Origin of the sequence: Streptomyces tuirus (genome assembly GCF_014701095.1) — a bacterium.
Classification (GTDB): domain Bacteria; phylum Actinomycetota; class Actinomycetes; order Streptomycetales; family Streptomycetaceae; genus Streptomyces; species Streptomyces tuirus.
Window position 1 is genome coordinate 1 of sequence record NZ_AP023439.1, and the last position, 113,693, is coordinate 113,693.

Here is a 113,693-nt window from a genome sequence, read left to right on the forward strand (position 1 = left end):
TATTGGTGAGGGTGAGTTTGGGTGGTTGATGTGGAGTGGGGGGTTTGGGAGGTGTTGTGGGGTGGATGGTGGTGATGGGGGGGGTGACGTTGTTGGAGGTTGTTTGTTGTATGGTGGGTTGTTTCAGTTTTTTTTGTTGGTTTGTTGTGTGTTTGTGTTTTGTTTGTTTTGTTTGATGTATGTTTTGTCTGGTTTTGTTTTATTGTTTTATTTTTTTTTTGTTTTTGTTTGTTTTTATTTTTTTGTTTTTGTTTTTTTTATTTTGTTTTTTTTTTTGTTTGGTTGTTTTTTTGTGGTTTGTTGTTTGTTTCTGTTTTTTTTTTTTTTTGTTTTATTAGTTTTTTGTTTTTTGTGTTGTTTTTTTTTCTTGTATTTTATTTGTGGTGGGGGTGGGTTGTTGGTTTTTTGGTTGTTGTTTTTTGGTTTCTTTTGTGTGTTTTGTGGATTTGGTGTTTGTGTGGTTTGTGTTCGTTTTTGTGTTTTTTTGTTGGTTTTTATTTAGTTGTTTTGTGTGTTTTTTGAGGTGGGTAGGTGTGTGGTTTGGTGGTGGGTGGGGTTGATATGGGGTTGTTTGGTGGTTGGGGGGTGTGAGTTTGTGGTTTGTCTGTGGTGGGTGGTATTTGGTGGGGGGGTTTGATGGGTGAGGGTTTGGTTGGTGTGTGGTTGGTTTCTTGTGTGGTTGGGTTCTTGTTGTTTTTTTTGAGTGTGGGGTTTGTGCCTTGGGAGGTTAGGTTTGTTGGTTGATTGTTGGTGGGTGTTGGTGTTAGTGTTGGGGTGTGATGTGGTGTTGGCTGGTTTCTGTTCTGGTTGCTGTGTTTGGTGGTTTGAGGTGGGGGTGGGGTGTGGGGTGTGGTGGGGGGTGGGGTGGGTTTGGGGTTGTTTTTGTGGTGTTGGGTGTGTTGGTTTGGAGGTTGGTTGGGTGTGGTGTGGGTAGTTGGGTTTGGTTTGGTTTTGTGTTGGTGGGTGGGGTTGTGGGGTTTTGGTGGTGGTGTGGGTTTGTTGGGGGGGGTGGGTGTGTGGGTGGTGGGGTGTGTGGGGTTGGGGGGTTTTTTGGGGTTAGTGTGGGGGGGTGGGGGTGTGGTGGTGTTTGGTTGGTGTTGTGTGTGGTGTGGAGGTTTGTTTTGGGGGGGTAGGGTTTTGTTGGTGGGTGGGGTGGGTTTGGGGTGTTTTTGGGTTGTGTTGTGGTGAGGGTGATGTGGGGGGTGGGTTGGTGTTGGGTGGGGTGTGGGGGTGTTGGTGGTGGGTTGGGGGGGGGTGGGGGGTTGTGGTTGGGGTGGTGTGTTGGGGGGTGTGGTTGGGGGTGGGGGGTGTGTGGGGGTGGGGTGGGGTGGGGTGTGTGTGGGGTGTGGGGGGTGGGGTGGGGTGTGGGGGTGGTGTGGGGTGGGGGGGGGGTGGGGTGGTGGGTGGGGTGGGGTGGGGGTGGGGTGTGTGTGTGGGGGGGGTGTGGGGGGGTGGGGGGGGGTGGGGTGGGTGGGTATTTGTGGGTTGGGTTGTGGGTTTGTGTGTTTGTTGATGTTGGTTGGGTGGGGGTGGGTGGTGGGTGTGAGGTGTGGGGTGTGAGTTTGGGGGGCGGGGTAGTGTTGGTGGGTGGAGTGTTGGGTGGGGGGTTGTGGTTGGTGGTGGTGGGGTGGGCTGTAATGGGGTAGGTGGGGGTGATTGGGTTTGGTGTAGGCGTGAACGGGTGCTGAGGGATGACGGGGGACGGGTCGGGTGTGCAGAGGGTGGAGGTGGGGGTTAGTGGGGGGTGGGGGTGGGATGGTTCGGGGAGGGTATGTGGGGGGGGGGGGAGTTGGGGGATTGTGCGTGTCGGAGCGGGCGGGGAGGGGTGGTTGGGGCATGGGGAAGTAAGAGGTTTGTGTGGGGTTGTTGAGGTGTGCTGTTTTTTGTAAGTGTGATTTGATGTGTGGGGGTGGTGTGTGGGGGGCTGTTGTATATTCGGTTTTAGTTTGGGGTATTTTTTTTGATTTGTTATTTTTTTTTTCTTTGTTCTATGTGTTCTGTGCTTATTTTTTGTCTTATTTTTTTTTTTTAATAACTAGTGGTTTTGGTATTTTTTGGCTTTTATTTTTTCTTTTTTTTTTTTGTTGTCTTGTTTTTTATACTTTGGATTTTTTTTTCGTTTTTTAGTTTTTATATTTTTTTGTCTTTATGATGTGTTTTTATTGCTTTTAGTCTAATGTGATTCTTATTGTTTTTTTGCCGCGGCATCGGCGGCGGGGGCTCGGGCGTGGCCGGGGGTCGGTGGTGGACGCGGTTGATCCGGTGGTGGTGGAGAGCGCGGCGGTGCTGGCGCGGCATCTTCGGCAGGGGCGTGATCGTCGGCTGGCGGTGCTGGAGTGGTTCGCCGAGGCCGGTATGGGCGTGCGGCCGGGGGCGGTGCCGGTGCCGGAGCCTGCGATCGGCACTGTGCGTCAGGCGCTGGTGTGGGTGTTGGAGCGGTCGGTGTCGCAGCGGCTGGTGGCGTTGGCTCGCAGCGCGGCCGGGGCGGGTGAGGAGGGGCAGGACGCGCTGTATGCGGCCGCCGGCCGGGTCTTGGGGGCGTACCGCGGGGCGGCGCACCCTGCTCTGGTGCGGGCGGCGCTCGAAGCCGGCGAGGACGTGCCGGTGGATGCGGAGAGGGACTTCAGGAGCATGGTGCACCTGGTGGCCGCGGTCGGCTTGGGGGTGCAGGAGGTCGGAACGGATGCGCTGGCCGAGGCGTTCGCCGCGTTCGGCATGTTCGGGCTGACGGTCGAGGACTGGGCGCAGATGCTGGGTGCGGCGGAGCGCGGTGAGGGGCCGCCGGTGGACTGGGGGCAGCTCCAGCAGCACGCGGACTTCGTGGGTCAGGTTCAGCGGGCGGGCGACGAGGAGTTGGTCCGGGCGCGGACGGTGATGATCGGCCTGCGCGGGTTCTACGGGTTGTACGTGCTGCACGGGCTGCTCCTGCCGGACACGCCGGCACAGGCCGCGCTGCGGCGGCGGATCGACGACCTCGGCGTCTTCCCGCTCCTGGACCACGTCATGGCCGTCAACCCCTCCCCCAGGCAGTTCGCCGAGCTCCTGGTGGTGTGCCTCGAGCCGTTCTACGACAACCTCTACGAGACGCTCATGGAGCAGCTCGCTGAAGACCCGGCCGTCTTTCGTGTCCCGGGCGATGAGACGGGGGTCGTCGGCTTCGGTGAGGCATGGGCGGGGGCCGTACGTGATCTGCCGGTCCCGGGGCGGGACGGGGGCGCTGGCGTCGGGCCTGGTGAACGGTCGGCTAAAAGATCTTGAAGAAGTTGGTACCCGTCCTGGTCGGTTCGCGCGATGTAGGGGGGTGACAGGCGAGTTCGACGAGGAACGGGGCGGTGGAGATGGTCCAGGGGCTGAGGGGGTGAGTGCCCTTCTGATCATGGGGGTCGTCATCGTCGCGCGGAGGGGCGTGGACGGAAAAGTGACCTCACAGCCGGTGAGCTGCGCCTGGCGGCCGGGCGCGGGCGTACGCCTCCTTCGGGCCGTCGGCGAGCAGGTCGCGCCGGGTCCCGGGCTGCTGCGACGATCGGTTGCGTCGCTGCGGGGCGCGCGCTCGCCTCCGGCCACTCCTCGCACCTGTCGTGCCAATCGTGAGGTATCTCCATGTCTTCTTCCTGTCCCCCGGCGTCCGACAGTGCTGGATGCACGGGCCGGCTCGGTGTTGGCGAGGCGGTCGTCGCCGTCACGCCCGTGCTGTGTGTCACCGTGCTCGCCGCGCTCGAGCGCCCCCTCCCGGGCATTCTGGTCGCCTTTGCGGCGGCCGCCGGGGCGCTGCTCATGCCCGGCCGTCTGGGCTGTCTGCTCGGTGCGTGCGCCGGGAGCAGCCGGTGATGAAGCGCCGGACTGTCGCGGCGTGCTGGCCGGAGTTGGCCGCGCTGCACGCCTGGATGCGCGAGGCGCAGTGTGGGCTGACGTTCCGGCGGCTGGTCCACAGGGCCGTCATGGCCGGGCGGCCGGTGGGTGAGCGCACGCTGCGGCGCGCGTTCGACGCGCCTTCGCTGCCGACGGAGAAGACGATCAGTGCCTACGCCTGGGCGTGGGCGAGCAAGAGCGGCGTCGACGGCCGGGCGTTCGAGCAGCGGGGCCTGGATCTGCTGGCGGCGGCGCGGCGTACCGCTCCGTCGGCGTCGGTGCCCGTGCGGCCGCGTCCTTCGTACGTTCCCCGGCGGGTCAGCACCTGGGGTGGTCTCACCAGGGCTTTGCAGCGCATCCATGCGGAGGCCGAGGAGCCCTCGCTGCGGGCGCTGGCGGCTTCTGCGGGGGCGGCTGGTCGGCTGTCGAAAAGCACGATCGGCAACATCCTCAGGGGTCGGCGCCCCACCGCGGAGCAGCTGTCGGCTCTGCTCGCGGCGTACGGGGCGGGGCCTGAGACGACCGCCGGCATGCTCGCCGCGCACCGTCAAATCGTCGCCGGGCCCAGGGGGCCCGCTGTCTATCCGTGCGAGGTCGTCGAGCGGGCCGAGGAACAGGCCGAGGATCGCCGTCAGCGGGAGGAGACCCGCCGCGAACTGCTCTACGGCATCGAAGCCGGGCATGAGAGCGAGCTCGATGAGTACGATCAGCGGCTGCGCGATGAGGAGCAGGCTGCGTTCCAGAGTCAGGTCGAATGGGTCGACAGCCTCAGCGCTGACGAGCTCGAGGCCCTGCAGAACGAGGCCGCAGCGGGATCGGGGCCGGACTTGCGCGCCGAGCTGGCTGCCTGCGTTGCCCGGGAGCGTGACGGGCGCCGTGAGCCCGGCTCAGGCGGGACGGCACACCTGCAGTGCGATGTAGCCGAGCGGGCGCCTCGCTCGATGACGGTTCGGTAGCCGAGCCGGTGCGAAGGGGCCGGGCTCTGGGGGCCCGGCCGCTCGCCGGGGGGTCAGCGGGCCTGGGCGCGGGCGTTGTAATGCTCTTGCAGTCGGCGGAGCATGATGCGGCAGTACTCGGCCAGTGGGCGGTGCTGGTCTTCGTCGATGACCAGAGCGACGGTGTGGACGCCGTCGTCTCCCGGTATGGCGGCGCGGGGCTGGGAGGCGCGCAGGTTGGGCCAGTAGCGGCCGTGGGCGAAGCCGGAGGCCGCCCGCCAGGCGGCGCCCACCTTGACCGCGGTGAGTCCTGCCGTGGGGGCGGCGGTGAGCAGGATCTGGTGGGTCCTGGGTGCGGTGAGCGGGGCCAGGGCGAGGTGGTCGGCGATGGCGCGGATCTCTGCCCGGCGCTGTGCTCCGGTCATGCCGCCGCCGGACGGGGTGTGGCCGGTGTCGAGTTCGTGCTGGTGGCGGTTGCGCATGTCTTCGTCCCACAGGGACAGTGCGCGGCGCCGTCGTTCGGCCCGGCTGGCGCCGTCGAGGAGCCACAGGCCGGTGGCGAAGTTCTCCAGGGCGCCGCGCAGCAGGGTCCAGGGGCTGGTGGGGTCGACCTCGCCGGCCACGGTCAGGCGGCGGAGTGCGTCGGCGTGGGCCAGGCCTGCGGTGTAGGAGGTGCGGATCAGGTGGGAGGCGGCGTAGGGGCCCAGTGGTGCGTCGTCGGTGGCGAGGCTGCTGGCCGGGGCGGGGGCGGGCAGTGGCCGGTAGGCGCCGTCGGCGCGGGCCTGCTCGACCTCGCCGAAGAGGGGCAGGAGGTAGGCGCCGTTGAAGGCCTGCGTGCTCATGCCTGCACGGTAGAACGCGGGCTCGGGCAGCAGGTAGCCATTTCTGGCGGTGCAGGAACATTCCCGGGAGCCGAGCAGCCCCGGGCATCCCAGCGCAAGCGGTGTGTCTGGCGACGGGGACAATATGGTCGTGCCGTTGACCGGAGAGAAGTACAGCCAGTTGAGCCACTCGGTGCCCACCGCTGATGGTGAGGAGTACGGGCGGTGGGTCGCCTGCGACGAATCAGGATGGGACGGAGAGCAGCTGGTCGGCCGGGAGCGTCGCTTCCTGGTCTTCGCTTCGGTCGCTGTCGACGACCGCGAAGCTGCCGAACTCGTGCAGATGCTGCGGGAGCGGGCCCGTGTCCGACAGGCAGGAGAGCTGAAGTTCCGTCTCTTTAAGGACGATCCGCAGCGGTGGTCCCTGCTTGAGGAGGCGTGGAGACCAGGCGGTGCGCTCCATGACCGCTGCTCGGTGTACGTAGTCGACAAGGAGTACGCCGCGGCGGCGAAGGTGATCGACCTGCTGCTGGAGGAGAAGGAGCATGCCGAGGGCAAAAACCTGTATGCCGGCGGTCAGGCCCGTGGCTTGGCGCGCATCCTGGCGGTCGAGGGGCCTCGGGCGCTGCGCGGCTCCCTCTTCGAAGAGGTGATGTCCTCGTTTGTGGCTCTGGCCTCCCAGCGGGGTGTGAGCCGGCGGGAAGCCGCGACGCAGGCGTTCTTCGCTGTGATCGACCGGGCTTGGGCGGCCTCGACACGCAAGGCCGTCACCGAGCTGCTGGCGCGGCTGCGGGACACCCGGGCCTACGCCGCGGCTCTCCATGACGGGGACGTGGAGTTTCCCCTGTTGGAGATGCTCATTCCTGCGGTGAGCCAGACGGCCCGCCGATGGGGTCACCGCCTGGGCCGTGTCAGTCTGCTCACCGATGAGCAGCGCATGCTTACCGATGCGGCTCTGCGCACGGTGCGGCTCTACGCCCGCAGCCCCGTCGGGATGACTCTGCTGACGCGGGAACGGGGCGTCGACGCCGCCGCTGTTGTCCGCGGCTCCAGTACCGGCCATCCCTCTGTCCAGCTCGCCGACCTGCTTGCGGGTGCGGCCGCGGCCGTGACCGAACGCCACGCAGGCCGTGTCTCCCCTGTCGCCGAGAGCCTGTGGCCCGTCATCGTGCCCTTCGTCGACAAGTACTCGCTGATGCCCTACACCGACCCCGCCGCCCGGCTGCGCACGGTGTGCGAGCCGGCCGCGCGCCGCTGACTGAACGGGCAGTCCGGTACGGGGAATGCTTAGCGGTCGGGTAGGAGCACGGACGAACCCCCTGTCGCCTGCGGCCGACGCTCCAGCCGACCGCCTTCATCCTGGCCAAGGACCTGTACGGGAAGCGGCAGCGTCATGAGGGACGGCTACCCCGCGAGGTTTCCTGCAGTGCTGGAGAAGGGGCGTGGCTCTCTAGAGGCAGCGCCGCTGTGGATCCACGCGGTTGAGCTGCGCTGCCGGGCACCCGGCACAAGGACCTCGGAAAGGGACCACGTACGTGAACACCAATCTGCCTGCCCCCGGCGGAGGCGGCAGCCCTCGCCTGTCCGTGCTGCTGCTGGTAGCGGCCGCCGGCGTCACAGCCGCGCAGAGCGAGGCATGGGCGAGCGCCCTGGGAACTGCGCTCACCCTGTACTCCGTCTTGACCGTCGGCAGCCAGGACCGGAGGAATTGACCATGCCCCGCACAAAGCCGTCCCCTGCCCACGAAGCTCTGGTCGGAGCCATCAAGGAACAGGGGGGCAGGGCCACCACGACGCAGGTGGAGCGCTGGCAGCAACAGGGCTGGCTCCCCAGGGCCTCGGCCTGGTTCGAGCCCGACTCCCCCACGATTCGGCCCCTCATCCTCCTCGGGCCCTGTGGCTGGCGAGCACCGCGCGGCCCGGCCGCAGCATCGGGTGGGTCGGATGGTTCTTCTGGGCAGTCGACGACACCCCGGACAGCGCCCAGCGGTTGCGCAGGGCCCTGGTCGCGACTCTGAAGCGGCCGCTGACGCAGGCGGGAATCGAGAAGATCCCCACCGGAGATTCCGACCGGGCCTTCCAGGCCCGACAGGACGCCGCCCGGGAGATGCTGCCGAACCGTCGTGTGCCCCGGCGCGACCTGGAAGCAACTTTGCGTGCCCACGCCGCCGAGGTCGGGTTCGAACTGCCCCACCCGCCGGCGACCGCCCTTGCGAACATCTCCCACTGGGCCCTGCAGGAAGCCGGAGCCCGGCTGCTTCTCGGTGGCGCCGCCGACCTCGGGATCGAGGGACTGCTGGGAGCGTTGGAGCAGGCCATGCCGGACCACACCGGGGCGCTGGAGCACCTTCGTGAAGTGCACCGGCAAGCCGAACTCACCGGAACCGACCTGCTGGCACAGTCTCCCTGGGCTCAGGGCATTCTCGGCATGGTGCGCACCGTCGAGACGGCCGACGACCACGACCTGTGCCACGCCGCGCACATCTGCACGAGGGCAAGCGGTGTCCTGGAGGTAGCGATGAGGTGCACCCCGGAGAAGCCGGAGATTTACGCCTATCTGACCGCGGATGAGATGTGGCAGGGCTGGGCGGTTGTCGGTGGCATCCTCCCAGAAGAGGGGGCACCCAGCCTGGCCGCCGTCGCCCTCAACACCTACCAGTACCTCGCCGATCCAGAATGGGCGGCGGAATTGGACCGCTACCTGTCGTTCATGTGCAGCTTGCTCGTCGCGTTTGGGTACACAGGCTCCCCTGGAGACGGGACGCAGTGCTAAGAGCAGCGGATGGCGAGTCGGCTTCCCCGGGGATGCTGGCGAAGCGACAAGCCTGACCTGGACGGCCTCCTCGGCGACCTGCACATCCGGCGCCTCCTGAGCTTGCTCCAGCTCCACCGCCGCCAGGACCCGCTGCCCGTCCGTACCCATCCCGCCGGAGACGGCTTCGATAGGGTCGGTGTCCCTGGGCCCCCGCCGGGCCGGGTTGGCTCATGAGAGAGACTGAGTCGCCCGGCGGCGTGCCCTGTGTCCGGCCGATGCTGCCGCCGCCGGGTACCGCGATCGGCCGGCCTGGCCGGCTCATCTGCGCACGAACAGCGGGAGCCGCGCCGTCCTCATCCGGTGTATCGCCGTCCCGGCGGGAGGGGATGCTGTCCTCGGGCCACACGGGAGGGGGCTGATGGGGTACACCGCCGTGCATGCGCGCTGGGGCCGGCTGGATGCGTCGCTGGACGATCTCGGGTGCGGCCGGTCCTGGGCGGACGTCCACCGCGTGAAAGGGCTGGAGCTGGCGTGTCCGGAGTGCCGGGGGAAAGTGTTCGCGCGCATCTCCCCCCACCGTGCCAGGCACTTCTACCACCAGGTGCGGCCGCGCGACTGCGCGCTGGCGAACGAGTCGCCGGAGCATCACCTGCTGAAGCTGGAGCTGGCCACCGCCGCCCGGGCGGCAGGCTTCAGAGCTGAGCTGGAGGTCGGCAACGAGGCCCGGACCTGGCGTGCCGACGTGCTGGTCTTTGATGAGCAGGACCGGCCGTTCATGGCGCTGGAGGCGCAGTTGTCGCCCATGACGCCGCAGGATGCGCGGATGCGGACGGACCGCTACGCAGTCGACGGTGTGGCGGTGTGCTGGGTGGCGATGGAGAAGCGGCCGTGGGAGCGCGGCGTGCCCTCCCTGCGGTTAGCGCCCCCCAGGAACCGCGGGGACGCATGGACGGTGCGCTATGGCATGGCGCGCTACACCTGGGCAACGCCACACACGGTGAAGACGAAAGCGGCGTGGACCCACATCAGCTGCTCCCTGGACGATGCGATCCGGTGGATTCTCCAGGGACGGGTCCATGCCCATACCGGCCCGGACGGCACGGTGTGGTGGACCGCCCACTCCTACGTCCAACTGGCCATCGCCCGGGCCCGGCTGGAGGCCGATGCCGAAGCCGTCATGCAGCAGGCCGCGGCCGAGCAACGCCGACAGGCCGCACAGAAGCGGGCCGCTGCCACCGAACGGGCCCGACTGGCCGCCGAGGAACGCAGACTGGCTGCCGAGGACCGTCGGCTGGCCGCTGCGGAACAGGCGCACGAGGAGCAGCAGGCGGAGCAGGAGCGGCTGACGGCCTTCTTCGAGCACGCGGGCATCAAGGCTGCGCTGTGGCCAGCGTTCATGGAGTTGGTCTCCTCCGCCTCCGGCAAGGCGGTCACGTGCGGTGAGCAGAGCCCCGCCCATGGCAACGGGCTGCTCCTCTACAGCCGGCCGCGCACGGGGGCCGCGTTCCAGCTGGCCGGTGTGGCGTGCCCGGACCCCTCAGCGCTCGCCCGGTGGCCTGCGGACCTGACCATCCTGGTCCCCGGCCGGGACTGGCTGTTGCGTCTCGAGGAGGCCGCTCAGAGCCCGCTGAAAGTCGCCGTCCTGAACCCGGTCACCAAGCACTGCGCCTACGAACGGGTCGGCCCCCGGACCAGACGCTGACGCGAAGCCCATCAGGTTCGGGCGGGTGAGCTCCTATCGACCGCAGAGGCGGGGTGCGGCGGGTCCGGTGCCGGTGATGGCCTACCCGGTCGGGTGAAGGTGCCAGCGGGCGGGAACTTGCGGGAGCACGGCCGCGTCGTGCCGGGCATGAAGCCGATCAGCGAAGCGCACGTGGCGCAGCCGGGCCCGGCCGTCGTCGACGTCGCAGCATACGACGAGCAGACCGCGTTCGCCGTTCAGGCGCTGCTTGCCGGGCGCTGAGCGACCGCGCCGGCAGACCGCACGGTTCGAGTGCCGGGCGAGCCGGGTGTACGGCTGCGCTGTTATCTCGGCGTCCGTCAGGAACTCGAATCACATCGGTGAGACCCGAAGTCGGCTGCGGGCGTCTTCGGGGCTCGACGGTGGAGCTGCTTACGAGGCCGGCTCGTACGGCACGTTCTGCGACGGGCAGTGGCGGGCCAGCTCGTGCAGGGCCGCCAGCTCGAGTTCGTCCGCGGTCAGGCTCCAGCGGAGCTTGGTGGCCACCCACTCCGCGGCGTAGCGGCAGTGCGCGTCGGCCGCGGGCGGGAGCCACAGCACGCGGGCGCCGAGGGAACCAACGGCGCGACCGCACCGCCTGGCGCAGCCGGGCCCGTTGCACGTTCCGCGTACCGTACGACCCCGGCGCGCGCCTCGTGGACCGGGTCCGCGAGGCGGCGGGGTCTGCGGGAGCGGCTACGCCAGGACGGCCGGGGTGGCGTTCTCGGCCGTCCAGTCTCCGTCGAAGAGCGCGGCAACCAGACGGACATGGTCGTCGGGGAGCTGGCCGGTGCGGTGTTTGGTGCGGGTTTTGGCGAGCCAGGCGCCGAGGTTGACGGTGTCGCCGTCGACGCGGATGGTCTCGCGGGCGGCGGGGGCGCGGCCTTCGCGGTGGAGGAAGAGTTCCAGGAGCTGGACGGTCTGTTCGAAGGTGCGGCGGGCCCGGCGGGCGGGGGTGAGCGGGCTGTTCTCGGGGGTGAGGCCGAGGGCGGTCATCAGCTGCTGCTGGCCGTCGGCGAGGGCCGACCAGGTGGTGAGCTGGCGGGCCAGCCAGGAGCCGATCTTCACGCCGCCGAGCTGGGTGTCGCGAGTCAAGGTGGCGGGGTCGGCTCCGGAGGCGAGGTGGGCGCGCAGCAGGTGGTACTTGCGGTGCCAGTCCGCGCCGTGGGACAGGCGCCAGTCGGGTGCGAGGGTGCTCAGGGCGTCGGCGCGGGCCTGATCGAGCTGGTTCTTGGCCGCGAGGTGGCGTTGTTCGGCGAGCCATGCGCCCACGGGGGTGGTGGCGGGTGCGGCGAGGTGGCCGTGGGTGCGCAGGTAGTCGGCGGCGGCGGTCAGGCGGGCGCGCCAGGCTGCGTCGTGCTTGTCCCAGATCATGCCCAGCGCGTCGAGTTCGGCGATCCAGTCCGGTTCGAGGCGGCCGGCCTTCGCAGCGTCGCGCATGGTGGTGATGAAGGTGCCCAGGGTGTAGCCGGCGGGGTCGGTGTAGTCGGCGGGGACGTCGAGGTGGCCCATTTCGTCGCGGTAGGACTGGGCGGCGGCGAGTCCGAGGCGCCGGGAACGGGAGACGGCCGCCTCGCGGGGGTCGAAGGAGGCCAAATCCATGGCGCGGGCGATGCGCTCGGGGTGGACGGTGAAGTCGAAGTGCCAGCGGCGTTCGATGACGTCGCTGGTCTCCCTGGGGAGACGGTTGGCCTTGTCGGGCAGGCGCTCGAGGATGCGGTGGTCGTGGCTGGCCAGCGCGCAGGCGATGGCCCACACCGGCTCGTAGGCGGTACCGAGGATGTTCTCGCCGTCGGCGCCGGGCGGGACGTAGACGGGGACGATCAGTGAGGCGGTCTTGCCGGACACGTCCAGGCGCAGGGCGCGGCCGAGGGCCTGGACGCAGCGGATGACGCTGCGGGTGGGGTCTGCGAAGACGATGGCATCCACGCTGGGGATGTCGACGCCTTCGGCGATCAGGCGGGAGTTGGCGAGGATCGCGCAGTCGGCGGCGGCGAAGGCGGCGAAGGTGTCGGCGCGTTGGGCGGGGGTGTGCTCGCCGTGGGCGAAGAACAGCTTGGGGGTGATGTCCGGGACGAGGCCGGGGTCGGTGCGGGCCAGCAGGCGCAGGGTGTGCGGGAGTTCGCGGGCGAAGCGGCGGGCGTCGGAGACGAGGTTGAAGTAGACCAGGACCTTGCTCAGGCCGTGTTCGGTCATGGCGCGCAGGACAGACAGGTGCAGGGCGGTGGTGCGCAGCGCGCTGTCCTGCTCATCACCGTCGCCGGGAGGGGTGGTGGCGGGGGCGGTCAGGTTCAGGCGGCGGCGCAGGTCGGCGTCGGTGAGGGTGGGCACCACGATGCGGTAGTCCGCAGCCCGGCCGTCCTCGACCGCCTGGGCGAGGGGATACTCGAAGATTTTCTTGCCGTAGACGGCCTCGTTGTCCATGGAGTTGGCGAACGCGTCCACGTCCCGTCCCGCGGCGGGGCGGCGGCGTGGGCGGGTGGTGTCGGCGGACTCCGCCAGCTCCGGCGCGGCGAAGATGCGGGGGGTGGCGGTCATGTAGAGGCGGCGGTCCGCGCGGATGCGCTGCGCGTCGTTGACGATGGCCCACTTCTTGTCGGCCCGTCCCGCGATCCGGTGTGCCTCGTCCATGACCGCGAGGTCGAACGGCGGCACCGTATACCCCGTGTTCTGCGTTTCCTCGATCTTGTTCAGGGAGTCGTAGGTGCAGATCACCGTCAAAGCGGGGATCTGGTCCTCGTTCTCCCCGATCACCGACATCAGCCCGCCCAGCGCGTGGGGGTCGGTGGTCGACATGACGCGGGCCGCGACCAGGTCGTCGCGGCCGCTGGTGTCCAGGGAGGAGACGATCACCATGTGCTCCAGGTGTCCGTCGCGGCGCCAGGCCAGCGCGGTCTGCGCGGCCAGGTCCAGGGTGGGGACCACGAACAGCACCAGCCGCGCGCCGAGTCCGTCCGCCGTGCGGATCGACACCAGGGTCTTTCCGGTGCCCGTCGCCGACACGAACAGAGCGCGCGTCCCCGCGCGCCGCAGGTGCCGTACCAGCCGCTCCACCGCCTCGGCCTGGTCGGGAAAGAGCCGCGCACGCTTAGGGCGGCCGGGGCGCGGCAGTTCCACCACAGTCATGACAGCTCTTCTTTCGAGTCAGTGGCTCCAGTAGTCGCGGCGGGGCAGCTCGACCCACACATCGGGCGGCCCGGTCACGGCCCGCCGGTCGGCCAGGCGCAGTCCTGCGAAGGCGCAGGCGTAGGCGACGGCGTGGTGCTGGTAGAGGTAGGCGGCCAGCACCTCCCCGGGACTGTCGTTCTCGTCCGGTCCTCCGCCGGGGTGCAGGTCCGAGCCCTCGATGACTCCATCGCGGGTGATGCTGCCCTGGTTGCCGCTCTTGGGATTGGCGTAGAGGCCGTAGCAGAGGGTGCCGGCGGACAGCCGGGCCAGCACGCCCGGCATCTGCGGCGCGTATCCCCAGGGCTGAGTGACCACACAGCCGCCCGGCACGGACGTCACACCGACGATGTGCAGGCTCTCGTCCATGTCGTACGCGTAGGGCTCCTCCAGCAGCTCATTCAGCACGTCGAGGAGTTCGCCGTCCACCACCGGAGTCGCCTGCAGACGGCGCACCGCCTCGGCCGCGTCGATGCCCGCCACACAGGCCAGGCCCATGCCGTCGTCGTAGAACTCGCCCAGTGCCGTGGTGAGGCGATGGGCCTCCTGCGCTGCCGCCCGCTCGGTGTCGCTCAGGGACACCCCTTCCGGTACCGGGAACAGCTCGGGCGTCGGTCCGGCCAGGCTCAGCCGCCCCGGCGACCAGCCGCCGAGCGAGGGCCGCCAGGGATCGGCCCCGGCGGCGGCGAGGGCTCGTGCGTTGGCCGGCTTGCGGGACAGGACGGCTTCCCACAGTGCCGTCACCCCGTTCTCCAGCGCGTCCACGTCCGCAACCCGGCGGGCAAGTTCCGTAACAGCCTCCGGGGAGCCGAACACCGCTGCCCGATGCAGGGGCCTGCTCCCGTTCCAGCTCTCCGGATCGGCTCCTTGGTCCAGGCGCCGGCGGATGTCGTCGGCATCCGTCCAGTCCCAGCCCATGCCCGCCCAGCCGTCACTCGTTGCCGCCACCGCTCCCCCTCGAACACGTCGCATGCGCTCGCGCCACTTCGACCCGCCCCCGAGCACACGTGCGCTACAGGCCGCTGGCTCCATCGTCCAGGTCCGTTGACCGGACATTATCACCCCGAGCATCGTTCGTACGCTCAATGTACGCGATCCAGTCGCTGTTGGTACGCGATAGGTGCGTTTCAGGGGTAGAGTCGGGGACGGAGGTGTCCCATGTCCGAGTTGTTCGACGCGGTCGACGCGCTGATCGCGTCCCGCTCCCCGCTGCCGCCGCCGGCTGAGCGCAGGCGGCTGCGCCAGGCGCACGCGCTCACCCTGGACGAGGTGGCCTCCGCCCTGGGCGTGCGGCGGGCGACCGTCGGCGGCTGGGAGTCGGGCAAGACCGAGCCCCGGCCGCCGGAGCGGGAGGCGTACGCGCGCCTGCTGGAGCAGCTCGCCACGCTCTACCCCGCCCCCCGGAGCACCGGCGCCCCGCAGGAGGACACGGACACCGCAGCGTCCCCAGCGCAGACGCGGCTCACGGGCGGGGCAGCGGAAGCTACTGCCACGGCGGAGGCCGAGGAGCCCCCGGCCGCTCCCCCAGCGCCCGCTCGGCACGCGGCAGCGACACAGCGGCCGGTGCCGCGTGCCGAGCGGGCGCCGCAGAGCTCGCGGCGCCCCACTGCGAGGAAGGCCGCCCCGGCGAACACGCCCGCGCCCGGCGGTGCCTACGCGCACGGTCCGCTACTCGTCCTCGACGCCGACTCCGAGCGGAATGTGACGGGCTACGGCGTCGGCGGTCTGATCCTGGACGTGCCCGCCAAGTCGCTGCCCGCGCTGGTGGAGTGGACGCTCACCGAGGCGCGGCTGGGGTCGCAGAGGCTGCACGGCTCGGGCAAGGACGGCGACCCGCTGCTGGTGCTCACCGAGGCGGCGTGCGAGCGCTACGGCCTGCCCGCCGCCTTGTCCGAGGCCGAGCGGCTTGCCGGGCGGCTCCCGGAAGGACACAAGGTCATCAAGCAGCTGAAGCGCGCCGACTGGCAGCTCACCAAGCGCGGGCTGGGGCCGTGGGCGCGGATCTACCGCCCCGTCCAGGGCGGCCGCAGGCAGTGCGTGCAGCTGTGCATCCCCTCCTGGCGCGCCCTGGACGACCGCTCCTGGGGCCATGCCGCGCAGCTGCCGCCGCCAGAACTGGCCCGGGTGCTGGGCGTGTACGCGGCCCGGGTGATGACGCCGGTGGGCTCCACTGCCGTGACGGGGCTGCAGCTGATGAGCGCGCTCAACCCGCCGACCCGCGCGAGCGAGCCGGATGAGAACGGCCAGCGCCACCGCGAGCACCGGCCCGGTTCGCTGGGAACGGAGCCGCTTGACCCGGCGCCGTGCGAGGCGACCGACGGACACCCCGTCCTGGCCCATCTGCCCCGCTTCCACGTGCGCGGCCCCGGCGAGCGGCTGTTCGAGGAGGCCTACGACTGGGCGCGTGACCTCACCGACGCCGAGTGCATGCAGCAGCACCTGGTCGGCCTGGATGTGAACCTGGCCTTCGGTGCGGCCGCCAACGGTGCGGTCGTCGGGCTGTCATCGCCGCCCGAGCACGTCAACCGCCCGGTCTTCGACCCAGCGGTGCCCGGTTCCTGGCTGGTCGACCTCTCCCACGTCGATCTGTCCCGGGTGAAGGTCGGCAAGCAGCGGCGCGACCTCGATGGCGCGCTGCTGCCCAGCCCGTTCACGCCGAGCGGCCAGCGCCCGACCGGTCCGGCCTGGTATGCCACGCCCACCGTGGCCTACGCCGTCGAGCTCGGCTACGACGTCACCCCCGTCGAGGCCTGGCTGCGCCGGGAGAGCGGCCGGTTCCTGGACGGCTGGTACAAGCGGCTGCGCGATGCCTACGTCGCCACCATGGCGGACCTCGGCGTCACGGAGAAGCTGTCCCCGCACCACTTCCTTCAGGCGATGGACGGCTACAAGAGCCGCGATCCGGAGCTGGGGATCGTGGTGGACGCGGTCAAGATGACCGTCAAGGGCGGCATCGGCAAGCTGCAGGAGAAGGCACGCGGCGGCGGCTGGAAGCCGGGACAGCCCTGGCCCGCTCTCGCCCGCCCGACGTGGCGCCCGGACATCCGCGCTACCGTCATCTCCCGGGCCCGGATCAACATGCACCGCAAGATGCTCAACCTGGCCGCGGCCACCGGCCGGTACCCGGTTGCGGTCCTCTCCGACTGCGCCGTGTACGCGGCCGACGGGCCCAGCCCCCTGGACGTGCTGCCCTACGGCGCCGACGGCAAGACCGTGCCGGGCTCGTTCCGGCTCGGCGTCTCGCCCGGGATGGTCAAGCACGAGGGCACCCAGAGCGTGCTGTGGGGGGCGGACGTGCTCGAGCAGCTCAGCGCCGACGGCCATGTCGCCAACCTCGCCCGCTACATCAAGACCGGCGAGGTCACCGCCAAGGACACCGGAGAATAGGGAGCGTTACAGGCGATGGTCACGGTCGGGGAAGAACTCGACAAGGCGCTACAGGGGGCGTTCACGCGGCCCGTTCCCAAGTCCGCCGGGGCGCAGATGCGGTACCTGGTCAGGCAGCACCAGCGCAGCACCCGGCGCGTGGCTGAGCTGCTCGGCATCAGCCAGCGCACCGTCGAACGTTATGTGAAGAACCAGATCAAAAAGCCCCGGCCGGAGCTCGCCGACCGGCTGGAGCGTGAGGTCCGCGCACGCTGGCAGCCGCAGATCAGGGCGAAGGCGAAACAGGCCGCGGCCACCACGAGCGGCATCATGATCGATGTGCAGGCGAGGTTCGGCTACACCGCCGCCGTCGGCAGCACCGACCAGGCCCGCGTACGTCACCTCACCCTCGCCCTGCCGCCCCGGCACGCCGCCCGCCTCCTTCAAGCCCAGGAAGCAGGCGTCGACGAGGACGACCTCCGCGAGATCGCTGCCGAGGCGTTGGGTGAGGTGTACTTCCGCGACGGCGGCCGCCGTGCCCACGGCCTCGAAGTGGAACTCAAGGACATCGTCGACCTGCAGTTCGAGCTGTAGGCGGTCAGTGCGCCGGGCAGGAAGCAGGACAGGGCGTCAGGGGAGAGCTGTGAGAGCAGGAGCGTTACGGACCGTGCCGCTGGCCGGGGAGCTGACCTCGTCACTGATCAGCCGGGCCGCAGACCGCTACGGCCTGCCGGCCGCCGGCGTGCTGCGGCTGTGGACGTGCCGCAACTCCCCCGCCCGGAACGACGGCGGCGGTGTGCGGGCCGATGCGGAGATCGTGCTCAACGAAGCCGGGCGGGGTGTGCTCGCCGAGCTGTGCGGAGTCGAACCGGCGGTGCTGGCGCGTGCTCTGCCCGCGTTCACCGTGGATGATCCCAAGATCGGCACCGGCCGGGAGGCCGCCCTGGCGCAGGCGCGGTGGCGGGCGGCGAGCGCGGTGGCGGGCGAAGCGGCGTTCGCCTGCCGGTCGTGCACCGCGCGGCGGACCGGGCAGACGGTGCGGGCGGTGCGGTATCTGCCGCGCTGGGAGCGGGTGTGTGTCCGGCACGGGCGGTGGCTGCTGGACGCGGACGCCGACCAGCCGCTGGAACACCTCGACCTGCGCGGCGTCCCGGAGGTGGCTGCGGCACAGCGGCGGTGGGCAGGGGTGGCGCGCCGTGCGGTGCGGGCCGGGGTGGTCCCGGAGCAGGCGTTCACGGTGGCGTATGCGGTGGTGGCCCGCTGGTGGGATGAGGCTCTGCACTGGGAGCAGGAGGAGATCTGGCCGCACAGGCTGCACCGGGTGGCGGGCGGCAACGCGGGACCGCGACTTGGGTGGTGGCGGATCGTGGGCCGGGATCCGGTCATCTTCCCGGAGGTGGTGGCCGTGGCCGACGCGCTGCTGGACCCGGCCATGACCGAGCTGGTGTGGAGGGACAGCGGCGCCGGGCGGCCGCGGCCGCTGCCCGCCGACGGGGCGTTCTGCCGCCGGCTGGGTGAGCGGGTGGGACGGGGCTGGCTGGGCCCGCTGTCGGCGGTGGACTACGGCGGACCGCTGCTCACCTGGATGGGCGCTGTCATCCGCCAGCGGCGCGGTGAAGGCGGGCCGCCCGGGTGGAGGGACGATCCATGGCGGCTGAAGCGGAAAGAGCAGCCCGCCACGATGGCCGGCCAGCTGCGCGTTATGGCGGCCGAGCAGCAGGCGTGCGGCTCGGGCACCCGGTGGCGGGCCACAGTGAGCGCCGAACACCGTTTCCAGATCGAGCAGATGATCGGCGAAGCCCAGGAGCAGCTGGTGCAGCTGGTGCAGCTGGTGCAGCTGGTGCAGCTGGTGCAGCTGCGGGGCGTACACAGCGGCACCACCGCCGAGGTGGCACGCACACTGCTGGAGCACCTCAGCCGCAGTGCCGCGTTGATCGACCAGGCCTTGGTGGACACCGCCGCCGCAGCCGTCTTTGCGGGGGTGGCGGTGGAGGAGGTGTCGGCGTGGTCCCGCTTGCCCGTCCAGGAGCTGGCGGAGCTCGTGTCAGAGGGCCCGGATCAGGACTGACGCACGCAGCGGCCGGTGTGCCGTCTCTCAGCCGCTGCACGCCGCAGCCCGGACGCAGGGCGGATCCGGCCGGGTTCCCCCCTGGGGGTGCGCGGTGCCCGCTTCGCGAAAAGCGAAGGCGTGCGGCCACTACGCTGAGGTGGGGCCGCGGGTAGGCGGCGGCCTGGGGACCGGCGCCGAGGGAGCACGTTGAGCACTCAAACGGGTCCGGCGGCAGCGGGGGCGGACCTTGCCCAGCTGGCGCTCGACTTCCACCACACCCACCAGTTGCTGGACCCTGCCGCGCAGGGAGTGCAGGAGTGGCAGGTGCGCATCACCGCGGCCGGCACACCAGTGGGAAGCCTGACGGCCGTAAGGGGCCTGTACTGGAAGTCCGACAATCTGCGCGAGCGGATGGCCGACGAGCAGTCCTTCCCCGCCCTGGTGGCCGCCCAGCTCCTGGACGAGGACGGCCGGTTCACCTACGAGTTCGAGGAGTTCATCGAGTCGGCCTCCAGCGTTCTCGTCGTCGACCGGCTGCACGTGGAGGAAGCCTTCGCCGACCCTGTGGTCGTCGCGGGGGTGGTGGCTTCTGTCATCGACCGGCTGACGGACAACTACTTCGCCGTGGTCCTGCCCGCCAAGAACGCCTGCACGGACGCGGGTTCCGCCCTGCTCGCCGAGGCCGGCACGCTGCTGAGCGCCCAGGAGTTCTCCGACGAACTGCAGATCATCGACAATGCCCTGGCCGCTCCCGAAGAGGCCGCGCAGCGCGTGCGCAGCCGTCTGCGCTCCCTCGCCCGCCACGGCCAGCCGGCGGCGTGGAACGAAGACGACGACGAGGACGGCTGGGACGAGGACGGCGAGGAGGACGAGCTCACCGCGCGGACGGCTGCGGTGCTGCGGGTGGCGCTCGAGGAGCTGTCCGCGCAGATCTGGCAGGACGTCGCCGACGTGGGGGACGCGTCTGTTGGGCGCGGCGAGGGCCGTGTCCTTGGCTCGCTGCCGCCGATCACCTTTCACCAGGACCAGCAGTGGCGGCGGCAGATGGCCCGGTGCTTCGACGACCTGGCCGCCGAACTCGCCGAGACGCACGCCGTGCGCCCGCTGTGCACCGGCGAGGAGATGGCCCTGCACCTGGGTATCGACCGGGCCAAGTCGCTGACGCGGAACCGGCCGCGCCTGGTCGCGGAAACAGTGGAGGGTCTGGGCGAAGACCGCCGCGACTTCGACTGGGACTGGTGCTCGACCGTCCTGTTCGAGGACCACGACGTGCTGATGCTGTTCGACGCCTCCCTGGACGGGATCGAGGACACCGGCAACGAGATCAACCAGGCCCTCGGACTTGCCAACCTGGCCGCTGCGGACTGGTTCGTTCCCTTCCGCCCCAGTCAGGCCCGCGATCCCGACCGCGGCTTCCGCCACTCCTGACCCCGACCGCCGGAAGGTCCCGGGCTGCAAAGGGGCAGCATGAAAGCCGCAGACTGAAGTCTTTCCTTGGCGGGCCGACTCTCAGCCAGAGGCGGGCCCAAGACGGCTACGCTCAGGCTGCTGATGCGGCCGGGCGGGGGAAGTGGGGAGCAGTGGCCAAACGCGATCTGTGGGTACGCGTCGGGGACGACCTGGTGCGCGGTGACACCGTCGTGGGCGTCACCGTGAGCGATCCGCACTACCACCACGAGACGTTCAAGCTCATGCTGAAGGTCACGGGGCACCGCGACCACCTGTGGCTCGACTCCGGTGTCCGCGACGACGACCAGGGGGCGGGGCGCGAGCAGGTCAACGCGTTCGCAGACGCCTTCGTCGACACGCTCGCGCGCGGTGCGGCGATGCCGTCCGGCGCCCTGATCCGGTTCGGTTCCGGCGAAGACGACTCGGGGTGGGTGCTGTCGTCTCTGGGATAGCGGCGAAGCCGATCCGGCGCCTGCTCACCTGGCGGCCCGGGCGGGAAAGTGCAGAGATGTGCACTGACACCAGCGCGCCCCAGGCGGCATCCTGTCCCCCGCACAGGACAACCGGTTCTTGTGGCAAGGCAGTTGGAGTTACTGGCCGGTTCGCCTGCGCGCCGTGTCCGGTGTGACGTTTGTGTGGAGCACGTGATCATCGACAGCAGCCAAGACGGCTTACCTGCCGTCGCGGGCAGGGCCTGCCGGGTGCCGCAACCGGGTGCGGTGGAGGCAGAGTTCACGGGGCCGGACGGCACACTCGTGCAACGCCGATGGGTTGAGGCCGCGGTGGCTGTTCGGTTCGAGCAGCTCCAGCCGGTGGCGGCGTTCCCTGTGGTGCCCGGGCGGCGGTGGGGGCCGGGCTGGTGGTGGTCGGCCACCACCGGCGGGCACATACCGCACGGGTCGCAGGCGATGTGCATGCAGCTGATGCTTTTGGACCGTGATCCGCAGGTGGTGGGGTTGTCGGCGCGGCCGGTGCGGCTGATCTGGCGTGATCCCGGCAGCGGGCGGGTCCTGACGTGGGTGCCGCAGGTGTTCATCCGCTACGCCGACGGGCGTGCTCTGCTGGCCGACTGCCCCGCACACGCCGGGCCCACCGGGGACCGTGCCGCGCGGGCGGCCGCGGTGCTGGGGGCGGCGTGTGCGGCGGTGGGGTTCACCTACCGGCGCCTGGTGCCGCCGGAGAAGGTAGTGGCGGCGAACGTGCGGTGGCTGGCCGGCTACCGCCATCCCCGCTACCGCGACGCCGGCGGGCTTGAGCAGGCGGTGCTGGAGGCGTTCGCCGCCCCGCGGGCTTTGATGGCCGGGGCCGTGGCTGCGGGCGAGGTCCTGAGCGCGCTGCCGGTGCTCTACCACGCGCTGTGGGGCGGGCGGCTGGTGGCGGATCTGACGCGGCCGCTGGGCGAGCACACGCTCGTGGCGCCCGGCCCGGCCGCAGGCGACGGGGAGCAGGAGCAGCACGGCAGGTGAGCAGGCACGAGGTAACCGCGCCCGGTGGGCGGTGTGTTGGGGTGGGCGCTCAGGTCCGGTTCGAGGACCGCACCTGGCAGGTGACCGCTCTGGTCGATGGGCGGGTGTATCTGGCCGCCGAGGACGGGGCCACCGGGTGCGTGCTGGCCGCCCGCCTGGTGGCCGCCGACGGCTTCGAGGTCGTCGGCCTGGCCGCCCCGCAGGTTCCGGCCGCCGCTATGTGGGCGGATGTGCCGTTGCCTGCCCGGGAGCGGGCGATGGCCTGGCTGCGGCACATCCGGGAGGTCGAGACCGGGCTGCCCGGCGGCCCCGGCAGCGGCGGCGGGGTGCCGAGGCCTGAGTACGACTCGCAGGCCTTCACGCTCGCCGAGCGGGAGCTCGCCAAGGCGAAGGAGCTTGCGGGGCTGGGCTGGACGAAGGTCAGCCGTCCTACGGTGCAGCGGATGCGGCTGGCCTACCAGCGCCAGGGGCTGCTGGGGCTGGTGGACAAGCGGTCCCTGCGCGCCTCCTCCCCCACCGGGCGGACGGACGAGCGGGTGGTGGCCGCCGTGCTGGAGGCGCTGCGCGTACGTCGCGGCCGCAGGGCGACCACGGTCAAGCAGGTCATCGACCTGGCCGAACAGATCGTGGCGCAGACGCACGGGAAGGGCCGGGTGACGCTGCCGGCCAGGTCGTCGCTGTACCGGCTGGTGAGGATGCTGGCGGATCCGGCCGAGCCGCCTGGTAGCCCGGCGCGCACCGCCACCGGTCCGGACGGGGCAGGCGGCGGGCCGCCTGCACTGCGACCCGCCGAGCGGGTCCATGTCGCCACCGCCCGCCTCGGCGTCGAAGCGGTGGGCGAGGACGGCCGTGCGGTGGCGGTGTCGGTCACCTGCGCACTGGACGGGGCCACCGGCTGCGTGCTGGCCGCCGTGCTGCACCCGCAGCAGGCCGCGCCGGTCGAGCTGTCCGTGCTGCTGGCCGAGATGGCAGTCCCCCGCACGGCGCGGCCCGGGTGGCGGGAGATGCTGCGGGCAGTCCACGAGGCGCTGCCGCTGCCGCTGCGGCTGATGCCCCTGGACGCGCGCATCGAGGCGACCGTGGCGCGTCCGGCGGCCCTGCCCCAGACGCTGGTCTTCGACCCGGCGGCGGCCGCCGTCACTCCCTGGTTCCTGACCGTGTGCGAAAGCCTCGGCGTGAGCCTGGAAGCCGCCCCCGCACGGCGCCGCGGCCTGCACAGTGCCGCTGGGGACAGGGTGAAAACGTTCGCAGGGCTGTTCACCCGGCACTCCGCAGACCTGGCCACCGCGCTGGGTGCTGTGCACCGGCCGGACAGCGCGGGACGGCAGGCGGAGGCGTTCTTCAGTCTGCCGCACCTGCGGGATGTGCTGGACGAGTGGATCACCGCCCGCTGGCACACCCGCCCCCAACAGGCTCTGCGGCACCCGCTGCTGCCCAAGGCGGCCCTGAGTCCACAGGAGATGTGGCGGGTGCTGCTGGGGGTCGCCGGATCGGTACCGGTGCCGCTGGCCGGGCAGGACTTCGCCGAGCTGCTGCCGGTGCAGCACCAGGCGGTCACCGAATCCGGGATCCGCCTGGGCAGGCGCCGCTACGACCATGAGTGTTTGGACGAGCACCGCGGCCGGGCCTGCCCCACCACGGACGGCGGCCGGTGGGAAGTGCGCCACCACCCCTATGACGTCCGGCAGGTCTACATCCGGCTGCCCGACGGACTCCTGCACGAGATCCCCTGGACCGAGCACGCGCACGCCCTGCGCCCGTTCGACGACGCCGTCCGGCGCCGCACCGGGCAGATCATCGCCGACCGGAGCGGCCCGCCCGGGCATCCGGCGTCATCGAGCAACGGGCGGGGGCGGGAGGCCGGTGTGCCGGCGGGCGGCCAGGGCCTGACGGACAGGTCGGCACCGGGCGGTGCTGCCGTGGCACCGGTGCCGGACGGGCCCGGACGGGCGGGTGCCTTCGGAATGTGGGACGCGCAGGCGGAGGCCGAGCAGTGGTGAGCGCACCCGGCCGCCCTAGCCGCCCCGTGGCTGCCGCTGCGAGTGGCAGGCAGGTGAAGCTGGGCGCGTATGTGACGTTCCAGAGCTGTACCTGGCAGGTGGCCGCCGTGGCCGGTGCGTCGGTGACGCTGGTCGACGAGGACGGGCAGACGGCGTCGGTTCTGTCCTCGTTCCTGTTCGCCGACCCCGCCTTCACCGTGGTGGGCTCCCCCAGTGCGGGAGTGCGGCAGTGGGGGCTGCTGGAGTCGGTGCCCGCCCGGGAGCGGGAGCGGGCTCTGGCCTGGCAGCGGCACATCCGCGAGATCGAGACCGGACTGCCCGACGGGCCCGGCAGCACCGGCGTCCCCCGGCCCGAGTACGACCCGCAGCGCACATCGATGGCCGAGCGGGAGCAGGCCAAGGCCGACGAACTCACCCAGCTGGGCTGGCCGCGGGTCAGCCGGGCCACCGTGCGCCGCATGCGCGCCCGCTACCACGGCCAGGGGTTGTGGGGTCTGATCCCGCGCCGCAAACCCTCCAGTGCGACCGGGCAGGCTGATGAGCGGGTGGTGGCCGCGGTGCTGGAGGCACTGCGCCGCCAGCGCGGCCGCTCCAAGGGCACGCTGAAGGGGCTGCGGGAGCTGACCGGGCACATCCTGGCCGACACCCACGGGCCGGGCACGGTGGCACTGCCTGCGCCGTCGACGTTCAACCGGCTGGCGCGGGTGCTGGCCGACCCGCTGGAGCATCCGGGACGTCCGGCCCGCACCGCAACGGCCGCGCCGGTGCGGCCCTTCACACCGACGGTGGCACTGCGGCCGGGCGAGCTGGTGCAGGTCGACACCACCCGCCTGGATGTGATGGCCATCGGCGAGGACGGCCGTGCGGTGCGCCCGGAACTCACGATCGCTCTCGACGTGGCGACCCGGTCGGTGGTGGCGGCCGTGCTGCGCGAGGAGGGCACCAAGGCCGTGGACGCCGCCCTGCTGCTGGCGGAGATGGCCGTCCCCCACCCGGTGCGGCCCGGCTGGGGCGAGCAGCTGCGCATGGCGCACGCCGCCGTCCCCTACGACCGGCTCCTCGCCCTGGACACACGGCTGGAGCAAGCGGCAGCGCGGCCGGTGGTGGTGCCGGAGACGATCGTCATCGACCGCGGGGCCATCTTCGTCTCCACCGCGTTCCTGGCGGCATGCGAGACCCTGGGGGTGAGCGTGCAGCCGGCGCCGCCGCGGTCCCCGGCCGCCAAGGGCGCGGTGGAGAGGACGTTCGGAAGCATCAACTCGTTGTTCGCGCAGCACGTCGCCGGCTACACCGGCTCCCACGTCCTGGCGCGCGGCGAGGTGGTGCAGGACGAAGCCCGGTTCACGGTGGCGCAGTTGCAGGAACTGCTGGACGAATGGATCACCGCGTGCTGGCAGCACCGCCCCACGACGGGCTGCGCCACCCCCTGCTGCCGAAGAAGGCGCTGGCCCCCAACGAGATGTGGGGCGCGCTGCTGGGCGCGTGCGGATACGTGCCGCTGCCGCTGGACGGCGCCGACTACCTGGAACTGCTGCCGGTGCGCTTCCATCCCGTCACCGGCCGCGGCATCCGCATCAACCACCGCACCTACGACCACGCCGTGCTCAACGAGCACCGCGGACGGCCCTGCCCGGCCGGGCCCGGCGGCAGGTGGGAGATTCACCTCAACCCGCACGACGTACGCCAGATCTACATCCGGCTGCCCGACGGACACCTGCACGAGATTCCGTGGATCCACCGCGACCACGTCCACGCCCCGATGAGCGAGACCACCTGGCGCCACATCCGCACCGCCATGAACCAGCGCACAGACCGCGAGAAGCACGAAGTGGCCCTCGCGGAGGCCGCCGACCAGGTCCTGCGCCGCGCCCGGCCCAGCACTGCGGCGCAACCAGCACCGCCCAGGACGATGCCGGGCAGGCACACCGCTCAGGCAGCCCCCCGGCCGGCGGGCGGTCAACCAGCGGTGAGCCGCTACGAGGCTGAGGACAGCCTCGACGCGCTGGAAGCCCGAGCCCGGGCTGAGGCCAGTGACGGCGTCGGCGCCGACGAGCCCGGCACGCTCACGCTGTATGACGCCGAGCAGGAGGCCGAACTGTGGTGACCCGTACCGATCCCCCCGCCCCCGGTACCGGGGAGCCAGCCGCGGGGACGGTGACGACGTTCGACGCCTTCGCCCGCTTCGCCCACGCCGCGCCCCCGACGCCACCACAGCCGGGCCAGGCGCCACGGCCAGTGGAGGAACGCCTGGCCTACCACTCGCAGTTCGTCACCGTGCGCACCCCGGCCATCGAGGCCCTGGCACGCCAGGTACGCACGCTGATGATTCTGGGACGGCACCAGCACGTCACCGCCCGGCCGTCGCTGATCGTCACCGGGCCGGCCACCACCGGCAAGACCACCGCGCTGCTGCAGGTCGGCCGGACCTGCCACCTCGCCCACACCCGCCGCGCCGCCCCGGGCGACGACAGTGTGCCGGTGGCTTATGTGCTGGTGCCGCCCGGCGCCACCGCCAAGACCCTGGCCGGGGAGTTCGCCCGCTACCTCGGCATCCCCGTCACCTCACGCATGACCACCGCGCAGATCACAACGGCTGTCTGCCACACCTACACTGCGGCCGGCGTCAAGCTCGTGCTGATCGACGAGATCCACCGACTCAACCCGCGCACCACATCCGGCGCGGAGGCCGCCGACTGGCTCAAGGACCTCACCGAACGCGTCGGCGCCACGTTCGTCTACGCAGGCATCGACGTCACCGCCAGCGCGGTGTTCACCGGGGTACGCGGCGCGCAACTGGCCGGGCGCGCCTCTCTGATCGACTGCGGGGCACTGCCCGCCCGCGCCGGCGAACGCGAACCGTTCCGCGAGCTGATCGCCGCCCTGGAAGCAGCCCTCGACCTGCGCGCCCACCGCACCGGCAGCCTGCCCAGGCTGGCGTCATACCTGCACGAACGGACCGCCGGGCGCATCGGCAGCCTCTCCCGCCTGATCCGCCAGGCCGCCATCGAAGCCATCCTCAACAGCAGCGAACGCATCACCAGACCGTTGCTGGATTCCATCGCGCTGGACCACCTCGCCGAGGAGCACTACCGGCCCCGCACCCCCGCCCGCCGCGCCCGGCCCAGCAGCCGGTGACCACGCACCCCGCGAGCAGCCCTGCGGTATCAGCCAGCACCATGTGGCCCACCCCGCCCGGCGCGCTGCGTGCGAGGCCGCTGCCCCGCGAAGCCACCGCCTCCTACCTCACCCGCCTCGCAGCCGCCTACCACCTGAGTGCCGCCCAGCTCCTGGACGGCCTGCACATCACCGCCACCGGCACCACGGCGGGCCCGCCCACCAACGAAATCCACCTCAGCAACGAAGCCACCCGCCGCCTGTCCGGCTTCACCCGCATCCCGTCCGCACATCTGGCCCGCGCACTGGCCCGCCAGCCCCCGCCCGCCGCCATCGGCACCGCCCGCGCCGCCATCGCCCGCTGGCAGCCCGCCCATCCCGCGGTGCAGCCGCTGCCTGCGTGCACCGCCTGCACCGCCCACCGCAGCCCGTACAAAGCCATCCCCGCGTGGATCCACCCGGCACCGGACCTGCCCCGGGCCCTCATCTGCACCCGCCACCAGCAAGCCTCAAGCGACCCCAGACAGCGCACCCCCCTCGATATCCGCTCCCTGCCCGAACTCGCCCATGCCCGCCTCACCGCCCGCCGCCCGCCCACGGCGGCCTCTCTCAGCTGGGCATCAACGATCACCACGCGCTGGTACGACCACCACCAGCACCTCCACAGCCGCTGGCACACCCGCCTACGCCAACTCACCACCGCCAACCCCCACCTCGCCCCAGGCCCGGCCTCCCCCACACTGACCTGCCGGAACCTGATCACCTACCCCGAGACCCTCACCCTCGCCACCACCCTCGACCGCCTGCCCCCACGCCCCCTGGCACGCACCCAGCAGACCGCCTTCCTCCACGACCTGGCCAGCCGCCTACAACTGCCCCGCCTCGCACCCGCCGACCACGACCTGCTCTGGCAACGCCTGACCACCGGCTGAACCACCACACACCCCTCGCCGCCCCAGCCCTCACACGACCGGCCAGCACCCGTACCTATAGACGCGCCAACCACACTGCGCAAAAACCGCTGCCCCACTCAGCTCACTGCGCAGCACCAAACAGCCAGCTCAGCCCACATATCCGCCGGGGCCGTACACGCGACTCCGCGTAAACCTCGCCCACGGAACAGATCTACCGCCCAGTACAGCTGAGCAATGCCAGGCCACAACCAAGATCAATAAACAAACAAGTCAGCTACGCCACATCTGCCACACCTACACCGCCGCGGGCGTCCAGCTCGTCCTCATCGACGAAATCCACCGCCTCAACCCCCGCACCACCACCGGCGCCCAAACCGCCGACCTCATCAAAGACCTCACCGAGCGCCTAGCCGCCACCTTCGTCTACGCAGGCATCAACGTCACCGACACCCCCCTGTTCAGCGGCACCCGCGGCGCCCAACTCGCCGGCCGCGCCACTCTCATCACCTGCGGCCCCCTCCCCGCCCGCCACGGCACCCGCCAGCCCTTCCGCGACGTCATCACCGACATCGAAAGCGCCCTCGACCTCCAGCAGCACAAATCCGGAACCCTCCCGGCCCACGCCGCCTACCTCCACCAACGCACCGCCGGCCCCATCGGATCCCTCACCCGACTCATCCGCCAAGCGGCCATCACCGCCATCACCGCCATCACCGCCATCACCGACGGCACCGAACGCATCACCAAAACCACCCTCGACGCCGTACAACTCGACCACCTCGCCGAACAACACAGACGCCCCACCCGCAACCGCTAACCCCACCCACCGAACAACCAAAACAACGCTGACCAGCAAAAACACCAACCGAGTCTTTACACGCTAGAACTGCCTACAACCCACCCCAGCCTCACTCCACACACACCACATAACCCCAGCTCAAACCCCCACCCACCCCGCCCCAACCACCCACCCGACTTCTCAGCGAACCCACAACACCCCAGGCCAACAAACACTCGGCCCACCAACAAACCCCCCTCCGAGCGTTACGTCCTCACTGCCGAACCTGCCGGCGCTGATGACGAGGTCGTCCAGGTCCGGCAGGGTGTCACCGCTCTGGATCGCCTCGATGAGCTGGTCGTAGAGCGGGTCGGCGGGGGATGCCTCGGCATCGGCCAAGCGCGGCTGCAGAACGAGAGCGCCAGCGAGGGGGCTCGACTGGAACATCCGCAGCTCGGCCCTGTCCCCGCTGGGCAGCGTCTTGGGGAACTTGGCGCGTATATGTTTGGCCGCCTCGGGGCCGAGGGCGGTGGCGGCGACGAGCTCGCCGAGCGGGTCGTCCTTGAACTGCTTGACGAGCGCGGTGCGAGCCTGGCCGGTAGGGGGCTGAATCGGCTGCAGGCGATCCAGGAGCCCGTACGGGTCGTCGGCGGGTGGCGGGCTGAAGATCTGTGCCATCGAGGTCCTGCCAGCCGGCTCCGCAGCAAGGGCGGCGGGGGCGGCAGCGGGTACGGGAGTACGCGGCTGCGGCCCCAGGCCTGGATGGCAGGCAGGAGTCCGACAAGAACGACACGATGCCGGAGGCGGTCGGTCGTCTGTTCCCGCTCGAAGCACCGCGCACCCGTTCCGGATGCCGGTCTGGCAGCGGAAACGGCTTCACACGCCGGCCGTGACCGAGGCGTGGGAGAGCGTGCGGAACTACCCGGGCGGGCAGTCGCATAACTATTGAAACCGCCAGAAAGGACCACCCGAACCTCTGTTCGGGATTTGCCCGGAAAAGTACCCCTGTTGTCTCGTCGCGACCTCGGCCGACCGCGTAAGGGCCGGGACCCCGGAGCCGGGTATACGGCGAGGCGCAGCGGCTGCCCACAGAGGGACCTGACACCGGACCGCTCGCGCCTCATCATCGAAGTCGACGGGGCGTCTCGGAGCGGCCGGTCGTGCGGGCTCCGGGGCGGCCTGGGGGCGGGAGCGGCAGCCGTCGGGGGCGCGGCCGACCTGGCGGGCCACGGTCTGAATCTCGCTGCTCGTGTAGGCAGTGCGCATGCCGGAGGGTGTCATGCCGCCGACCCGGGCGAGGAGTTCGAGCTTGTAGGGGCGGTCTCCGCGGAACTCCCGTCCGTAGGCAAGAAGGTGGCGGATCTCGCGGTCGCCTCGCGGGCGGCGCGGGCGTTGCCGAGGTCGGGCGGCGAATTCGAAGCCCTGCTTACCGAGCTCGATCCCGAGTTGTACGAACAGGCCGGAAAGGAGCACGGCCGGAGCAAGCCCCGCGTCGGTGCCCACTTCGCAGCCCACCACTCCAACCCACCAACCCCGGTCACCGACCTCTACCGACGGATCCGGGAACATCTTGATCCCGAAGTCGGCAGACACTGACCGGTCGCCTGTCATGGCAGGAGTCGCAAGCCGGGCAGCGTGAACGTCTGGAGCAGCACCGCGTCACGCATCATGAGCGCGGGAGGCGCCATAGCTCAGTACGCGCACGAGCCTGGTCCGCGGGGATCTCACGGACCAGGTGGTAGAGGTCCTCGAAGTACTCCTGCCAGCGGTTCGGATCCGGCATGGCGTTCCCCGCCCGCTTGGCTCGCTCCGCCTCCACCAGCGGCCGCATCCCTTCCCACACCGAGACCACCGACCCGCCCAGGTACCCGGAGACAGGCTCGATGTCCACCACACCGTGCGCAACCAGAGCGCCCAGGTTGTCGTAGAACCAGGCCAGCTCACGCACCAACTCCCGCTCGGCTTCCGGCACCCCGTCCAGCCCCGCCGACAGATCACACCCCGGCAGCCGCTCATGCACGAACTGCCGAGCACCGGCCAGACGGACACTGCGATGCTCACGGAAGAGATCCACCAGCACCGGCAGCGTGTTGGCATGCTGCGCCAACCTCAACTGCCGCAAACGACGCCCACCCGGACACCCCCAGCGCCACCACCGACACTATCAACGCCGCAACACCCACCACGCCCCCAACACCGGCCGGCACACGTTCTCGCCTTCGCCCAGCAGGTTCTCAGGCTCGGGCCAGACGGTCAGGCGGAAGAGCAAATCGATTGGCAGGGTTGCGGTAGGGGTAGCAGCCGCCACTGATGCCGGTGTCATCGGGGCTGGTAGTCCAGCGTGCGGGGCCGGGCTGGCCCTGCCCCGCCTCGAGCAGAGCGGGCATCGGTGCGACTCGTCCTACCATCGTTCGGGCGGCCAGCGCGGCGGTCCGGATGTCCGTCATGTCTGCTCACCCGCCTGTGCTGCGGCCTCCTGTTTTTCCCGCTTCCGGCGTTCACGACGGTTGAAGAAGTAGAAGATCGGCAGGACGAAGGGCTTCAGAAGTGCAAAGGCAATGCCCGAGGCACGCTCCTTGGCTGTCTCTCGCCTCCATGCCTTCAGATCCTCGTCGAGGGCAGGGGAGTCCTTGATGAGAGCCTTTCGGGCGGCCCGTGACTGCCGTTCGACGAGCTGGCGATTCAGCGCGGCCACGAGTTGCGTGTTGTGACGTTCGCGAGCAGCCTTGTGGAAGCGGCGCACGGTCGCAGGAGGTGCGTGGTCTGCGAGCGCGAAAAGCAGGTTTCCGGTCCAGTCGCTGCTGTGGATCTTGCCGGAGGAGACCATACCTGCGGAACGGTAGAGCTCCAGAGGGTCTGCGAAGCGCGCAATCGCGGTCATCATGCGCTGCTGGTCAAACATCCGCCGGGAGGTGTTGAACTGGTACCAGATTGCTCGCGCTGTGGTGAGTGGTTCGGTCTGGCTCAGGTGCTCGATCGCTGCTTCTGCCGTCTGGTCCTCGTCCTGGTCCCGCCACTGAGCCACCTGTTCGACGAAGCGTTCTGCGATCACGTTCAACACTGCAGCCTGCGGAGGTGCCTGCTCCCAGCGGGCAAGCTCCGCTGCGGTTTCGGCTGCTGCCCGCGACATCATGGCCGCCTCGCTGCTCTGCAGGCGCAGGAGCGCTTCGGCCTGTGCAACCTGATCCTGGAGTTCATCGATACGTCGCTGTGCGGCATCACGCTGCGCCTGGAGGACGGCGATCTGTTCCTCGGTCCGGGAGGACAGATCCTTCAGCTCCTCCTCGGCCTGGCGGCGCAACTGGCGCTCGGCCTCCAACTCACCATTGAGGGCGGTCAGTTGCTCAGCCGTGCGCTGGCGCTCCTGCTCGATCGCTTCGGCCGCGTCGGCAAGTTTGTGTTCCCGCACTTTTAGCGCGGCTCCGCTCGCGCGGGCTGCTTCGTACATCAGCCTGCGCGTCAAAGACACTTCCCGCGGTTCGACCTGGGTGCCCTCTTCTTCGGCCAGGACCTGATGAAACCGCGCCGCCAACGCATGGCGGGGGACCTCGCGCCCGTTGAGGAACTTCGACAGGCGCGTCTTGTCCACACTCATGCCGTCGCTGCTCAGCCGCTCCGCCACCTCGTACGAGGGCAGTCCCATTCGGGCGTGCAGCTCGCGCAGGCGTTGTGCGCATCGCTGCACCTCGACGGGAAGGTTCTCATCGAGCTCGGCAAGTCCACGCCGCTGCGGGAGCCTCTCCCCCACGACCGTCACTCCCCTCGTGTTGCAGCCCAGGAAACGTGCGCCGGCCTGCGGAAATGTGCAAATGCGACCTGCCGCAACCATGCGTGCCACCGGTGTGATCGGACCATATCCAACCGGCACAACCCATGGAGCGGAAATGACCCCTCAGCCCCTTCACCACCGCCACCGGACCGTCCACGAACAGCAGTTGCGCACCTCGCTGCGGCCTCCGCACGCGAACGGCACCCGCGATCAGACGGAGCCTGCCAAGTGAGCATCCATGCTCTCGTGCTCCTCATGATCGCCCTGGCCATAGGCATGCTCTTCGCCTTGCTCGCGGGAAGCATCGCGTTCGGCGTCGCACGCTGGGGAGGCGCCCCCGTCCCGGAATCGATCAACCGCGGGAGCTTCGTGGCCTTCAGCATTATGACGCTGTTCGTCGCCCTCCTGGGAGCCCTCCTGCCCCTGCTCGCGTGACCGGTACCCGGACACACGCAGGGCCTCGGCTGCAACCCCTCGAAATACACACGGGCGGGCTGCACAGTCCTTTGTGCAGCCCGCCGCTCAGCCGGATGCGATGACCGTCGTCATGGCAGTGAGCTACCCGTACACGTACCACTTCCTGACCGCCGTCAGGACCCTGCATGCATGCGGAGGTGGCGTCGGCCCCAGTTAGAAGGAGACGTCGATGTAGTCGATGTCGGTGAATTCGACTTCGAGGTGGTCGGCGCGGCGGCCTCGGTCTTTGAAGTACTCCTCTTGGAGCCCTTGGGCGATGACTTCGTTGGGTGGCTGGTCGCCGATACCGCGCTGTGCGTCGAAGAGGCGTCGGGCATAGTCGGCCGGGAGGTGGAACGATGCTGTCTTCAGGGCCGTTCTGGAAGCGTTTGATCACCCGCTGGACGGGCCAGATGATCGAGCCGTCGGGCAAGCGGACAGCGATGTTCACCTCGCTGCGAGGTCTTCGTCGTCGGCCTCCCAGGTTCCGCCGAGACTGTGCCGGACTGTTTCACTGAGGTAGGCACCGAGAGCGAACAGGCGCGACCCCAGGTCCGTTGCGAGGAGGCCGTCGGCCACCGCGATCCCGTGGTCGCTGTGCTCGTTCATGAAGAGTTCGACGTCCCGCAGGCTTTCGGGTGGGAAGTCCGCCTGGTAGTCAGAGCTGTTGAGGGCGCGGGTGATCCGGTCAGCACTGGTGAGCACGTCGTCAAGCAGGGAGGACGCGGCCGGGTCACCTGATCCTTGTGCTGCCGCATGTGAAGGTTGTTTCGCGGAGGAGTTCTGGGGTGATGTGAACACCGGTCAGGTGCTCGGCCAGCGCGAATGCGGCTGCTTCGGAAAGGTTCTCTTCGGTGTCGGAGGTCTCCGCCCAGAACTGAAAGCCGATGCGGTGCATGACCTCCAGCAGTTCATCGGGGGTCGTTCCCCATCGGTGGTCAGGGACTCCGGGCTCGAAGGACAGGCGCTTTGTCCCGTTCTCGGCCCAGAGAAACGAGTCGACGCCGTTGATGTTGACGAAGTGCGAGATCCAGCTGGTGCCGGCGGAGGCCAGCAAAACCTTCTCTTCCGTGACGCCGAGGTAGCCGTTGGGCTCGATCAGCAGCGTCCAGTCCCGGATGGCCGTCATGGCGATCAGCTGCTGGGTGTCGTCGGAGTCCAGCAGAGCAAAGGCGGCCTCGACTATTTCCTCCGCCCCCGTTCGCGCAGGTTCTTCACGTCCCTGGAGGCGGCGAAGAACCTCCGCAGGCGGCAGGCCGTGCACCAAGGTGAAGCAATACGCCTCCGCAAGCTCGGGGAAGCATTCCTCGAACCACGTGTAGTCGGCAGCAGTCGCAGTCATGCACGAGATCCTCGCTGATGCCACTGACAACAGCGGCTTCTAACGACCTCGTGCATGGTTAGCCGTGGCACATCGTGGTCTGGGGTGCTGACGGGGTTCACGCCTGACGGCCGTGGGAGAGGGTGGCGGTCTGCTGGTGTGAGAGCAGTCCGGCGACCGCTTGGACGATGTCGCTCATGTGCTCGAGACGGCCGAGGTGGCGGGCGAGACCGCCAGTTCTTCAGGTGTGCGATGCCGTGCTCGACGCGGATGCGCCGTGAGGAGTGCGCCTTGCGCTGCTGCTCGTGCCGCTCCTCATACCAAGCAGGAGCGTTCTTCTTGAACTTTCGATGTGGCGGTGTCACCACCCGTCCGCCAGTCTGCGCACCTATGCCCTGATAGCCGGCATCCGCAAGGATCTCCAGGAACGGACCGTCGGCCAGGAGCTTGACCAGTCCGAGCTGCCGGGCCCGGGTGATGTCGGCGCAACTGCCCGGTTGGACCGGGCTGCAGAACAGCACTTGGCCCTCGGCGTCCGTGAGGACCATGGACTTCACGGCGTTTTGCTTGGTCTTGCCGGAGACGAACTTGTCCCGGTCCTTGCGGCCCGCGGCTGGGCGACGCACACGGATCTCCGTGCCGTCGATGATCCCGGTCCGACCGTCGGCGCCCAAATGCTCGAGGACCTCGATGAGGGTGCGCAGCCGCAGAGCGGGAAGCCGCGGATGCTCTCCACGACAGCCAGTGAGGACCCGCGGGCAAGATCCGCAGCGAAGTCGAGGGTCCTCTCGTCCGGAACGTACGCCAGAACGGGCCCCGTGCCCCGACCAACACGGTGGCGCGAGGCCCGCGGTGTGGTGACAGCGTGTTCCGCCGCGAAGCGTCGCAAGGACGGAAGCTGCTGTTCTACGCCGAAGGCGTTGAGTACGAGCACGCCGATGGCGCCCTGCTCAGCGCATTCTTGCCGAACCCATTCCACGGCCAGATCGGCTGCGATCACCCAGTCACGCTCAGGGTCGTCATCGGGCACCCCCGCTGCCCGCAGGATGCTGCTCGTGCTCGACACGTTCGCGGTCCTCTCTCCCTCGAAACGGCCACGCAGGGACGCGCGGCAATACCCGTTCACGCTATCCACAGCCTCCGACAACTGATCCCCCTGCGCGTGCGGGGACTGAACGCTGATGGGCCCATGGCCGCCGCCCCGTCAAGCCCAGCGCAGCCGCGCTCGCCGAAGTCACCGGCCTGCTCGCCTTCAGAGACGGCCCCTGACGACCGCCCAACGGCACGAAGCCCCGGGGCAAGGCCATGACGCTGCCCCGGGGGTCGTCCCGCTTCAGCAGTCAGAACAGGGAGCCGACCTCTGGCTCCGGCTCCCCGAAGGGCAACGCCAGCTGGTGCAGGCGAAGGCCGCCTCAGCGTCCGGAGAATACCCAGGTGAGCGACCCAGTTCGAGATGCCGTTCGGCGCCGGAGCTACAGATCAAGCTGAGCAGCCATGCGGCGTCCTCACGGGGACTGGCGCTGCGAGCGCCGCGACGCGCGGAAAGTGACACCAAGGACTCCGCCTGCACCACCGCCGAGCACCAGGCCCATCGCCATGTTGTCGAAAACAGCCAGTCCGAGCACGAGCCCGACTGGAATGCCGATCAGCATGCCTACAACAAGCCCTGCGCTGATGGATGGCACTCGGGCTTCCTCGTCGTTCGTCACACGATCATGGTGCCGAACGAGCCCTCCGGGGACGAGCTTCAATACGGCCAACCTTCAAGGTCGGCCGTACCTTAAAGAACAAGGTTAGACCATGTCCTACGTGGTGAGGCGGATGAGTCGCTTGTAGCAGCACAGGGCGGCTGCTAGGCCGAGAAAGGCGTGGTAGTTGCGGGGATCCACGTTGGCGCGCACTACCTCGGCGTGGTCCTCACGGCTGCCAGTCAGCGGCTCGACGACCGTGCGCTCGCCGGGGCCGATGGCCGGGTGCAGGATCGCCGCGACGGGTACCCGCACTCCGACCGGGGCGCTGGGGAAGCGCTCACGGAACGGCAGCGGGTCCACCGCGAACTTGCCCACCGGGGAGAAGGCGTGGCCTTCGGCGGGCACGTAGTCGTCGCCAATGCCCGCGACCTCCCGGAGCCCGGGGTACTTGGCGACGGTGCCGTAGCCGAGGCGGGTAGTCGGGCCAGCCGGCCGCGACGACCGAGCCGTCCGGCAGCTCGTGCAGCACGGTCTTGTCGCCGCTGAGCACCTGGTAGCCGAAGTGTTCCACCAACTCCAGGAGCACCGTGCTCTTGCCGGCCCCCTTGGCACCGGTGATCAGCACGACCTCGCCGTCCCGCTAGGCGGCGGTGGCGTGCAGCACTGCGGCGCCGGAGTTCTCTTGGTGCTTCAGCACCAGGTCGCGCACCAGCTCGACGAGGTCCATGTGCCCGCCGGTGCCGAGCAGCATGAGAAGCCGTCCGCTGCCCCTCCACAAGCGCCGAACCCGAGCTCGGTGGAAGCTGCGTGACCGATGACCGGCACACGCGTGACAGCTGAAGCGCACGGTCGTTGAGCAGCACAACTCCATATGCCGGCCCCGGGGAGGCTGTTTCCCCCGGGGCCCGTGATGTTGTCCGGGCCGGGCCGCCCTTGCGTGGTCAGCGTTTGACGGTGCCCATCTGCTCCGGGATCGTCTGCCGGTGCTCGCCGTCGGCGGCCCTGGTGTACGCAGGGGTCTTGGAGCGGGTTGGCCGGGTGTCCCAGGTGGAGGGGCGGTCGGCCGCGGTCAGGAGCCTGTTGATGAGGCGGGCGAACTCGTGCCCGGGCAACGGAAGCTCGGAGTCGGGCTCGCGGAGATAGCCGGCCGCCACAGCGTTCGGGATGTAGGCCATGAGCTTGCTGACTCCGGGTGGTCGTCGTGAACGGACGGTCTGCTGGGCAAGGTGGCGCAGGATCCGCATGAAGTGTGTGGTGGAGGTGTTGGTGATCCGGTGATCTGCCGGATGCCACGCTCCCGCGTGGTCGAAAGCGGGGGATTCGGGCGGGGGCTGGACATCATCGGTCTGGCGGTGCTAGAAGTCCGCGGTATCCCGCTCCCCCAGCGCCAGGGGACGTGTTCACCGTGCACGTCGGATGGGACCAGTACGTGTACATAGGCGGCGACCGGCTCTGCGCGGACGCCGTGGCCCGTCCACGGAAACTCGGCCTATTCCCGGAGCCGATGACGGCCTCACCCTATGCAGCAGAGCTTGAGGAACCGGAAGTGACGGAGGCCGCCGGCGAGGACTTCTGGGCGCGCGTGCGCACGGAGCTGGCCTCACGACAGACGGTGCTGCTGGAGGAGGCCACCGTCCGCAACGCCGCACGCTGGCACCGCCTTACGCCAGAGAACCTCGACACGGTGCGCGCCGGTCTCAGCCCGCGCGCCCTACTCACCGTCTCGCCCCGATCTGACCCCTGACGTCAGCGCGGCCCTCGCCGCGCTGCCCGAGGAGGGCTCCGGGGAGTTCGTCTGGGAAGCGCAGGACGGGACGATCAGCCACGCGATCGTCGACGACACTGAGCACCAGCAGCTCGCCGCCCTGGTGGCCGGCGCGCGAGCGGCCTGCGCCCTGCCTCTGTACGTCGACGAACGCCACCCGCTGCTCTGCGCCGTCCTGCCCGACAGCGACGGGGTGTTGCGCGCCCGGTGGTGACTCGGTTCGCACCGGGTGGGCCAGCCGGTGCTGTGCATTGATGTTCTCCAACCAGGCCAGGTGTGGGGCTCGGTCACACCGGTTGTGACTGAGCGCCCCGTAGGGCAGCGGGACGGGAGGGGCTCCTGCCCGAGCCGGTGTCGAAACCCGTCACTAGGCTCCAGTGCCATGACCAGTGATCTCGGGTTCACCTGCTCGTGCTGCGGTGCCCACCACTCTGAGCTGCCGATGAACTACTCGGCCGAGGCCCCGGCTGTGTGGGATCCGGCGTTCGCCGACGCCGACAACTGCCTGCTCTCCTCGGACCAGTGCGTGGTCCACGCGCAGCACTACTTCGTGAAGGGCATGATCGAGATACCGATCGTCGATAGCGACGAGGTGTTCTCCTGGGGGTCTGGGTCTCGCTCAGCCGCGAGAACTTCTCCCGCTCGGCGGACCTGTGGGACACGCTCGGCCGCGAGGCCGAGAAGCCGTACTTCGGCTGGCTGACCACTGATCTGCTGGTCTATTCGCCCACGACGCTCAATCTCAAGACCCACATCCACACCCGCCCGGTTGGCGAGCGCCCCTACGTCGAACTGGAGCCCACCGACCATCCCCTCTCCGTTGAACAGCGCGCGGGGATCACCCTGGACCGCGTGCGGGAGATCGCGGAGGCCGTGCTCCACTCCGGCAGCAGCGAGGAGCAGTGATGGCCGGTACATCGGTGTCGTCGATCCCGGTCGTGCCTTCCGGCTTGAGCCGCAGAGCCCAGAGGTTCGTCGAGGTGGACGGCATCCGTGTCCCTATGCAGGGCATCCGGCGCCACCGCGACGACTGGGTCGGGCGCGGGATTCCCGCAGCGGAGATCGACCGGGCCTTGGAATTTCAGGACCGCTGGGGCGGCATTGCCCTGCCGCCGGCCCCGTTCTACGAAGGCGGCCCGCGCATCCTGGACGCCGACCATCCCGAGGGCTCGGAGACAGAGGGCTGGTCGTTCCCGGCCGGGAGCGGTCGGGTGGCCATGGCCTACGGATTCATGATCGGACCTGAAGGCGAGTTCGGGATTGACGCCAACCGCTGGTCACCCCTGCACGCCAACACAGACGGATGGGTGGAGTCCCTGGCGCTCGCCGCCCATGCCGGACGCTGGGCCAAAACCGTCACCAAGATCAGGGGCAAGGCCGTCGAGTCCCTGCCTCGGCGGGTACGAGCCGGTACCTGAAGTGCAGGGCCTGACCGACACGTGGTGGCGAGGCCAGGACTCGCTGATCGCCCTCTACCGCGGCGAAGCTGTTGGCCTTGACGCGCCTCAATACCTTGAGGCTCACCTCTACGGAGGCCTCGACGAGTGGGGCCTCCACGGCGGCTAACCGCTCGCCAGCGCCTCCGGATCTGAGCACCCAGTTGGGCCAGACGGGCCAACTACGACGCTCAGTCACACGTGGAACGGAACGTGTTCGACGACCTGCTGTGACTGAGCAATGGACCCGTTCTATGAGCACTGGATACGTCGTGCTGTGCGTTCAGGTTGGCGCGCGGGGTGGTGCCGCCTTGGGGGCGGTGAGCCGGGCACCTTATGGGCGGACGTCGTGATCGATACGGCCTACCCTGTTAGCCGCTCGAACAAATGGTCAGGGGTGGGGATTTGTATGGCGGAGGGCGTGGGCGGGGGCAGAAGCGGGGGCAGCGGGCCGCTGACGGGATGGCGGCGTGGGCTGGGCTGCATGACGGCGCTGGCTGGCGGGCTGGCCTTGCTCGTCGGTGGCGCCTGGGTGTTCCTGAGCGACTCGGGCTACTGGCCGGGCGCGTCGATGACGACCGCCTGGGAGGCCCCGTACGACCGCAATGCCAACGAGCATGGCAATCGGGCCTGGCTTGTGGGCGACACCATGGTCCGCAGCCGCTTCGACGCGGTCACTGGGTTTGACGCCGGGTCGGGCAAGCAGCGCTGGGAGTATGTGCCCAGCCGGGCCGACATCTGCGCCACCAGCCCGACCGCCGACCAGTCGGTGGCGCTGCTCCTTTACGGCGAACCGCGCTCGGACTGTCGCACCCTTGCTGCGCTCGACCTCACCACCGGCCGTGAGCTGTGGCGCACCACCGCTATGGCCGCCGCCGTGGAGACAGGAGCCGGGCTCGGGGTGTTTCTCGACGGCGGCGACCGGTCTGTGCGGGCAGTGGACCTGCGCTCCGGCGCGGCGCGCTGGACGGCCGCTGTGCCGAAGGGGTGCGTCGCGCAGCCGGGCCTGGCCGCCGCGCGCCACGTCCTCGCCGTCGTCAACTGTGGCGAGGAAATGAAGCTCGTCGCCTTCGACCCAGCCGACGGGCAGGAACGATGGACCGTGCCGCTCGATTCCCGCCGCGGTGTGCCCGCTGACACGGGCGCGGCCCTGGTGTCGGCCGACCCCGTCGTGGTGCGGGTGGGGAAGGAGGAGGGCAGCGGAGCATACTCCTATCGCGCCTTCGGGCCGGGCGGCCGGCCCCAGGGAGTAGTCGACGAAGTCGGCCGTCACGGCGACATCATCGACGCGACGGTAGCCGACGGACGGCTCTATGCGACCGCCCGTTACCAGGGGCGGCAGTCCACACTCGACCGGTTCGTCGCCTTCGATCTGGCTACCGGGGAAGAGCTGTGGCGCGAGGACGTCGGAGGCGGCGGTCGCCTCGTCGGGCTGCACGCGGCGAGCGGTCGGGTGATGGCCATCTGGGGCTCCTCGAAGTACGGCGATCAATTGCGCGTCCTCGACGCCGCCACCGGCGACGAAGAGGAAGACCGCGCCTTCCGTGACTCGGTGGACGGCGTCGTCAGCCTGTTCCCGTACGAGGACCTCGTCATTGTCTTCTGCCACGGCCAAGGGGCGCGGCCCTTCACCGCGTACGAGCGGTGGTGAAGGCGGCAGGAGGAACTTCTCCAGGTGGCTGGCGGGCGCAGCTGCGCATCGGAGTCGTCCATCCGGGCCATCTACGGCGCTCAGTCACACCTGCACCTGACCTGGAGCGTTTGCTCACCCTGAGGTGTGGCACGCGATGTGGCTGGCAGGCATCGACAGCAAGATCGCCGAGCTCCAGCGGCGGGAAGCCGAACGAGAACACGGCCGACGCGTCCGGCCCGCCAGGCCGGATTGGATCGTCCAGCTCGGTATCGGCACTGGACGCCCGCCCGTCCAGGTCCACGCCGGCAACTGGCCGCGCCATCAACCGCGACGAAGCCCACCGGCTCCTGGCCTCCGGGCTCCCCGCCTGTCCCCACTGCCAGCCCGACATGGACCTTCGCATCCTCGACTGACCCAGCACTGAGGCGCGGAGAACGGCCTTGTGGTTGAGCGGAACCGGGCAAATTTGCCGGTTCCGCTCAACCACAAGGCCGCCGCCCCCTGCCAAGCTCCGCAACTCAGCTAAGGGACGTGGGCCGCCTCGGGGGCGGAACGGCCCGCAGCAGCTCCCACAGTGGCCGGGAGCCCGAGGCCCATACCGCCAGGGTCTGGCGGTCCACCACGTGCAGCCGCTGCTGCTTGGCGAAGGTGACTGCCAGCCCGGTCACCCTGCCGTTCGTCACGATCACCGCGACGTCCGCGCCGTGCACTGGCCGGGCCGTGCCGTTGAGGACCTGCAGATCCGGTGTGCCCACGGCCGAGCCTCGGGCGCCGTTGCGGCGGTGCTTGCACTGGATCACCCTTCTCTGCACTTCACTCTCACGGGTTAAGGAGGATCCGTGACTCGTCAAAGAACCTCCGAAGTATCAGGGGACGGACCGGCTGGCGACCGCGTGTCAGGTCAACGGGGCGCCGGTAGGATCAGCGCTCTCATGGGGGGCGCAATGCGAACATCAGGGCGGGGCGGTGAGGGGCAGAAGTACGCCCTGACCTCGGATGAGGACGACGCTGACTTCTGGGGCTTTGCTCACGAGGCCGAGGGGTTGTTCACGCCGCTGCTGGACGAAGAGGGAACACGCCGAGTGCACCTCACGGGCTGCCTCCCGCAGGGCGGCCTACTGGAGAGCGTTAGCCACGTCGGCAGTCGTCGCGCCTTGGCGGGGAATGCCTGGTTTCAGCTCCTCGACGGTGACGGTGCCACCATGGGGTCCTACTTCGTCAACGAGGTCACCGTCATCGACGTCAAGCCCTCCGCCTGCGGGGCCGGCCTCGTCGACCTCACGATGACGCTGTGGTGCGAGAACGCCGTGGCCGGAGCGGAACGAGTATTGGACCTGATCCGCACGGGTCATCTGGACCGCACCGGCATGTGGCACGAGCTCGCCCCCGAGGACAGACGAGCATGGCTGTCGGTGACGCTGTGCTCCCAGGAGTACCAACGCCAGGGAAAGGCCGACGCTCCTGCAGGCCAGGTGTTCACCTTGGACGGTCGGCACATCGTTGACCGAGACAGCTTCTACTGCGCGATCGGTGAAGCCATCAACGGCCCCGGCGGATACTTCGGCTGGAACCTCGATGCTCTGACCGACTGCCTCAGAGGGGGCTGGGGTGCCACCACGCCGTTCACCGTGCACTGGGATTCCTCAGCCCAGGCCAAGGCACGGCTGCAAGAGCGTGTGCCCTCCGGAGAACGCGAAGTCGCGCTGTTCGACCTGCTCCTGGAGATCTTCGAAGAACAGGGCGTGAGCGTCATCCTTCGGTGACAGTTTGATCAGTCCTGGGGGCGACGGACGTGGGGCAGGCCGAGGTGGACGGCGGTTCGTTGCTTGATCCTTTCGGCCTCGATGCGCTTGGCCCGGAGGAAGGCCAGGGTCTTGTCGATGCCGTCGATCTCTCCCAGCCATCCTTCGAGTTCGGCCCGCTTGCGCCGCAGGATTAGGTCCTTCTCCAGCTCTTCGAGCCGGGACAACATCTTGGGGTTGAACTGGAGGACCGGGCAACGGATGCAGGCGTGTTCGTGTTGGCATGGGGTGCCGTAAGGGCGAGCGCAGTTACCCAGCTCGACCTTGCGTTTCTCGAAGTGCTCCTCGAACTCAGCCCACTCCTGCTTGGTGACCTCGCCGTATTCGATGGCCGGCCGCAGGGACCGGCGGTTGTTCAGGAACTGCTGGTAGTGAGCGACGACGTCCTCGTTGAAGACCGCGACGTATCCCTGAGTGGTCTGGAGATTGAGATGGCCGAGCAACGCAGCACCGATGTGGATGGGCAGTCCGCCGTTGACGATCTCGGTGGCGAAGAGCCGTCGGAAGTCGTGCGGGGTGAAGGTCAGTCCGGCGAAGGCTTTGTCCGTCTCGCCGATCTCTTGGCAGGTCCGGCGGAGCATGTTGAGCATGGTGCCGGTCGCCAGGACGCTGCGGATGGTGCCGACCTGTCGCTGGAAGAGGAAGGGCATGCGGTCTGACCAGCTCTTCTCGTGCCCGTCATAGCGGCTGACCAGCGGGATCGTCCGGCCGTCGCGGGTGTGGCGGCGGATGATCTGGGCGACGACGTGGAAGAGGTCGGCTGACATGGGGATGACTCGTTCGCGGTCGTTCTTCGACGGGGCGATCACTAGCAAGGCGATGATCTCGCCATTGGGTCGCTCGTATTGGCGAATGCTGAGGTGGGTGAGTTCTGACAGCTCTTCGATGCGGATGCCGCTGTGCCGCAGGACCTCAACCGCGGCCCACTCCCAGAACGCCGAGTCCTCAGCGAGGGTGATGTTGATCAGCTCACTGGTTTCTTCGTCATGGACGCGGACGGGGGGTTCGGCCTCGACCTTGACCAGCCGCTGGTCCTTCTTCGAGTTGCTGCGGCGGTAACGGCGGTCGTCGTACTCGAAGGGCTCGCCCAGACTGACCTGCCGCCCGGCTTCGAGCAGCCCCAGGAGTCGTTCGTGCCGTTCCTAAACGTATTTCACCAGGTCAGGCAGCAACGGCTGCCGTTGCCGGGTGCGGTCGGCCATGCGCCGGCTCATCTCGCGACGACGCTTGGAGAACCCCTTCAGATCCTGGGGGCGAACCGGGCAGGGAGCCGCCCAAGAGCCCCAGCGCTCGGGCTCGTCAACGGCCCAGGACTGCAGATCCAAGTAGAAGCCGCGGATCGCCAGGAGAATCGACTCGATGTTCTTTCGCTCTCGGCTACGGTCCTTCTCCCAGAAGGCGATCTCCGCCCTCCACTGGTCCCAGACGTCCTGGCTGAGGGTGAGGTCGGCCTGTCCGGGGCAGATCTTCTCGATCTTCGACCAGAAGGTCCCTGCTAGCAGACGGGCCAGGCCGTCCCGGGTGATGTAGTCGGTATCAGCCTGCCGGCGGACGAGGTAGTCGATGATCACCTGCCGGACGGCCTGGCTGCGGAGCGGGTAGCGGTCGACCATCTGCTCGGGGGTGAGCTGCCCGGTGTAGATGAACTTCCGCAGCGTGGAGGGGGTGCCGGGCGGAAAGTGTCCGATCGAATGCAGGATCTCCCAGGCGCCCAGAGCCGCGAAGCGCGACTGATCACCCCTGGCGCCGTGTGTGACACCCAGACGTCGGCACTCCAGCGAGTAGTGCAGCAGGGCCTCTGGAGTGAGGTGCTCCAAGGCGATGCCCTGGGTGGTGAGCGCGCAAGCGACGTCGAACTTGATACGGATGCGGTAACTCAACCCCAGGTCAGGGCGGGCGTCGACGGCTGCATAGAAGACGTCCAGGGCAGGGTCGCGGCTGGCCGGCCCGAACCACTCGGGATAGTCGCTGAAGGTGTTCGCACGGAATCCGCCGACCGAGGGCTGGATCACCCGCGCGCAGAACGCCAGCTTTGCCGCCGAGGTCACGTCATGTCGGTCCTGGGCCCGGTCGGAGGTGACGAAGGTCTTGACCGGCAGTGCCTTGTCACCGTCGAACGGGCTGGCCTCCCACTTCGTCTGCCAGTCAGCTCCGGGCCGGGTTTCCAGATGAGTGAACAGCAGCCGCAGGCCGCGGCGGCGCTTCTCGTATGTGGAGGGGGTGCGACCCGGCACGATCTGCTCGACCAGCGAGCACAGATGCTGGATCGAGGCCTGGGTCAGATCGCCGAAGGGTGCTGGCGGGCTGTCCGGCCGAGGGGCCGGTGCGGCCTTGACCGCGGCATCCGGGAAGCGGGTGGCGACCGGCTCGTCGAAGTCCATGCCCCGGAACAGAGTCCGGCGATTGCGGGCGGTGTAGGTCGAGGCAAGGGTGCCCTGGACGTTAGCCACCGAACACCGCCCGGACGTCAGCGGGGTCGTAGCCCGGAGCGAAGGACCGCTCGACGCGCGGCCGGTTGTAGTGCTCCTGGAGCTTGTCGAAGAGGTCCTCGACGCGGGTCGTTAGGTAGATGCCTGTCGTGGCCAAGGCGGTGTGTCGCATGATCGCGCGTACTTCCGAGAGAGTCAGGTGGGGGTCGTTGGCCATCCGCTGAGCAGCGGTGTGCCGGAGGTCGTGGAGGGTCCAGTTGGTACCAAGCTGGGCGTTCGCCCTCTGGAGGGTGCGACGCATCGCCCAGTAGGTCAGGGACCTCTCGGCGCCGTGACGGGTCCGCCAGACCGGCTCATCGGCGGCGGGAACGCCCGCCTCGTCGAGGTAGGCGGCCAGCAGCAGGAAGCCCTGTGGGCTGGCGGGGACCAGTTCGCGAAGATCGGTGCCCTTGGTGATGACGTGCAGTTGCTGGCCGGACCAGTCGATGTCGCCCATGGTGATTCCGAGCAGTTCGCTGGCGCGGGCTCCGCTGGAGACGTAGAGCTGGAGCAGGGCTCGGTCACGGTCGTGGTTCATGGCCGCGAACAGCTCGTCCCACATCGTGTCGGGGATCGCCCGCGGCTGCTTCTGTGAGGTCCGCTGCCGCAGTCGGCCCCGGCGGTGCAACGGCGTCGGCTCGTCCGGGCTTCGATGGGCCAGGGCCCGTCGGCGCTGCACCGATTCCGGAACCGGGTTGGCCACCGGGCCGCGGCCGTAGTGCCGGTGGAAGGCGTAGAAGCCGCTGATGACGGTCAGAGCGTGGTTGATTGTGCTCGGGGCGTATCCAGCCTTCAGGTACTGCTTGCCGGTGCGGGTGTTCACCGACCCGGGCGGTGGGGCGGACGGATTGCTGCGGTGGCGCTGCGGGTTCTTCGCCGTCCGGAGCCAGCCGACCATGGCGGCGGCGTCCGCCTCGGTGGCCTTCTCCCAGTCGACGTCCAGCAGCCACAGCAGCCGGAACCAGCGCAGCAGATCGTAGGCGTAGCTGCGGCAGGTGGCCGGGCTGTTGTCACCGAGGGCGAGATCCTTGAGGTACGACTCGGCTGGGGCGACCAGGACGCCGTCAGCATCGACCACGGCGTACGGCGGGAACTTGCGAGGCAGTTGGACCACCGAACCGATACGGGGCACGTCGTGACGTCCCTCGATCAGTTCGTGTCGCAGGTCCTTGGGCAATGGGGCTCCTTGGCGGGTTTGTCGTTGGCCCGCTCAACGACCCAACCGAGGTGCAGTTAACAGACCAGCGCCGCCCGAGGGGGTCGGTGGCTTTCACGTCCGCGCCCAGGTCGCCGCCCCCGCCGACGCGCTGCGCGTCCTGGCAGCCGTCGCGGAAGTGGGACGGGTTCCGGGCGCTGGTCTCCGTCGACGCCGGAAAGGTGGTGCTGCGCTCCAGGCGCGGCACCGAGACGGGTCCGGCGTTTCCGGAGATCGTGGCCGGCGCCGCGCAGCTACCGGACGCGACCGCTATGGACGGAGTTATGTGACCTGTACGGGTGTCTCAGACCCAAGGTGTCTCAGGCGGCGCACCTCCGTAGACGAGACGCGTTCGCCGCCGATGGTTCGGGGAGCCGAGGAAGGAGATAGGGTCGTGCGGCCGTTGCCTGGTCCCAACGATGTGTAGGCAGTCCCCGCTCTTCTGTAGGCGATTGCGCCCGCGTTCCAGTTTTCTGTAGGCAGGTTCCGAGTCCGTCGGCCTTGTGTCGGTGGCTGAGGGCTCCTACGGTCGTGCCGTCAGTCGGCGGAATTCCGGAGGCCCGGAGTCCTGCCCCAGCTATGTGTAGGGAGTCCCACGCCTTTGTGGGTGAGTGGCCCGCGTTCCGGTGATGTGTAGGCGGGATCTGCATCTGATGGCACGAATTATGCTGAGGCCCCGCCTCATCAGCTCAGGGAGCTTCGTGCCGCCGTCCTTCGTTCATCAGATAACCAAGTACAACCCCGCCGACCGTGACGAGCGCGGGCACTACACGGGTGCTGAGGACACGGTGAGCGACCACGGACCGGTCGAGGCGGCCTACTTGCAAGCGATCGCCGCCTTCGCACGGGAAGCGGGCATCGACACACTGGAGATCCGTGAACCCGAGGTCGCCGGCTTCGTCAACTTCGGCCTGGAAGAACCGCTTGACGGCCATGGCCTCGCCAGCCTGTTCCCGCCGGACCTGACTGGCTACTACGACGGCGCCGAAGTTTCACTGTCTGTAGCGTTGGAGCTGGTGCGGACCATGCTTCGCGACGAGGGGGCTTGGTGCCGGTTGGAGCGCGAGGACACGTTCACCATCCACGTCGGGTGGGACCAGTACGTGTACGTCAGCAGCGACCGACCCTGCGACGCAGCGGTCGCCCAGACACGTGAACTCGGCCTGTTTGCACAACCGATCAGCGCCTCCCCCTACGCGGCTGATCTTGAGGAACCTGAAGTGACCGAGGCTGCCGACGAGGACTTCTGGGAACGAGTCCGCGTCGAACTCGCGTCGCAACAGACGCTGCTCCTGGAAGAGGCCTACATCCGTAACGCGACCCGTTGGCACCGCCTCACCGCGAGCAATCTCGACCCGGTACGCGCTGGGCTCGGTCCTCGCGCGCTCCTGACGATCTGGCCGGACCTCAACCCCGATGTTGACGAGGTCCTTGCTGCGCTGCCCGCGGACGCCTCCATGGACTTCGTCTGGGAGGCACCAAACGGAACGATCCGCCACGTCACCATCGACGAAACCGATCACCAACAGCTCGCCTCCCTGGTCGCGGGCGCGAAAGCAGCCTGCTCTTTGCCCCTGATTCTCGACGAGCGCCACCCGCTGTTCCATGCTGCCTTGCCGGATAGCGACGGCGTGCTGCGCGCCAGGTGGTGACTAGGCCACCGCTGGCGCCGTGAGCGACTCATCGTCCTGCCTACGGCGGAGTGGGACGTTGGCCGCTCTCGTGTCCCGCTCAACTCTAGGCACCGCAGGTCAAGGTCCTCGCCCTGCCCACACCTATCTGGGACAGGACAGCCGTCGGCGCGGCGCGGATAACCTGCGCGAATGAAGTGGATTCAGCGGGCCGCTGGCGCGGTCGTCGGCTCAGCGGTGGGTGACGCTCTGGGCGCCCCCTTCGAGTTTGGCCCCCAGGGAGCGTTCTCTGCGCGGTTTCCCGCGCCTGGTGCCGGTGGCGAGATGTGCGGAGGTGGTGGCTGGGACCCCGGCGAGGCCACCGACGACACGCAGATGGCCGTCCTGGTCGCGGAGTCGCTGCTGGAACGGGGCGGGCTGGATCTCCCGGACATCTTCGCCCGCTTCCAGCGGTGGGCGGCATCAGAGCCGAAGGACATCGGCTTGCAGACCGAAGACGTCCTGACCAACGGCATGCCCTGGGACCTCGCCGCAGCGATCCATTTCCAGGTCAACCAACGAGCCGCGGGAAACGGCTCCTTGATGCGGGCGTCGACCTCCGCAGTCCACTTCGCGGCCGTCGGCCAAGAAGCCACCATGGAGGCGGCCCGCCGTATCGCTGCCCTCACCCACGGCGACCGCGCGGCCTGGGAAGGAACCGCGATCTTCCACGAGCTCATCCGTGTCACGTTCGAGGACATTGACCCCCTCGCCGCGCTCCCGGACGTCCTGGCTCTTGTCCACCCCGACCACCGCGGCCGCTACGCCACCGTCCTCGCGCCCGACTGGCACCCCGAGCAGGCGACCGAGTAGCGGTGCCGTCTGGCCCTGTCTGGGCTCCGCCGTCTGGGCCCTGCGCACCACGACCGGCTTCGAAGACGCGATACGCGCGGCGATCGACCTCGGCGGTGACACGGACACCGTGGCCGCGGTGACCGGAGGCCTCGCGGGGGCGTACTACGGGCTGGACGCAATCCCCGCCCGCTGGACCCAACCGCTCCCTGTCCCCCTCCCAGGATTCGACGGACGGGTGCTGCACGCGCCAGATCTACTCAACCTTGCACACCGCCTCGGAGGCTGAACCGGGTGCTGTCCCGCACTCTCCACCGAACTCCGGCCCTTAGCCGCAGTCACTTGACCAGTGGCTCCGCAAGGAGGACGACTCGATCTGCTTCGACATCGAATCCGAGCACCGGATGACCATGGGCACCCTCCGGATGCATCAGCACCGGCTTACCCAACCGCCGCCCGATCTCCCGCAAGAAGCCGCAGAACAGTTCAAGTCGCTCCTGTCCCTGCAACTCGCGCAGATCAACGTCGAAATCGATCTCCTCGTCTGAGTAGAAGCGGAAGATCGCCAGCACATCAGCTCTCAGCCAGACACGCAGGCTCGGGCACTCAGTATCCGCTGGTCGAGACAGTGCAGCCTCCGCCTGGGGCAGGGGAAGCACCCTCTCTCCTTCGGAGTATTGGCACTTCCAGCCCTTCTCCACGACGAGATCCAGTACCTCCTGCCAGTTATTCCTCGAGGCATCAGGGACACTCACGTCCGGTAGCGATCCCATCAGGTCCGGATCGAAGAAACACTTCACGTCATCCCACAGCAGATCAGCCACACCGTCATACTGCCCGGCACCCGGCCTCAAGGCAGCCCTATTTTCCCTGATCAAGAGCATAGAAGCCTTCGCAGGAAGTAGAGGCGCGGCAGTCATTCCGGCGGCAGCATTCGAGGCGTCACGGGGAGGGAGGCCACGGAGCCGCCGCGGTGGAGGGCTTCGCGCAGGGTGGCATTCTCCGCTTCGAGTTCGGCGTTACGCAGGCTCAGAGCCTGGATGTGGTTGGCGTAGGCGGCGATGGTTGCGCGCGCCTCCCGTTGCTCGGCCGCGTGTTGCGAACGCAGCGTCCGGTCGGCCTTCTTGAGGCGGGCGACGTCCGCCGTCAGGGTGTCCGTCTGCGGGCGGGGCGCGTCCGGTGCCCGGAGCAGTCCGGTGATGATCTTCGCCAGGGGTGAGCGGTAGTAGGTGGCGCGCGAGATGCCGGCTTCCGTGCACAGCGTGGAGACAGACAGAGCGCCGCTGGTGTGTTCGGGGCTGCCGGTCACGATCCGCTCGAAGGCGTGCACGACAGCCTGGTCGGTGCCCGGCCGCACGGGAATGCCGGCGTGTTCCAGGGCGTGTCGCAGCCGCAGTGCCGAAGGGTCATTCATGCGTCGGGGGTTCCGGTGGCGGTGAGTTCTGCAATGGCGTGGTCGAGGTCGGCGATGTGCGTGGTCAGCGCGGCGGTCTGGAGGCGGGACAGCCCTGCCGGGGCGTCGCGCGGGCGCTGGGCCTGGGCGCGGGCGGTGGCCAGGCGAGGCAGGTGGGTGCTGGAGCGGCGGCCATTGGGACAGGTCAGGCACATGGTCAGCAGCGGCAGGGGCTGGCCCGCGTGCTGGGCTCGCTTTGCGCAGAGAGCGGTGGAGGGCTGATAGAAGCAGTCGTTGAGGACGCCTGGGTGAAGGGTCTTCGTCAGGTGCTGCAGCATGATGCGTAGCCGAGCGGGACTGGCGATGATGCCGGGCAGGTCGCCTAGCTCCCGGCGGATTCGGTCAAACTCGGCATTCACGCGGCCGGCGGCGCCACCGCTGGTTCGGTGGCCGTCGTTCCAGTCGCGGTAGAGGTCCTCGACCTAGTCCAGCTGGGCGATGGCACGCTCGGCGGCAACCTCGGCCGCGAAGCCGGAGGCCGAGGTGCCTGCGTAGCCTTCGAACAGGGCGAGTTCGGCGTGCTGGTACTGCCGGGCCCCCGCGACGACGCCGAACGGCTGGTGTGCGATGTGCCAGGCCAGGGTGCGGCGGAACTGCCGGGTGTTCAGTCGCCACGGCACGCATTCCTCTTCCCCTTCCTCACCCTCCGATTCGTCGTGAGCGGGCGTGCCGTTATCGGGCGCCGGTGCGGCCGCGTGAAGCGGCACGTAGGGGGTGTCCGGGGTGCTGAACAGCTCGTTGAGGTGGTCACGGAAATCGTTCAGGCGCCTGTTGACCGAGTCGAACGGGACAAGGCTGTTGCTGGTCATGCCCTTGTGGGCGAACAGGTGGGTCGGGTCGTCGTTGACGGCGGCGAGCAGCGCGACGGCCTGGTGGACGACATCGAGCACGACCCTTCGGCTTCCTCGCCGGTCAGCCCTTAGAGCTCGTAACGAGATCATGAGCAAGCCTTCGTGAGCCGCTTCGGAGGTCGATGAGAGATGGTTGACGGCAGAGAGCAGTTGGCCCAGTCTTGGTCGGCTTGGGACCGTCGAGAGGGCAACAGGCATGGCTGAGCGCGGGAACGTCTACGTCGACATGGTTGGAGACCTGTTCCACCCAGGGCACGTCGCGCTGCTGAGGGCCGCGCGGGACTTCGGGGAGCGGCTGATTGTCGGAGTGCTCTCAGATGAGGTCGTAGCCGGGTACAAGCGCAGGCCCATCATGACCCTGGCGGAGCGGGTTGCGGTGATCGAAGCGTGCCGGTACGTCGATGTGGTGCTCCCGGACGCGCCCTACCGTGTCACGAACGAGTTCCTGGAGCGGCACGGCATCGACGTGGTCGTGCATGGTGACGACCTCACGGCAGATTCGGTCGAAGAGGTCTTCGGGCCTGTGGCCGCCGCGGGAAAGTTGCAGCTTGTGCGGTACACGGCCGGCGTCTCCACGACCGACCTCATCCAACGGTGTCGCGCGGCGGCGGCTTCATGTGGGGACAAGGCGACCTCGTAGTTCCTAACGCGGATGTGATCTGGCCTTCTTGAGGCGTCTCCAACAGATGAGACTGCAGCCCAACGAGACCAAGGCATCGTGGAGTTCGAGTCGGCGTTCCCATCGGATGGCAAGACGTTTGAACTGGTGGAGCAGGGCGAAGGTCTGTTCGACGACGTAGCGGAGCTTGCCCAGACCCTTGATGTTCGGGGCGCCCTTGCGGGAGATCACGGGCAGGATCCTGCGGTGCCGCAGCTGTCGGCGTACGGCCTTGGAGTCGTACGCCTTGTCGCCCAGAACGGACTCGGGTCGCCGTCGTGGTCGGCCGGGTCTTCCGGCGACGGACGGGATGCCGTCGACCAGGTCGAGGGTCTGGGTGATGTCGTTGACGTTGGCGGCGGTCGTGATGACGTGCAGCGGAGTGCCCTTGCCGTCGCAGATCAAGTGGTGCTTGCTGCCCGTCTTCCGCCGGTCGACCGGCGACGGACCAGTCGCGGCTCCCCCTCTTTTTGCGCGGACGTGAGAGCCGTCCACGCACGCGCGGGACCAGTCGAGGTCGCCAGCGGCGTTCAGCTCGGCGAGCAGGAGCCGGTGCAGTCTCGAAGACTCCGGCTCGCTGCCAGCGGTCCAGACGCCGCCAGCAGGTCTGTCCGGATCCGAACCCCAGCTCCAGGGGCAGGAGTCGCCAGGCGATGTCGTGGAGCAGGACGTACAAGATGCCCTGCAAGCACAGCCGGTCATCCACCGGCTTCGGCCCCGGTGACCGCTTGGGCCAGGGCGGGAGGAGAGGTTCGATCCGTGCCCACAAGCCGTCGTCCACCATCCAAGGCCGAGTCGTCACACGACACGAACGGCGGAATCGTCACATCGTGCACGCTCGACCAGGGCACATCGACAAGATCCTGTTGCGAGCTCTTAGATTGCCGAGCTCGACGGCGCTGTGGGTGGGCGACAAGTCACTGTTCACAATCTCATCCCTGATGGACCGATGGCAATGGGCGGCACTCAAGCGTAGGGGCACCGGCCTATTTCGGCTGGTGCCCCTACACTGAGCCTTTTCCAACCTGGTGCGCTGGCACGCAGTTGCTCCTAGCGGAGTGACAAGGCCACTGGCGAATGGGTTTTCGACCAAGGGATTCGTCTGGGTATTACCGGCCCGCGTCGCCGAGCGGTTGTCCGGCAGAGGGGTCCATAAGGTCGGTGCGTCGAGCCCGCCACCACGGCACAAGCTGGACGACGCCGAACGCCACCTCGGCAAAGAAGAATAGCCACAGCCAGCGCGGGGCATCGTGTGCCAGCGCATACGCCTGCCACGCGGCGAAAAGCGTGCGCGCGATGCCGTCGAACAGTCCGTGCACTGGCAGCGGGTTGATGACCCGGAGGAGCGCCCAGACGACCACCACTGAACCCATCAGATTCGCGTAAAGGATCTGTATCGGGTCGAGCGCAGGCAGGGCGCCCAGCCCGAGCGCGTCACCTAGCTTCGACAGCGAGTCGTGCACCAGGGCGTAGGTCCACGGTGTGGCGAATCCGGCTGTGACCACGAGGTCGTACCAAGCACTTGTGCGTACGACGCGCAGATAGGCGGGGTGGGGAGGGGCGAAAAGACGGATCACGGCGAGGCTCCTGCTTGTCTCCTGCACGGACGCCACGACGGTAAACAGTGGAGTACTGTCCAAGGTCAAGTCCGTAGTTCAGGGAGAGCCGTGCGTATCGGGGAGCTGGCCGCGCAAGCGGGACTGACCAGGGACACCATCCGTTTCTACGAGAAGATCGGTCTCGTCACGGGGCGGCGTCTGGCCAACGGTTATCGCGACTTCCCGCCGGAGGCAGTGCCCTGGCTGCAGTACGTCCGCACCGCACAGACGCTCGGCTTCTCGCTGGCCGAGATCGCACAGACCGGCGAGGAACTGCGGAAACTGCCCGACACCGCCGAGGCGTTGTCCGCGCTGTTCGAGGAGAAGATCAAGGTTATCGATGCGCGTATGGCGCAGCTTGCCGCCCTGCGGGCCGAGCTCGAAGCACGTGTTGGCACCGGATGCCCGCTGCGGGCGGCTGGCTGAGCCGGGTGAGCATCGACAAAACAGGCCTCGCCCTCTCTCAAGGCATTTTTCCAACCTGATCGCGCCGTGGGCGAGCTGGCCAGCTGTACGACGCAACGAAGCTCCTGGTAGTTGGGGTCACGACCGAGATCACGCATGCTGGCCAGGAGCTTCGTTTGCTTGCCTTCCCGTCGTCGATCGATCTGTCCAGCCGCGCCCTGCGCTACCTGAGCGACTCGATCTTGAGCCGCGTCTCCCACGGCAGCTGCCAGCCCTTGCCGAGCGCTCCAGGTTCGCTGTTGTCGGAGGAACAGACACGGCCGACCTGCAACGGCACGCCAGGAGCCGGCACGTTGGCGTCGGTGAATGCTTCAGTGAATGCTCTAGGGACTGTCTCTCAGATGCGTCCATGAGATTGTCGTGCTCGTGATCGAGTCCTGGGTGATCAATGACGGCGGCACTGTCCCTGTGTCGTCCGAGGTAGTGCTGGAGACACTTCGGGCGAGAGTCGACAGAAGTGAGCTGGAGACATGGCTGAGCAGTTCGTCGGGACGATCGCTGGGCTTCGTGACGAACACCGTCCGGGCGATGGTGATGTTGCTCGAAGCAGAGGGCGATGCCGGCGAGCATGCCGTGAAGCCGGGAGCCGTGGGATCGAGCAAGGGGTTCGTTCTCTCCAATGGGCAGCACGACGAGTACCCGGACGAAGACACTGTGCCCATCGGTGAGGCGTTCCGGCTGGTGGAACACATTGTCAGTACGGGATCCTGGCCTGCGGACGCGTGTTGGGTAGTCGATCGCTGAGGCGGTGGCCTATCTCCGGGCCCAGATGAGGATGGTGGCGAGGTGGAGTGCGGCCTGGTAAGCGATGGCGAGTTTGTCTGTTCGCATGGCCAGGCCCCGCCATTGCTTGAGCCGGTTGATGCATCGTTCGACCGTGTTGCGCTGTTTGTACGCCTCGGCGTCGAAGGCGGGTGGCCGACCGCCGGCGCGGCCTCGCCTCAGACGGTGTCCGGCCTGGTCGGAGGGCTGGGGGATGACGGCACGGATCCCGCGTCGGCGGAGGTGACTTCGAATGGCGCGGGATGAATACGCGCGGTCTGCCAGGACGGCATCCGGTCGGGTCCTCGGTCTGCCGGGACCGCTTCGTGGAACCCGGATACTGGCCATGACGGCTTCGAAGGCCGGTGCGTCGCCCGCCTGGCCTGCGGTGACGCGGAGGGCCAGCGGGCGTGCACGGCTGTCGCTGGCAAGGTGGACTTTCGTGCTCAGGCCACCGCGGGAACGTCCGGGACCGTGATCGTCGGGTTCGGCCTGGTCCAGTGCCCCTTTTTCCTAGCTCCGGTGGCATGCTGGTGAGCCCGGCAGACAGTTGAGTCCACCGACACCGTCCAGCCGATGTCGTCACTCTCGTCGGCCGTTGTCAGGACTGCGGCAAAGATCCGCTCCCACGTTCCGTCCACGGCCCATCTGATCAGCCGTTTGTGAGCTGTTTGGAACGAGCCGAGCTCGTCCGGCAGGTCTCGCCAGGGCGAACAGGTGCGGTACTTCCAGGCGATGGCCTCGAGGGTTCGGCGATGGTCGGCCCACCGTCGGCCGCGGACCGGATCGGCCGGCATCAGCGGCTCGATCCGGTCCCACATCGCATCAGTGATCACTAGCCGGCCTACCGAAGCACGGTCCGGAGTTCCGCTTCACCAGGCCGGAGACCCCGAACCAGCGGTCACCACACGCACCGCCACGTCGAACTACGGCAAGGTCGTCACCCAGGCATGGGACCGCGTGCACCCGCGGCTGACCCACCGGACCGCCTGGCTGGACCACGAAGGCGAACTCCCACTGATCGAAGGCACGTTGGTCCGCCTGGAGGTCGAGCACCTGTCGAAAGGCCGGGCGGCTCCAGCGGTGTGGTTGTGGTCCTCCAAGACCGGTGCCACCGACGCGGACGTCGACCGGGCCTGGCAGGCCTTCCTCCGCCGGTTCGACCTGGAGCACACGTTCCGCCTGTTCAAGCAGACCCTCGGCTGGAGGAAGCCCCGGCTGCGAGAACCGGAAGCCGCCGACCGGTGGACCTGGTTGATCATCGCCGCCTACGCCCAGCTCCGGCTCGCCCGCCCACTGACCCAGGATTTGCGGCACCCGTGGGAGAAGCCAGCCACACCGAACCGGATCACCCCCCCGCCCGGGTCCGCCGGACCTTTCGGAACCCCCGCCAGCACATGCCCTGCCCCACCAGAGCGCCGAAACCCTACCGGCCCGGCCCAGGGGCCACCCGGAACGAAGGACAGAGACCGGGCACCCCGCTACGACGTGGGCAAAACCGTCCGCCGCGAGAAGACCCTTATCGCCCTACAACGGCTGAAGGGTTGAAGAACAAGCTCAGCCGAGGTGCAGCAGGTGTTGACCCCGCAGCATGCGCTGTCCGCCAAGGGCGCGCAGGCGCGGCCCTACGTCTGCTGGGTCTCGCCGCCCGAGTACGACGAGCGGAAGCGTCAGTATGACTGGGTGATACGACATTGCCCGCCGCCTATGGAGGAGGGGGCGGGACTGGAGGATGTGGCGGCGGCGGAAGGGGGCGTTGTTTCTCACGGCGGGGCAGGAGCGAGGGAAACGTAAAGCCGACAACGCCTCCTGCGACACCGCCTATTAGCGCGGACAGCAGAACGCTCCACCCGATGCCGGAGTCGAGAAGCTCCGTCGGTCCTGCCACGATGCATCCGAAGGTGCTCGTGATCAATGCGCCGCGCCAACGGCGGCGCAGGCTGGGCCAGTTTTTCCTCATAGCAGCCTTCCTCTCGTGCTGCTGAGGGCCTGCGAGGCGGAGTGCTCGCAGGCCCTCGTCCATGATGCCGCTTACCTCACAGGAAGCGTCCGAGCCAGGCTCCAGCTGGACTCGAGCCGAGCGCTCCCCACAGAGTTCCGTTCATGAAGGCATCGCTCCGGTCCTCGTTGTTTCCACCGAGCAGAGCGGATCCGATGGCCGCGCCGGATCCAGAGCTGACGCCGACCACGACTGCTCCGGCGACGATGCACCCAACGCCCGTGGAGCACACCGCGGCGACGGCTGCCACACCGATGATGCCTCCGGCGAACGCTCCGATGCCCTCCCCGATGTCCGGCCATCCGAACAGGCCAGTGGGGTCGATGATGTTGGTGGGGTCGCCGGAGGCGTAGAGGTAGGGGTTGGCCTCGAGTCCGGACGGGTCGGGCTGGGTGAAGCGGCCGAGGTTCGGGTCGTAGAAGCGGGCCTGGTAGTGGTAGAGCCCGGTCGGGTCCTGGTAGCCGCTCGCGAAGCGGTAGGGCTGGGAGACCTTCTCGTTGGCGGTGGTGACGCCGCGCGGGCTGTAGGTGTAGGTGTTGGCCTTCTCGCCGTCGGCGTTCACGACGGCTTCGATGGTGCCGAGGGAGTCCGCGAGGTAGTAGTACGTCTTGTCCTTGGTGCGGAACGAGTTGAGGGTGCCTCCTGCTTCGCGGGTGAAGTTCGTGTCCACGCCGCCTGCGGTCTGGGAGGCCAGGCCGAGCGGGCCGTGGTGGAAGGCGATGCCGCCGAACTGGGTACGCTCGGAGTTGTCCGTGCTGGCGTAGCGGCCCTTGTACGTGGTGCCGCCGTGAGTGATCGACGTCTGCTGGGAGAAGTCGCTCCACTGGCCGCCGGTACGGGTTGTCTCGGGGGTCGGGGCGGCTGCGGTCTCGTTGCCGTCCTGGTCGTAGGACCAGTTGGTCGAGGAGCCGTTCTTGCCGGTGATCTGGCTGGCGGCGTTGTAGGAGTAGGTGGAGCCGCCGGGGCAGCCGGCCGCGGTGCCCTGTGAGGTGAGGTTGCCTGCCTTGTCGTAGCAGTAGAGCCAGCTGCTGTTGGTGGTGGTGCCCTTGGTCTCCTTGGTGAAGGTCAGGCGTCCGGCTGAGTCGTAGTCGTAGGTGCGCTTGAGGCCGGTCGCCGCGTCGGTGCGCGTGCGGATCTTCGTGCCGTCCTTGGTGGTGGTGCCACTGGTGTACGTGTAGGTGTAGGCGAGGTCCATCAGGGTGCCCTTGGGCGATGTCGCCTTGATGGCCGTGGCCCGGTTGGCCTTGTCCAGGGTGATCGACTGGACGGTCCCACCCGGGTAACTGATCTTGGTGCGGCCGTCGTTGGCGTTGTACTCGTAGCCGGTCTTCTGGCCGAACGGATCGGTCAGCGACTCCAGCCGGTTGGTCTTGCTGTAGGTGTAGCGGACGGTGCCCGAGGGGTCCTTGTAGGTTTCGACGTTGCCGTCGGCCGTGTAGGTGAGCACGGTCTGGGAGCCGTCCTGCAGGGTGCGGACCGTTTCCCGGCTGAGCGGGTCGAAGTCGTACTTGGTGATGCCGGTCGCATCCGAGCGCTGCTTGAGGTTGCCGTCCGCGTCGTAGGCGTAGGTCACGGTCGCGTTGGTGCTGGAGACCTTGGTGATCCGGTCGCGGTTGTCGTAGACGTAGACGGTCTTGAGACCGCGGCCGTCGGTGACGGTCTCGGTGCGGCCCAGGCTGTCGTACGTGTACTTGGTCTCGCCGAGCGGCTTGGGCGGGATGACCTTGGACAGGTTGCCCTTGGCGTCGTAGGAGAACTTCGTCGCGTTCTGGTTGGCGTCCTTCACCTCGCAGCGCTGGCCCTCGAAGCCGCCGCAGGTGGGGGTGGCGGGGTTGTACGTGAAGGAGCGGGTGCCGCCCTCGGCGCCGGAGACCGTCTCCTTGGTGGTGTTGCCCGCGGAGTCGTAGCTGTAGCTGACCGAGACGCCGTCCGCCGTGTCGAGCTTCCCGGGCACGTCCGCGCCGGCGACGGTCTGGTAGGCGGACAGCGAGGAAGTGGCGCCGGTCGGCAGCTTCGCTGTCGTCGGGTTCGAGCGTGCGTCCCACCCGTAAGTCGTCACGTTGCCCGGTGCACCCCCGACTCCCATGGCATCGACGGCGGTTGCAACGTTCCGGTTCGCGTCATAGGTGCGGTCGCGGGAGCGCCCCAAGGCATCGGTGACCTTGGTGATCTCACCGTCGGCCGCGTACTTGTACGTCGTGGTGTCGCCAACGGGGTCGGTGACCGTCGTGGTGCCCGCGGCGTTCGGGGTGCTTGACGAGTAGTCGTAGAGGTAGGTGGGGCCGGTCTCCCCGGAACCGTCGAACGTGGTGGCCCGCTTCATGGACGTCACACGGTTGTGACTGTCGTAGGTGAAGACGGTCACCCGCCCTTCAGGCGTGGTGATCTTCGTCAGGCGGCGGTTCGAGTCATAGCCGAAGGCAGTGGCCTTGCCCTCGGTGTCGGTGGTCTCGGCAAGGTCACCGGCAGGGTTGAGGTCGTAGACCGCGGTGCGGCCGGAGTTGTCCTTTGCCTGCCACTGCGAGGCGTCGGTCTTGACCAGGTCGATCCAGCGGCCGGAGCGGGACTCGGTGAGCTTGAACCCCTTCTGCTCGCCGGCCTCGTCATGCTGGTCCACGAGCACGTGCCCGCCGTTGCGGTCGCTCACTTTCACCAGAGTGCCGACCGCGCTGTAGGTGTCCTTCATGCCCGAGGCGCGCTGGGTGAGCGTGTACTCGCCGCTGGAGGTCTTCTTCAGGTCCAGGCGGTAGCCCTCGGGGGTGGTGAAGGTGCCGTCGGCCTTCTTGGCGAAGGAGACCGAGCCGCCGGTGGCGTCGTAGAGCACCACCTTGTCGCTCTCGATCTGCAGGTAGCGCTCGTAGCCCTGCCACCAGCGCTGCGAGACCTTCCCCCAGGGGGCGTCCATCGAGTTGTACGTCCGTGACAGCTGCAGTGACTGGCTGACGCCGGCGATCTGGAAGTCGGTCGCCGCCAGCATGAGATTGCCGGTGGAGTAGTTGACGCGCGCTACCAGGGAGTCCGTCACCCGGACATCCGAGATCAGGTGCCAGGGCACCTGCCCCTGCCCCTTGGGTACCACTGCCGCAAGCGCATCCCCGGCGCGCCGCGGGTCACCGGTCGCGGCATGTGCGTGTTCCTTCTGCGCGGCCAGCCATCGGGCAACCTCTGCCGTGGGCGCCTTCGCCCGAATGGACTTTGGGGCCTCGGTCGTGCCGACTTTCACCGGCGGCATCTCGGCCTTCGCGCCGTCCTTGCCCCACGCCGAGGACGGCTTGCCCGGCCCCGGTTCGGCCGCCATCGCGGGGACTACGCCTGCTGCCAGAGCCAGGGTGACCGAGGCCGCGACGGCGCCACGCCTTGCCCGGGTGCGGGCACGTTTGCGGGACGTGCCGTTGATTCTTAAGTACACAGTTTCCCCTCGTGTTTGCCCCTATGGAGGCACGGAGAGCAGCGCGGGCGTGAAGGGGGAAGGCCGACGCCCTCAGGATGACAAGGGAGGGTGCGGGCCTAGTGCCGTGACGCTGCTCTCCGTGCCGTACTGGGCCGCACCGGGTGGGTCGAATCCCGGTGCGGTGCGCTCGTCGTCCAGCCGATCTGCGGCTCGTGGCCTGGCAGAACGTCACCCAGTGTCGTGGGACGCCACATGCCGTTGGTCTGGACCGTTCAGCGCGGCTGCCACCGTAGGCACAGCCGCCGCTGTCGGTACACCGCCAGTCGAACAAGTGGCCGAAATCGAAGGGCTAAGTGGAAGAACCGGCTGGCGAACCGGAAAGAGCACAGACCTGCGTCATCCTGTGAGGCCCCTGTGAAGAGGGTGGCGGAGCGGACCGTTCCGGGCGAAATCGGATCGGCTCAATGCGACGCCGCCCACTGGGCCGCGGATGCGCTTCTCCATGTAGTCCGGGACGCAGCGACTCGTCTATCGATCCTCGTAGATCCGCCGCCTGCGGATCACGCCGCTTGCGGCTGCGCATGAACATGAACGGACGGCAGCGCCACCCACTGACACGCGCCGAGGATTTCCCCGCTTCCCGATCTTGGGCGCCGGGCGAGGCCAGAACCAGCAGGCCCTCCGGACCAACCGGACCAACCGGACCAGGGGACCAAGACGTACGGGGACTGCCACTACAGGTCGAACTCCAGGTGCTCGATGTCCGTGAACCGGACCTCCTCCAGGCTTCCGGCGCGACGGCCGCCGTCCTGGAAGTACACCTCCTTGAGTGCCTCAGCGGCGAGCTCCTGGAGGCGCTGCTCCGTGGCGCCCCGTTCCTGGGCTTCGAAGAGGCGGGCGGCATAGCGGGGCGGCAGGGCGACGGTCAGGTGCCGGATGCGGTCCTGGTCCGTCGACCCGATCGGCGCGGTGTAGCCGAGGCGGGCGCGGGTGTCGATGACGATGCCGCCGGTGGTCGCCGCCTGCTGCCGGGCCTTGGCCCGGATCTGCGGCTGCCACCGGGCCTTGACCTCGCGCTCCAGGCGCGCGGCGAGGTCGGTGCGCGGCTTTTTGATCTGCTCCTTCACGTACCGCTCGACGGTGCGCTGGGAGATGCGCAGCATCTGGGCGACCGCCTTGGTGCCCTTGAGCTGCTTGACCAGGTATCGCATCTGCGCGGGCGCGCTCTTGGGCGCTGGGCGGGTGAACGCCTTCTGCATTGCGGCTTCCAGGCCGTCCCCGAACAGGCTCATCGTCGCCCTCTCCTACTCTCCGTTGTCGACGTCGGTGACGGTGCCGTCCTTGATGTACCGGGCGAGGTTGAGCTCGGGGGCGTCGAATCGCTCGCGGACCTCTTCGCCCCACAGGACGCTCTGGGTGCCCTCGTGCTTGACCAGGCCCGGGTTGATGCCGAGCTGGAACCCGCCCGGCAGCGGCTTGCCCTCGCGGTAGGGCAGGAAGTCCAGCGGGCTCTCGCCGTCGGCCGCGTACACCACGCAGTCGGACAGGATCGCCACCGGGTACTGCCCCGTGAACGCCGCGTGCTTGACGATCTTGCGGTGCAGGTTGATGCGCGTGCGGGAGATGACCGCCGCGCGGATGTCCGGCCGCCACGTCGGGCGGGACAGTGCGCGCCACGGCTCGCCCGGCCGCCAGCCCTCACCACGCGGGCGCTCGCGCAGCTTGCCCAGGCCGCCCTTTGTGGCTGCGTGCTCAGCGTCAGCGCGCAGGGCTCACGTATCAGCGGATGGCCGAGCGAACCAGCTACACGCACAGCGTGCTCTCGCGCGCAGCCCAGGGCAACCGGATCCCGCGTCTGCAGGTTGTCGAGGCCTACGCCAGGGTCTGTGGGGCTGATGTCGCCGAAGCCAGGAGGCTGTGGCGCCGAGCACGGCAGGCCGGTGTGCAGGCGGTTCCCGCAGTCCTCTCACCGACTGTGGTACGCCCCGAGTACGTTTCGGACTTCGCCGGGTTGCACGCGGCGATGATCAACCTGCGCCGAAGTGCTGGCGTGCCGTCACTGCGCGCACTTGCGCAGAGAGCTGGGGGGCATGGCGAGTTGCCACACAGCACGCTCCATCGCGTGGTGAGCCAGCAGGCCATCGCGTCCCGCCGCCATCTCGCGGCGTTCGTTAAAGCATGCGGGGTCAGCGGGACGGCCGTTCAGGAGTGGACCGCGGACCGCTGCCTGGGACCGCGCCTGCGGACTGCGCACGGAGCAGGCGACCGCGCTGGCTTTCAGGGCGGCTTTGCCGTGGCCGGTGTCGCCTGCAACCCCTTCCCGCGGCGCGGACACTCTGGCAGCGATGACGCGTCTGCTCGCCGCGGGTTCGCCAACGTTCAAGGGCTTTGTCGAGATGGAAAGTGCAGTTGTCAACGCGCGCTCCGGCAAGCTGTTCCCCCTGTCTGCCCTGTACTACGGCAACCGGAACCTGCTGGATGGCATGGAAGCCGATACCGCACGTCAGCTCCAGCTCGCTGATCTGTACTGGGGCGCTGTGGATGCCGTGATCCCGCAATGGGAGATGGTCCGCCGCCGTGTGCTGCACGCGGCCGAGGTCCGCAACACCTACCTGCACAGTCACGGCATTGCTCTGCACTGTCTGGGTTCGATCGGCAATGTCCTTCTCAGACAGTCGGAAAGCTTCCGCAAGTGGGCGCCGTACCTTCAGCGCCTGGGCAGTATCGACTGGGCCCGAACCAACCCGGACTGGGAGGGCCGTGCGCTTGCCGACGGACGCATCGTCAAGAGCCTTCACCACGCCGTTCTCGCGACTGAGTACCTGCGCCGACGGATGGGACTTCCGCACAGCGGTGCCCTGCAGCCGGCGCCGCACCGGACAGCGTCCCATTGTGATCACGCGAGGCTCAAGCGGTCAGTGCGCGCAGTCAAGCCAGCCGCTTCCGCGAACAGCTAACAGCCGTGATCCACCGCGTCAGTCCCAAAAACGACTAGTAGCTGGGCAGTTCAGGACCGCGCAAGGCAACCACTGTGAGGCAACATCCAGCACCAGCACAGCCAGCACATGTAAGTAACTAAAAGACAGCCCGCTGATCTTCAAGCCCGAAGGTCACCAAGGGTCTTCTCCACACGCAGTGGGAGTCTGCCCGTCGGGTACAGCAGTTCGAACCATTCCGGCCCGTCTCTCCCCCCACGCGCGGGTGCTTGCCCGGCCTGCGGAGACCTTCGTCGTAGGCGCGGGTGTCTTCGCCACACACACGTGGGGGTCTGTCCACGATGATCCTCATGCGCCTTCCCCGCGCCCGCACCTTCCTCAAGCGCGTGGCGCCTCCACGAACGGAAGAAATCAGCAGGTCAGAGCCCTGACCCTATGGACTTCTCACAATGAGAAGTCGCACACCGCGGTTCACGGCGGCGACGGGGGCGAGTCGGTGTGCGGCGGCTACGGCCACCTGCTGGCCTGGCTGCCCCTGGCGACCGCCAACCGCAACCCTGAGAAGGCCGAGTTCGTGTACGGACCGGACGGAGAGGGGCCTGTACAACAACTTCTCCACCCGACCGGTGCTCACGCTCTGAGCGCCCGAGAAGGACAGCATCCCCTCCCGCTGGGACGGCGATACAGCGGATGAGGACGCGCGGCTCGGGCCGTTCGTGCGCCGGTCTGGCCCCCGGCTATGCGCAGCTCCATCAGCACCGGCCCGGCAGCGTACTTGAGCGCATGGGTGAACAGCTCACTGACCACCAGCTGCGTCAGGTCCATCGCACGTGCGGGCACCGGCAGGCCGATGCTCGGGCTGGAGGCGGGCAAGGACGTCCACTGCCTGGTGACGTGCCTCGGCGATGCAAGTGGACAACCGGTCCGCGATCGTGGATGTGCGGCCGGGCGGCGGCCACCATTGGCGCAGCGTTATCGCCGACGGCATGGGTGAGCGGCGGCACTTCGACTTCGGGCTCAAGGGAGCGAACTCGGTGTCGGTGGAGCTGCAGCTGAGCCGCTGACCGTCCGCGTGGGGGCGGGGCCGGTTCGGGGCCTTGGCCACCCGGCCCGACCACCCGCCTGAACGCGCACGAGTCACCGCCAGGCGGTCGCCTCGGAGGCGCGAATGCAGTAGTGCCGGTACGTGCTCTTGCCGCCGGTCTTGGGGACCGCGCAGGCCGTGACCTGGAACTCGCCGTCGCCCACCCGCACCATGCTGGTGAACTTGTCGTCCCCGTACTCGATCTCCGCACTGCGCTTGGCGCCGCCGGCGGCCTCCACCGTGACCACGTCGCCGGGGTTGCCCCGCTCGATCCGCGCCCAGACCGCCTGGCACTCCTCGCTGTAGCGCAGTTGCAGAAGCGCGGGGTTGCCGCCGGCCGGCTTAAGGGTGCGCGCGTCCTCTGTGCACCCCTGGTTCTGCGGGTTCTTCCCCTCGCACGCCTCCCCCGGGCAGGTCGGGTCGTCCAGGAAATACTTCACGACATGCTCCCCGAGCGGGGACAGGACGGCTGCCGCCACGGCGCTGACAATCGCAACGGCGTAGGCCAACCGCGTCCCGGTGCTCCGCCGGCTACGACGGCCCGCGGGCGGCTCCGCATCAGGTTCGGGGGTCGGAGCGGTGTGGTCGCTGGTTCTGCTCGTCGTCACTGGAACCGCCCTTGGTGCACTGGTTGGGAGAGACAGAATCCACCTGGCGTGCCACGGGGAAAAGGCGCACATGGGAGGCACCGAATGCACGCTGGTACCGCTCCCCTGCGCCCCTTGCGCGGGCAACGACCACGCCCGCACCGGGCAACACGGTGCAACGGTCGCCCACAACGCACATTCCCGCAGGGCAGGCAGCCGCCATCGCCCTCATGACAAACGGCGAGGCTCTCTTCCCCGCCACTGGGTCATGGTGTCTCGCACCAACTTCGGCCCGCAGCAATGCACTTGGGGACACGACGGGACGCGGCCCGCTTCCACACTAAGAGTCAAGCCGAAACTCGTCAGATCACCCCGAATGGCCCCAATGACCGAATGCCGACCGAAGTTGGGTCCGGGATGCGTTCGCCCCCGCGGCTACTGTGACCGTTCGCCAAACGGTTCCGTCCGGCGCCTCCAAGCCCTTCGTCAACGGTACCGACGACACCGGCCGCGTCGGGCTTCCTCACGGAGGCCTAACGGTGCAGAACAGGACCCAGCACGACTGGTGTGCATGGTCGAAGCGGGACTACAGGGGGACAAAGGATGTGGTCCACCCCGGCGAGTGGGTGGGCACCCCGTTCCCCGTGTACTCGCTGCTGCCGGAAACAAGTTGGCGGTGCGCCACCTGAACGTGAAGGAGACCGATCGGGGCCCCGCAGTTCCTGGGAACTGCGGGCCCCGCGGGACGCGGTGAGGGCGTCCTCTCCGCCGACGCGGGGGGAGTGCCCTATGTGGGCTGAACCGTAGGAGTGTGCATGGCTGATAGCCAGGTCACGATCAAGCTCACGAGTGACGAGGCACTGGTGCTGTCGCACTGGCTGGAGAGACTCCAGATGACGGACCTCAGCCGCGTTGTCGACGATCCGGCGGTCTGAGCACCGATCCATCGAATTGCCGGAGCGCTGGACAAAGCGCTTGCTGAGCTGTTCGCGCCGGCCTATGACCAGCGGCTTGAGGCCGCTCGTCAGCGGCTTCGGCCGGAGCACTGACCGAGCGGTCTGGGCTCCTCACCTAGCCGCAGCCGGTTGGGGCTCGTCGAAGGTCCGGTCGCGGAGCATCGCGAAGAGGACGTCGGCCCGGCGCCTGGCGAGGCAGAGCAGAGCCTGGGTGTGGAGCTTGCCCTGGGCGAATTTCTTGTCGTAATTGGGCCCGGGACGCGGGGTCGCCGAGTGCGGCGAACGCGGAGAGGGAGAAGGCCCGTTTGAGCTGCTTGTTTCCCCTCCACGACGGTTATTCGCCGTGGATCGACGAACCCGAGCTCCGGGTCGCGGGGGCGAGTCCGGCGTAGACGGCGAGGTGACGGGCGGTCGGAAAGGTGCTGCCGTCGCCGACCTCGATCAGGATGCGGGCCGGCGGTCCTGACGCCGATCCCCAGCATCGTCGTCAGGACCGTCGAAAGAGGATGGGCCTCCAGGAGTTCCTCGATCCGCCCGGCCAGCAGCTTGCGCTGGTCCAGCACGGCTGTCAGGGATCCCACCTGGACGGTCTGTCCGGCCCGTCGCTCCATTTCCGTCGGTTCTCTGTTCCGCCCGCCGGACGGCAGGATGGACGGATGCCGATGAGTGAGACGGAACTGCTGGCTCTCCTGCGTGAACTTGACGACCCCGAGCGGCTGGAGTGGCCGCTGAACTATGACCGCGCCGCAGCGAGCCTCGCGTTCGGCAGACTGGTACGCCGGCTCGAGACGGACTTCGGAACCCAGTGCGAGTTCGAGCAGGACACGCAGGACTCCAGCGAGTACGGGCGTGTTCGCGTGCCGGCGGAGGCGACGATCTGCGGAACCCGGATCGTGGTCTGCGTGAGCAAGTTCGGTTCTCTCGCCGAGGTCTGTGCTGACAACCCTGGGGCCTTCCTCGGCACGGAAGAGGCTCGACAGGAGGACGCACTGGACTTGTCCGACCTCGCCACCGTGGAGCGGGCGCTGTCCGAGCTCGGCTACGTGAACGTCCCCGAGGAACTTCTGGAGAGCGACTACGAGGGCCCCAGCTCGCTCGAGCACTTCGTTGCGCGGCCCACCTGGTGGACGCGGTTCTTCGGCAGCATGTGATCCCCCGTGTCAGCGGTTTTTCAGCGTGTTGAGCTGTTCGAGCGGATCCGGCGTAACCGAAGGCTGGAGAACTCTTCGGTCCGGAACCACCCGTCGGTGGGTGCCTGCGGTACGGATGGCGTAGCCCTGTTCCGTGGCTGCGGGGTGACGATGACAGGCTCCTCCAGGCAGCGGGCCGTCACCCGTCTGGGCGGCGCCCGGTCTCCAGCATGTGCAGCACGGCTCTCTCGGCAGGCCCCTGGGTGGCAGGGATGCCATAGGTACCCCCGTCGCCGAGGTGAGGCAGTGCAGCGGCGACCGTCACACCCTCCTCGAACAGTTCGATCACACGTGGATTGATGTAGGAGGCGCGGCAGACCGCCGGGGTGTTGCCGAGATACCCGGCCACCTCCCTGACCGCCCGGGCAATGGCCCGGCGACGGGCGCTCTCACTGTGGGCCACGGGTTGCGAGACGGCCAGCGCCACGGCGGCCATGACGGTGGCGTGCCACGTACGGAAGTCTTTGGCGGTGATCTCAAGGCCTGCCAGTTCCTTGAGGTAGGCGTTGACGTCGTCACCGCTCACGTCGTGCCAGGCGCGCTGCTGCCAGTAGGCCAGCAGCCGGTCGCCTCCACCGCGGCGCCGCAGCAGCGCGGCAAGGGTGCGGCAGGACGCGGGGTCCGTGACCGTCCGGGCGACCTCCTTGCCGTGCTTGCCCGTGTAGGTGAACAACACCGCACCGGCCTGGCAGCGAGAGTGCTCACGCAGCAACGTGGTCAGGCCGTAGCTGCTGTTCAGATCGGTGTAGCGGTCGCTGCCGATCCGGAAGAACCCGAGGTCGAGCAGACGCACCGCCGTGGCCAGGACCCGCTCTCGGGTCAGCCCGCGATCTCTCAGATGACCTTCGGCTGCCTCCCGGACCGCGGGCAGCACTTCGGCGACATCGAGCACGTGCGCGTGCTTCGCTTGCTCCTGCTCGGCACGGAACTGGGGATGGTACAGGTACTGCCGCCGCCCGGCGGCGTCGATGCCTACGGCCTGCAGGTGCCCGTTCGCCCGGGTACAGATCCACACGTCACGCCAGGCCGGCGGTATCACCAAAGCGCGGATACGGGCCCGCTCCCCCGGATCGTGCAGTGGCTCCCCGCGGGCGTCGAGGTACCGGAAACCGCGCCCCTGCCGCAGTCGGCGATAGCCCGGGTCGGTGGGGCGGCTGTGGTAAAGACGCATTTCCCACCTCCTTCACCTTCCCTGAGCCAACCGTGCTCTCTCGCCCAGTACCCGATGGTCACCGTTGTACGACAGCGTCGGGCCTGAACGAGGCAGGCTGCCACCGTGCTGCTCGCGGTCCCTGAAACCGGTCGCTCCTCGAGCAGATCTCGTTCATAAGCATCCCGAGCAGACTCGGCTGCGAGAGGCCGAGACCCACCTAGAGCACCTCGCGATCACCCGCAAGACCGTCGCCGGCCTTGCCAACCGGCTCCTCGCATCCCCGCCGGAGCTGCCCGAGCACCCGGGACTCCCCGCATCCTCGCCGAACATCGAAGGCACCCGCACCAAGCTGGAACGCCTGGTCGAACTCGCCATGCTCCCCGAGATCGACATTGGCAACTTTGTCAGGAAGCAGTATTCGGCGCCGCGGCCAGCACTCCTGCCCCGAGCGTCACCTTGAAATGGACCACGTCATGCAGCGTGCACTCACGTGAAGGCGATGGCCGCTCCGGTCGCGATCGAGAGTTTTGCAGCCTGGAGAAGTTGCAGGCAGACGTAGGATTCGACGCCGTAACGCTGCCATCCCTCGCTTGCCGGCTCTTCGGCCTCGGCAGCCTCGAAGACCTCCTCGGAGTGCGGATCGAGGTCTTCCGGAAGACCAAGGGCTTCAGCGAGTCGACGGGCTTCCAGCAGCAGCCGCACCGAAGAACCGAGGTAGCCGCCCGGTGCCCTTTTATCGACGATGACGTGGGTGAAGTCGACAGGGACGTAGTACCCCTCGCAGTCCGAATGATGGATGAGGTGGTCGAACGGGCCCGGAGGATCGCCTGGGAGAGTCTTGTAGAGCTTGCTCAACAGCGGGTCGTCACTCGCACGCTGGGCGTCATGCAGCGGCTCGGGCAGGCGCCCGCCCGCCGCCAGGTGGACGGCGAGACGACGGACGGTATGCAGGCCCGAGATGTCCCTGCGCCTGGAAGAGGCGCTGGGCCGCCTGCCCGCCGACTGGCACACGAGAACCATCCGCGATCTGCGGACCCTGATCGCGCCCGTGCCGCAGACGCCGGACGCACGAGGCGGATCCGTCCCGCGGCCGGGTCGCGGGCTCCGCAGGGCGCTGCACACCTGGACCAGCCCCGACTCCTGGCGGACCCGCCGCACCGTCGAGACCGGCGTCGTCCTGCGCGCCGTCGGGATCGTCCTCATCGTCGGCTCACACGTCCGAGTCTTCGACATCAAGGGCTTCGCCCACATCCTCCTCGGCGTGGCGGGCTACAACTTCGCCCGCTTTCTCCTGACCGACGCCCCACGCCGCGAGCGCGTACGACGCCTGTGGCGCAGCATCGCCCGCATCGCCGTGCCGAGCATGGCCTGGATCACCGGCGCGGTGCTCCTGACCGACTTCTACGACCCCGCCAACGCCCTGCTGCTCAACACCCTCCTCGACCAGGGCAACGACCGCTTCGACTGGGCCTACTGGTTCGTGGAGGCCCTCGTCTACTTCCTGATCGCCCTGGCCCTTCTCATGGCCGTACCGCTCGTGGACCGGCTGGAGCGGCGCTACGCGTTCGGCGTGCCGCTGGCGGTCATGGCCATCAGCCTGGTCGGCCGTTACGACCTGCTCGACCTGGCGTCCGCTCGTCCCCAGCTGAGCCCTTCGGTGGTCTTCTGGCTGTTCGCCCTGGGGTGGGCGGCCGCACGTGCGGACACCGTCCGGCAACGGGTCCTGCTGACGGCGGTCCTGCTGCTCACCGTGCCCGGCCTGTTCCAGGACCAGCCCCTGCGCACGGCCCTCGTCATCGCCGGGCTGGGGCTGCTGATCTGGGTGCCGGTCCTGCCCAGCCTCGGCCCGCTCAGCGCGCTGGCGGGCGTCCTGGCGAGCAGCTCGCTGTACATCTACCTGACGCACTACCAGCTCTACCCCTACCTCCAGGAGGACTTCCCGCTCACCGCCCTGTTCGCCTCGCTGGCACTCGGAGTCGGCTACGCGGCGGTCGTGACCCGGGTTGCGCGAGCCGCCCGGTGGCTGTGACGACGGTTCGCCGCCCAGGCGCGACCGCCGGCCTGCGAGTTGGGCTGCCTGCAGTCCTGCCTGCCCGCGCCTGAGGATCACAGAAGGGCGCAGGCGCACGGCGAGGGTGGCTTCACGCTGGCGTGTCGGACAGGGTCCGTCTCAGACAACCAAGTTTGAAAGGGGCTGTTCGAGCGGTCGTGGCCCCGACGCTGGGAGTGGTGGTGAGGCTACTCGGCCCGCCACCAGCCCTGTCCGACATGCCAGTCCCTCACCCAGTGCAGGAAATCGCCCCCCGGCAGAGCGGAGAGGGAGTCGGCATAGGGTGTGGCGCATCCGTCTCTGAGCCACCAGACCCGACCGCGTTGCGGCCCGGTCACCACCAGCGTCCAGTACTCACCGGACCTGTCGCTGCCCAGCAGCACCGAGCCGTGCTGGTAGGTCTGGTGCAACTGGAACGAGTGGAGGCTGTGGTCGTAGTAGTCGTACTCCCACTGCCATTCCTCCTCGAGCGGGAAAGGCTGATTGGGCACGCGTGCAGCGGTGCCATCGAACGGCTCCGGGCTCATCCAGTAGTCCGCTTCCCAGAGAGCCCAGCTGGCTGGCCTCTCTCCCACGGGCAGCAGACCCCCCTCGTCCGGCGGCCCGTCGTCGGTGCCGTTGGCGATCTCGGCAACGAAGGTGCGGTACGGCTCAGGCAACACCACCCCGTGCCTCCGCTCCCACACCCAAAGAGCCTCCCAGCCCAGAGGGCTGTGCCGGACCTTTGCCGGAAAGGCCTCACGCAGGAGGGCTACCGCACCCAAAATCGCATCTTCCACGCGCTACAGGTATCACCGGTCACCGACACTCTGAGATCTCGACCGCTGCGGGGCCACAGGCGCTGGGGGCGGGCGGCTGTCAGGACGGCCAGCTGAGCCGGCCGTCCACGACGGCCGGGAGAGACGTGGGCATCTCGTCGGTGACCCAGGCGAACTCCAGGGCCGCAAGCGTGGCTCCGCGGTCCGTCCATACGAGGATCTCGCCGACGTAGGTGCCGGACGGGTCATGGACGTGCGCGTCGACGGGCACGAGCTCTGTCCGCAGTGCCGCATGCTCGCACGGTTCCCGGACCCGCAGGCCAACGCTCACGGAATCGGGCCCCCGGATGGCGGTCACCTCGGTGCGGTCCAGCTGAGTCCGCAGCTGCGAGGCGCCGGCGAACTCCGCCGACAGGATGGCTTCGAGCACTGCGCGCTCATCGGCGTTGAGCGGGCGCGGGTCGATGGACAGAGAGGCCATGCGCCCATTCTGAGGTGGCGGAGTGATCAGACCAAGGCCTCCACTTGGCCCACAGCGGTGGCACCGCGGAGTGTGGTGTCAACTGCACCGCGTAGTCCTGGACGAGGCCGGAGCCGTGGCGGATTCGACTGGAGTGCCGTGATCGCCGATGCCGCCTCGGTGCGCGCGAAAGAGGGGGGGGCGCTGACAGGGCCGAATCCAGTCGACCGAGGCACAGCGGGCAGCAAACTGCATGTTCTGACCGACGCACAGGGGCTGCTCGTGGTCGTCGGGGTGTCCGCCGCGAACGTCAACGACGTCCAAGCGCTGCGCCCACTCATCCTCGGAATCCCTGCCGTCCGCTCACGCCGCGCGGCCCTCGTCGGCGACGTCCAGACAAGGTTCGTGCGTGTATCCCGAGCTGGTGGTCGAGGTCGGCGTCGGCGTCGACGTCGCCCGTGATGCCGGTGGCCGCCTCATGGCCACGCCGCTGTTACCGGGGCATCGAAGAGCGCGCCCTGATCTCCGGCCGGCCCACGCCGAGGCGAAATCGGCTTAGATCATTCAGCCCGACCCGCTATGCCTTCAGCGGCCAGCCGGTCCGGGTTCGCACCTAGCGGGTGAGCCGATGGAAGGGCCCACCCGCTCGTCACCTCCCCTGGGCTGTCGCCTGCCGTCAGTGAGACTGCTGCTTGCCGTTGTAGCGCTGAGCGAGCCGGGCGAGAGCCACCGCGCCGAGCAGCAGGCCGAAGTCGCGCAGCGCGACGTCGTAGTAGCCGGGGATGGTCAGCAGGTTGACGATGATTCCGGCGAGCCATCCGGCCACCAGCCAACCGCCGAAGCGCGGGGCGAGCGCGACGACAAGGCCTGCGACGATCTCGATCGCGCCGACTGCGTACATGGCTGCCTGGGCACTGCCCGGAGCGATGTCGTTGATCCACGGGGCGAGGTAGGCAGGCCAGTCAACGAGCAGGTTGGCGAACTTGTCCAGCCCGAACAGGATCGGCGCCACGGTGAACCCGGCGCGCAGGATGACGAACGCCTGGTAGCCGGGATCGCTGAGCGCGGGCCGCCGGGGGGTGACGGATGTGGTGGTTGTGGTTGGGGACGACATGACGCCCACCCTTCTATCGACAACTCTCATTAACGATAGAAGCGCGGGAGCCTTCTTTAGTCAATGGCTGTTGGTTTTACACTGGTGTTCGTGGACCCCTCGAAGGAAGTAGCCCGCCCCGACGTCTCCGCCGTCGCCGCTCTCGACGAACCGACTCGCAGAAGGCTCTACGACCACGTCGTGCGCCAGCCGGAGCCGGTCAGCCGCGACGAAGCCGCCGAAACCCTTGGCCTTGCCCGGCAGACGGCGGCATTCCATCTGGACCGCCTGGCCGACGAATCGCTGCTCGACGTCGTCTACGAGCGACGAAGCGGCCGCTCCGGGCCCGGAGCAGGCCGGCCCGCCAAGCTCTACAAGCGCTCCGCCAAGCAGGTCACCGTCAGCCTCCCGGAGCGGCACTACGAACTGGCCGGACGTCTCCTCGCCCAGGCACTGGAGGAATCAGAATCCACAGGAGAACCAGTTCGGTCGGTTCTGCACAAGAAGGCCCACGGGCTGGGCACACAACTCGCCGGCCCAGGCCAGGCGGATGTGTTCGCCGTGCTGGAAGCCAATGGCTTCGAACCCCGTTCTGACGGTGATGCCATCGTCCTGGGCAACTGCCCCTTCCACGCGCTCGCACGCGAGCACACCCAGACAGTGTGCGGCATGAACCTCCACCTGCTCCGCGGCCTGCTGAACGGGCTCGCCGAAAGCGGCCTCCAGGCGCGCCTGGCGCCCAGCCCCGGTCACTGCTGCGTCCGTCTGGAGCCGGTCTCCTCCACCAGCGTGCGCTCATCCTGAGCCCAACACCCGTTGCTCGCCCGGCGGTGCGCGGCCGAACCGGCCGACCGCACCGACCCGGGAACCCGGCGAGCTCCGGCCCCGCCCGCGCCGCCCATCCGCCTCTTCCTCACCACAACTGCCGACCTCGCCGGGATCAGGGCACCGAGGACGGCGATCGTCACGCCCACCAGGGCGAGGGCAGCCAGCTGCGGCATGTGCCAGACCTGCTCCATGGATTCCGGGAACGAGATCACGTCTGAGGCTGAGCTCGAAGCGGTGCCAGAGACGCCCAGGACGAATGCTGACAAGATCCTCGACGCGCTTGCCGACGGCCCCGCGTCCGAGACGGACCTTCTTGCGGCCCTCGACGAGGACGGCGGGAAGGACGTCAAGCGCCGTTCTGTCCGCACCACGATCAGCAACCTGCGGCGCAAGGGGAAGATCGCCGTCATCTGTGACCGCCGCCACACGATGCGGCCGGAAATCAGGCCGTGATCGACAACTGTGAGCAACCCCACTCAGGGCTATAAATCCCCTGATGGCGGGGCATTTCTGGACTTCTCGGGATGGTGGCCGCGAGGAGGGCGAGGCCGACTGTGGGTTTGCTTCTGCCACGATGGTCGGCGCCGTAATCCGGCGAGGGGAGCCACCGCGCAGCGCAGCCGGTGTTTCTCGTTCCCCTCGTCCCCCCTGCTGAGTCCTCCGACTCGTCTTGCGAGTACCGCACTGTGTCTTCGTCGCTTTCCCCTGTCCAGCCGTCCCCCGCGCCCGCCAAGGCCGCCTCGCGTTCGCCCTGGCGGTCGCTGAGGTACCGCAGCATGCGCTGGTGGTCCGTCGCGAACTTCGTGTCGAACGCCGGTACGTGGATGCAACTCACGGTGCAGAACCTGCTGGTCCTCGAGATCACCGGGTCCGCCGCCGCGACGGGGCTGTCCATGTCCGTGCAGGCCGCCCCCGCCCTGCTGATGAGCGCCCTCGGCGGCGCGGCCGTCGACCGGTGGCCCCGCAAGCTGACGGCGGCCGTGAGCCAGGCGCTGCTCGGCGCGATCGCGTTCACGACGGCCGTCCTCGTGGCGCTGGACCGGCTCGACATGACCTCCCTGATGGTGCTGGCCGCCGTCACCGGCGTCGTCGCGACCGTCGACAACCCCGCGTGCGCGCTGCTGGGCAACGATCTCGTCCCGGCTGAGGACGTGCCCTCGGCCATCGGGGTCGGGGCGCTGGTGCACCAGGCGGGGCGGCTCGTGGGAGCGGCCCTCGCCGGTGTCGCGGTCGGATTCCTCGGCACGTCCGTGGCGTACTTCGCGAACGGGGTGTCGTTCCTGTTCGTGGCGTCGGTCATTCCGTTCCTACGTCCGGCGGCGGGGGCGGTGCGGCAGGTCGCCGTGGACCGGAAGCAGAGGGGCACCGACATGACCGTGCGTGAGGGGCTCCGGTTCTTCGCGCGGCGGCCGCGCCTGATGGCGCTGGCCGGTGTGACCGGGATCAGCGCGGTGTTCGGCCGCAACTACCAGCTCACCCTGGCCGTGCTCGTCACCGGGCCGCTCGCGGGCGGGGCCGGCTCGTTCGGCACGGTCTCGACCGTGCTCGCCGCCGGCGGCATCCTCGGCGCGGTCCTCGCCGCCCGGCTGCGCCGGCCGACCGTGCGGCTCGTGGGAGCACTCGCGGCGGCCGGGGCGCTGCTCCAGGTAGTGGCGGGGCTGTCACCCTCCGTTGCGATACTGATCGTGCTCGTGCTGCCGATGGCCGTGGTGGAGTCCGTCTCCGACACCGCCGGTACGGCCGTCCTGCAGACCGACCCGCCCGCGCATCTGCGGGGACGGGTGCTGGGCGTGTGGGGCAGCATCGGCACGGTGTGGGGCCTGGGCGGCCCGCCCGTCCTCGGTCTCCTCATGGAGCTGGCCGGAGCCCGCGGGGCCCTCGTCACCGGCGGCCTGCTCATCGCCGGCGCGATCGGTGCGGGCTACCTGCTCCGGCAGCGCCGGGCCACGACGCCGGTGATGCTCCGCACGGAGGAGAGCGACGCGGCGGGGCAGCCCGCCCTGAGCACCGCCGCCTGAGCCGAGCCCGCGGCGGCCGGGGCAGGCGTGGACGGCCCCGGCGCCCAGCCCGGTCAGGTGACCCAGCAGGCGCAGACACGTTCCCGCGGGCAAGGGCGACCGGTGCGCGTGCTCGCGCCGTTCGCCGAAGCGGCCGGCGGAGGGCCGCAGGACGCTCAGCGGCATGCCTGTCCGGTTACAGAAATGCCGGACCCGCTGCGCAGACCCTCACGGCCTGCACGCCCGACGGGACACCAACCCGTCACGACACGGCGTATCCCGCACCGGCAAAGATCTCCAGCGATGCCTGGATGCCTGCGGTAGGGGCCTCGATGGGCCGCAACGGCTCACGGAATCGGGGACGGCTCTCGGCGGGCCCCGAGGTCATCGGCATCCGCGGTGGCGGCGAGACGCTGCTGGAGCCGCACATGGCGGAACTCGTAGTGCGCGCCGGACTGCCGCAGCACTCCACGGCGGTGGGCTTCAGCGAGGAACTGCATGAGCCGCCACGGCGTCCGCCCGGTCAGGGCCAGCCAGATCCGGGCCGCGCCCATCCGTCCCCAGGCGCTCAGCGCGAGCGTGCTGGTGCCGACCTGGAGCCATACCTCGGTGTGCATCGTGCCCAGCGTGCTGCCGCGCCCCGCTACCGAGATCAGCACCACACAGGCCGCCCCCGAAACGAGGGCCGCGAACGCGCTGCGTCCCAAGGTGGCGGCGCGGTCGGTGCGCAGGGTGTTGCGCGGGCCGGCGGCGCGGATCGTGTCGGAGGGGGTGTTCAGGGCTCGGTAGACCCCGGAGGCGCAGCCGCCGATGGTGCCGACGAGCATGCCGAAGCCGAGGCAGGGCCACACGGCGTCGAAAAGGATGACCCGGACTGGACGGCGTACCAACCACACCTTGACGTCGTGCGGCAGGGCGACGACCAGGTTGTGGGCGTCGACGGGCTTGTCCCGCCATGTGCCGGGCTCGCCCTTCCAGAGGACCACCCACCGATCGTCCTTCTTCTGGATCCACGGCTTCCCCGTGAATTCGCCGAGTTTGTCGTTGTACGAAATCCGGGCCCCGTCGTTCACGACGAACGGATTGGCGAGCGCCGTACGCCGTACCAAAAGGATCCTTTCCGGTCGCGTCGAGCGGACGGCACGGCGGCCGTCGTCGGTCTCCCGGAGTTGCCATCCATGGATCACGTCGTCGTTCGACGGCCGACCGGCCGAGTGGATCTCGTACGCAGCAAAGGCGCCGGTGACGCAGCCCACGACGGTTCCGGCGCAGACGCTGATGAGCGTGCAGGCGATGAAGCCCCGCACCAGTCCCTTCCGGAAGGCGCGCAGTACGACGGCCGGGCTTGTGTACTGCTCGGCCGCCCGTTCCCCGCGCCGCATCCCCGCGAGGAAGAACAGCAGTCCGGTGACCACGCAGGTCGCGGCTGGGAGCACCTCCGTGGTACAGCCGTAGATCACACATCCGGCCAGGACGACCACGCCGCCCAGCGCCCGCACGACCCGTGGACCGTCCGGGCTGTACGCCCACGGCAGGCCCAGCGGAAGGGGGCGCCGGGGCAAGCCGCCGACGGCGAACATCATCGACAGGACGAGGCCGAAACAGCACCCGTTGAGGAACCAGGCGGGCCGCTGGGTGAGTACGGCGCCGAGTCGCGAGCTGACAAGCGGCGGTACGAGCAGGCCCAGAGCCACCGCAACGACTCCAGCCGCAGCGGTCATCACCAGCGCCATGCGAACCAACTGCCGTGGCCCCTGAACAGTCCGGGCCGTGGCGGGCATCAGCTTGGCCATTCCGAAGCACATGCCCACGTAGATGCCCGCGAAGTTGAGTACCGCCGACGGCGTGCTGTCCCAGTTGGCGACCACGCCACCGCCGAACACCGCCAGCGGGACCAGCAGCGTCGCGGTGGCGAGCAGCGCCAGGAACGCCGGGCCGAGCACGCGCAGCGCGGGCGGCATCGCGGCGGGCAGCTCCCACCAGGCCAGTCGCCAGACATCGGTCGTACTCGAACCGCCTGTCGCACTGGTGCGGCCAGCCGCTCCGGTGCCGCCCACGTCGTCGCGGCGGTGGCTCGGAAGTTCGCGGGCGAGGCGACGGAGCCAGCGGTCGGCAGCCTCCGGACCCCAGGGGCTCGCACGGTCGGCGAAGGCCGCCGGGACGAAGGCATCCAGCAAATGCTTCTCGATGTCCTCGGCCGTGGGGAAGCGAACCTCGTCGTTGAGTTCGGACGGATCGCGGGAGCCGTCCCCGTAGACCGTGCGCGCCAGTGTCACCATCAGCGGCGACGTGAGTACGGCGGCCAAGGGGACGGAGGGCGCATCAAGGACGGCCGTCCAGACCGTGGCAGGCTCTCCGCCCGGGGCGGTCTCGCCGATCGAACGTGCCGTGCGCTCCAGGTAGTCCCGCACTGCAGCCCGCTCCAGCGGCCGCAGTTCCACGACCTCGGCGGCCGTCAGCACGTCAGCATCGCCGCGCACTGCGCTGTCCCAGGCGGCCGTACGGCAGGTGAGCAGAACGGGCAGCCGCTCGTCGAGTTCGGCGTTCAAGAGGCGCAACGCATCCGGGTGCGCTTCCGCAGGCAGTTCGTCGAAACCGTCGAGTACCGGCAGGATGAGTCCGGCGTCCAGTAGTTCTTCGGCCAGCGTGCGCTCGCCCCGCACGGCCGCCAGCGGCCGGTACTCGGCGGCCAGCCGCTCGGCCAGCCACTCGCGCAGACCGACGGACCGGGGATCCCAGCCCGCCAGGGCGAACAGCACCGGGACGGGGTCGCCGGTCCGCCGGGCGTCGATCGCGCCGAGGACGAACTTGACGGCGAGGACGGTCTTGCCCGCCCCCGGCTCGCCCAGCACGACCAGGCGGTGAGAGGCAGGTCTCTGAACATCTCGGCGATCCGGTCAAGCTGCTGGTCGCCGTCGCGTGGTGCGGGCAGGGGACGCCCGCGCCAGACGTTCCGCCCGTGGTCGGCGAGCGGCGGGCCGACGCGAGACCAGTGCACGCTGAGCGGCTCCGGGTCCTGCAGACGGCGCAGTCGTGCTTCGACCGCCCACTGGGCCTGCACCGCATCGACGAGTTCGTCAGCAGCCCGTCGTCGCCGGTCGGCACTCGTCCGATCGTCCGCCGGTCCGCGCACGAGGTCGGCCACGAAGGCGCAGACTGAGACGAATGCGGAGATCGAGGAGATCCACATCGACGCCTCGTCCTCGTCGCCGCCCCTGCTGGCCAAGACGACGGCCAAGGCGACCAGGGCGGCTGCGACCACGCCCAGTCCGACGCTTCGTTGTACCCGTGCTTCGCTGAGTGGTGTCCACATGGCCTGGTCCCCGTGCCCCGTACTGTCGGTCCCAGGTGAACGAGGTGACGGGCGGCCGTGTACTGGTGCTGGAGTAGGCGCACAGAAGCATGACGGGAGCGTGCGCGACGGTCACGGGCCTGTCCGGCTCCTCGCGCCGCCTCTGCGAGCGATCGTGGACCGCCTCACCTTCAACGCCGCCATCACCGAAACCGGGAGGGACCTGGATGCTCGTTCTAGGCTTCGGTACATGAAGATCACCGTGCGGTCAGCAGTCGGGTCGGACCTGCCATCACTGCTCGCTCTCTACAGTGAGTTGAACCCTGATGATGCACCCCTGACCCAGGAATCAGCCGATGCCATCTGGGCGAGCATCTCCAGCCAGCGGGGACGTACGGTGCTGGTCGCCGAGGCTGACGGGGTCGTTGTCGGTACCGCGGACTGCATGGTCCTGCCGAACCTCACCCGTGGCGGTCGGTCCATCCTCTTCGTGGAGAACGTCGTGGTCACCGACTCCTGTCAGCGCCAGGGCATAGGGAAGCAGCTGATGGAGGCTGCCATGCGCCTGGGCGAATCGGCTGGCTGCTACAAGGTGCAACTGCTGGCGGCCGATGACGAGTACGTCCACCTGTTCTATGAATCCTGCGGCTTCAAGCCCCTGGCCCAAGGCTTCCGACGCTACATCGATCAGGACCAACGCAGCGGTGTACTGGTCTGACGCGAACCTCGCAATCACGCCGACGCGGCTTGCTCGGCGGGCCTTCGCCCGGATGAAGAACTGGAGGGCCCTGCGCGCCTACGCGCAGCCGGGCTGCTCGGACAGCCATTCTGTCGCCGTGCCCAGGACCGGGTCCCTGCTTCCTCTGCGCCCGGGGTTGTCGACGACTGGCTGGTCAGGCGGAATGGGGCTGTCGTATGTACGCCCCGTGCGGTCGGCGTCCTTCACCTCTGTCAGGTTGAGGATCGCCCCGTCGGACAGTCGATGCCGTGCGTTGCCGGTGGGGACGCCTGTGGTGTCCTCCCCGAAGGAGCGCGTATCAGGGCGTCCGCGGAAGGCCACGGTCACCGCCTCCCCGGAACTGGCAGTGGAACGGCTGGTGAGCACCGCAACAGGGGCTGATCCGCCGCCCACGGGAGGACTTGTTCCCCAGCCGGTGGAATCACCGTCCAGACGAGGGCTGCCCTTCTCGATGGACCACACCGTCTTCTTGCCGTCCGCATCGACGAATGATCCGACGTCGCCGTCACCGAGGATCGGCCCCACGACGGCGAGCATCGGCCACATGTTGCCACCGCGGTTGCGACGGAGATCGATCACCCAGCCGCAGGCGTTCGGGCGATCAGCCTTCGCCACGGCATCTCGTCCTTCCCGCACGTACTGCTGAAGGACTTTCTCCGATCCCCGCGCTGAGGGCAGCGACAGGTACCCCACTCGGCCCGGCAGCGCCCGGCCTTCCACAGGCTGGCGGACCTGCTCGTCCCCGGACATCTCCTGCGCCCTTTGCGGGGTGAAGAGTTCGCTGTGCCCGTCTCCTAGTTTGTCCAGCGCTGCCGTGATGGCCTGATGTGTATCGGAAGGACGCTGCGCGTCGCCGGCTTCGGTGAAGGCCGTTCGCCGTACCTCGTCCCAGTCGACGTCACCGCGGCGAAGCGCGTTGTCCTCCATGAGGTCCAAGGCGCTGGACAGGTAGGACCGGGCCTCATCGGACATGGCCCGGCCAGGAGGCGACGCTTCCCCTCCCGAGCACCCGACCCCAGCCGCGAGAACACACACCAACGCGGCAACCCCTAAACGCGGCGAACGCCCCCGGACCACGTGTCCTCCCAGTCAGCCAACCAGTAATCGTCTGGCCACCCTAGCTCTGCGCATCGCCTGCCTAGCGACTGAGAACAACGACTCCCGCGGCACAAGCCAGACTGACCGGACGGTCTTCACAGCATGCACCCCTCAGCACCTGCGCGTTGTCGTCCGCAGTCTCTTCAACGACTGATGTGGCGAAGCACGGACGCTTCGGCGGGCCGGTTCAGGTGGGTGCGGTGTGGGGCGCCGGTCAGAAGGCCTTGGCCGCCTCCGATCCCTCGGGGCAGCTCTCACGGGCGGCTTGGCGACCGCTCATCAACTCGGGTGGGCCGGAGGAACAGGGGAGGAAACCGGTGCGAGTCTCCTCCCAGGTCCGGACGTGGCCCTTCACCGGCGCGTTCGAGCCGCAGGTATAGGCGAAGTCGGCCTCGACGGCCTTGCGATAGGCCCACGAGTAGTTCGCACCCTTGAGATCCCCAGTCGCCGCCTCGAAGACGTGTCCCAGACCCTCTTCGGGCACGTCGCGCTCGCTCGGCCCGGCGAGCGGTTCCCCCACCCGCAGGTGCTTCCCCAAAGCTTTGATCACGTCGTCAGCCCGGACCCCTCGCGGCGTTCCGTTCACCGTGGGCCTTACGCCGGTCTTGCCGACCGGTTTGAGGCGGGCCGAGTAGGACGCCGTCCTCTTCTCCAGCCTGATGGGGGCTGCGAGTTCGGTCAGCTCCTCCGACCGCCGCACATCCGACCAGGCGTATGTCCCACCCGTGCACGAGCGGGCGCTCTCGCCGTTGTCGTCCGTACAGGCCGCCAGCCCTGCTGACAGGACCACCGTGGCCAAAGCAGTTCCGCCGACCCTCCGTGCTGTGCCGCGCATACGCCGGCTCCCGTCCCCCGCGGTTGCTGGTCGCTGCTCGGCGGTGGCCGGGAGCTGTACGCGGTCGGAACGGCGACCCCAGCCGACTGCTGCATGCAGCCGTGCTCAGTGGAGGCTCCTCGTCCGGCTCGTTCATCGAGCCCTCCCGGGCAAGACCCCGGTCGGTAGAAGACGAGCCGGCAAGGGCTCATCGACACCTCAGCCGTACAGGAGGCCGCCGCAAAAGGAAAAAGCGCTGCCTGACCCGCGGCCCTGCCATGGAACCTGCCCGAGCCCAGGGCCAGGCCCCGGCCCTCAGAGTGTGGTGCTGCACTCGAGGCGCAACACAGGGATGGGTCCTGTGTTCCCGGAGATCGCGATCGGGGCCGCGCAAATGCCGGACGCGACTGAGTTGCACAGCTGCTGTGCAGGATCTTGCCCAGAGGTAGCCCACCTCGGCGGAAGCCGACTTGCGGCCCGCAGGACGCGCACTTCTGCGGGCCGCTTTCGTCACTGCGTGGGCAGGCAGAGCGGTCGAGGTTGTAGATCGGCAGTGTCTTGCTCAGGCTGGGCGCGCCTCATGTCCGGGCAGGCCGGCATGGCTGGTATCCGGGCCGGGCGGTCACGAGACCGCGGGGGCTGCGGCGTCGATACCGCGGGTCGCGACGACCTGTGCACTGCCGTCGGCCAAGCGGTAGGACAGGCCCACCACAGCCGTCTGGCCGGTGGCGACTCGATCGGCCAGGACGCGGGAGCGTTCCAGCAGCAGGTCTACGGTCCGCTCGATGTGCTCGGCGAGGATCTCCTCAGGCTGGTGGCGCCCGGCGGCGCGGGCCGCGAGGACGCTGGGAGTCACCCGTTCGACCACGTCCCGGACGAATCCTGCGGGCACCTGACCACCGTCGGCGGCGGCGCAGGCGGCCGCAATGGCCCCGCACGAGTCATGGCCCAGCACCACAACCAGCGGGCAGTCCAGCACGCTCACGCCGTATTCGATACTGCCCAGCGCCTCCGCGCCGCCAACATGCCCGGCGGTCCGCACGACGAACAGGTCTCCCAGCCCTTGATCGAAGATGATCTCCGCGGCCAACCGGGAGTCGGAGCACCCGAACAGCACAGCGAAGGGCTTCTGGGCAGGTGCAATCTGCGCACGACGCGTGGCGTCCTGGTGAGGGTGCTCAGGGGTGCCCGCAAGGAAGCGCTGGTTGCCGGCCAGCAGCAGCTCGAAGGCGTCATGGGGTGTCGGAGTCTTGGTGTCGGCCATGGGTAGCAGCCTACGATCCGACACCAGCGGTCGCTGCCCCGGGCGGCATAGTGTCGGGCCTGGCACAGGCCGCTGACGTGCCCGCGGCCACGGCCAAGGCCTCATTGCGCGGACGCACGCCTCCGGCGCCACCGCCTGCGCTCGCGTGTCGAGCGCACCGCGCGCCCGACTGTGTTGGTGGTCTTCTCGACGGGCCAACTGTTCTGTCGGGGGTTCAGGACGGCGGGGCCGGCAGCGGGTTCTGCTCCAGTGCCCGCGCGGTGTGGACGAGGTTGGAGGCCATGGCCCGGCCGGTCGATGCCGACCAGTCGTGGCCGCGGTCGTCGTCAAGGTAGTCGGGCCCCGGGCCGGGGCCCAGATGCCAGTACGTCCACGCCTGGCCGGGGATGGTGTAGCCGATGTCCACGAGGGCGCCGCTGATCTCACTGATGACGTGATGGGCACCGTCTTCGTTGCCGGTCACCACCACACCGGCCACCCGGTTGTAGGCCACCGGGCGCTGCTGATCGTCGGTCTCGCTGAGCATCGCGTCCATCCGCTCCAGCACGCGCTGAGCGACGGACGAAGGACGGCCCAGCCAAGTGGGAGACGCGATCACCAGGATCTGCGCCCCCATGAGCCTCTCGTGCACGTCAGGCCAGTCGTCGCCCTCCCCCATGTCGCTCTGCACCCCGGGCTTCAGGTTCAGGTCGACCGCCCGTACAACGTCCACCTCCACACCGTGGCCTTGCAGCGCCTCGATGACCGTGGCGGCCAGCGCCTCGGTGTTCGACGGCTGCGGGGACGGCTTGAGAGTGCAGTTGATCACCAAAGCGCGCATGCGGAACATCCTCCCTGTCCTCGCAGGCCGCGGGGACGGGCCACGCGGCCTGTTCACTCCCCCGCATCAACCCTGGCGTGAGTTGCGCGCAACCTGCTCGGCCGACAGCGTCCAGCATCAGCCGATGCCCCTGGTAGCCAGCCACGGGACGGAAGGTGGGGCGCCTGCATGCCCACGGAAACCATCACCCAGCTAGACCTCCGCATCCAGACCTGGAATACGCGTCCCCGGAGGAGCGGGAGGCCGCACTGGAGGCTGCCCGGGAAGCCAACCGGCAGTTGATCAGGGCCCTGGAGCAGCGCGAGTGAACGGGCCGTCAGCGGGGTGCCACTTCCGAGATCAGCGCCCGGACCCGGGTCTCGATCGCGTCGCGGATTGGACGTACGGCCTCAACGCCCTGGCCCGCGGGGTCGTCGAGCTGCCAGTCGAGGTACCGCTTGCCGGGGAAGACGGGGCAGGCGTCGCCGCACCCCATGGTGATGACTACGTCGGACGCCTGGACGGCCTCCCCCGTGAGCATCTTCGGGGTCTCGGCCGAGATGTCGATGCCGACTTCCTTCATCGCCTCGACGACCGCCGGGTTGACGGTGTCCGCAGGAGCCGAGCCCGCAGAGCGGACCTGGACGCGGTCGCCAGCGAGGTGGGCGAGGAAGGCAGCGGCCATCTGGGAACGGCCGGCGTTGTGGACGCAGACGAACAGCACCGACGGACGCGACGCGGCGGAAGAGCTCATGAGCGAGGACTTTCTCGGGAGAACGGTCGGTCAGGAGACGGCGGGTTCCGGTTCGCCCAGCGGGACGACGGCCTCGTCCGGGACGGGAGCTGGGCGGCGGCCGTAGACCACAGCGACGGCCCCCAACCCGAGCACGGCTCCCAGCAGTTGGGCCGCGATGAACGGGGCGACGGAGGCAGGGGCGATGCCGGCGAAGGTGTCGGTGAACGTCCGGCCGATGGTCACCGCCGGGTTCGCGAAGGAGGTGGAGGAGGTGAACCAGTACGCGGCCCCGATGTAGGAGGCCACCGCGGCCGGGGCGAGCGCGGAGCGGCCGATCCGGTTGAGTCCGAGGATCAGAAGGATCAGCCCTGCCGTCGCGACAACCTCGCCCAGCAACAGGTGACCGGCGGATCGGTCGTGGGACGCGAGCTTGACCAGCGGCTTGGAGAACATCGCGTGGGCCAGGACCGCACCGCCGATCGCGCCGGCGATCTGGGCGGGCACGTACGCGGCAACGTCCCGCAGTGCCAGGCGGTCCGGATCACGACGGCCGGTGAACCATACGGCGAGCGTGACGACCGGGTTGAAGTACGCGCCGGACACGGGCCCGAGCAGGAGGATGAGCACGCCCAGGCCGAAGACCGTGGCGAGGGAGTTGGCGAGCAGCTGCACACCGACGTCGTGCGACAGCTCGGTGGCCTGGATGCCGGAGCCCACCACCACCGCCACCAGCAGTCCGGTGCCGATCGCCTCGGCGGCGACGCGGTGGCCGAGGGAGGCGTTCACGCGGTGACTCCGGCGGGCCGGGTGGTGGTCAGGAACGCGGCGAGCTTGTCCAGGACACCGGGCAACACCCAGTAGTAGACCCAGGTCCCACGGCGCTCGCAGTCGATCAGGCCGGCCTGGCGCAGCAGCTTGAGGTGGTGGGAGATCGTCGGCTGGGACAGGTCGAAGGCCGGGGTCAGCTCACACACGCACACCTCCCCGCGCTCGCCACGGGAGGCGATCATCGACATCAGGCGCAGCCGGACCGGGTCGCCCAGCGCCTTGAAGACTTTCGCCAGGTCAGCGGCCTGGTTCTCGTCCAGGGGCGCGGCGGACAGACCCGGGCAGCAGGCGGCGTCCTGGCCGATCACCTCAAGCTCTTGTTTCGACATGCCTCTATGTTGACGTTTTTCGATCCAGGGCGCAAGGTTGCATCAATGAACGTCAATACAAGCCCTTCCGGGCCCGCGCTGCGGCCCGTCATCTGGGAGTGGAGTGAGTCATGAGCGAGCAGACCACCACCGACCTGCGTGAAACAGTCCGCCAGCGGTACGCCGCGGCAGCCGTGAAGGTCACTGAGGGCGGCACCGCCTGCTGCGGGCCCGAGCCGGTCGAGGTCGACGACAACTTCGGCTCGACGCTGTACGCCGCCGATGAGCGCGACGCCCTGCCCGCCGAGGCTGTCGCCGCCTCCCTCGGCTGTGGCAACCCCACCACCGTCGCCGAACTCCGCACGGGTGAACGCGTCCTCGACCTCGGCTCGGGCGGCGGCATCGACGTCCTTCTCTCCGCCCGCCGCGTCGGCCCCACCGGCAAGGCGTACGGGCTCGACATGACCGAGGAGATGCTCGCCCTGGCCCTCGCCAACGCCGCGAAGGCCGGCGCGACGAACGTCGAGTTCCTCAAGGGCGCGATCGAGGCGGTCCCGCTGCCCGCGAACACCATCGACGTCGTGATCTCCAACTGCGTGATCAACCTGTCCACCGACAAGCCCGCCGTCTTCGCCGAGACCTTCCGCGTTCTCAAGCCCGGCGGCCGGATCGGCGTCTCCGACGTCGTCGCGGACGATGCCCTCACCACCGATCAGCGAGCCGAGCGCGGTGACTACGTCGGCTGCATCGCCGGCGCTCTGTCCTTCGCCGAATACCGCGCGGGGCTGGAAACGGCAGGGTTCACGGACATCGAGATCAACCCGACCCACCAGGTCGCCGACGGCATGCACTCCGCGATCGTCCGCGCCGTCAAGCCTGCGGAGGCAGTCGTCGGGCCCGGGGTGACGGAGTCGGCCGATGCCTGCTGTGGGGTGCACGCCTGCTGCACCCCGACGGAGACATCCGCCGACCCCGCCCTGCGTGTCACCGAGGCCAAGAACGCCTCCGGGTGCGGCTGCCAGGGCTGACGTGGCGGGGGCTGCGGGGCTTGCAACGTCCGGGGGCGGCCGTCTGGCGTTCTCGGGGCGGGCTCTGGGCGACGCGCCACAGCCGGCGCGTCGCCCAGAGGCCGCCCCCCTCGAACGGCGTGGACCTAGTCGAGCGTCCAGCCGTCTGCGAGGGCGTCGACCAGAGCGGGCGCGGTCGAAGAAGTGCTCAGCGCAGCACGCCTACGAGCGGCTCATCCAGCACTCGGAGACCCTGATCACCTGATCACCTGGGCGCCAGGGGGACCGGCTGCCCGGCGCCCGGGTCTCCGCGGTCAGTGCCCCCGCCGCCCAGGATGATCTTCCAGACGCGTGTTGCCACCTGCAGATTCAGCCGGGTGTCCACATCCGCCAGGTCGTGGTTGCTGAGCTCACGGATGCGCTGCAGCCGGTAGCGCAGGGTGCTGCGGTGGACTGTCAGCGTGGCGGCCGCATCGTTGTAGTTGCCTCCGCAGTCGAAGTAGCGCGAGAGCGTTTCCACCAACTCCGTGTCGTGCTCTGCGTCGTAGTCGATCAGCTGGCCGAGCCACTCCCGCACGAAGCCTTCGAGTTCCCGGAGATCGTTTCCGGGTCCCAGGATCCGGTACACCCCGAGGTCGTCGAAGAACGTCGTCCCGCTGCGCTGGCGGGAGTTCTGCCGCACCCCCAGAGCACGCAGTGCCTCCTGATAGCAGCGTGGAATGCCGTCCGGGGAGTCGCAGCGGGTGCTCACCCCGATCGCTCCGTAGGGCGTTCCGAGCTCATGGGCCAGCGCCGTGTGCACGGCGTTGTCGTCGGGCCTTGCTTCGGTCAGCAGGACCACTCGGTCGCCGCGACGGGTGATCAGCGGACGGGCCGCGGTGGCGGCCGTCGCTTGCTCGACGGCCCGGGTGAAGGAGTCGTCTGGGGCGTTACCCGGCCAGTGCACCACCACCACGTAATGGGTATGTTGCAGGTCGTGGCCGAGGGCTTCGGCCCGGGCGTAGGCGCTCGTCTCGTCAGTGCCCTCCAGCAGGTCGTCGATCAGCTGGCGGCGCAGCCGCAGCTCGACCTCGGTGAGCTCGCGCATATGCATGAGGTCCTGGGCGAGCGACCGCTGGGCGTGATCCAAGGCGAACATGGTGTGCTCGTCGGCCGTCACCTCGGGGTCCTCGAGGGCGAGTACGCCGAGGATGTCGCCCCGCGGCCTGACCAGGGCGATCAACCGGTCCTTGACCCTGACCGGGCCCGCCTCGCGCGCGACCTGCCGCAGCATCTCTTCCTGGTAGGTCGAAGACCGCACCGGATGAGGGACATGCCGCTCGGGACCGGCCCAGGACCTCAGGTTGCCGAACCGGTCCTCGATGAGCGCCGACAGCCCGGTGAGCTCGTACAGCGCTTGGGTGATGGCGTCCTCGCCGCCGCCCCGGGCAGCCACACCGGCGAGGGTGTCGTCCACGGTCTTCTGCAGGTGCAGCTCGGAGCGCATGGCGTCCAGCTGCCGCAGTGCCGTGTCCCGTTCTGTACGGAGACGGCTCAGTTCGCCGGCGCAGTCGCGCTGCCAGGCGCGCGTGGCCGCCAGTGACAGGGCCGCCGAGGTGAGTCCCACAAGGGTCGAGAGGAGGAAGTGCCCCTCCTCATCGGGTCCGGAGCGGGAGGAGACCACGATGTAGCCGAGCAGACCGCCGGCCCCACGCAGGCCGAACGCCCAGTCCCAGGGCCGCTCCGGAAGGGAAACGGAGCCGTCAGCCTCGCCCAATTCCTTCAGGCGTGCGTCGTCTACCGTTCGCGCTCCCGCGTCGTGGCCCGGGACGCGGGACAACCCGTCGTCCGTCGCGAGGTATCCGGCCTCGGCGCGGTAGGGACCAAGGGCACTGACATGCCGCATGGCCAGACGCACGATCTCGTTCTGCTCGGTGCAGGTGAACAGGGTGCGGGACAGCGCCAGCAGCCCGTGGGGATCCAGCATCGCAAGGGGACGGGGGCCGCGCCGTTCGGTGCCCGCGCTGTCGCTCGGGAGGCGGGACAATTCCTGGTCGGAGACGTCAGAGGACAACCTCTGGGACGGATAGTAGGCCATAGATTTTCCGTTCTCCGGTCATCGGAGGAGATCGAGCAGATCGCGGGATCCCCGCCTGCGCGAGCCGCGTACCCAGCCTGGGCGAGTTCATCCTGCTTGTCAGACTTTGACCTTGTTCTGCTGGAGTGACCCACGGCTTCGCTCTTTGACCTGTCGGCACAGGCAGGCGCGCTTCCCTCTTGCAACTCTGGGCACATCAGGTATCACCGGGCTCACTGGTGGCCATCCGCACCCTTCGCGGCGCAAAGCGGTGATCGGCTTGCGAACTGACGCGGGCTCAGCTCGGTGAACGGGGTTTCCGAGAAGGCTCCGACGCCGTGATCACAGCAGCCACCTCGAGAGGTATCTCCTGCGGTGGTGGTAATGCGCGATGTCCCGAGGAATCCGATGGCTCGATGCCGCTCCGACGTCAAGAATCGCCGGATGCATGAAGTGAAACTGTCCGACGGGGTCATCACTCTTTCCCCGCTGTGTCTGGACGATGCGGAAGCGCACCTCGCGGGGGAGGATGAGATGCTGGTCCGCTGGCTCAGCGGCGGTCCCGGCACACGCGAGGGCGTCGAAACCTATATCCGGCACTGTCGGAAACAGTGGGACACTGCCGGCCCACTCCGCGCTTTCGGCATCCGGGTAGGCACCGAGAATACGCTCGCGGGGACGATCGACCTGCGTTTTGTGGCAGAAGACTTGCCTCCCGGTCAGGTGAATGTCGCCTACGGTCTCTACCCGTCCTGGAGAGGGCGCTGCCTGGCCACCCGCGCGGTCCTCCTGGTCTCCCGATACTCGGCAAGCGAGGGCGGGCAGGAGGCGGTGATCCGGGTCGCGCCGGAGAATGCCGCTTCTGCCGCAGTCGCCCGCCGGGCAGGGTTTGCCCCCGGCAAGCACACTCGTAGCGAGGACGGGACACGACTCGACTGGTACATCCGGGACTTGCGAATCGGATTCGGCACTCAGGACGGCGCTGGTGCCTCCAAGCCGGCGTGACGGCGTCCTCAGCCCCTTCGGTCGCGCCGGCGGCACAGCCCCTTGATACTCAGATGTAGGCCACGGGCAGTCCTGGCTCCCGCAACGAAAAGGCACTTTGCACCCGCACCGACCCGACCACTGGGCTCCACAAAAGGACCCGGCTCCCGCAAGTTTCGCCGCATAAAATGGATGTACGCATTCCTCTTAGAAACACAAGGGGTATGTCATGAGCCAGCCTCAATATCCGGAGCAGCAACCACCCGGCTGGGGAGCCCCTCCGCCGCAACCGCCGAAGAAGAGAAGTACCGGAAAGGCCGTGGGATTCGGCTGCCTTGGACTCCTGATCGTCGCCATCATCATCGGCATCACAGCGGCTCTCGGAGGCAGCTCAGAAGACAGCAAGAAGGACCCCGGCACTGAGGACACCTCATCGTCCCAGCCGGAGAGCAATGAGAGCGAAAGGGAGAAGAAGGAAGAGCCCACGCGGAGCCAAGCAGACATATTCAAAGAGTGCGTCGCTCAGAAGGGAACACCAACAGAGAAGACGGCCGTCAAGCACGTCACGAAAGTGACTGGAGCCGATGAGAGAAACAACATTCTGGACTCAGCCGAGGTCTTCACCGACTACACAGGCGGCATCGTGGGCCCCCATGCAGCCGACGGCAAGCTGATCGCCTCAGCATTCGCAACCTGCTACGACTCAAACAACGGAATCGTCACCGTCTACGACAAGAACGGGGAGATCCTCTCCAACGGCAACTACTGACCACTGAACCGAGCTGATACGCCCTGGCATCCGGCCAGCGCTCCACCGATGCAAAACAACCTTCCTCTGCCAGCAGGCGCATGATCAAGTTGCGGAGCTCTTCACATGTCATGCCCAGACAACGAAGCTCTGTGCGACCGAGTCACAGCCGGTGGGCGGCGGCCAGAAGTAGGCGGGTGGCGAGGCCTGCCCCACCCTCCGGGCCCTGGCCGACGGCTGGCAGGCGGCTCACCGTCTCTGACGGTCGGCACCGGTGCGGAGTCGGGCGAGCAGCCAGAAGGTGATTGCGGTGCCGGTGCCGTAGGCGACGTGCGCGCCGAAATCCCAGGCCAGGGCCTTCTTGTCGTATTGCCAGATCGGCTTGTAGAGCCCTGCGATCGGCAAAGTGACGTAGTCACCGGCGAACACCGCAGCGCCGAAAGGCACGCCGTATACAGGGGAGGGCCTGGGCAGTGATCCGGCCACGATGCCGTAGGCCACGCCCGCCGCTGATCCGTAGGCCCAGTGAGCGATGGTGCTCGTGAGCCAGGCCTTATCGTCAGGAAGCCGGCGCTGCGTGAAGCCCTCGATCACCCGCTTCGCCACCTGCCCCGGATCGGGAGCCTTGTCCCAGCTTTCGACCGGGGCGAATTCCCAGGCGAGCGGGTTGTCCGTCCCGCCTGCCCGCCGGTACTTCAAGTAATGGACGGCATCCAGACACACCGTTCCCACCGCCCCGGCCAGCAGGCCGGCCGTCACCGCCGCGAGGGGAGTCAGCGGGTTCCTTCGGGAGCGCATGACGCAATCTCCTCATCGGTCAGGGCCGGAATGGTCGACGTCCTTCAGCACCTGGGCCCCAGGCTGCGGCCCGCATCGAGTATCAGGCGGCCGGGAAAGGTCCGCGAGCGCAGCCAGCGAAGGATCGGCGCGGCGCGCAATCCGATCAATGATCTGGTGGCCGACATCGAGCGCCTGGATCCTGGTGCGGCAGAGCGCCGGGGGAAGTCAGAGCAGGCCTTCATTATCTCGTCCGGTAGGACATACGGGATGAGGAGGAAGCCCTGGACACCATCAGCTGCAGCGGCTGGGCACCGCGTAGGAGACGATGCTACGCCGTCTTGGGCCTGCCGCTCAGCCTCTACGACCGTCTGCGCGATCTGTTGCGCTTGCACGCCCTCAGGCCGGTAGGACGCGTAGCCCGTTCACCATCTGGCGTCGTTATGTGCGCGGTTCTCCGGCGCTCCCGCCCGCACCGCCGGGGATTCGGTGAGCGGCGCTCGGCGTCGCTCGATTGGATGGTTCCTTCGATCATTCAGCTCAGGGTCAGGCCGTGGTGATGCGGCGCGAGGGCTAGTTTCCTCCCGGCTGGATGCGTCCTGCCCTTTCTCCGTCCGTGCACGCTTGCTGATCGAGGACTGATGGCGACACACACTGAGCCGGTTGCGCCCGTACCAGCGGTAGAGCGCCGCGGCAGAGGGAAGGTGATCGTCTCCTGGTTGACGACCACGGATCACAAGACGATCGGGCACTTGTATCTGATCACGTCGTTTGCGTTCTTCCTGATCGGCGGGGTGCTGGCGATGGTGATCCGGGCGGAACTGGCCCGGCCGGGGTTGCAGATCGTCTCCAACGAGCAGTACAACCAGGCATTCACGATGCACGGCACGATCATGCTGCTGCTGTTCGCGACACCCACGTTCGCCGGTTTCGCCAATGCGATCATGCCGCTGCAGATCGGCTCACCCGACGTCGCCTTTCCCCGGCTGAACATGCTCTCGTACTGGCTGTTCGCCTTGGGCGGCCTGATCGTGATCTCCAGCTTCCTCACCCCGCAGGGTGCGGCTGACTTCGGCTGGACCGCTTACACGCCGCTGAGCGGCGGTGAGCGCACCACCTATGTCGGGGGCGACCTGTGGATCATGGGACTGGCGCTGGCCGGTTTCGGCACGATCCTCGGGGCGGTCAACTTCATCACCACGATCATTTGCATGCGCGCACCGGGCATGACCATGTTCCGGATGTCGATCTTTACCTGGAACGTGCTGCTCACCTCGGTGCTGGTGCTGTTCGCCTTTCCCGTTCTGGCCGCGGCCCTGTTCGCGCTGGAGGCGGACCGGAAGTTCGGTGCGCACATCTTCGACCCGGGGAACGGCGGGGCGATCCTGTGGCAACACCTGTTCTGGTTCTTCGGCCACCCCGAGGTCTACATCCTGGCGCTGCCGTTCTTCGGCGTGATCACCGAGATCATCCCGGTGTTCGCGCGTAAGCCGATCTTCGGGTACACCGGTCTGATCGGCGCCACCGTCGCCATCGCCGGGCTGTCGGTGACGGTGTGGGCACATCACATGTTCGCGACCGGTGCGGTGCTGCTGCCGTTCTTCTCCTTCATGACGTATCTCATCGCCGTGCCGACGGGCGTGAAATTCTTCAACTGGATCGGCACGATGTGGCGGGGCTCGCTGTCGTTCGAACCACCCATGCTGTGGGCGGTCGGCTTCCTGGTCACCTTCCTCTTCGGCGGCTTGACCGGCGTGATCCTGGGCTCTCCGCCGCTCGACTGGCACGTGCACGACAGCTATTTCGTGGTTGCCCACTTCCATTACGTGCTGTTCGGAACGATTGTGTTCGCGATGTTCGGTGGATTCAGCTTCTGGTGGCCGAAGATGACCGGCACTATGCTCGACCACCGAATCGAGAAGATCCACTTCTGGACCCTGTTCGTCGGCTTCCACACCACTTTCCTGTTGCAGCACTGGCTCGGCGCCGAAGGCATGCCCCGCCGCTACGCCGACTACCTCGCCGCCGACGGCTTCACCGCCCTCAACACCGTCTCCTCCATCGGCGCCTTCCTGCTCGGCCTGTCCACCCTGCCCTTCCTCTACAACGTGTGGCGCACCGCCCAGAAGGGCGAGAAGGTCGAGGTCAACGACCCCTGGGGGTACGGGCGTTCCCTGGAGTGGGCGACCTCGTGCCCGCCCCCGCGGCACAACTTCGTCACGCTGCCCCGCATCCGCTCCGAATCCCCGGCCTTCGACTTGCACCACCCAGATCTGGCCCAGCTGGACGAAGCCGAGAACACCCGACGACGTGACGTCGTGGATGCGGAAGGGCACAAGGGCGAACGGCCGTGAGAGGCGGACGAGATCCACTGACGGACGGTGAAAGGGACAGCGGGCTGGCCGATGAGGCCGAGGGCTTCCTCCTCGCCCGCGCGCACCATGACCAGGCACGACGTGAGGCCGAGGATCTCTGCGCGCGGATGCCCTGGCTCACCACCGCCCAAGTCGAGGAACTCACCGGCCACTACGTCCGCCGACGTCTCGACGTCACCCGTGACCTACTGCTCGCCACGGCCTCACGGGCCGGCAAACTGCGGCAGGAGTACGAAGCCCGCTACGCCAGCCTCCGCCGCGCCCTGCTCAAACGCCACGCGGCCGGCGTCTGCGCCGTCCTGGTCTGCCTCGGCGGAGCAAACGCGCTGGCCCGCCTGCTCACGGGCTGAACGGTGGCAGCGCGCTGACGGCTCCCCAGGGTTTGGTGAGGTGCCGGCTGAGCACCCGACCGGCATTCGTCAGTTCATCGGCTGAGCTGGAGCGCTCCGACCGCGCCCGGCCGAAGGCTGGAGCGCTCGAGGGGGTACAGCCGAATGGCCTACCGGTCCACTCGACGAGAGCATGCCTCCGGCCGTACGGGCGGCTGCAGCGGACGACCGCCGACGGGTGTGCCCTGTCGCCCTGGCACGGCAGCGTCTTCCGGCTCTCGGACGGCGCGAATGTCCGCGGCCCTGCCACCTCACCCCAACCCGCCTTCGACACCGGCGTCGTCGACGGGCACATGGACATCAGGCCGCGCCGAGAGCACGGCACGCAGAGGCCGGACGAGCGCGAAGCGCACGAGGCACCGACACAGGAAGAAGAGGAAGTAGACCGTGGGCGCAGCATCTGAGGGTCGTTTCGCGGAGCGTCTGATGCGACGGTGGCAGCACACCGAACGCACCTACTCGGCGGAAGAAGACCGCCCGCTGGGCGGCTATCTCGTCACCATGGCTGCTTTCGGCGTGTACACGGCGGGATGGGCGACGGTGGTCAAGATGCGCGGCCGTCCGCTGCCGGACCGGCCCCTGCCTTGGGACGTGGCTCTGACCGCGGTGGCGACGTTCCGGCTGAGCCGACTGCTGAGCAAAGCGTCGGTGACCAGCCCGCTTCGGGCGCCCTTCACCACCTTCCAGGGCCCGCAGGGCCCGGCCGAGCTGCATGAGGAGGCACGGTCCGAAGACGTCAAGGACACGGTCGGCGAGCTGGTGACGTGCCCGTTCTGCATGAGCGTCTGGGTGGCCTCCACCCTCACCGCCGGGCAACTGCTCTGGCCGCGCGCCACTCGCACCGCCATGGGGGCGCTCACCGCGCTGGCCGGCGCAGACGCCCTGCAGCTGACATACAGCGCGCTGATGGCCAAGACGACCAGCGCGTGACCGTTTCCCACGCCTGACCGCTTCGCGGCGGCGCAGTCGCCGCGTGAGCCGACACCTACGTCGAGTTGACCTCCCACCTGCTTGCACCCACTCTCCTGGCCCTCGCCGTCCTCAGGGACGGATCAAGCACTGACGGTGGACATCAGGCGGAGCCTGTAACGGGTTTGCAGCAACCTGCCCGGAGTTCGTGCCTTCAGAGCACCACGTCGGCATGCTCCCTTTCGTAGGAGGGGGAAGCAGTTGTCGAGTGACGAGTCGCGCCCTTGGTGGCGATCATCCGAATTCAAGGTGGCCGTCGTCACCGGGCTCATCATCGCCTCGGTCAGCGCTGGGTTTTCGCTCCTCACCGCACCAGACGATCCGCCCGAGATCGTCACCTACAAGGTGAAGTACCAGAACAACACCGAGAGCCAGCGAGACAACGTCGTCGTGTCGGTCGCGATCCCACCGGGCGCCGAGTACGTCATGGGCAGCACGTACGCGGCCACGTCCAAGACGAACGACCGGTGGACGGTGACGAGCGACGGCATCACCGGCCGAGGCCTGAACATGGGCAGCTACGCGCCCGGTGGAGGCGCCTACCTGAAGTTCCAAGTGCGCCCGCGGGGGAAAACCACCTTCACCTGCGCTTCGAACGGTGAAACAGGGAGCGTCACCGTGTCCGCCGGCGACCAACTCCAGATCTGGGTGACTTGTTAGCACCGAAGCGCAGGTTTGCAGGCCGGCGTGGGCAACGTTCATCGCCAGTTTCGGGAGGCACTCAGCGATCACAGGGCGGTGCGCCACGGCCCCAAGTCGTACACGCCGACATGCGCCTGGCCGACTTGCGTGGCTGCGACTTGAGCACGGTCGACCTTCTCCAGGCGCGTATGACCGGTGCGGTGGCCAGTCACTCGCCGGCCGTGGCGAGGCAGCTGACACCGATCCGCGCCGAGAGCGAGTGCTCTCGCAATCCTGCCGCGATGGTGGCTGAGCCTCTGGGGGCTTCCGTTCGTCGCCGTCACGAGCGGGGTGTGGGCTCGCCGTGTTCCCCGGTGCGGTCGCGTTGAAAAGTGGCGTACAGCCACCACAGGGATGGCAGGAGGAGGACGGCGCCGACCGCCAGGGCGCCGAGGCTGGCTCCCAGCACGGCGTCGGTCGCGGCTGCTTCGTCGAGAGTGATGCCCGGGAGCAGTACGGGGTGCTGGCCGATGCCCCATCCCCACAGCAGTCCGGTGACCGCGAGGGCAGCGGTCAGCCGGACCATCAGGTAGGAGCGGCCCCATGCGAGCAGTGCCAGGGATACGACACCGGCGGCCACGGACAGCACGAGGAGAGGCAGGGCGGCGCCGGAAGTGAGGTCGTCGAACACCGGCCGGGCGTCCGCACGCAGGACGAACAGCCCGACGGCCGACATCACGCCGACGAACACCCCGGTGTAGAGGGCACGGAGCCTGAAAGCCTGGGTGAGGGCTTCGTCACCGACGCGCTGGGCGTCGCGGGTGAGGTAGACGGCGGCGAGGTACGCCGCGGTCCCCACCGCCAGTACGCCGCTGATGAGGGAAGTGGGGTTGACCCAGCTGGTGACGAGGTCCCCGGCCGCGATGCCGGGTGGTACGCGGCCGGAGGCGATGGCGCCGGCGACAGTGCCGAGGAAGAAGGGTGTGACGAGTGAGGAGAAGGCGAAGGTGGCGCCGAACAGCCGTTGCCGCCACAGTTCGCGGCTCACTTTGCGGAACGCGAAGGCCGCGCCGCGCGCAATGATGCCGAGCGCGACGGCGGTGAGCGGGATGTAGAGGGTGGAGGCGATCGCGGCGAAGACGGACGGGATGCCGGTCCAGGTGAGGACGATCACGAAGATCAGCCAGACGTGGTTGGCCTCCCATACCGGGCCGATGGAGTGTTCGACCAGCTCGCGCTGGTCGCGGCCCCGTCGGGCTCCTCCGGCGAGCAGGTCCCACACCCCGGCGCCGAAGTCGGCCCCGCCGAACAGGACGTACGCCGTCATGCCGATCCACAGCACGGCGAGCATGATCTCTGGCAGCTGCACGGCAACCTCAGATGACTTTGTAGTCGGTTACGTCGCGCTCTTGCGGGGCGACGGGTACGGGTTCGTCGCGGGCCAGGCGTCGCAGGACGTAGACGGTGGCAACGGTCAGGACCGCGTACACCAGCGCCACCAGGACGAATCCCCAGATGAGGCCGGGAGCGGGGTTGACGGCTTCGGAGGTGCGCATGATGCCGTAGACGATCCAGGGCTGGCGCCCTACTTCGGTGACGGTCCAGCCGGCTTCGAGTGCCAGGACCGCGCCAACACCCGACAGGGCACAGGCGCGCAGGAACCACGGTGAGCGTGGCAGGTCCCGGTGGCGCTTCCAGGTGAGCGCGAGCCAGGCGCACAGCGCCAGGAGACCGAAGCCGATACCGACCATGATCTGGAAGGCCCAGTGCGTGATGTTGACCGGTGGCCGGTCGGCCTCCGGTACGTTCTCCAGTCCGACGATCTCCGCGTCGGGCGACCAATGGGCCAGCAGGGAAAGCCCGTTGGGGATCTCCAGCGCATAGCGGAGCTCGCCGCCGATGGCGAAGCCGCCCAGGTGCAGTGGGGCTCCACGCTCGGTGTGGAAGACGCCTTCCATGGCGGCCAGTTTCACGGGCTGGTTCTCGGCGACGAAGTGGGCCGCCCAGTCCCCGACTCCGATCTGCACCGGGGTGATGATCGCGGCGACCGTGAAGGGAATGAGGAAGCCGAGACGGTGGTAGCGGTCGCGTCTGCCACGCAGCATCGCCACGGCGTACACACCCGCCATGAGAAAGCCGGCGACCATGAACGCCGCAAGGATCATGTGCACGGTCTGCGGCGGAGTCGCGGGGTTGAACATCGCTGCCCACGGATCCACCGAGACGATGCGCCCGTTCTCCGTGTCGAAGCCGGTCGGCTGCTGCATCCAGGCGTTGGCGGTCACGACGAAGAAGGCACTGGCCACCCCGGCCACGACGATGGGCAGCCCGGACAGCATGTGGGGAACCGGCGGCAGGCGGTCCCAGGCGTAGAGGTAGATCCCCAGGAAGATCGCCTCGATGAAGAACGCGATGCCCTCCAGCGAGAACGGCAGGCCGATCACCTCGCCGTACGTCCCCATCAGCCCCGGCCACAGCAAGCCCATCTCGAACGACAGGATCGTGCCGGAGACCGCGCCCACCGCGAACAGCACACCCATCGCCCGGGCCCAGCGCCGGGCCAGCAGCCGGTAGTTCAGATCTCCTGTGCGGTGTCCACGCCACTCCGCGATCAGTGTGATCGCGGGCATTCCCACGCCCAGGCAGGCCAGGATGATGTGCCAGCCCAGCGACAGCGCCATCTGCATCCGCGCGGCGCCGAGATCGGGCTCCCCGAATGCGGCATCGGTGAAAGATGGCACGGTTTCCCCCTGACGAGACTGGCATGCGGCGGATCAGGACGGACGAGTACGGACAAGACAAGTACGGACAAGACAAGTACGGATCCCCACACAGGTGGCCCCATTCGGGGAGCCGACGCAACTCGTCCAGCTACTTCGTCGTCCGTATGGCGGCAGAGAATCACACGGCCGGCCACGGTGGGGTGCGGCCGTGAAGCCTCGGGCTGTCGAACGCCTGGTGCGGGGTCACTTCGGGTGACGGACGTCTCGGTTCACCTGGGACATGGGCAGGGCTCGGCCCGGGCTCAGGAGCCCTCTAGTGCCGCATCAGGCAACGTTTGCCCTGTTGTGATGGGACGCGCCGTCTCGGTGCTGTGCCGGGCTGCCTGTGACCGTCACCCTGTCCGGGTGGCAAGAAGCGGACCAAGTTTGTGGAGTTCTGCCACTACCTGCGCAGCCTCTACCCGCCCGAGACGCGCATTGCGATCGTCTGCGACAACTTCTCCCCGCACCTGACCACGAAGAGATGCCAGCGGGTGGGCACCTGGGCCGCGGCGAACAACGTCGAGATCGCCTACACCCCCACCAACCGCTCCTGGCTCAACCGCATCGAGGCCCAGTTCACCGCCCTGCGCTACTTCACCCTCGACGGCACCGACCACGCCGGCCACAAGGAACAGGGCAGCATGATCCGCCGCTACATCATCTGGCGAAACCGCCATGCCGAGAACCGGCGCCTACGCGCCGTCGTCGACAGGGCAAACATTGCCTGATCCGACCTGGGCGGCAGCCTTCAGCTGCCCGTGCGGTTCTTGGTGTACTCGACTTTGGCCGGCCCCTCACCCTCCAGCCGATCCCCGAGAACCCAGCCGCACGCCTCATAGAACGACTTGGCCCTGGCATTGTCCGGGAAGGTCTCCAGCCGGATGGTCGAGTACTGGGCGAGGAGCGTTCCTTCCGCGTGCCGAAGCAGGAGGCGGCCGAGTCCTCGACGGTGATGATCCGGGTCGACCATCATCAGGTCGACCGTGGGGCCATCGAGCACTGAGAGGCCGACGATCCGGCCGTCCTGGCTGAGGCAGTGCACGCCACCTTGCTCCAGATGGCTCTTCACGTGCGCGTCCGAAGCACCACTGCCGATGAACCAGTCCACTGCCTCGTCGCCGAGGAACCCGCGGTAACAGGTATCGATCGTGCGACGCGCGAGAGCCTGGAGAGCATCGATGTCTTCCCCGGTTGCAGGGCGGATGGTGGGGGGGTGCTGTCCGGTCGACACGGTGATTCCAATTCTGCCGTGAGGGGTGGCCTCCCGACTCTAGCCGCTCAGTTGTTCCTCAATCGAGACGTCGTGACCGGCGTCGGGGAACCACGACGGTGTCGCACCGCGACAGGGAAAACGTTGTCTGATGCGGCACTAGCTCTCGCCCTCCTTCGCTTCCCGCACCTTCTTCTCCTGGCGCAGCTTCTGCCACCGCTGCCGCTGACGCTCGCCGTACGCCGCGTTGCGGACAGTGCCGTCGTCCTCGAGTCCGGATCCGAACGCACCCCCGACCATGCCCATGGAGCTGACGAACCAGGCGAGCCCGGCGTAGTCGTGGACCGTCACCTTGTGCCCGATCACCTTGCCGAAGGCCGACGGGACCAGCGTGAGCTGGGAGACGCCGAAGAGGGTGAGGAACAGGACCACGTACAGGGAGAGGACACCGAAGGTGATCGTCACGCAGGTGACCGTGTTGTAGAGGCGGGAGAAGGGGCGGGAGAGTGAATCGTGAGGGCGTTCCCAGAGGTCGTGATCGATGATGATCCATGCGGTGAGGGCGGTGAGGGAGGCGACGGAGCACCCGATCAGGCGTCCCGCGTCCATGCCCGAGGAGATGGTCCAGGCCGAGGAGTTGATCAGGCCGAAGGCGGCGGTGGCGAAGACTCCGGCCAGTGCGCGGGAGAGGGTGGTGAAGAGTCGCCAGGGCCGGTTGGCCCGCACCATGCCGGTGACGAGACTCAGATGGCCGCGCAGGCCGGGCACGATGAAGCGTTTGCGGTCGTCCTCGCCGGGCCCCGCGGCTTCGAGTCTGCCGGCTTCCTCCGGGGACGGAACGAGATCGGCATGTGCCCGGGTGAGCATGCCGACGACGTCCGCGACGACGTGCCGGGCGCGCTGTCGCATCCGCCAGGAGCCGAGCGCCGGCAGGGACACCAGCGCGATGCGGTCCTCGGGGCTCACCTCAATGCTGACCGGCTCCAGGCCGGCTCGCCGAGGCAGATCGGTGAGGAAGACTCCGACGTCCCAGTCGCCCTCGGGGAGGAACGGGCGTACGACGTCGGTCACGGAGGAGACTTCCAGTTGCTCGTCCGCGACCAGCGGTGCCGTGCGGGCTGTCACCTGCCAGTCGATGTCGGCGCGGACCCGCCGCCTCAGCTGCTGCGGCAGCTCTTCGGCCAGTCCCTGGGCGATCTCCGACGCCACTCCGGGGTCGGCGACCAGCACGATCCGCACCGTCGCAGCGGCAGGCCGGGAATCTGTCATGGTCTCGATCCGGTCGGGGTGTGGGCAGGCGCGACGGGTTTCTCGCCCGAGGTCCCGTTGTAACCCGCCCTCATGTGGCGGTCGAGCGCGACAGGCGCCTTGGCGCCCGGCGTCCCCCGATCAGGCCCTGGATAACCGGCGCGGCCCCAGGCGGCGCCTACACCGTCCACTCCGGCAGGGTGCGAGTCGTGCTCCGCCATGAGAGACCAGTCGGGGGATGTCGGCTTCTGCACCGCGCAGACACCGCGCCGTGCCTGGGCGGCATCGTCCGGCGATCACCTGGTGAGTGAGCGGGCTCCCAAGCCTCTGGCCTGGAAGCGCTGGCCCATGGCGATCTCGTCGCCCACTACCGACCAGACCGTCTCTTCGTCCTGGAAGGGGACGGGATCGATGCTGCTCGTCTCCTGACGGATGCGATCGACCTCGGCGTCCAGGCGCTCGAAGTCGGCGTCCTGGTCGCCCTCGTCGCCGCTGAATGCGAACTCCTCGAGCAGCCGCTGGAACCGGAAGGTGACCTGGATCAGTGAGGAGACGTCCGCGTGGAGTTCCTGGACGGTCTCCTCGTCGGGGTCGAAGGCGTGCACCTTGCCCGATACGGGATCGAGGGCGAGGTGCGCGTTGAGCAGCCAGCCAAAGACGGGCCAGGCGCCTGCGCCCTCCGCAGCGTTCTCGAAGTCCTCGATGTGAACGACGTGCTGCACGGGGGGCAGCAGACCGTTGTCCTCGTCAGGCCAGCGCAGCGGGAGCGTACCGGTGGGGATGCCGACGGTCTGCAGGAGGCGGGCGCCCTCGGTGCCCGCGGCGGCAGGCGGGAAGGCACCGGCGGGCAAGGTCGCGATCCGGTCCTCGCCGAAGAAGCCGGCGAGTTCGCCGCGGGTGACATCGAAAAGCACAGCCGGAACTCCGAACTCCATTGGGACACAGGCACCGTGGGGACTGGCAGTGGACTAGACGGTCACAACAGCAGCGCCAGCTGATCGACTCCCCCAGCAGGCGACGGGAACCCAGGAGAAGGTACGCGAATCAGCGAGACCTGTCCCGGCTCGGTCCGGGCTCGGCGAGATATGGGAGAGGCAGACACGCCGTTGCGCCTGAGGATGCCACGCGATAGCCGCCGCAGCGGATGCCGGGGGCAGGTTCGTGTTGATCACCGACTGAGTCGAACACCGGCCCGGACCTCTTGGCCGGCCGCCGGTCTGGGAACGTAGCGGATTGGCTGCCGACGCCCGGGGCACACGGGTCGGTGCATGACCCATGTGAGCGATGGTGACGAGGGAGACGCCCATGCTTGCCGCAGACAAACTCCCTCTTGACCACTTGACCGCCCCTGCAATCGACCCAGAAGCACCATGTTCATGGACACGACCGCTGCCCTGCCGACGTTCAACAGCCTCGATGAGCTGACCCAGCTGATCACCCACCGGCGCGGCCTCTACGTGCGCTGGTCCCGTGGGCCGGAGAGCGACCTGCCCAAGACAAGCAGTACGGACGATCTCACCGGGATCAAGCTGCCGGGTCTGTCGGCCAGCCCGCTGGACATCGAGGACTGGTGGGGCGAGCGGCCCGCGCGAATCTGGGTCGCCCGCCGACTGTACGACTACTGCCACCTGCCGCACATCAAGGACCCGCGCACCCGACCCTGGGTTCTGCACGGCTCCGAGACGGCCCGCGGACCGGACAACGAACCCCTGGTGACGGAGATCGAACCCATTGGTTGGATCTCCGACCAGGTCATCACGGACGTCAGCCGCATCATCACCGAACAGCCTGGGCCCTGGGGCACGCTCGACAGAGATGAATCTTCTGAGCGACCCCCCTCACCCCTGGAACCGCCGCCGAGGCGGCACGACCACCGGTAACCCCCGGGCGGCGTCATCGCCCTCCGGGCCTGGTCGCGGTGGAGCATCAGAATCTGCGGGCGCTCTGCGTCACCCGGACCTCCCTGGGCACCCGGCCACCCGGAGCAAGCACCACGGACAGGAGGTCCAGGGCATGCCCAGTCCACAGCAGCCGGAACTTCGGCGCAACGACAAGGGTGCCGCCACCCCCGAGGACAGCCGCGAGATGAAGGCAGCTGAAGAGGACGGCACCGAAAGCGGTCACCCGCACGGCACTGACAAGGGCACCAAGGGTGGAGGAGAGGGCGGCGGAGTACCTCCGGCGCAGCAACCAGACCATCCCTAAGCCTCATGCAGTGCCGGTCGAACGGCCCTCGATCGGGCCGTTCGGCGTGTCCGGGAAGCGCAGCAGTCAGCCCCGCCCACAAGCTTCACCGGGCGGGGCTGATCAGCATGCGTGATCGTGAAGGGCGGGTCGCCTGCGCGGCGAAAGGCTCTGCAAGGCTTCAGCCGAACGATCTTCCCTGCAGGCAATAGGTGAGGCCCGGGGACACTGTCCCCTCCACAATCACACTCCTGCCAACACGGCCGACGCGGGTGGTATTCCGCGAGGCGCCACCGCGTTCCGCGCACCTGCTCACGGTCCCGGCGGCAGGTCCCCGCGTCGGTTGCCGACCGATCCGAAGGGGGCAGGGAGTGGGTGACCGAGCCCTGCCGTGCTCTGGGCTCAGCCGAGGGTGTTCAGCATCGCTTCTTCGACGTGGTCGGCGGCGTTGCGGTGGCCGAGGGCGTTGGGGTGTACGAAGGACAGCTGGTCAGGGAGGGTGACGAAGCCTTCGACCCACTTGCTGTCGTCGCAGACGCTGTGGTGCCGGGAGGAGTCGTAGAGGTCGATGAAGCTGGCGGCTTCCTGGGTGCCGGTCGAGTCGGCGATGGCCTTGTTGAGGGGTTCCAGGACGTCGTCGCGCAGCCAGGCCAGGTCGCCCTGGGTGATCGTGCCGAACTGCGTCAGGTCGCCGAAGCTGCATTTGGAGGTGTCACCGGGGACGATGGTGGGGTAGCCGACGGCCAGGATCTTGGCGTGCGGGGCGCGCTCGTGGAGCACGCTGAGCATCCGGTCGTAGTCCTGGCGCACCTTCTTCAGCCGGGCCGGGATGCCGGCGGCCTGGGCGTCCTTGCACGGGGTGCCCACGCCGCCGCTATCGCCGCCCAGTTGCGGGCACTGCATGAGGAGGTCGGCGAAGCCGAGGGTGTTTCCGCCCGCACCGACGGTGATGACGTCGGTGTCGGGGCCTACCGCTTCGGACTGCGGCGGCACTGCCGGGAAGGGGTAGTCGGGGTCCTCGGAGATGGGCGGCAGGTGGCGGCCGATCGGGTGCTGGGGGGTGTCGGTGACGTTGTCGATGGTGGCGGCGCCGCAGCTGACGTTGGTCAGCTCGAAGAGACCGCCGAGGTCGCGGTCGATGACCTGAGGGTAGGACCGGTCGGTGCGCTCGCAGCCGTCGCGCGGCACTTCGAAGATGTTGCCGGCGGCTGGGATCACGCCGGCGGTGTAGGAGTCGCCGAGGGCGACCCACTGGTACTCCTCGGCCGCGGCGGCGGGCTGGGCTCCGGCGAACTGGGTGGGGATGAGAGCGCCGGCGGCGAGGGCTGCGGCCGAGCCGAGCAGGGCCAGACGAGTGCGGAAGCGTGCCACGAATCCTCCAGGGATACGGCGTTGGCGTCACTTTCACCCTAAAGAGGTCGTAACTATGTGCACTAGATCCAATACGGACGGTCACAGTTGGACTGTCGGGCCCATCCCTGTGGGTGACCGACGCTCAGCGTGTCGACCGCTCACCCCTCCCGGGCGACCGCTCGGAAGCGGTACGTGCCCAGCACCGGGTCAGTTCCTGACCGGCTGCGGGAGCACATGCCCTTGGGTGGGCTGTCCTGTTCTCGTCATTCCGCTGGCTCGACGCCGGCCATACGGGGCCGCAAGGATCACTCCTGGGGGAAGAAGGCGTACCTTCCCGATGGATCGATCGACAGGTCATCGAGCAAGGCTGGCGTTGCCGCGTCGGTCGGGAAGGCACGCCGTGCTTACGGTCTTGAACGAATACGGCAGCACGCCAAGCGGAAGTTCGCCGCTGGATACTTTCGGTCGGGAGGGCGCACGGCGGATGGCCCCCGGGCGCCGCCCCGGCATGGTCTGCAAACTGGTCGAGGCCGCCCAGCAGCGGTGGCGGGCCGGGAACGCGCCCCACCTCACCGCCCTGGTCCGGGCCGGAGCCCGCTTCGAACGCGGCCGGCTCCTCGAACGCCCCGGGGCGGTGGCGGCTTGAGCCCCCTCGCGGCCCAGGCCATCAGCACCCGGCGGCTGGACCTGCTGCCGCTGCACGTCGAGCACGCCCAGGAGATGGCCGCCGTGCTGTCCGACCCGGCCCTGCACCTCTTTATCGGCGGCACTCCCAGCACCCCGCAAGAGCTGAGCTCGCGCTACCAGCGCATGACCGCAGGCTCTCCCGACCCCGCCGTCTCCTGGCTGAACTGGGTGATCCGGCTGCGTGACGAGTCCTGCCTGACGGGCACCGTCCAGGCGACGGTCGGCCCCTCCGGCCACGGACTCATCGCCGAGATCGCCTGGGTCGTGGGGGCTCCATGGCAAGGAAGAGGCATCGCCGGCGAAGCGGCTAGAGGACTCGTCGACTGGCTCGGCCGACAGTCCGTGCAGAGCGTCATCGCCCACATCCACCCCGAACACCGGGCGTCCGCCGCGGTCGCCACGGCCGCCGGGCTGACACCCACCGACGAATGGCACGAAGGCGAGATCCGATGGCACCGGGACAACAAGCGATGACTACAACGAGCCAAGGGTTTTGACCATTACTCCGTTACTGCCCGGACGGACATGACCGAGGAATCGCCTCCCACGAAAGCGCGTCCTGCTCTACACATGACACCCCGCGCCACACCCGCTCACAGAGGCTATAGCCTCCGCCTGTGACCAACAGCCTCAGCCGGATCGAGAATCCTCGCCCCCACGAGCTGCCTCACTACCAAGCGCTCCTGGACGGTACAGACTGGGCGTCGCTCGAAACCCCGTCCGGGCCAGGGACCGGCGAGTCCCTGCCGACGGCGCTGGCAGGCATCCTCAGCCCCGACCCGGTCGTCAGGTCGGCCGCCACTGATGACGCGCTCAGGAAAGTGACCCACCAGAACACCATCTACGAAGCCACCGTTCCCGTAGCGCTCTATGTCGCGGCCATCCTCGACCACCCGGCCATCGCGGCAGACGACTTCGGCCACGATGCCGACATGCCACCGCACCGCCCGACCCTCGTAAGACTGCTTGAGTGGCTCAGCGCAACCGCCTTCGACGCCGACGACGAGTGCGTCGCCCACGGCGAACGCCATTGCGGCGAGGATTTTCTCGGCGAGTACGAGGAGATGCGCGCGTTCCGGGACCAGCGCCCGGCGATTTTCTCCGCTGTCCATTCTCTTCTCGGCCACGACAACGCGGCGGTACGCGACGCGGCTTTCGTCGCTGCGATCCCCCTCGCAGAGCACCCCGTGCTCACCGCGCACCGGGCCGAGCTGGTCGGCCATGCCCGTCGTTTGCTGGCCACCAGCACCGACCGCTACAACCGAGACCGTGTCTTGGACGCGATGGGGGCATGGGGTCACGACACCAGCGACCTGGAGAACGCGGACGACATCGCAGCCCGCGAGCGTTACGCCCGTCTCGAGGCGGAACGTGATTCCTGGCGGGCGGCCCACGGGACAGGCGGCTACTCCGAAGACCCACCGTTCTGACTCAGAACACGCAGTCCCCCCAGACATCCGCTGATCACCCAGCGTGGCCACACCAGTGTCCTCGCGTGCCACTTCGACGTCGTTGCGGTCCAGGTATCGCCGCACATAGACACTGGGTCCAGCAGCGCGGCCCCTTGGTGGCCACTCCTCTCTGTCGTACCGCATCCGAAATCTGTGATGTCCCTTGATGCCATGCGGACTGGGTGTCTCCGGCGCAGTTGCCGAGGGACGTCCCGCCCTCCCGGGCATCGAGGATCACGCGGTGTGTTTGTAGATGACGCCGAGACGGTGATGGTGATGAGAGCTGTGGTCGCCTCGACCCGGCGGGAAGAACACCGCACAGACGCCGGCAGGTCGGCTGAGGATGCTGGACTGCTCTCCGAACGTCAGGCGATCGTTGACCTCGTGATCGCAACCCACTGCGTCGAGGCCGGCGATCAGATCCTCACGGAGAACTGTGGATGGGTAGAGCTCCGACTCCGGCAGGACCAGCGGCGGCAACTTCGTCGTCGAGCCCGGCGAGAGCCTGATGCTGATCTCGCTCACGAGGCGCCGGGTAATGGCCAACTCCAGACCGTTCCAGGCATAGGGATAGCCATCGATGTCCGGCCCCCTCAACCGGATGGCCGGGTGCGGACGCCCCGGTCCGAGGAGAGCCTCGGCCTCCGACAGCGGCATGCCGCAGTGAAGGGGACCGATCCGGCCGGTCTGAGCGAAGTCGACGAGCACGTTCATCAAGGTCACGACGCCGACTGTGACACCTCCCGCGCCGGCCCACACCTGGATAACCTCGGTGTGCGGCTGCGCTGCCCCCTCCCCGTGCGCCAGGAACTCGCTCCGCGCTGAAGGCGCTGGCTACGCGGACGGCTCGTAGTCGAACAGTCCGCGGTGGGTAGTCGCCGCCTTCGGCGTCATGAAGTCGATGACCACCCCGCGTTCTTGCGAGCCCCCGTGTGGTGTGTGCGCCCCTCCGCTCAGCGGTTGACGGACCGCATCCCTGCCTCGTCGTACCGTTCACCAGCCGCCTCGGGCAGCTCAGCGTCGATGCGGGCCAGGTCGTCCTTCGTCAGGTCGATGTCGACGGCGGCGGCGTTCTGCTCCAGGTAGGTGCGGCGCTTGGTGCCCGGGATCGGCACCAGGTCCTCGCCCTGGGCCAGCACCCACGCGATGGCAAGCTGAGCCGGCGTGACGTCCTTCTCGGCGGCGATCTCCTTCACCTTTGCCGCCAGTCGCAGGTTCGCCTCCAGATTGGCGTCCTGGAAGCGCGGGTTCTGGCGGCGCCAGTCGTTGGCGTCCAGGTCGTCCGGCGAGGTGAACCGCCCGGCGAGGAAGCCGCGGCCGAGGGGCGAGTACGGTACGAAGCCGATGCCCAGCTCCCTGCAGGTGGGCAGCACCTCGGCCTCCACGTCCCGCGACCAGAGCGAGTACTCGCTCTGCACGGCCGTGACCGGGTGCACGGCGTGCGCACGCCGGATGGTCTGGGCGCTCGCCTCGCTCAGCCCGATGTAGCGGACCTTGCCCTCGGCGACCAGTTCGCCCAGCGCGCCGACCGTCTCCTCGATGGGTACGTTCGGGTCGACCCGGTGCTGGTAGTACAGGTCGATGTGGTCGGTTCCCAGACGCCTCAGCGAGCCGTGGACGGAGCTGCGGACGTGTTCGGCCGAGCCGTCCTGTGGGCCGACCGTGCTGATGTCGCCCGGTACGGCGTCGTCCATCCGGTAGTTGAACTTCGTCGCGATCACATACTCATCACGGCGCCCCCGGATCGCCTCGCCGACGAGGGACTCGTTGGTGAGCGGGCCGTACATCTGCGCGGTGTCCAGGAAGTTCACCCCGAGGTCGAGGGCGTGCCGGATCGTCGCGACGGCCTCCTCCTCGTCGGCGGTTCCGTAGAAGGCGGACATGCCCATGCACCCCAGGCCGATGGCCGATACCTGCAATTCCCGCAGACTGCGCTTCTGCATGCTGTGTCCCAGCCTTCCCTGCACGCTTGATCGTCCTTCGGGCGGCACGAAACCTCCCGTCCATCCAGGCACAGATGCCGTCACCCGGCATCCCAGGAGGAGCAGGCCCTGAGACGGCCTCGTGCGCCGTTACGTCCTCGACGCTATGACTTCGAGCGCACTCCATGGCAAGTGGGATGTGAGGGGGGCCCGGCTCCTGGTTGGGTACCACACCCGTGTGACTCTCCAGGGTGCTTACCGCCGGCTGATTCTCACCTGGCACACGGGGCGGCCGGGAGCCGTCACCCACCCCGCCAACGGCCCCAGCACCATGCTTCTCTGACAGGCAGTCATCCCCGGTGGCGGTCTGCGGACCGCGTACGGAACTTGAGACCACGAACAGCCCATGGAAAGTTCATGCAGCATGATCGATGAATTCGCGAAGGACAACCTGCACGGGAGACTGCGGCGGGACCGCAAGGCGCTGCTCTGGAAGCTCGACGGCTTGTCCGAATACGACGCCCGCAGACCTTTGACGGCCACCGGGACCAACCTCCTCGGCCTGGTCAAACACGTGGCCAACGTCGAGGCCAGGTACTTCGGCGAGGTCTTCGACCGCCCCTCGCCTGAACCGCTTTGCCGGTGGCAGGACTCCGACGGCAGCGATCAATGGGCGACGGCGGACGAGACCCGCGATCAGATCATCGCGTTCTACCGGCGCACGTGGGAACACTCGGATGTGACGATCAACGAGCTGCCCCTCGACGCCCCCGGCCACGTGCCGTGGTGGCCGGAGCCCTGTCCCAACACGAACCTGTTCGCCGTCATGCTCCATGTGCTCACCGAGACCACCCGGCATGCCGGGCACGCCGACATCCTGCGCGAGGGCCTCGACGGCCGGACCGGGATGCGTCCCGAGTACGAGCAGCAGATCGACGAGGAAGCCCGTGCAGCCCACTGCGCGAAGATCGAGCAGGCCGCCAGGTCGGCCGCATCAAGCATGGCTTAGTCGGACATCTCAAGCAGCCTGGCCCCGGCTCCCGTACCGGCGCTTGTGCTTTCCGGGCACCCGGGAGGCGCTTCGGCGTCGTCCTGTTCGGCTTAGCGTTCCGCAGGGGCGCGGGAGGCGTCGGCCGCCTTGGCGACCCGTCTTGGAGGGGACGCAAATTGCTCGGCTGTGAGATGAGGGCTGCTACGGGGCCGTGAACAGCGTCGGGAAGCGGGGGGCCAGCCAAGGCTTGCGGCCCCAGGCAAGCGCCCGGCCCCGGGCGATGGCGCCCCAGGGTCCGCCACGGCCCAGGGCCATCAGCAGGAAGGCGGCGGGTTCGGTCAGGATCGTGCAGTCCGCCCGCGCCTCGGGCCGGTCATGCACCGTCACGCCGCCGTCCGCCACCGTGACACCGAACGCGGCACCGCCCCACAACCGTACGGTGAAGCGCGCGGTCAGTCCGGCGACGGCGGCAGGTGCGACGACGCGTGGCATGACCGTCTTCATGAAAGGCAGCGTGAGTTCCACCCGCCCGCGGTCGATCATGTGGGGCCGGCCCTGGGCCCGGGCCAGGTCGTAGCCGTGCCCGAGCATGTGGGTGAGAAGGTACGAGGCGAGCGTCGCAGGGTCCATGGGCCCCATAGGGGTGCGGAGCGTCTCGTCCGGTCGCCGTTCCGGCAGGGCAGCGAGGAAGCTCGTCGCTCCGGCCTCGATCAGGTCGGCGAGCGGCCCGGCGGCCCGTTCGCCGTACGCGGCGAGAACCCGGGCGTTGGCCTCGGCGATGCCCTCCGGCGTGCCGTCCCCGTGGACCCGCTCCCGGCCCGCGGCCACGTCCGCCATCAACACGTTTGCCTGGGCCAGATGGGCGGCGGTCTCCCCCACCGTCCAGGTGAGGCCCGGCACGGGACGGCCGGTGTCGGTCGCGCCGCGTAGCAGGGCGGCGATGTCCGCCGCGGTGTCCCGTATCGCGATGTCGAGACCCGGTGGCAGCGTCGTCCCTTCGCCGTCCGGGGCCTTGGCGGTGCGCGCCACGGGCTCCGCCAGGGCCGATCGCTCCGTTGCGACCTCGGGCTCCGGGGCATTGCCCTCGTTCCGCGGCTCCGGGATGCTCGACGGCTGGCCGCCTTGCGCGAGCCCTGCCTCGCCCGGCGCCGCCGTTCCGACCGGCGCCTCGCTGACGCCTCTTGTCTCCTCCATGGCGATCACCTCTCCCTTGGTGCCGGGGCCGGCGACCGGTCCCGCCTGCCCCGGCGGCCCCGCCGGGCGGGCGCCGCATGTGTCGGGCAGTGACTCTGGCACAGCGCACGCCCGCGGGTCGAGCCCGTACGAGCAGAGGCATCGCGGCGACCAGCGAGGCTGTGGCGATCGGCGACCTGAGCGCGGCAGCCGGTGTCAGCAGCACTCAGCTGGCACAGCGGTTCAAGGAGCTCACCTGCGGGACGCTTGAGCGACTGGCCTGCGCCACTCAGAGCGACCTCAGCCGTCGGCGAGGATGCGAGGCCGTTTCCCTCGTTGGATGGTGGAGTCATGAACCAGCACCACCAGCAGTCCCACCGGACGATCGAGATCGACACCCGGCTCGTCAGGATCGGTGCCGTGCTCACGGCGGCCGGCGCCGTGGTGACATGGACCGGCATGGCCATCGGCGCTTTCGCCGTGTTCACAGCAGGTCGGCGCATGATCCGCGACATGGACGTGCCCCCGGCCCAGCAGGCGGCCGCGAAGTGGCAGCAGGCCAAGGAGGCGTCCCGAGCGGGTGTACGGGCGTGGCAGTCCGCGTCCGACGCCCGCAACGGGTCGCTCGCCCACTAGCCGGCCAATCCTCACCCACCCAACCCTCCACCGAGATCCTCGGCCCGGTGGAGGGCGGACGTCGCCTGCGCCCACGCCTGGATTCCCGCCCGGGATGCTTCCAACCGTTCCTCAGCGGACTTTGGCGGCTCTCTTAAGGCTTCTTGAAGATGACCTTCGAACAGAGGTTTCCACCCCGGCCGGGTCCTAGGCTCTCGAGCACCCCCCACAGGTCCGGTGGCCGCGATCTCGCGGCCACCGGGCACGGGGGCCGAGTCAGCCGACCGACAGACCGAGGTGTCCTGCATGGGTTCCCGCCGAGCCGCTCGCCCGTCCCGCTTCCACGCCCGCCCCCACGGTGGGGCGAAGAGGCGTGGTCCCGCGCTGGCGATGGGAGCAGTCGCTGCGCTCGCGGGCGTCGGGATCACCGTGGCCGTCGTCAGCGGCGAGGACGGCGACGCGTCGGACCGGGTGGTCGCGAACAGCACGGACACGGCGCCGGGCGCCGGGGACGCCGCCGGCAGTGCGGCGCCGCTCACCTCTGCTTCAGCGAGCCCGAGCAGCACGGCGAGCAGCTCGCCGAGCGCGAAGCCGAACGAGAAGCGGAAGAAGTCGGCGAGTCCCACCCCCCGTGCGCGGAAGACGACCGTCGCCGCGTCGAAGGCTCCCGCGGGGACGACGGCGAAGAGCAGCGGCGGCGGGTCGGCGAGCGGTTCCGGCGGCACGCGGCCGGGCAGCGACGGATCGGACTCCGGGTCGGGTTCGCAGTCCGACGGCGGGCCCGAGGCCCAGGTGCTCGCGCTGGTCAACAAGGAGCGGGCCGCGGCGGGTTGCTCGCCGGTCACGGCGAACGACCGGCTCACCCGGGCCGCCGACGACTACAGCGACGTCATGGCGAGCAGCGGCGTGATGTCCCACACCGGCCCAGACGGCTCGACGATGACGACCCGGGTCGAGGCCGCGGGGTACAAGTGGTCGACCCTTGGCGAGAACATAGCCCAGGGTCAGGCGGACGCCGCCTCGGTGATGAAGTCCTGGATGAACAGCCCCGGGCACCGCGCGAACATACTCAACTGCTCCTTCAAGGAGCTGGGCGTGGGCGTCCACTTCGGCGACGGCGGGCCCTGGTGGACGCAGAACTTCGGCGCCGGTCGCTGACCCCGCTCACGGCACTCACCCCCACCGCGGACGCCGGTCACCGACCCCGCTCACCACACCCACCCCCACCGCGGACGCCGGTCACCGACCCCGCTCACCACACCCACCCCCCACAGCCGGCGCCGGTCACCGCGCGCCGCCGCCGGCCCCGCCCGCGTCAGCCAGTACGAACGACACCCGCACCCGGGCGCCTCCCAACGGCGCCCGGGTGATCGTCAGTTCGCCGTCCGCCGCGCGGGACGCCCGGGCCACGATGTCCAGGCCCAGCCCCGTCGAACCTCCGACGCTCACACCCCGCGTGAGCGCTGCGTCGGGGTCCGCCACGCCCGGTCCCGCGTCGTCGACCGTGAGGAACACGTGCCGATCCGCCCGCTCCACGCGCACGGCGAAGGCTGTGCCCTCCGGGGTGTGCCGGAAGACATTGCCGATCAGGGCATCGACGACGGCCGCGAGGTCGTCCTCGGGGAAGGCGACGGGCACCAGTCGCGGCGTGAGGGAGCGCTCGTAGGGCCGTCCTTGCTTGGCGGCGAGGACCGACCAGAAGTCCAGGCGCATGGCGACCACCTCGGCGACGTCGCACGCCTTCGCCGCGCCGGCCCCCGCGCGGGCCGACTGCGCCGACGCCAGCGGTGTACGGGCCGCGGCGATGATCGAGTCCAGTTCGCTCTCCAGCTGGCCTGCCGCCTCCGCGACCCGCCGGGCGCTGGGCGTCGACCCCATCCGGTCGGCTTCCAGGTAGAGAGCGGTCAGCGGGGTGCGCAGCCGGTGCGAGAGGTCGGCGACCAGCTCGCGTTCCACGGCGAGCAGGTCGAGGACGCGGTCGGCCATGGTGTTGAACGCCACCCCGGCCTCCTGCAGTTCGGGCGGGCCGTCGGGCTCGACACGCACGTCCAGGTCACCGGAGCCGAGAGCCAGTGAGGCGCGTTTCAGACTGCGCGAGGACCGCACGACGCGGGCGCCGAGCCGGTCCGCGACGAGTACCGAACCGCCGACCAGACCCAGCGCGAGCAGCGCCATGACGCCCCAGGACGCGGCCACGCCCCGGGTCAGGTCCGCGGCGGGCACAAAGGCCTCCACGACCGCGACCCGGTCCCCCTGCAGAACGACGGGCTGGAGGTAGACCCAGCCGCCGCCGGTGTCCACGGCCAGCGTCTCGCGCCCGCGCACGGCCCGGTCGAGCGCGTCCCGGGGCGCGTGCGGCGTGCCGACGAAGTCGCCATCGGGCAGACGTACGACCAGCTGCTCTGAGGAGCCGAGCTCGGCGACGGCCTGCTGCACGTCGGCGCGCCGGGTGGTGAGGGCGAGCACCGGGGACAGGGCGGACGCGCGCTGCTCGGCAGCCGTGGTGGCCCGGTCCCGTACCTGCTCGCGCACGAGGAGGGCGAGGGGTATCAGGAAGGACAGAGCCACCATCGAGGTGACGGCCAGGGCGATCCCGGCAAGAGCGCGTCTCATGGCGAGCTGACCAACTTGATACCCAGGCCGCGCACCGTGCGCAGATAGCGGGGCTTTCGCGCCTTCTCCCCCATTTTGCGGCGGAGTGCGGAGAGGTGGACGTCGACCGTCTGGTCCTCGACGTACGGCTGCTGCCACACCTCGGCGAGTATGCGCTGCCGGGTGACGACTTGGTCGGCGTGGGCGGCGAGATAGGCGAGGAGATCGAACTCGCGGCGGGTCAGGGGCAGTTCGCGGCCGGCGAGGTGGGCGGTGCGCGCGGTCGGGTCGATGCGCAGGTCTGCCACCTGCAGGACGGGCCGCCGGGCCGCCTGTACGTCGGCGGGCACGGACCGGCGTAGCACGGCGGCGAGCCGGGCGGCGAGCTGGCCGCCGGAGAACGGCTTGACCAGGTAGTCGTCGGCCCCCGCGTTGAGCAGCCGGATGATCTCGCTCTCGTCGTCACGGGCGGTGGCGACCAGGACCGGCACGCGGGAAATGCCGCGGATCATGCGCAGCACGTCGAGGCCGTCGAGGTCGGGCAGTCCCAGGTCCAGCACCACGATGTCCGGCGGGCTCTGGGTGATCTCGCGCAGGGCCTCGAAACCCTGGTGGGTGGTCCTGACCGCGTAACCGTGCCCGGTCAGGACCTCGATGAGCGCGGCCCGGATGACGGGGTCGTCCTCGACGACAAGTACGGAGGCCATGAGCAGGCACGTTAGCCGGTCCGTCACTATGGTGTCGTGTCTCGCCTCCTGCGCTACCTGATCATATGGCTGGCCTGCACGGCGGCCAGTGTCACCGCGGTCATCCTCACGATTCACTTCGTGGTGGGGTCGACCCGGCCGACCGCGCCGGTCGCGCAGTCCGCGCCGAGCGAGCCCCTGAAGCCCCCGCGGCCCAGTCCCACCACCGCGAAACCGTCCCCGAGTCCCTCGGCGAGCAGCCGCAGGCCCAGCCCGCCGCCCCGGAGCAGTGAGCCGGCGACCGATCCCAGCCCGACGCCCACGCCCACGCCGACACCCACCGGCCGCACCAGTGCTCCGGGGG

The 113,693-nt window shown here is 68.6% G+C and carries 102 protein-coding genes and 17 pseudogenes; 59 read left to right on the forward strand and 60 right to left on the reverse strand.

Annotation, left to right across the window (positions count from 1 at the left end; translation table 11 throughout):
• The 4 genes from IGS69_RS34390 to IGS69_RS00015 form a co-directional block, all read left to right on the forward strand.
• Positions 1-502 (forward strand): hypothetical protein (locus IGS69_RS34390; protein WP_232543363.1); only part of this gene is annotated, 502 nt, incomplete at its 5' end.
• A gap of 1,742 nt (positions 503-2,244) precedes the next feature.
• The gene (locus IGS69_RS00005; protein ID WP_190895745.1) at positions 2,245-3,258 is read left to right on the forward strand and encodes a hypothetical protein; all 1,014 of its coding nucleotides are present in this window, start codon (positions 2,245-2,247) and stop codon (positions 3,256-3,258) included.
• 342 nt (positions 3,259-3,600) lie between these two features.
• Positions 3,601-3,828: a hypothetical protein gene (locus IGS69_RS00010; RefSeq protein ID WP_190895747.1), complete on the forward strand. Its 228-nt coding sequence runs from the start codon at positions 3,601-3,603 to the stop codon at positions 3,826-3,828.
• Positions 3,807-4,805 (forward strand): hypothetical protein, encoded by a 999-nt coding sequence (locus tag IGS69_RS00015; protein ID WP_190895749.1) that lies wholly within the window; start codon positions 3,807-3,809, stop codon positions 4,803-4,805. The genes IGS69_RS00010 and IGS69_RS00015 overlap by 22 nt, the downstream gene beginning before the upstream one ends.
• A 53-nt stretch (positions 4,806-4,858) precedes the next feature.
• Here IGS69_RS00015 and IGS69_RS00020 read toward each other — a convergent pair whose 3' ends face one another.
• Positions 4,859-5,626 carry a hypothetical protein gene (locus tag IGS69_RS00020; protein WP_190895751.1) on the reverse strand — a complete coding sequence of 256 codons (768 nt, stop codon included), beginning with the start codon at positions 5,624-5,626 and terminating at the stop codon, positions 4,859-4,861.
• Between the two features lie 103 nt (positions 5,627-5,729).
• On the opposite strand from IGS69_RS00020, the gene IGS69_RS00025 reads away from it, so the two are divergent.
• The 5 genes and pseudogenes from IGS69_RS00025 (at position 5,730) to IGS69_RS00045 (ending at position 10,424) form a co-directional block, all read left to right on the forward strand.
• Complete coding sequence (locus IGS69_RS00025; protein WP_190895753.1) at positions 5,730-6,863, forward strand: hypothetical protein; 1,134 nt, start codon at positions 5,730-5,732, stop codon at positions 6,861-6,863.
• Positions 6,864-7,140: 277 nt separating this feature from the next.
• Entirely contained in the window at positions 7,141-7,317 is a 177-nt protein-coding gene (locus IGS69_RS00030) for a hypothetical protein (RefSeq protein WP_190895755.1), read from the forward strand.
• A 277-nt stretch (positions 7,318-7,594) separates the two neighbouring features.
• Positions 7,595-8,377, forward strand: coding sequence for a hypothetical protein (locus IGS69_RS00035; protein WP_190895757.1), 783 nt, complete (start codon positions 7,595-7,597; stop codon positions 8,375-8,377).
• A 400-nt stretch (positions 8,378-8,777) separates the two neighbouring features.
• On the forward strand, positions 8,778-10,061 hold the full coding sequence (locus IGS69_RS00040) for a competence protein CoiA family protein (RefSeq protein ID WP_190895759.1): 1,284 nt from the start codon (positions 8,778-8,780) through the stop codon (positions 10,059-10,061).
• Positions 10,062-10,208: 147 nt separating this feature from the next.
• Positions 10,209-10,424, forward strand: a pseudogene (locus IGS69_RS00045) (DUF6207 family protein).
• Between the two features lie 48 nt (positions 10,425-10,472).
• Here the strand turns inward: IGS69_RS00045 and IGS69_RS00050 are convergent.
• The 3 genes and pseudogenes from IGS69_RS00050 to IGS69_RS00060 form a co-directional block, all read right to left on the reverse strand.
• A pseudogene (locus IGS69_RS00050) lies at positions 10,473-10,634 on the reverse strand (HNH endonuclease); the annotation flags it as partial.
• 141 nt (positions 10,635-10,775) lie between these two features.
• A complete protein-coding gene (locus IGS69_RS00055) occupies positions 10,776-13,205 on the reverse strand; it encodes a DEAD/DEAH box helicase (RefSeq protein ID WP_190895761.1) in 2,430 nt (809 codons plus the stop codon).
• Positions 13,206-13,223: 18 nt separating this feature from the next.
• Entirely contained in the window at positions 13,224-14,192 is a 969-nt protein-coding gene (locus IGS69_RS00060; protein WP_232543364.1) for an ankyrin repeat domain-containing protein, read from the reverse strand.
• Positions 14,193-14,402: 210 nt separating this feature from the next.
• On the opposite strand from IGS69_RS00060, the gene tap reads away from it, so the two are divergent.
• From tap to IGS69_RS00110, 10 genes and pseudogenes are all read left to right on the forward strand, one after another.
• The gene (gene tap / locus IGS69_RS00065; protein WP_190895765.1) at positions 14,403-16,631 is read left to right on the forward strand and encodes a telomere-associated protein Tap; all 2,229 of its coding nucleotides are present in this window, start codon (positions 14,403-14,405) and stop codon (positions 16,629-16,631) included.
• A 15-nt stretch (positions 16,632-16,646) separates the two neighbouring features.
• Positions 16,647-17,204 carry a telomere-protecting terminal protein Tpg gene (gene tpg / locus IGS69_RS00070; protein WP_190895767.1) on the forward strand — a complete coding sequence of 186 codons (558 nt, stop codon included), beginning with the start codon at positions 16,647-16,649 and terminating at the stop codon, positions 17,202-17,204.
• Between the two features lie 73 nt (positions 17,205-17,277).
• Complete coding sequence (locus IGS69_RS00075) at positions 17,278-18,678, forward strand: DNA-binding protein (protein ID WP_190895769.1); 1,401 nt, start codon at positions 17,278-17,280, stop codon at positions 18,676-18,678.
• A 189-nt stretch (positions 18,679-18,867) separates the two neighbouring features.
• Positions 18,868-20,088, forward strand: coding sequence for a hypothetical protein (locus IGS69_RS00080; RefSeq protein ID WP_190895771.1), 1,221 nt, complete (start codon positions 18,868-18,870; stop codon positions 20,086-20,088).
• A gap of 152 nt (positions 20,089-20,240) precedes the next feature.
• Entirely contained in the window at positions 20,241-20,561 is a 321-nt protein-coding gene (locus IGS69_RS00085) for a hypothetical protein (protein WP_190895773.1), read from the forward strand.
• A gap of 330 nt (positions 20,562-20,891) precedes the next feature.
• Positions 20,892-21,575 (forward strand): TnsA-like heteromeric transposase endonuclease subunit, encoded by a 684-nt coding sequence (locus IGS69_RS00090; RefSeq protein ID WP_332836538.1) that lies wholly within the window; start codon positions 20,892-20,894, stop codon positions 21,573-21,575.
• Positions 21,576-21,616: 41 nt separating this feature from the next.
• Complete coding sequence (locus tag IGS69_RS00095) at positions 21,617-23,575, forward strand: Mu transposase C-terminal domain-containing protein (RefSeq protein WP_190895777.1); 1,959 nt, start codon at positions 21,617-21,619, stop codon at positions 23,573-23,575.
• Positions 23,569-25,679, forward strand: a pseudogene (locus tag IGS69_RS00100) (transposase). The gene IGS69_RS00095 and the pseudogene IGS69_RS00100 overlap by 7 nt, the downstream one beginning before the upstream one ends.
• Before the next feature lie 50 nt (positions 25,680-25,729).
• On the forward strand, positions 25,730-26,710 hold the full coding sequence (locus tag IGS69_RS00105; RefSeq protein ID WP_190904305.1) for a TniB family NTP-binding protein: 981 nt from the start codon (positions 25,730-25,732) through the stop codon (positions 26,708-26,710).
• Positions 26,711-26,751: 41 nt separating this feature from the next.
• Positions 26,752-27,621: a TniQ family protein gene (locus IGS69_RS00110; protein WP_190895779.1), complete on the forward strand. Its 870-nt coding sequence runs from the start codon at positions 26,752-26,754 to the stop codon at positions 27,619-27,621.
• Positions 27,622-28,009: 388 nt separating this feature from the next.
• Here IGS69_RS00110 and IGS69_RS35125 read toward each other — a convergent pair whose 3' ends face one another.
• Positions 28,010-28,465: a hypothetical protein gene (locus tag IGS69_RS35125; protein WP_190895781.1), complete on the reverse strand. Its 456-nt coding sequence runs from the start codon at positions 28,463-28,465 to the stop codon at positions 28,010-28,012.
• 117 nt (positions 28,466-28,582) lie between these two features.
• Positions 28,583-29,059, reverse strand: coding sequence for a hypothetical protein (locus tag IGS69_RS00120; RefSeq protein WP_190895783.1), 477 nt, complete (start codon positions 29,057-29,059; stop codon positions 28,583-28,585).
• A 675-nt stretch (positions 29,060-29,734) separates the two neighbouring features.
• Here IGS69_RS00120 and IGS69_RS34405 point away from each other — a divergent pair.
• The gene (locus IGS69_RS34405; protein WP_232543365.1) at positions 29,735-29,977 is read left to right on the forward strand and encodes a hypothetical protein; all 243 of its coding nucleotides are present in this window, start codon (positions 29,735-29,737) and stop codon (positions 29,975-29,977) included.
• Between the two features lie 70 nt (positions 29,978-30,047).
• Here IGS69_RS34405 and IGS69_RS00125 read toward each other — a convergent pair whose 3' ends face one another.
• Together IGS69_RS00125 and IGS69_RS00130 are read right to left on the reverse strand one after the other, a co-directional pair.
• Positions 30,048-30,488, reverse strand: coding sequence for a DUF4760 domain-containing protein (locus IGS69_RS00125; RefSeq protein ID WP_190895785.1), 441 nt, complete (start codon positions 30,486-30,488; stop codon positions 30,048-30,050).
• A 336-nt stretch (positions 30,489-30,824) separates the two neighbouring features.
• On the reverse strand, positions 30,825-32,219 hold the full coding sequence (locus IGS69_RS00130) for a hypothetical protein (RefSeq protein ID WP_190895786.1): 1,395 nt from the start codon (positions 32,217-32,219) through the stop codon (positions 30,825-30,827).
• A gap of 159 nt (positions 32,220-32,378) precedes the next feature.
• Here IGS69_RS00130 and IGS69_RS00135 point away from each other — a divergent pair, with 159 nt between their 5' ends.
• Complete coding sequence (locus tag IGS69_RS00135) at positions 32,379-32,585, forward strand: hypothetical protein (protein WP_190895788.1); 207 nt, start codon at positions 32,379-32,381, stop codon at positions 32,583-32,585.
• A gap of 468 nt (positions 32,586-33,053) precedes the next feature.
• On the opposite strand, the gene IGS69_RS00140 is transcribed toward IGS69_RS00135, so the two are convergent.
• The 6 genes from IGS69_RS00140 to IGS69_RS00165 form a co-directional block, all read right to left on the reverse strand.
• A complete protein-coding gene (locus IGS69_RS00140; RefSeq protein WP_190895790.1) occupies positions 33,054-33,311 on the reverse strand; it encodes a hypothetical protein in 258 nt (85 codons plus the stop codon).
• A gap of 28 nt (positions 33,312-33,339) precedes the next feature.
• Positions 33,340-33,948: a DUF6461 domain-containing protein gene (locus tag IGS69_RS00145; RefSeq protein ID WP_190895791.1), complete on the reverse strand. Its 609-nt coding sequence runs from the start codon at positions 33,946-33,948 to the stop codon at positions 33,340-33,342.
• Positions 33,945-34,553: a transposase family protein gene (locus IGS69_RS00150; RefSeq protein WP_232543729.1), complete on the reverse strand. Its 609-nt coding sequence runs from the start codon at positions 34,551-34,553 to the stop codon at positions 33,945-33,947. Before IGS69_RS00150 ends, IGS69_RS00145 begins: the two co-directional genes overlap by 4 nt.
• A gap of 879 nt (positions 34,554-35,432) precedes the next feature.
• Complete coding sequence (locus tag IGS69_RS00155) at positions 35,433-35,636, reverse strand: hypothetical protein (RefSeq protein WP_198427711.1); 204 nt, start codon at positions 35,634-35,636, stop codon at positions 35,433-35,435.
• A gap of 96 nt (positions 35,637-35,732) precedes the next feature.
• Positions 35,733-36,023: a hypothetical protein gene (locus IGS69_RS00160; protein ID WP_190904768.1), complete on the reverse strand. Its 291-nt coding sequence runs from the start codon at positions 36,021-36,023 to the stop codon at positions 35,733-35,735.
• A 536-nt stretch (positions 36,024-36,559) separates the two neighbouring features.
• Positions 36,560-36,862 (reverse strand): hypothetical protein, encoded by a 303-nt coding sequence (locus IGS69_RS00165; protein ID WP_190895793.1) that lies wholly within the window; start codon positions 36,860-36,862, stop codon positions 36,560-36,562.
• Positions 36,863-37,014: 152 nt separating this feature from the next.
• On the opposite strand from IGS69_RS00165, the gene IGS69_RS34410 reads away from it, so the two are divergent.
• The 5 genes and pseudogenes from IGS69_RS34410 (at position 37,015) to IGS69_RS34415 (ending at position 40,865) form a co-directional block, all read left to right on the forward strand.
• Entirely contained in the window at positions 37,015-37,362 is a 348-nt protein-coding gene (locus IGS69_RS34410; protein ID WP_232543366.1) for a hypothetical protein, read from the forward strand.
• 463 nt (positions 37,363-37,825) lie between these two features.
• A pseudogene (locus IGS69_RS00175) lies at positions 37,826-38,289 on the forward strand (DUF2199 domain-containing protein).
• Positions 38,289-38,949, forward strand: a pseudogene (locus IGS69_RS00180) (hypothetical protein). Before IGS69_RS00175 ends, IGS69_RS00180 begins: the two co-directional pseudogenes overlap by 1 nt.
• A gap of 354 nt (positions 38,950-39,303) precedes the next feature.
• Positions 39,304-40,470 (forward strand): PQQ-binding-like beta-propeller repeat protein, encoded by a 1,167-nt coding sequence (locus IGS69_RS00185; RefSeq protein ID WP_190895795.1) that lies wholly within the window; start codon positions 39,304-39,306, stop codon positions 40,468-40,470.
• Positions 40,467-40,865 (forward strand): DUF6233 domain-containing protein, encoded by a 399-nt coding sequence (locus IGS69_RS34415; protein WP_232543730.1) that lies wholly within the window; start codon positions 40,467-40,469, stop codon positions 40,863-40,865. The genes IGS69_RS00185 and IGS69_RS34415 overlap by 4 nt, the downstream gene beginning before the upstream one ends.
• Before the next feature lie 105 nt (positions 40,866-40,970).
• Here IGS69_RS34415 and IGS69_RS00190 read toward each other — a convergent pair.
• Positions 40,971-41,261 (reverse strand): annotated as a pseudogene (locus IGS69_RS00190) (restriction endonuclease); the annotation flags it as partial.
• Between the two features lie 123 nt (positions 41,262-41,384).
• Between IGS69_RS00190 and IGS69_RS00195 the strand changes: the two are divergent.
• Positions 41,385-42,215, forward strand: a complete 831-nt coding sequence (locus IGS69_RS00195; protein ID WP_232543367.1) for a barstar family protein — start codon at positions 41,385-41,387, stop codon at positions 42,213-42,215.
• A gap of 8 nt (positions 42,216-42,223) precedes the next feature.
• On the opposite strand, the gene IGS69_RS34420 is transcribed toward IGS69_RS00195, so the two are convergent.
• The 4 genes and pseudogenes from IGS69_RS34420 to IGS69_RS34430 all read right to left on the reverse strand — a co-directional run.
• Positions 42,224-43,378, reverse strand: coding sequence for a tyrosine-type recombinase/integrase (locus IGS69_RS34420; protein WP_332836574.1), 1,155 nt, complete (start codon positions 43,376-43,378; stop codon positions 42,224-42,226).
• An 18-nt stretch (positions 43,379-43,396) separates the two neighbouring features.
• Complete coding sequence (locus IGS69_RS34425; RefSeq protein WP_232543368.1) at positions 43,397-44,635, reverse strand: hypothetical protein; 1,239 nt, start codon at positions 44,633-44,635, stop codon at positions 43,397-43,399.
• 61 nt (positions 44,636-44,696) lie between these two features.
• On the reverse strand, positions 44,697-45,899 hold the full coding sequence (locus tag IGS69_RS00205) for a tyrosine-type recombinase/integrase (RefSeq protein ID WP_232543369.1): 1,203 nt from the start codon (positions 45,897-45,899) through the stop codon (positions 44,697-44,699).
• A gap of 52 nt (positions 45,900-45,951) precedes the next feature.
• Positions 45,952-46,053, reverse strand: a pseudogene (locus IGS69_RS34430) (restriction endonuclease); the annotation flags it as partial.
• 565 nt (positions 46,054-46,618) lie between these two features.
• On the opposite strand from IGS69_RS34430, the gene IGS69_RS00215 reads away from it, so the two are divergent.
• Together IGS69_RS00215 and IGS69_RS00220 are read left to right on the forward strand one after the other, a co-directional pair.
• A complete protein-coding gene (locus tag IGS69_RS00215; RefSeq protein ID WP_190895799.1) occupies positions 46,619-47,569 on the forward strand; it encodes an RNA-binding protein in 951 nt (316 codons plus the stop codon).
• A 171-nt stretch (positions 47,570-47,740) separates the two neighbouring features.
• A pseudogene (locus tag IGS69_RS00220) lies at positions 47,741-48,668 on the forward strand (ADP-ribosylglycohydrolase family protein).
• Between the two features lie 49 nt (positions 48,669-48,717).
• On the opposite strand, the gene IGS69_RS00225 reads toward IGS69_RS00220, so the two are convergent.
• The 4 genes from IGS69_RS00225 to IGS69_RS00240 all read right to left on the reverse strand — a co-directional run bounded on the left by IGS69_RS00225 (position 48,718) and on the right by IGS69_RS00240 (position 50,722).
• On the reverse strand, positions 48,718-49,203 hold the full coding sequence (locus tag IGS69_RS00225; protein WP_190895801.1) for a hypothetical protein: 486 nt from the start codon (positions 49,201-49,203) through the stop codon (positions 48,718-48,720).
• Between the two features lie 92 nt (positions 49,204-49,295).
• Complete coding sequence (locus IGS69_RS00230; protein ID WP_190895803.1) at positions 49,296-49,793, reverse strand: hypothetical protein; 498 nt, start codon at positions 49,791-49,793, stop codon at positions 49,296-49,298.
• Complete coding sequence (locus IGS69_RS00235; RefSeq protein WP_190895805.1) at positions 49,790-50,110, reverse strand: hypothetical protein; 321 nt, start codon at positions 50,108-50,110, stop codon at positions 49,790-49,792. Before IGS69_RS00235 ends, IGS69_RS00230 begins: the two co-directional genes overlap by 4 nt.
• A 144-nt stretch (positions 50,111-50,254) precedes the next feature.
• The gene (locus tag IGS69_RS00240; protein WP_190895806.1) at positions 50,255-50,722 is read right to left on the reverse strand and encodes a hypothetical protein; all 468 of its coding nucleotides are present in this window, start codon (positions 50,720-50,722) and stop codon (positions 50,255-50,257) included.
• A gap of 157 nt (positions 50,723-50,879) precedes the next feature.
• On the opposite strand from IGS69_RS00240, the gene IGS69_RS00245 reads away from it, so the two are divergent.
• Entirely contained in the window at positions 50,880-51,323 is a 444-nt protein-coding gene (locus tag IGS69_RS00245) for an adenylyltransferase/cytidyltransferase family protein (RefSeq protein ID WP_190895808.1), read from the forward strand.
• Between the two features lie 3 nt (positions 51,324-51,326).
• On the opposite strand, the gene IGS69_RS00250 is transcribed toward IGS69_RS00245, so the two are convergent.
• Together IGS69_RS00250 and IGS69_RS00255 are read right to left on the reverse strand one after the other, a co-directional pair.
• Positions 51,327-52,125 (reverse strand): IS5 family transposase gene (locus IGS69_RS00250; RefSeq protein ID WP_385862537.1). Its coding sequence is split into 2 segments (ribosomal slippage): positions 51,327-51,900 and positions 51,899-52,125, totalling 801 coding nucleotides; the frame shifts between segments, so codons are not numbered across the junction.
• A gap of 325 nt (positions 52,126-52,450) precedes the next feature.
• On the reverse strand, positions 52,451-52,918 hold the full coding sequence (locus IGS69_RS00255) for a hypothetical protein (protein WP_190904309.1): 468 nt from the start codon (positions 52,916-52,918) through the stop codon (positions 52,451-52,453).
• Positions 52,919-53,008: 90 nt separating this feature from the next.
• On the opposite strand from IGS69_RS00255, the gene IGS69_RS00260 reads away from it, so the two are divergent.
• Entirely contained in the window at positions 53,009-53,365 is a 357-nt protein-coding gene (locus IGS69_RS00260; RefSeq protein ID WP_190895812.1) for a MerR family transcriptional regulator, read from the forward strand.
• A gap of 202 nt (positions 53,366-53,567) precedes the next feature.
• On the opposite strand, the pseudogene IGS69_RS34435 reads toward IGS69_RS00260, so the two are convergent.
• Positions 53,568-53,711: pseudogene (locus tag IGS69_RS34435) on the reverse strand (DUF6531 domain-containing protein); the annotation flags it as partial.
• A gap of 53 nt (positions 53,712-53,764) precedes the next feature.
• On the opposite strand from IGS69_RS34435, the gene IGS69_RS00265 reads away from it, so the two are divergent.
• Positions 53,765-54,148 carry a hypothetical protein gene (locus IGS69_RS00265; protein ID WP_198427712.1) on the forward strand — a complete coding sequence of 128 codons (384 nt, stop codon included), beginning with the start codon at positions 53,765-53,767 and terminating at the stop codon, positions 54,146-54,148.
• Positions 54,149-54,157: 9 nt separating this feature from the next.
• Here IGS69_RS00265 and IGS69_RS00270 read toward each other — a convergent pair.
• Positions 54,158-54,987 (reverse strand): IS5 family transposase gene (locus tag IGS69_RS00270; protein WP_232543371.1). Its coding sequence is split into 2 segments (ribosomal slippage): positions 54,158-54,675 and positions 54,675-54,987, totalling 831 coding nucleotides; the frame shifts between segments, so codons are not numbered across the junction.
• A gap of 26 nt (positions 54,988-55,013) precedes the next feature.
• On the opposite strand from IGS69_RS00270, the pseudogene IGS69_RS00275 reads away from it, so the two are divergent.
• A pseudogene (locus IGS69_RS00275) lies at positions 55,014-55,714 on the forward strand (NF041680 family putative transposase); the annotation flags it as partial.
• Positions 55,715-56,202: 488 nt separating this feature from the next.
• On the opposite strand, the gene IGS69_RS00280 reads toward IGS69_RS00275, so the two are convergent.
• From IGS69_RS00280 to IGS69_RS00290, 3 genes and pseudogenes are all read right to left on the reverse strand, one after another.
• Complete coding sequence (locus IGS69_RS00280; RefSeq protein ID WP_232543732.1) at positions 56,203-59,397, reverse strand: RHS repeat-associated core domain-containing protein; 3,195 nt, start codon at positions 59,395-59,397, stop codon at positions 56,203-56,205.
• A gap of 893 nt (positions 59,398-60,290) precedes the next feature.
• Positions 60,291-60,848 (reverse strand): telomere-protecting terminal protein Tpg, encoded by a 558-nt coding sequence (gene tpg / locus IGS69_RS00285; RefSeq protein WP_190895816.1) that lies wholly within the window; start codon positions 60,846-60,848, stop codon positions 60,291-60,293.
• 12 nt (positions 60,849-60,860) lie between these two features.
• Positions 60,861-61,304, reverse strand: a pseudogene (locus tag IGS69_RS00290) (telomere-associated protein Tap); the annotation flags it as partial.
• A 38-nt stretch (positions 61,305-61,342) separates the two neighbouring features.
• On the opposite strand from IGS69_RS00290, the pseudogene IGS69_RS35130 reads away from it, so the two are divergent.
• A pseudogene (locus IGS69_RS35130) lies at positions 61,343-61,414 on the forward strand (hypothetical protein); the annotation flags it as partial.
• Between the two features lie 442 nt (positions 61,415-61,856).
• Positions 61,857-62,513 carry a DNA sulfur modification protein DndB gene (locus IGS69_RS34440; protein ID WP_269783138.1) on the forward strand — a complete coding sequence of 219 codons (657 nt, stop codon included), beginning with the start codon at positions 61,857-61,859 and terminating at the stop codon, positions 62,511-62,513.
• 711 nt (positions 62,514-63,224) lie between these two features.
• Here IGS69_RS34440 and IGS69_RS34445 read toward each other — a convergent pair.
• A pseudogene (locus tag IGS69_RS34445) lies at positions 63,225-63,375 on the reverse strand (ATP-binding protein); the annotation flags it as partial.
• Between the two features lie 22 nt (positions 63,376-63,397).
• Between IGS69_RS34445 and IGS69_RS00300 the strand changes: the two are divergent.
• Positions 63,398-63,556 carry a hypothetical protein gene (locus tag IGS69_RS00300; protein ID WP_190895820.1) on the forward strand — a complete coding sequence of 53 codons (159 nt, stop codon included), beginning with the start codon at positions 63,398-63,400 and terminating at the stop codon, positions 63,554-63,556.
• A gap of 73 nt (positions 63,557-63,629) precedes the next feature.
• Here IGS69_RS00300 and IGS69_RS00305 read toward each other — a convergent pair whose 3' ends face one another.
• Both IGS69_RS00305 and IGS69_RS00315 read right to left on the reverse strand, forming a co-directional pair.
• The gene (locus IGS69_RS00305; protein ID WP_232543373.1) at positions 63,630-64,055 is read right to left on the reverse strand and encodes a DUF2690 domain-containing protein; all 426 of its coding nucleotides are present in this window, start codon (positions 64,053-64,055) and stop codon (positions 63,630-63,632) included.
• Positions 64,056-65,230: 1,175 nt separating this feature from the next.
• A pseudogene (locus IGS69_RS00315) lies at positions 65,231-65,694 on the reverse strand (transposase); the annotation flags it as partial.
• Here IGS69_RS00315 and IGS69_RS00320 point away from each other — a divergent pair.
• Positions 65,626-66,270 carry a hypothetical protein gene (locus tag IGS69_RS00320; protein WP_232543825.1) on the forward strand — a complete coding sequence of 215 codons (645 nt, stop codon included), beginning with the start codon at positions 65,626-65,628 and terminating at the stop codon, positions 66,268-66,270. The pseudogene IGS69_RS00315 and the gene IGS69_RS00320 sit on opposite strands and share 69 nt — an antisense overlap.
• A gap of 178 nt (positions 66,271-66,448) precedes the next feature.
• Here IGS69_RS00320 and IGS69_RS00325 read toward each other — a convergent pair whose 3' ends face one another.
• On the reverse strand, positions 66,449-67,480 hold the full coding sequence (locus tag IGS69_RS00325) for a DNA topoisomerase IB (RefSeq protein WP_190895826.1): 1,032 nt from the start codon (positions 67,478-67,480) through the stop codon (positions 66,449-66,451).
• Positions 67,481-67,649: 169 nt separating this feature from the next.
• On the opposite strand from IGS69_RS00325, the pseudogene IGS69_RS35135 reads away from it, so the two are divergent.
• Positions 67,650-67,922 (forward strand): annotated as a pseudogene (locus IGS69_RS35135) (hypothetical protein); the annotation flags it as partial.
• A gap of 26 nt (positions 67,923-67,948) precedes the next feature.
• Here the strand turns inward: IGS69_RS35135 and IGS69_RS00330 are convergent.
• Complete coding sequence (locus tag IGS69_RS00330) at positions 67,949-68,317, reverse strand: hypothetical protein (RefSeq protein WP_190895829.1); 369 nt, start codon at positions 68,315-68,317, stop codon at positions 67,949-67,951.
• A 103-nt stretch (positions 68,318-68,420) separates the two neighbouring features.
• Here IGS69_RS00330 and IGS69_RS00335 point away from each other — a divergent pair, with 103 nt between their 5' ends.
• The gene (locus tag IGS69_RS00335; protein ID WP_190895831.1) at positions 68,421-69,491 is read left to right on the forward strand and encodes an acyltransferase family protein; all 1,071 of its coding nucleotides are present in this window, start codon (positions 68,421-68,423) and stop codon (positions 69,489-69,491) included.
• 209 nt (positions 69,492-69,700) lie between these two features.
• On the opposite strand, the gene IGS69_RS00340 is transcribed toward IGS69_RS00335, so the two are convergent.
• Together IGS69_RS00340 and IGS69_RS00345 are read right to left on the reverse strand one after the other, a co-directional pair.
• Complete coding sequence (locus tag IGS69_RS00340) at positions 69,701-70,291, reverse strand: SMI1/KNR4 family protein (RefSeq protein WP_190895833.1); 591 nt, start codon at positions 70,289-70,291, stop codon at positions 69,701-69,703.
• 79 nt (positions 70,292-70,370) lie between these two features.
• Entirely contained in the window at positions 70,371-70,751 is a 381-nt protein-coding gene (locus IGS69_RS00345) for a hypothetical protein (RefSeq protein ID WP_190895835.1), read from the reverse strand.
• Positions 70,752-70,889: 138 nt separating this feature from the next.
• Between IGS69_RS00345 and IGS69_RS00350 the strand changes: the two genes are divergently transcribed.
• Entirely contained in the window at positions 70,890-71,192 is a 303-nt protein-coding gene (locus tag IGS69_RS00350; protein WP_190895837.1) for a transposase, read from the forward strand.
• 214 nt (positions 71,193-71,406) lie between these two features.
• On the opposite strand, the gene IGS69_RS00355 is transcribed toward IGS69_RS00350, so the two are convergent.
• Positions 71,407-71,844, reverse strand: a complete 438-nt coding sequence (locus IGS69_RS00355; RefSeq protein WP_190895839.1) for a hypothetical protein — start codon at positions 71,842-71,844, stop codon at positions 71,407-71,409.
• A gap of 84 nt (positions 71,845-71,928) precedes the next feature.
• On the opposite strand from IGS69_RS00355, the gene IGS69_RS00360 reads away from it, so the two are divergent.
• From IGS69_RS00360 to IGS69_RS00370, 3 genes are all read left to right on the forward strand, one after another.
• Positions 71,929-72,627: a helix-turn-helix transcriptional regulator gene (locus IGS69_RS00360; RefSeq protein WP_232543733.1), complete on the forward strand. Its 699-nt coding sequence runs from the start codon at positions 71,929-71,931 to the stop codon at positions 72,625-72,627.
• A 213-nt stretch (positions 72,628-72,840) separates the two neighbouring features.
• A complete protein-coding gene (locus tag IGS69_RS00365; protein WP_190895843.1) occupies positions 72,841-73,104 on the forward strand; it encodes a hypothetical protein in 264 nt (87 codons plus the stop codon).
• A gap of 323 nt (positions 73,105-73,427) precedes the next feature.
• The gene (locus IGS69_RS00370) at positions 73,428-74,669 is read left to right on the forward strand and encodes an MFS transporter (protein WP_232543374.1); all 1,242 of its coding nucleotides are present in this window, start codon (positions 73,428-73,430) and stop codon (positions 74,667-74,669) included.
• A 326-nt stretch (positions 74,670-74,995) separates the two neighbouring features.
• Here the strand turns inward: IGS69_RS00370 and IGS69_RS00375 are convergent, their stop codons facing one another.
• Complete coding sequence (locus tag IGS69_RS00375; protein WP_190895847.1) at positions 74,996-77,500, reverse strand: NACHT domain-containing protein; 2,505 nt, start codon at positions 77,498-77,500, stop codon at positions 74,996-74,998.
• A 690-nt stretch (positions 77,501-78,190) separates the two neighbouring features.
• Between IGS69_RS00375 and IGS69_RS00380 the strand changes: the two genes are divergently transcribed.
• Positions 78,191-78,658: a GNAT family N-acetyltransferase gene (locus tag IGS69_RS00380; RefSeq protein ID WP_190895849.1), complete on the forward strand. Its 468-nt coding sequence runs from the start codon at positions 78,191-78,193 to the stop codon at positions 78,656-78,658.
• Positions 78,659-78,736: 78 nt separating this feature from the next.
• Here the strand turns inward: IGS69_RS00380 and IGS69_RS00385 are convergent, their stop codons facing one another.
• The 7 genes from IGS69_RS00385 to IGS69_RS00415 form a co-directional block, all read right to left on the reverse strand.
• On the reverse strand, positions 78,737-79,651 hold the full coding sequence (locus IGS69_RS00385; protein WP_190895851.1) for a S41 family peptidase: 915 nt from the start codon (positions 79,649-79,651) through the stop codon (positions 78,737-78,739).
• Between the two features lie 340 nt (positions 79,652-79,991).
• Positions 79,992-80,612: a hypothetical protein gene (locus IGS69_RS00390; RefSeq protein ID WP_190895853.1), complete on the reverse strand. Its 621-nt coding sequence runs from the start codon at positions 80,610-80,612 to the stop codon at positions 79,992-79,994.
• Between the two features lie 601 nt (positions 80,613-81,213).
• Entirely contained in the window at positions 81,214-81,855 is a 642-nt protein-coding gene (locus IGS69_RS00395) for a carbonic anhydrase (RefSeq protein WP_190895855.1), read from the reverse strand.
• A gap of 214 nt (positions 81,856-82,069) precedes the next feature.
• Positions 82,070-82,675: a flavodoxin family protein gene (locus IGS69_RS00400; protein ID WP_190895857.1), complete on the reverse strand. Its 606-nt coding sequence runs from the start codon at positions 82,673-82,675 to the stop codon at positions 82,070-82,072.
• Positions 82,676-82,991: 316 nt separating this feature from the next.
• Positions 82,992-83,408 carry an arsenate reductase ArsC gene (locus IGS69_RS00405; protein WP_190895859.1) on the reverse strand — a complete coding sequence of 139 codons (417 nt, stop codon included), beginning with the start codon at positions 83,406-83,408 and terminating at the stop codon, positions 82,992-82,994.
• A gap of 30 nt (positions 83,409-83,438) precedes the next feature.
• Positions 83,439-84,176, reverse strand: a complete 738-nt coding sequence (locus IGS69_RS00410) for an aquaporin (RefSeq protein ID WP_190895861.1) — start codon at positions 84,174-84,176, stop codon at positions 83,439-83,441.
• Entirely contained in the window at positions 84,173-84,547 is a 375-nt protein-coding gene (locus IGS69_RS00415) for an ArsR/SmtB family transcription factor (RefSeq protein WP_190895863.1), read from the reverse strand. The genes IGS69_RS00410 and IGS69_RS00415 overlap by 4 nt, the downstream gene beginning before the upstream one ends.
• A 110-nt stretch (positions 84,548-84,657) precedes the next feature.
• On the opposite strand from IGS69_RS00415, the gene arsM reads away from it, so the two are divergent.
• Positions 84,658-85,554: an arsenite methyltransferase gene (arsM, locus tag IGS69_RS00420; RefSeq protein ID WP_190895865.1), complete on the forward strand. Its 897-nt coding sequence runs from the start codon at positions 84,658-84,660 to the stop codon at positions 85,552-85,554.
• Between the two features lie 244 nt (positions 85,555-85,798).
• On the opposite strand, the gene IGS69_RS00425 is transcribed toward arsM, so the two are convergent.
• Positions 85,799-87,610 (reverse strand): PucR family transcriptional regulator, encoded by a 1,812-nt coding sequence (locus IGS69_RS00425; RefSeq protein ID WP_232543375.1) that lies wholly within the window; start codon positions 87,608-87,610, stop codon positions 85,799-85,801.
• Between the two features lie 423 nt (positions 87,611-88,033).
• Here IGS69_RS00425 and IGS69_RS00430 point away from each other — a divergent pair, with 423 nt between their 5' ends.
• Complete coding sequence (locus tag IGS69_RS00430) at positions 88,034-88,594, forward strand: GNAT family N-acetyltransferase (protein WP_232543376.1); 561 nt, start codon at positions 88,034-88,036, stop codon at positions 88,592-88,594.
• Between the two features lie 208 nt (positions 88,595-88,802).
• Entirely contained in the window at positions 88,803-89,342 is a 540-nt protein-coding gene (locus IGS69_RS00435; protein ID WP_190895867.1) for a hypothetical protein, read from the forward strand.
• A 228-nt stretch (positions 89,343-89,570) separates the two neighbouring features.
• On the opposite strand, the gene IGS69_RS00440 is transcribed toward IGS69_RS00435, so the two are convergent.
• Positions 89,571-90,119 (reverse strand): hypothetical protein, encoded by a 549-nt coding sequence (locus IGS69_RS00440; protein WP_190895869.1) that lies wholly within the window; start codon positions 90,117-90,119, stop codon positions 89,571-89,573.
• Between the two features lie 620 nt (positions 90,120-90,739).
• On the opposite strand from IGS69_RS00440, the gene ctaD reads away from it, so the two are divergent.
• The 4 genes from ctaD to IGS69_RS00460 all read left to right on the forward strand — a co-directional run bounded on the left by ctaD (position 90,740) and on the right by IGS69_RS00460 (position 94,491).
• On the forward strand, positions 90,740-92,452 hold the full coding sequence (gene ctaD, locus IGS69_RS00445; protein ID WP_190895871.1) for an aa3-type cytochrome oxidase subunit I: 1,713 nt from the start codon (positions 90,740-90,742) through the stop codon (positions 92,450-92,452).
• Positions 92,449-92,823 carry a hypothetical protein gene (locus IGS69_RS00450; RefSeq protein WP_232543377.1) on the forward strand — a complete coding sequence of 125 codons (375 nt, stop codon included), beginning with the start codon at positions 92,449-92,451 and terminating at the stop codon, positions 92,821-92,823. Before ctaD ends, IGS69_RS00450 begins: the two co-directional genes overlap by 4 nt.
• Positions 92,824-93,288: 465 nt before the next feature.
• A complete protein-coding gene (locus IGS69_RS00455; RefSeq protein WP_190895873.1) occupies positions 93,289-93,792 on the forward strand; it encodes a DUF1360 domain-containing protein in 504 nt (167 codons plus the stop codon).
• A 240-nt stretch (positions 93,793-94,032) separates the two neighbouring features.
• Complete coding sequence (locus IGS69_RS00460; RefSeq protein ID WP_190895875.1) at positions 94,033-94,491, forward strand: DUF11 domain-containing protein; 459 nt, start codon at positions 94,033-94,035, stop codon at positions 94,489-94,491.
• Positions 94,492-94,792: 301 nt separating this feature from the next.
• On the opposite strand, the gene IGS69_RS00465 is transcribed toward IGS69_RS00460, so the two are convergent.
• A complete protein-coding gene (locus IGS69_RS00465) occupies positions 94,793-95,821 on the reverse strand; it encodes a cytochrome d ubiquinol oxidase subunit II (protein ID WP_332836542.1) in 1,029 nt (342 codons plus the stop codon).
• Positions 95,822-95,828: 7 nt separating this feature from the next.
• On the reverse strand, positions 95,829-97,193 hold the full coding sequence (locus IGS69_RS00470; RefSeq protein WP_385862510.1) for a cytochrome ubiquinol oxidase subunit I: 1,365 nt from the start codon (positions 97,191-97,193) through the stop codon (positions 95,829-95,831).
• 392 nt (positions 97,194-97,585) lie between these two features.
• On the opposite strand from IGS69_RS00470, the pseudogene IGS69_RS00475 reads away from it, so the two are divergent.
• Positions 97,586-97,945 (forward strand): annotated as a pseudogene (locus IGS69_RS00475) (IS630 family transposase); the annotation flags it as partial.
• A gap of 20 nt (positions 97,946-97,965) precedes the next feature.
• Here the strand turns inward: IGS69_RS00475 and IGS69_RS00480 are convergent.
• The 3 genes from IGS69_RS00480 to IGS69_RS00490 form a co-directional block, all read right to left on the reverse strand.
• Positions 97,966-98,448, reverse strand: coding sequence for a GNAT family N-acetyltransferase (locus IGS69_RS00480; RefSeq protein ID WP_232543379.1), 483 nt, complete (start codon positions 98,446-98,448; stop codon positions 97,966-97,968).
• Between the two features lie 138 nt (positions 98,449-98,586).
• Complete coding sequence (locus IGS69_RS00485) at positions 98,587-99,696, reverse strand: hypothetical protein (RefSeq protein WP_190895877.1); 1,110 nt, start codon at positions 99,694-99,696, stop codon at positions 98,587-98,589.
• A gap of 275 nt (positions 99,697-99,971) precedes the next feature.
• Positions 99,972-100,589 (reverse strand): SUKH-4 family immunity protein, encoded by a 618-nt coding sequence (locus IGS69_RS00490; RefSeq protein WP_190895879.1) that lies wholly within the window; start codon positions 100,587-100,589, stop codon positions 99,972-99,974.
• A 462-nt stretch (positions 100,590-101,051) separates the two neighbouring features.
• Between IGS69_RS00490 and IGS69_RS00495 the strand changes: the two genes are divergently transcribed.
• A complete protein-coding gene (locus IGS69_RS00495; RefSeq protein WP_232543380.1) occupies positions 101,052-101,555 on the forward strand; it encodes a DUF6098 family protein in 504 nt (167 codons plus the stop codon).
• A 706-nt stretch (positions 101,556-102,261) separates the two neighbouring features.
• Here the strand turns inward: IGS69_RS00495 and IGS69_RS00500 are convergent.
• A complete protein-coding gene (locus IGS69_RS00500) occupies positions 102,262-103,230 on the reverse strand; it encodes an SGNH/GDSL hydrolase family protein (protein WP_190895881.1) in 969 nt (322 codons plus the stop codon).
• Between the two features lie 472 nt (positions 103,231-103,702).
• Between IGS69_RS00500 and IGS69_RS00505 the strand changes: the two are divergent.
• The 3 genes and pseudogenes from IGS69_RS00505 to IGS69_RS00515 form a co-directional block, all read left to right on the forward strand.
• Positions 103,703-103,858, forward strand: a pseudogene (locus IGS69_RS00505) (IS256 family transposase); the annotation flags it as partial.
• Complete coding sequence (locus IGS69_RS00510) at positions 103,855-104,373, forward strand: GNAT family N-acetyltransferase (RefSeq protein WP_190895883.1); 519 nt, start codon at positions 103,855-103,857, stop codon at positions 104,371-104,373. The pseudogene IGS69_RS00505 and the gene IGS69_RS00510, both read left to right, overlap by 4 nt.
• A 143-nt stretch (positions 104,374-104,516) precedes the next feature.
• Positions 104,517-105,329, forward strand: coding sequence for a hypothetical protein (locus IGS69_RS00515; RefSeq protein WP_232543381.1), 813 nt, complete (start codon positions 104,517-104,519; stop codon positions 105,327-105,329).
• Between the two features lie 255 nt (positions 105,330-105,584).
• Here the strand turns inward: IGS69_RS00515 and IGS69_RS00520 are convergent, their stop codons facing one another.
• Both IGS69_RS00520 and IGS69_RS00525 read right to left on the reverse strand, forming a co-directional pair.
• Positions 105,585-106,064 (reverse strand): hypothetical protein, encoded by a 480-nt coding sequence (locus IGS69_RS00520; RefSeq protein WP_232543734.1) that lies wholly within the window; start codon positions 106,062-106,064, stop codon positions 105,585-105,587.
• A gap of 239 nt (positions 106,065-106,303) precedes the next feature.
• The gene (locus IGS69_RS00525; protein ID WP_190895887.1) at positions 106,304-107,293 is read right to left on the reverse strand and encodes an aldo/keto reductase; all 990 of its coding nucleotides are present in this window, start codon (positions 107,291-107,293) and stop codon (positions 106,304-106,306) included.
• A 403-nt stretch (positions 107,294-107,696) separates the two neighbouring features.
• Between IGS69_RS00525 and IGS69_RS00530 the strand changes: the two genes are divergently transcribed.
• The gene (locus IGS69_RS00530) at positions 107,697-108,281 is read left to right on the forward strand and encodes a DinB family protein (protein ID WP_190895889.1); all 585 of its coding nucleotides are present in this window, start codon (positions 107,697-107,699) and stop codon (positions 108,279-108,281) included.
• Positions 108,282-108,464: 183 nt separating this feature from the next.
• Here IGS69_RS00530 and IGS69_RS00535 read toward each other — a convergent pair whose 3' ends face one another.
• Positions 108,465-109,457, reverse strand: a complete 993-nt coding sequence (locus tag IGS69_RS00535) for a maleylpyruvate isomerase family mycothiol-dependent enzyme (protein WP_190895891.1) — start codon at positions 109,455-109,457, stop codon at positions 108,465-108,467.
• Positions 109,458-109,787: 330 nt separating this feature from the next.
• Between IGS69_RS00535 and IGS69_RS00540 the strand changes: the two genes are divergently transcribed.
• A complete protein-coding gene (locus IGS69_RS00540) occupies positions 109,788-110,072 on the forward strand; it encodes a hypothetical protein (protein ID WP_190895893.1) in 285 nt (94 codons plus the stop codon).
• Positions 110,073-110,357: 285 nt separating this feature from the next.
• Entirely contained in the window at positions 110,358-111,209 is an 852-nt protein-coding gene (locus IGS69_RS00545) for a CAP domain-containing protein (protein WP_190895896.1), read from the forward strand.
• 126 nt (positions 111,210-111,335) lie between these two features.
• Here IGS69_RS00545 and IGS69_RS00550 read toward each other — a convergent pair whose 3' ends face one another.
• From IGS69_RS00550 to IGS69_RS34455, 3 genes are all read right to left on the reverse strand, one after another.
• Complete coding sequence (locus tag IGS69_RS00550) at positions 111,336-112,664, reverse strand: sensor histidine kinase (RefSeq protein ID WP_190895898.1); 1,329 nt, start codon at positions 112,662-112,664, stop codon at positions 111,336-111,338.
• Positions 112,661-113,350, reverse strand: coding sequence for a response regulator transcription factor (locus IGS69_RS00555; RefSeq protein WP_030235570.1), 690 nt, complete (start codon positions 113,348-113,350; stop codon positions 112,661-112,663). Before IGS69_RS00555 ends, IGS69_RS00550 begins: the two co-directional genes overlap by 4 nt.
• Before the next feature lie 113 nt (positions 113,351-113,463).
• Entirely contained in the window at positions 113,464-113,670 is a 207-nt protein-coding gene (locus IGS69_RS34455) for a hypothetical protein (protein ID WP_232543383.1), read from the reverse strand.
• Between the last annotated feature and the right edge of the window lie 23 nt (positions 113,671-113,693).

What these genes read in the sequence shown, in the direction of transcription:
- IGS69_RS00245 (WP_190895808.1), top strand. Translation starts at nt 50,880, where the DNA reads ATGGCTGAGCGCGGGAACGTCTACGTCGACATGGTTGGAGACCTGTTC.
- IGS69_RS00230 (WP_190895803.1), bottom strand. Translation starts at nt 49,793, where the DNA reads ATGAATGACCCTTCGGCACTGCGGCTGCGACACGCCCTGGAACACGCC.
- IGS69_RS00385 (WP_190895851.1), bottom strand. Translation starts at nt 79,651, where the DNA reads ATGTCCGATGAGGCCCGGTCCTACCTGTCCAGCGCCTTGGACCTCATG.
- IGS69_RS00370 (WP_232543374.1), top strand. Translation starts at nt 73,428, where the DNA reads ATGCGCTGGTGGTCCGTCGCGAACTTCGTGTCGAACGCCGGTACGTGG.
- IGS69_RS00435 (WP_190895867.1), top strand. Translation starts at nt 88,803, where the DNA reads ATGAGCCAGCCTCAATATCCGGAGCAGCAACCACCCGGCTGGGGAGCC.
- IGS69_RS00055 (WP_190895761.1), bottom strand. Translation starts at nt 13,205, where the DNA reads ATGACTGTGGTGGAACTGCCGCGCCCCGGCCGCCCTAAGCGTGCGCGG.
- ctaD (WP_190895871.1), top strand. Translation starts at nt 90,740, where the DNA reads ATGGCGACACACACTGAGCCGGTTGCGCCCGTACCAGCGGTAGAGCGC.
- IGS69_RS00010 (WP_190895747.1), top strand. Translation starts at nt 3,601, where the DNA reads ATGTCTTCTTCCTGTCCCCCGGCGTCCGACAGTGCTGGATGCACGGGC.
- IGS69_RS00555 (WP_030235570.1), bottom strand. Translation starts at nt 113,350, where the DNA reads ATGGCCTCCGTACTTGTCGTCGAGGACGACCCCGTCATCCGGGCCGCG.
- IGS69_RS00520 (WP_232543734.1), bottom strand. Translation starts at nt 106,064, where the DNA reads ATGAACGTGCTCGTCGACTTCGCTCAGACCGGCCGGATCGGTCCCCTT.
- IGS69_RS00425 (WP_232543375.1), bottom strand. Translation starts at nt 87,610, where the DNA reads ATGGCCTACTATCCGTCCCAGAGGTTGTCCTCTGACGTCTCCGACCAG.
- IGS69_RS00545 (WP_190895896.1), top strand. Translation starts at nt 110,358, where the DNA reads ATGGGTTCCCGCCGAGCCGCTCGCCCGTCCCGCTTCCACGCCCGCCCC.
- tap (WP_190895765.1), top strand. Translation starts at nt 14,403, where the DNA reads ATGTCCGAGTTGTTCGACGCGGTCGACGCGCTGATCGCGTCCCGCTCC.
- IGS69_RS00185 (WP_190895795.1), top strand. Translation starts at nt 39,304, where the DNA reads ATGACGGCGCTGGCTGGCGGGCTGGCCTTGCTCGTCGGTGGCGCCTGG.
- IGS69_RS00110 (WP_190895779.1), top strand. Translation starts at nt 26,752, where the DNA reads ATGTGGCCCACCCCGCCCGGCGCGCTGCGTGCGAGGCCGCTGCCCCGC.
- IGS69_RS00415 (WP_190895863.1), bottom strand. Translation starts at nt 84,547, where the DNA reads ATGTCGAAACAAGAGCTTGAGGTGATCGGCCAGGACGCCGCCTGCTGC.
- IGS69_RS00455 (WP_190895873.1), top strand. Translation starts at nt 93,289, where the DNA reads ATGCGACGGTGGCAGCACACCGAACGCACCTACTCGGCGGAAGAAGAC.
- IGS69_RS00120 (WP_190895783.1), bottom strand. Translation starts at nt 29,059, where the DNA reads ATGGCACAGATCTTCAGCCCGCCACCCGCCGACGACCCGTACGGGCTC.
- arsM (WP_190895865.1), top strand. Translation starts at nt 84,658, where the DNA reads ATGAGCGAGCAGACCACCACCGACCTGCGTGAAACAGTCCGCCAGCGG.
- IGS69_RS00165 (WP_190895793.1), bottom strand. Translation starts at nt 36,862, where the DNA reads ATGCGGATCCTGCGCCACCTTGCCCAGCAGACCGTCCGTTCACGACGA.
- IGS69_RS00020 (WP_190895751.1), bottom strand. Translation starts at nt 5,626, where the DNA reads ATGAGCACGCAGGCCTTCAACGGCGCCTACCTCCTGCCCCTCTTCGGC.
- IGS69_RS00355 (WP_190895839.1), bottom strand. Translation starts at nt 71,844, where the DNA reads ATGTCGTCCCCAACCACAACCACCACATCCGTCACCCCCCGGCGGCCC.
- IGS69_RS00535 (WP_190895891.1), bottom strand. Translation starts at nt 109,457, where the DNA reads ATGGAGGAGACAAGAGGCGTCAGCGAGGCGCCGGTCGGAACGGCGGCG.
- IGS69_RS00320 (WP_232543825.1), top strand. Translation starts at nt 65,626, where the DNA reads ATGGGCCTCCAGGAGTTCCTCGATCCGCCCGGCCAGCAGCTTGCGCTG.
- IGS69_RS00145 (WP_190895791.1), bottom strand. Translation starts at nt 33,948, where the DNA reads ATGACTGCGACTGCTGCCGACTACACGTGGTTCGAGGAATGCTTCCCC.
- IGS69_RS00550 (WP_190895898.1), bottom strand. Translation starts at nt 112,664, where the DNA reads ATGAGACGCGCTCTTGCCGGGATCGCCCTGGCCGTCACCTCGATGGTG.
- IGS69_RS00540 (WP_190895893.1), top strand. Translation starts at nt 109,788, where the DNA reads ATGAACCAGCACCACCAGCAGTCCCACCGGACGATCGAGATCGACACC.
- IGS69_RS00325 (WP_190895826.1), bottom strand. Translation starts at nt 67,480, where the DNA reads ATGCGTCTTTACCACAGCCGCCCCACCGACCCGGGCTATCGCCGACTG.
- IGS69_RS00400 (WP_190895857.1), bottom strand. Translation starts at nt 82,675, where the DNA reads ATGCGCGCTTTGGTGATCAACTGCACTCTCAAGCCGTCCCCGCAGCCG.
- IGS69_RS00300 (WP_190895820.1), top strand. Translation starts at nt 63,398, where the DNA reads ATGCAAGTGGACAACCGGTCCGCGATCGTGGATGTGCGGCCGGGCGGC.
- IGS69_RS00405 (WP_190895859.1), bottom strand. Translation starts at nt 83,408, where the DNA reads ATGAGCTCTTCCGCCGCGTCGCGTCCGTCGGTGCTGTTCGTCTGCGTC.
- IGS69_RS00280 (WP_232543732.1), bottom strand. Translation starts at nt 59,397, where the DNA reads ATGCCGCCGGTGAAAGTCGGCACGACCGAGGCCCCAAAGTCCATTCGG.
- IGS69_RS34425 (WP_232543368.1), bottom strand. Translation starts at nt 44,635, where the DNA reads ATGGACTTCGACGAGCCGGTCGCCACCCGCTTCCCGGATGCCGCGGTC.
- IGS69_RS00395 (WP_190895855.1), bottom strand. Translation starts at nt 81,855, where the DNA reads ATGGCCGACACCAAGACTCCGACACCCCATGACGCCTTCGAGCTGCTG.
- IGS69_RS00485 (WP_190895877.1), bottom strand. Translation starts at nt 99,696, where the DNA reads ATGACAGATTCCCGGCCTGCCGCTGCGACGGTGCGGATCGTGCTGGTC.
- IGS69_RS00040 (WP_190895759.1), top strand. Translation starts at nt 8,778, where the DNA reads ATGGGGTACACCGCCGTGCATGCGCGCTGGGGCCGGCTGGATGCGTCG.
- IGS69_RS00380 (WP_190895849.1), top strand. Translation starts at nt 78,191, where the DNA reads ATGAAGATCACCGTGCGGTCAGCAGTCGGGTCGGACCTGCCATCACTG.
- IGS69_RS00235 (WP_190895805.1), bottom strand. Translation starts at nt 50,110, where the DNA reads ATGCTGCAGCACCTGACGAAGACCCTTCACCCAGGCGTCCTCAACGAC.
- IGS69_RS00390 (WP_190895853.1), bottom strand. Translation starts at nt 80,612, where the DNA reads ATGCGCGGCACAGCACGGAGGGTCGGCGGAACTGCTTTGGCCACGGTG.
- IGS69_RS00345 (WP_190895835.1), bottom strand. Translation starts at nt 70,751, where the DNA reads ATGGCCTCTCTGTCCATCGACCCGCGCCCGCTCAACGCCGATGAGCGC.
- IGS69_RS00495 (WP_232543380.1), top strand. Translation starts at nt 101,052, where the DNA reads ATGGACACGACCGCTGCCCTGCCGACGTTCAACAGCCTCGATGAGCTG.
- IGS69_RS00195 (WP_232543367.1), top strand. Translation starts at nt 41,385, where the DNA reads ATGGGGGGCGCAATGCGAACATCAGGGCGGGGCGGTGAGGGGCAGAAG.
- IGS69_RS00525 (WP_190895887.1), bottom strand. Translation starts at nt 107,293, where the DNA reads ATGCAGAAGCGCAGTCTGCGGGAATTGCAGGTATCGGCCATCGGCCTG.
- tpg (WP_190895767.1), top strand. Translation starts at nt 16,647, where the DNA reads ATGGTCACGGTCGGGGAAGAACTCGACAAGGCGCTACAGGGGGCGTTC.
- tpg (WP_190895816.1), bottom strand. Translation starts at nt 60,848, where the DNA reads ATGAGCCTGTTCGGGGACGGCCTGGAAGCCGCAATGCAGAAGGCGTTC.
- IGS69_RS00530 (WP_190895889.1), top strand. Translation starts at nt 107,697, where the DNA reads ATGATCGATGAATTCGCGAAGGACAACCTGCACGGGAGACTGCGGCGG.
- IGS69_RS00430 (WP_232543376.1), top strand. Translation starts at nt 88,034, where the DNA reads ATGCATGAAGTGAAACTGTCCGACGGGGTCATCACTCTTTCCCCGCTG.
- IGS69_RS00365 (WP_190895843.1), top strand. Translation starts at nt 72,841, where the DNA reads ATGGATTCCGGGAACGAGATCACGTCTGAGGCTGAGCTCGAAGCGGTG.
- IGS69_RS00335 (WP_190895831.1), top strand. Translation starts at nt 68,421, where the DNA reads ATGTCCCTGCGCCTGGAAGAGGCGCTGGGCCGCCTGCCCGCCGACTGG.
- IGS69_RS00440 (WP_190895869.1), bottom strand. Translation starts at nt 90,119, where the DNA reads ATGCGCTCCCGAAGGAACCCGCTGACTCCCCTCGCGGCGGTGACGGCC.